Origin of the sequence: Trabulsiella odontotermitis (genome assembly GCF_001188485.1) — a bacterium.
GTDB lineage: Bacteria > Pseudomonadota > Gammaproteobacteria > Enterobacterales > Enterobacteriaceae > Trabulsiella > Trabulsiella odontotermitis_A.
On the sequence record NZ_JNGH01000119.1, the window covers coordinates 57,672 to 173,014 of the forward strand.

General features: G+C 55.0%; 99 protein-coding genes and 25 pseudogenes (2 of these 124 cut by a window edge). 84 read left to right on the top strand and 40 right to left on the bottom strand.

Translation table 11 applies throughout. The features are described from left to right. The 3 genes in view from GM30_RS21025 to GM30_RS21035 are tightly spaced (at most 27 nt apart) and all read left to right on the top strand, a layout consistent with a single transcriptional unit that may run on beyond the window. Positions 1–15: the final stretch of a MarR family transcriptional regulator gene (locus GM30_RS21025; RefSeq protein ID WP_049850178.1), read on the top strand. 441 nt of this gene lie to the left of the window's left edge; only the last 15 of its 456 coding nucleotides appear in the window; its start codon lies off the left edge, out of view; the stop codon is at positions 13–15. 27 nt (positions 16–42) lie between these two features. Beyond that, the gene (locus tag GM30_RS21030; protein ID WP_049850179.1) at positions 43–1,221 is read left to right on the top strand and encodes an HlyD/EmrA/EmrK family protein; all 1,179 of its coding nucleotides are present in this window, start codon (positions 43–45) and stop codon (positions 1,219–1,221) included. A 10-nt stretch (positions 1,222–1,231) separates the two neighbouring features. Next, positions 1,232–2,770, top strand: coding sequence for a DHA2 family efflux MFS transporter permease subunit (locus GM30_RS21035; protein ID WP_049850180.1), 1,539 nt, complete (start codon positions 1,232–1,234; stop codon positions 2,768–2,770). Positions 2,771–2,844: 74 nt separating this feature from the next. Here GM30_RS21035 and GM30_RS21040 read toward each other — a convergent pair whose 3' ends face one another. The 8 genes and pseudogenes from GM30_RS21040 to GM30_RS21070 all read right to left on the bottom strand — a co-directional run bounded on the left by GM30_RS21040 (position 2,845) and on the right by GM30_RS21070 (position 9,112). Next, positions 2,845–3,555 (bottom strand): phosphate/phosphite/phosphonate ABC transporter substrate-binding protein, encoded by a 711-nt coding sequence (locus GM30_RS21040; RefSeq protein ID WP_049850181.1) that lies wholly within the window; start codon positions 3,553–3,555, stop codon positions 2,845–2,847. Beyond that, entirely contained in the window at positions 3,552–4,556 is a 1,005-nt protein-coding gene (locus tag GM30_RS21045; RefSeq protein ID WP_049850182.1) for an ornithine cyclodeaminase family protein, read from the bottom strand. The genes GM30_RS21040 and GM30_RS21045 overlap by 4 nt, the downstream gene beginning before the upstream one ends. Then, positions 4,553–5,221, bottom strand: coding sequence for an ATP-binding cassette domain-containing protein (locus GM30_RS21050; RefSeq protein WP_274519071.1), 669 nt, complete (start codon positions 5,219–5,221; stop codon positions 4,553–4,555). Before GM30_RS21050 ends, GM30_RS21045 begins: the two co-directional genes overlap by 4 nt. A 49-nt stretch (positions 5,222–5,270) precedes the next feature. Then, positions 5,271–5,408 (bottom strand): annotated as a pseudogene (locus GM30_RS27735) (ATP-binding cassette domain-containing protein); the annotation flags it as partial. A 4-nt stretch (positions 5,409–5,412) separates the two neighbouring features. Further along, a complete protein-coding gene (locus tag GM30_RS21055; RefSeq protein ID WP_155484030.1) occupies positions 5,413–5,982 on the bottom strand; it encodes an ABC transporter permease in 570 nt (189 codons plus the stop codon). A gap of 68 nt (positions 5,983–6,050) precedes the next feature. Then, positions 6,051–6,677, bottom strand: coding sequence for an ABC transporter permease (locus tag GM30_RS21060; RefSeq protein ID WP_049850184.1), 627 nt, complete (start codon positions 6,675–6,677; stop codon positions 6,051–6,053). Next, entirely contained in the window at positions 6,677–8,221 is a 1,545-nt protein-coding gene (locus GM30_RS21065) for an aromatic amino acid ammonia-lyase (protein ID WP_072094203.1), read from the bottom strand. Before GM30_RS21065 ends, GM30_RS21060 begins: the two co-directional genes overlap by 1 nt. 3 nt (positions 8,222–8,224) lie before the next feature. Then, positions 8,225–9,112: a glycine betaine ABC transporter substrate-binding protein gene (locus GM30_RS21070; RefSeq protein ID WP_049850185.1), complete on the bottom strand. Its 888-nt coding sequence runs from the start codon at positions 9,110–9,112 to the stop codon at positions 8,225–8,227. 172 nt (positions 9,113–9,284) lie between these two features. Here GM30_RS21070 and GM30_RS26885 point away from each other — a divergent pair. Both GM30_RS26885 and GM30_RS21075 read left to right on the top strand, forming a co-directional pair. Beyond that, positions 9,285–9,371: pseudogene (locus GM30_RS26885) on the top strand (NAD(P)-dependent oxidoreductase); the annotation flags it as partial. A 42-nt stretch (positions 9,372–9,413) separates the two neighbouring features. Continuing rightward, on the top strand, positions 9,414–9,989 hold the full coding sequence (locus tag GM30_RS21075) for a DUF1349 domain-containing protein (protein ID WP_049850315.1): 576 nt from the start codon (positions 9,414–9,416) through the stop codon (positions 9,987–9,989). Positions 9,990–10,076: 87 nt separating this feature from the next. On the opposite strand, the gene GM30_RS21080 is transcribed toward GM30_RS21075, so the two are convergent. Continuing rightward, complete coding sequence (locus GM30_RS21080) at positions 10,077–10,469, bottom strand: VOC family protein (protein ID WP_049850186.1); 393 nt, start codon at positions 10,467–10,469, stop codon at positions 10,077–10,079. Positions 10,470–10,892: 423 nt separating this feature from the next. On the opposite strand from GM30_RS21080, the gene GM30_RS21085 reads away from it, so the two are divergent. Continuing rightward, complete coding sequence (locus GM30_RS21085; protein WP_072091944.1) at positions 10,893–12,557, top strand: methyl-accepting chemotaxis protein; 1,665 nt, start codon at positions 10,893–10,895, stop codon at positions 12,555–12,557. A gap of 59 nt (positions 12,558–12,616) precedes the next feature. Here GM30_RS21085 and GM30_RS21090 read toward each other — a convergent pair whose 3' ends face one another. Beyond that, complete coding sequence (locus tag GM30_RS21090) at positions 12,617–13,936, bottom strand: glycoside hydrolase family 10-like protein (RefSeq protein ID WP_420802283.1); 1,320 nt, start codon at positions 13,934–13,936, stop codon at positions 12,617–12,619. A gap of 293 nt (positions 13,937–14,229) precedes the next feature. Here GM30_RS21090 and GM30_RS21095 point away from each other — a divergent pair, with 293 nt between their 5' ends. The 16 genes and pseudogenes from GM30_RS21095 to hybG all read left to right on the top strand — a co-directional run bounded on the left by GM30_RS21095 (position 14,230) and on the right by hybG (position 27,750). Beyond that, on the top strand, positions 14,230–15,624 hold the full coding sequence (locus GM30_RS21095; RefSeq protein ID WP_049850189.1) for a cytochrome-c peroxidase: 1,395 nt from the start codon (positions 14,230–14,232) through the stop codon (positions 15,622–15,624). Between the two features lie 214 nt (positions 15,625–15,838). Next, positions 15,839–16,510, top strand: coding sequence for a helix-turn-helix transcriptional regulator (locus tag GM30_RS21100; RefSeq protein ID WP_049850190.1), 672 nt, complete (start codon positions 15,839–15,841; stop codon positions 16,508–16,510). A 14-nt stretch (positions 16,511–16,524) separates the two neighbouring features. Continuing rightward, a complete protein-coding gene (locus tag GM30_RS21105) occupies positions 16,525–17,604 on the top strand; it encodes an alanine racemase (RefSeq protein ID WP_049850191.1) in 1,080 nt (359 codons plus the stop codon). An 18-nt stretch (positions 17,605–17,622) separates the two neighbouring features. Next, a complete protein-coding gene (locus tag GM30_RS27455; RefSeq protein WP_238582690.1) occupies positions 17,623–18,285 on the top strand; it encodes a M20 family metallopeptidase in 663 nt (220 codons plus the stop codon). Then, a pseudogene (locus tag GM30_RS27460) lies at positions 18,258–18,401 on the top strand (peptidase dimerization domain-containing protein); the annotation flags it as partial. The gene GM30_RS27455 and the pseudogene GM30_RS27460, both read left to right, overlap by 28 nt. Continuing rightward, positions 18,399–18,773 (top strand): M20/M25/M40 family metallo-hydrolase, encoded by a 375-nt coding sequence (locus GM30_RS27465; protein WP_238582694.1) that lies wholly within the window; start codon positions 18,399–18,401, stop codon positions 18,771–18,773. The pseudogene GM30_RS27460 and the gene GM30_RS27465, both read left to right, overlap by 3 nt. 18 nt (positions 18,774–18,791) lie before the next feature. Next, positions 18,792–19,253 carry a RidA family protein gene (locus GM30_RS21115; protein ID WP_049850192.1) on the top strand — a complete coding sequence of 154 codons (462 nt, stop codon included), beginning with the start codon at positions 18,792–18,794 and terminating at the stop codon, positions 19,251–19,253. Positions 19,254–19,349: 96 nt separating this feature from the next. Then, positions 19,350–20,534, top strand: coding sequence for an MFS transporter (locus tag GM30_RS21120; RefSeq protein WP_049850193.1), 1,185 nt, complete (start codon positions 19,350–19,352; stop codon positions 20,532–20,534). A 658-nt stretch (positions 20,535–21,192) separates the two neighbouring features. Continuing rightward, positions 21,193–22,311 (top strand): hydrogenase 2 small subunit, encoded by a 1,119-nt coding sequence (hybO, locus tag GM30_RS21125; protein WP_049850194.1) that lies wholly within the window; start codon positions 21,193–21,195, stop codon positions 22,309–22,311. A 2-nt stretch (positions 22,312–22,313) separates the two neighbouring features. Then, positions 22,314–23,299: pseudogene (hybA, locus tag GM30_RS21130) on the top strand (hydrogenase 2 operon protein HybA). Beyond that, entirely contained in the window at positions 23,289–24,464 is a 1,176-nt protein-coding gene (gene hybB / locus GM30_RS21135; protein ID WP_049850195.1) for a Ni/Fe-hydrogenase cytochrome b subunit, read from the top strand. The pseudogene hybA and the gene hybB overlap by 11 nt, the downstream one beginning before the upstream one ends. Continuing rightward, complete coding sequence (hybC, locus tag GM30_RS21140; RefSeq protein WP_049850196.1) at positions 24,461–26,164, top strand: hydrogenase 2 large subunit; 1,704 nt, start codon at positions 24,461–24,463, stop codon at positions 26,162–26,164. Before hybB ends, hybC begins: the two co-directional genes overlap by 4 nt. Next, positions 26,164–26,658 (top strand): HyaD/HybD family hydrogenase maturation endopeptidase, encoded by a 495-nt coding sequence (locus tag GM30_RS21145; protein WP_049850197.1) that lies wholly within the window; start codon positions 26,164–26,166, stop codon positions 26,656–26,658. The genes hybC and GM30_RS21145 overlap by 1 nt, the downstream gene beginning before the upstream one ends. After that, positions 26,651–27,139: a hydrogenase-2 assembly chaperone gene (hybE, locus tag GM30_RS21150; RefSeq protein WP_049850198.1), complete on the top strand. Its 489-nt coding sequence runs from the start codon at positions 26,651–26,653 to the stop codon at positions 27,137–27,139. The genes GM30_RS21145 and hybE overlap by 8 nt, the downstream gene beginning before the upstream one ends. Continuing rightward, the gene (gene hypA, locus GM30_RS21155; RefSeq protein ID WP_049850199.1) at positions 27,132–27,473 is read left to right on the top strand and encodes a hydrogenase maturation nickel metallochaperone HypA; all 342 of its coding nucleotides are present in this window, start codon (positions 27,132–27,134) and stop codon (positions 27,471–27,473) included. The genes hybE and hypA overlap by 8 nt, the downstream gene beginning before the upstream one ends. A gap of 22 nt (positions 27,474–27,495) precedes the next feature. Continuing rightward, on the top strand, positions 27,496–27,750 hold the full coding sequence (hybG, locus tag GM30_RS21160; protein WP_049850200.1) for a hydrogenase maturation factor HybG: 255 nt from the start codon (positions 27,496–27,498) through the stop codon (positions 27,748–27,750). A gap of 41 nt (positions 27,751–27,791) precedes the next feature. On the opposite strand, the gene GM30_RS21165 is transcribed toward hybG, so the two are convergent. From GM30_RS21165 to GM30_RS21175, 3 genes are all read right to left on the bottom strand, one after another. Continuing rightward, on the bottom strand, positions 27,792–29,180 hold the full coding sequence (locus tag GM30_RS21165; protein ID WP_049850201.1) for a diguanylate cyclase: 1,389 nt from the start codon (positions 29,178–29,180) through the stop codon (positions 27,792–27,794). 125 nt (positions 29,181–29,305) lie between these two features. After that, positions 29,306–29,788 (bottom strand): hypothetical protein, encoded by a 483-nt coding sequence (locus tag GM30_RS21170; RefSeq protein WP_049850202.1) that lies wholly within the window; start codon positions 29,786–29,788, stop codon positions 29,306–29,308. After that, the gene (locus GM30_RS21175) at positions 29,781–30,608 is read right to left on the bottom strand and encodes a winged helix-turn-helix domain-containing protein (RefSeq protein ID WP_049850203.1); all 828 of its coding nucleotides are present in this window, start codon (positions 30,606–30,608) and stop codon (positions 29,781–29,783) included. Before GM30_RS21175 ends, GM30_RS21170 begins: the two co-directional genes overlap by 8 nt. 575 nt (positions 30,609–31,183) lie before the next feature. Here GM30_RS21175 and agp point away from each other — a divergent pair. The 12 genes and pseudogenes from agp to GM30_RS21240 all read left to right on the top strand — a co-directional run bounded on the left by agp (position 31,184) and on the right by GM30_RS21240 (position 41,678). Continuing rightward, positions 31,184–32,416 carry a bifunctional glucose-1-phosphatase/inositol phosphatase gene (gene agp / locus GM30_RS21180; protein WP_049850204.1) on the top strand — a complete coding sequence of 411 codons (1,233 nt, stop codon included), beginning with the start codon at positions 31,184–31,186 and terminating at the stop codon, positions 32,414–32,416. Positions 32,417–32,679: 263 nt separating this feature from the next. Next, positions 32,680–33,303 (top strand): fimbrial protein, encoded by a 624-nt coding sequence (locus tag GM30_RS21185; protein WP_049850205.1) that lies wholly within the window; start codon positions 32,680–32,682, stop codon positions 33,301–33,303. 122 nt (positions 33,304–33,425) lie between these two features. Beyond that, entirely contained in the window at positions 33,426–33,992 is a 567-nt protein-coding gene (locus GM30_RS21190; RefSeq protein WP_476691231.1) for a fimbria/pilus periplasmic chaperone, read from the top strand. A gap of 90 nt (positions 33,993–34,082) precedes the next feature. Next, positions 34,083–36,075, top strand: a pseudogene (locus tag GM30_RS27470) (fimbria/pilus outer membrane usher protein). Then, entirely contained in the window at positions 36,005–36,430 is a 426-nt protein-coding gene (locus GM30_RS27645) for a fimbria/pilus outer membrane usher protein (RefSeq protein ID WP_193391796.1), read from the top strand. The pseudogene GM30_RS27470 and the gene GM30_RS27645 overlap by 71 nt, the downstream one beginning before the upstream one ends. Next, positions 36,339–36,551, top strand: coding sequence for a FimD/PapC C-terminal domain-containing protein (locus GM30_RS28080; protein ID WP_072094206.1), 213 nt, complete (start codon positions 36,339–36,341; stop codon positions 36,549–36,551). The genes GM30_RS27645 and GM30_RS28080 overlap by 92 nt, the downstream gene beginning before the upstream one ends. Beyond that, on the top strand, positions 36,542–37,099 hold the full coding sequence (locus GM30_RS21210) for a fimbrial protein (protein WP_049850210.1): 558 nt from the start codon (positions 36,542–36,544) through the stop codon (positions 37,097–37,099). The genes GM30_RS28080 and GM30_RS21210 overlap by 10 nt, the downstream gene beginning before the upstream one ends. Before the next feature lie 9 nt (positions 37,100–37,108). Continuing rightward, entirely contained in the window at positions 37,109–37,675 is a 567-nt protein-coding gene (locus GM30_RS21215; RefSeq protein ID WP_080993481.1) for a fimbrial protein, read from the top strand. 286 nt (positions 37,676–37,961) lie between these two features. After that, positions 37,962–38,258, top strand: coding sequence for a fimbrial protein (locus tag GM30_RS21225; RefSeq protein ID WP_049850213.1), 297 nt, complete (start codon positions 37,962–37,964; stop codon positions 38,256–38,258). 13 nt (positions 38,259–38,271) lie between these two features. Next, a complete protein-coding gene (locus GM30_RS21230; protein WP_049850214.1) occupies positions 38,272–38,988 on the top strand; it encodes a fimbrial protein in 717 nt (238 codons plus the stop codon). A gap of 11 nt (positions 38,989–38,999) precedes the next feature. Continuing rightward, positions 39,000–40,181: a fimbrial protein gene (locus GM30_RS25135; protein ID WP_072094207.1), complete on the top strand. Its 1,182-nt coding sequence runs from the start codon at positions 39,000–39,002 to the stop codon at positions 40,179–40,181. 309 nt (positions 40,182–40,490) lie between these two features. Beyond that, the gene (locus GM30_RS21240; RefSeq protein WP_162213007.1) at positions 40,491–41,678 is read left to right on the top strand and encodes a fimbrial protein; all 1,188 of its coding nucleotides are present in this window, start codon (positions 40,491–40,493) and stop codon (positions 41,676–41,678) included. Positions 41,679–41,720: 42 nt separating this feature from the next. On the opposite strand, the gene GM30_RS21245 is transcribed toward GM30_RS21240, so the two are convergent. After that, entirely contained in the window at positions 41,721–41,948 is a 228-nt protein-coding gene (locus GM30_RS21245; RefSeq protein ID WP_049850217.1) for a YccJ family protein, read from the bottom strand. Positions 41,949–41,984: 36 nt separating this feature from the next. Then, complete coding sequence (gene wrbA, locus GM30_RS21250; RefSeq protein ID WP_049850218.1) at positions 41,985–42,581, bottom strand: NAD(P)H:quinone oxidoreductase; 597 nt, start codon at positions 42,579–42,581, stop codon at positions 41,985–41,987. Positions 42,582–42,965: 384 nt separating this feature from the next. Between wrbA and GM30_RS21255 the strand changes: the two genes are divergently transcribed. Both GM30_RS21255 and rutR read left to right on the top strand, forming a co-directional pair. Then, positions 42,966–43,133 (top strand): con-10 family general stress protein, encoded by a 168-nt coding sequence (locus tag GM30_RS21255; protein ID WP_038154555.1) that lies wholly within the window; start codon positions 42,966–42,968, stop codon positions 43,131–43,133. Positions 43,134–43,224: 91 nt separating this feature from the next. Continuing rightward, the gene (gene rutR / locus GM30_RS21260; RefSeq protein WP_049850219.1) at positions 43,225–43,863 is read left to right on the top strand and encodes an HTH-type transcriptional regulator RutR; all 639 of its coding nucleotides are present in this window, start codon (positions 43,225–43,227) and stop codon (positions 43,861–43,863) included. On the opposite strand, the pseudogene GM30_RS21265 reads toward rutR, so the two are convergent. The 4 genes and pseudogenes from GM30_RS21265 to putA all read right to left on the bottom strand — a co-directional run bounded on the left by GM30_RS21265 (position 43,860) and on the right by putA (position 49,953). After that, a pseudogene (locus GM30_RS21265) lies at positions 43,860–44,209 on the bottom strand (lysozyme inhibitor LprI family protein). The gene rutR and the pseudogene GM30_RS21265 sit on opposite strands and share 4 nt — an antisense overlap. Positions 44,210–44,257: 48 nt before the next feature. Further along, a complete protein-coding gene (locus GM30_RS21270) occupies positions 44,258–44,740 on the bottom strand; it encodes a hypothetical protein (protein WP_049850220.1) in 483 nt (160 codons plus the stop codon). Then, positions 44,733–45,566 carry a winged helix-turn-helix domain-containing protein gene (locus GM30_RS21275; protein WP_049850221.1) on the bottom strand — a complete coding sequence of 278 codons (834 nt, stop codon included), beginning with the start codon at positions 45,564–45,566 and terminating at the stop codon, positions 44,733–44,735. Before GM30_RS21275 ends, GM30_RS21270 begins: the two co-directional genes overlap by 8 nt. A 531-nt stretch (positions 45,567–46,097) precedes the next feature. Continuing rightward, positions 46,098–49,953 (bottom strand): annotated as a pseudogene (putA, locus tag GM30_RS25760) (trifunctional transcriptional regulator/proline dehydrogenase/L-glutamate gamma-semialdehyde dehydrogenase). 410 nt (positions 49,954–50,363) lie between these two features. Here putA and putP point away from each other — a divergent pair. The 5 genes and pseudogenes from putP (at position 50,364) to phoH (ending at position 56,528) form a co-directional block, all read left to right on the top strand. Beyond that, positions 50,364–51,794: pseudogene (putP, locus tag GM30_RS26450) on the top strand (sodium/proline symporter PutP). Between the two features lie 201 nt (positions 51,795–51,995). After that, a complete protein-coding gene (gene efeU / locus GM30_RS21290) occupies positions 51,996–52,802 on the top strand; it encodes an iron uptake transporter permease EfeU (protein ID WP_049850222.1) in 807 nt (268 codons plus the stop codon). Next, positions 52,799–53,927 (top strand): annotated as a pseudogene (gene efeO, locus GM30_RS21295) (iron uptake system protein EfeO). The gene efeU and the pseudogene efeO overlap by 4 nt, the downstream one beginning before the upstream one ends. A gap of 5 nt (positions 53,928–53,932) precedes the next feature. Continuing rightward, positions 53,933–55,169 (top strand): annotated as a pseudogene (gene efeB, locus GM30_RS21300) (iron uptake transporter deferrochelatase/peroxidase subunit). 570 nt (positions 55,170–55,739) lie between these two features. Beyond that, the gene (phoH, locus tag GM30_RS21310; RefSeq protein WP_049850223.1) at positions 55,740–56,528 is read left to right on the top strand and encodes a phosphate starvation-inducible protein PhoH; all 789 of its coding nucleotides are present in this window, start codon (positions 55,740–55,742) and stop codon (positions 56,526–56,528) included. Between the two features lie 625 nt (positions 56,529–57,153). Here the strand turns inward: phoH and GM30_RS28285 are convergent. Then, positions 57,154–57,964: pseudogene (locus GM30_RS28285) on the bottom strand (pirin family protein). Positions 57,965–58,079: 115 nt separating this feature from the next. Between GM30_RS28285 and GM30_RS21320 the strand changes: the two are divergent. The 5 genes and pseudogenes from GM30_RS21320 (at position 58,080) to GM30_RS21340 (ending at position 62,473) form a co-directional block, all read left to right on the top strand. Beyond that, positions 58,080–58,877 carry a LysR substrate-binding domain-containing protein gene (locus tag GM30_RS21320; protein ID WP_049850224.1) on the top strand — a complete coding sequence of 266 codons (798 nt, stop codon included), beginning with the start codon at positions 58,080–58,082 and terminating at the stop codon, positions 58,875–58,877. A 690-nt stretch (positions 58,878–59,567) separates the two neighbouring features. Further along, positions 59,568–60,490: pseudogene (gene ghrA / locus GM30_RS21325) on the top strand (glyoxylate/hydroxypyruvate reductase GhrA). Positions 60,491–60,580: 90 nt separating this feature from the next. Then, positions 60,581–61,318 (top strand): phosphatase, encoded by a 738-nt coding sequence (locus tag GM30_RS21330; RefSeq protein ID WP_049850225.1) that lies wholly within the window; start codon positions 60,581–60,583, stop codon positions 61,316–61,318. 21 nt (positions 61,319–61,339) lie between these two features. Beyond that, a complete protein-coding gene (locus GM30_RS21335) occupies positions 61,340–61,894 on the top strand; it encodes a TorD/DmsD family molecular chaperone (RefSeq protein WP_049850226.1) in 555 nt (184 codons plus the stop codon). Between the two features lie 96 nt (positions 61,895–61,990). Beyond that, positions 61,991–62,473, top strand: coding sequence for a DUF1097 domain-containing protein (locus GM30_RS21340; protein ID WP_155484026.1), 483 nt, complete (start codon positions 61,991–61,993; stop codon positions 62,471–62,473). A 43-nt stretch (positions 62,474–62,516) separates the two neighbouring features. Here GM30_RS21340 and csgG read toward each other — a convergent pair. From csgG to csgD, 4 genes and pseudogenes are all read right to left on the bottom strand, one after another. Further along, a pseudogene (csgG, locus tag GM30_RS21345) lies at positions 62,517–63,307 on the bottom strand (curli production assembly/transport protein CsgG). 26 nt (positions 63,308–63,333) lie between these two features. Further along, positions 63,334–63,747, bottom strand: coding sequence for a curli production assembly/transport protein CsgF (gene csgF, locus GM30_RS21350; RefSeq protein WP_049850227.1), 414 nt, complete (start codon positions 63,745–63,747; stop codon positions 63,334–63,336). A 26-nt stretch (positions 63,748–63,773) separates the two neighbouring features. Further along, positions 63,774–64,163 (bottom strand): curli production assembly/transport protein CsgE, encoded by a 390-nt coding sequence (gene csgE, locus GM30_RS21355; RefSeq protein WP_049850228.1) that lies wholly within the window; start codon positions 64,161–64,163, stop codon positions 63,774–63,776. Between the two features lie 4 nt (positions 64,164–64,167). After that, the gene (gene csgD / locus GM30_RS21360) at positions 64,168–64,818 is read right to left on the bottom strand and encodes a biofilm master transcriptional regulator CsgD (RefSeq protein WP_049850229.1); all 651 of its coding nucleotides are present in this window, start codon (positions 64,816–64,818) and stop codon (positions 64,168–64,170) included. A gap of 758 nt (positions 64,819–65,576) precedes the next feature. On the opposite strand from csgD, the gene csgB reads away from it, so the two are divergent. The 3 genes from csgB to csgC are packed head-to-tail and all read left to right on the top strand — an operon-like array spanning position 65,577 to position 66,909. Beyond that, positions 65,577–66,032, top strand: coding sequence for a curli minor subunit CsgB (gene csgB, locus GM30_RS21365; protein ID WP_049850230.1), 456 nt, complete (start codon positions 65,577–65,579; stop codon positions 66,030–66,032). Between the two features lie 40 nt (positions 66,033–66,072). Continuing rightward, positions 66,073–66,519, top strand: a complete 447-nt coding sequence (csgA, locus tag GM30_RS21370) for a curli major subunit CsgA (protein WP_049850231.1) — start codon at positions 66,073–66,075, stop codon at positions 66,517–66,519. Between the two features lie 60 nt (positions 66,520–66,579). Beyond that, positions 66,580–66,909 carry a curli assembly chaperone CsgC gene (gene csgC / locus GM30_RS21375; RefSeq protein WP_049850232.1) on the top strand — a complete coding sequence of 110 codons (330 nt, stop codon included), beginning with the start codon at positions 66,580–66,582 and terminating at the stop codon, positions 66,907–66,909. Between the two features lie 422 nt (positions 66,910–67,331). On the opposite strand, the gene mdoC is transcribed toward csgC, so the two are convergent. Beyond that, on the bottom strand, positions 67,332–68,492 hold the full coding sequence (gene mdoC / locus GM30_RS21385; RefSeq protein WP_049850234.1) for a glucans biosynthesis protein MdoC: 1,161 nt from the start codon (positions 68,490–68,492) through the stop codon (positions 67,332–67,334). Between the two features lie 272 nt (positions 68,493–68,764). On the opposite strand from mdoC, the gene mdoG reads away from it, so the two are divergent. The 3 genes from mdoG (at position 68,765) to GM30_RS21400 (ending at position 73,115) form a co-directional block, all read left to right on the top strand. After that, a complete protein-coding gene (gene mdoG, locus GM30_RS21390; RefSeq protein WP_155484031.1) occupies positions 68,765–70,300 on the top strand; it encodes a glucans biosynthesis protein MdoG in 1,536 nt (511 codons plus the stop codon). Continuing rightward, positions 70,293–72,821, top strand: a complete 2,529-nt coding sequence (gene mdoH, locus GM30_RS21395) for a glucans biosynthesis glucosyltransferase MdoH (protein ID WP_049850236.1) — start codon at positions 70,293–70,295, stop codon at positions 72,819–72,821. Before mdoG ends, mdoH begins: the two co-directional genes overlap by 8 nt. A gap of 72 nt (positions 72,822–72,893) precedes the next feature. Further along, positions 72,894–73,115 carry a YceK/YidQ family lipoprotein gene (locus GM30_RS21400; RefSeq protein WP_420802282.1) on the top strand — a complete coding sequence of 74 codons (222 nt, stop codon included), beginning with the start codon at positions 72,894–72,896 and terminating at the stop codon, positions 73,113–73,115. On the opposite strand, the pseudogene GM30_RS21405 reads toward GM30_RS21400, so the two are convergent. From GM30_RS21405 to GM30_RS21415, 3 genes and pseudogenes are all read right to left on the bottom strand, one after another. Continuing rightward, a pseudogene (locus GM30_RS21405) lies at positions 73,116–73,437 on the bottom strand (MysB family protein). Between the two features lie 102 nt (positions 73,438–73,539). Beyond that, positions 73,540–74,766 (bottom strand): multidrug efflux MFS transporter MdtG, encoded by a 1,227-nt coding sequence (mdtG, locus tag GM30_RS21410; RefSeq protein WP_049850317.1) that lies wholly within the window; start codon positions 74,764–74,766, stop codon positions 73,540–73,542. Between the two features lie 145 nt (positions 74,767–74,911). Next, entirely contained in the window at positions 74,912–75,832 is a 921-nt protein-coding gene (locus GM30_RS21415; RefSeq protein ID WP_049850238.1) for a Kdo(2)-lipid IV(A) acyltransferase, read from the bottom strand. 222 nt (positions 75,833–76,054) lie between these two features. On the opposite strand from GM30_RS21415, the gene trhO reads away from it, so the two are divergent. After that, complete coding sequence (gene trhO / locus GM30_RS21420; protein ID WP_049850239.1) at positions 76,055–77,104, top strand: oxygen-dependent tRNA uridine(34) hydroxylase TrhO; 1,050 nt, start codon at positions 76,055–76,057, stop codon at positions 77,102–77,104. A gap of 19 nt (positions 77,105–77,123) precedes the next feature. Here the strand turns inward: trhO and solA are convergent, their stop codons facing one another. The 6 genes and pseudogenes from solA to mdtH form a co-directional block, all read right to left on the bottom strand. Next, positions 77,124–78,227 (bottom strand): N-methyl-L-tryptophan oxidase, encoded by a 1,104-nt coding sequence (gene solA, locus GM30_RS21425; RefSeq protein ID WP_072094213.1) that lies wholly within the window; start codon positions 78,225–78,227, stop codon positions 77,124–77,126. Positions 78,228–78,342: 115 nt separating this feature from the next. Next, positions 78,343–78,559: pseudogene (gene bssS, locus GM30_RS25180) on the bottom strand (biofilm formation regulator BssS). 286 nt (positions 78,560–78,845) lie between these two features. Continuing rightward, a complete protein-coding gene (dinI, locus tag GM30_RS21430; protein WP_049850240.1) occupies positions 78,846–79,091 on the bottom strand; it encodes a DNA damage-inducible protein I in 246 nt (81 codons plus the stop codon). Positions 79,092–79,207: 116 nt separating this feature from the next. After that, positions 79,208–80,222, bottom strand: a pseudogene (gene pyrC / locus GM30_RS21435) (dihydroorotase). A 122-nt stretch (positions 80,223–80,344) separates the two neighbouring features. Then, positions 80,345–80,905, bottom strand: a complete 561-nt coding sequence (locus GM30_RS21440; RefSeq protein ID WP_049850242.1) for a lipoprotein — start codon at positions 80,903–80,905, stop codon at positions 80,345–80,347. A gap of 9 nt (positions 80,906–80,914) precedes the next feature. Continuing rightward, positions 80,915–82,084: a multidrug efflux MFS transporter MdtH gene (gene mdtH / locus GM30_RS21445; protein WP_049850243.1), complete on the bottom strand. Its 1,170-nt coding sequence runs from the start codon at positions 82,082–82,084 to the stop codon at positions 80,915–80,917. 238 nt (positions 82,085–82,322) lie between these two features. Here mdtH and rimJ point away from each other — a divergent pair, with 238 nt between their 5' ends. The 4 genes and pseudogenes from rimJ to murJ all read left to right on the top strand — a co-directional run bounded on the left by rimJ (position 82,323) and on the right by murJ (position 86,067). Then, positions 82,323–82,907, top strand: a complete 585-nt coding sequence (gene rimJ / locus GM30_RS21450) for a ribosomal protein S5-alanine N-acetyltransferase (protein ID WP_049850244.1) — start codon at positions 82,323–82,325, stop codon at positions 82,905–82,907. Between the two features lie 23 nt (positions 82,908–82,930). Further along, the gene (locus GM30_RS21455) at positions 82,931–83,578 is read left to right on the top strand and encodes a YceH family protein (protein ID WP_049850245.1); all 648 of its coding nucleotides are present in this window, start codon (positions 82,931–82,933) and stop codon (positions 83,576–83,578) included. A gap of 2 nt (positions 83,579–83,580) precedes the next feature. Continuing rightward, a pseudogene (locus GM30_RS21460) lies at positions 83,581–84,421 on the top strand (Gfo/Idh/MocA family protein). Positions 84,422–84,531: 110 nt separating this feature from the next. Next, positions 84,532–86,067, top strand: a complete 1,536-nt coding sequence (gene murJ / locus GM30_RS21465) for a murein biosynthesis integral membrane protein MurJ (protein WP_049850246.1) — start codon at positions 84,532–84,534, stop codon at positions 86,065–86,067. A gap of 59 nt (positions 86,068–86,126) precedes the next feature. Here murJ and flgN read toward each other — a convergent pair whose 3' ends face one another. The 3 genes and pseudogenes from flgN to flgA form a co-directional block, all read right to left on the bottom strand. Further along, entirely contained in the window at positions 86,127–86,549 is a 423-nt protein-coding gene (gene flgN, locus GM30_RS21470; RefSeq protein ID WP_049850247.1) for a flagella biosynthesis chaperone FlgN, read from the bottom strand. Positions 86,550–86,553: 4 nt separating this feature from the next. Next, on the bottom strand, positions 86,554–86,844 hold the full coding sequence (gene flgM, locus GM30_RS21475; RefSeq protein ID WP_049850248.1) for a flagellar biosynthesis anti-sigma factor FlgM: 291 nt from the start codon (positions 86,842–86,844) through the stop codon (positions 86,554–86,556). A gap of 93 nt (positions 86,845–86,937) precedes the next feature. Continuing rightward, positions 86,938–87,469 (bottom strand): annotated as a pseudogene (gene flgA, locus GM30_RS21480) (flagellar basal body P-ring formation chaperone FlgA). Between the two features lie 158 nt (positions 87,470–87,627). On the opposite strand from flgA, the pseudogene flgB reads away from it, so the two are divergent. The 11 genes and pseudogenes from flgB to flgL all read left to right on the top strand — a co-directional run bounded on the left by flgB (position 87,628) and on the right by flgL (position 97,310). Continuing rightward, positions 87,628–88,022, top strand: a pseudogene (gene flgB, locus GM30_RS21485) (flagellar basal body rod protein FlgB). Positions 88,023–88,025: 3 nt separating this feature from the next. Then, complete coding sequence (flgC, locus tag GM30_RS21490) at positions 88,026–88,430, top strand: flagellar basal body rod protein FlgC (protein WP_049850249.1); 405 nt, start codon at positions 88,026–88,028, stop codon at positions 88,428–88,430. 10 nt (positions 88,431–88,440) lie between these two features. After that, the gene (gene flgD, locus GM30_RS21495; protein WP_049850250.1) at positions 88,441–89,133 is read left to right on the top strand and encodes a flagellar hook assembly protein FlgD; all 693 of its coding nucleotides are present in this window, start codon (positions 88,441–88,443) and stop codon (positions 89,131–89,133) included. Positions 89,134–89,159: 26 nt separating this feature from the next. Next, positions 89,160–90,291: pseudogene (locus tag GM30_RS21500) on the top strand (flagellar hook protein FlgE). Positions 90,292–90,311: 20 nt separating this feature from the next. Continuing rightward, a complete protein-coding gene (locus GM30_RS21505) occupies positions 90,312–91,067 on the top strand; it encodes a flagellar basal body rod protein FlgF (protein ID WP_049850251.1) in 756 nt (251 codons plus the stop codon). A gap of 13 nt (positions 91,068–91,080) precedes the next feature. Next, positions 91,081–91,863: a flagellar basal-body rod protein FlgG gene (flgG, locus tag GM30_RS21510; protein ID WP_049850252.1), complete on the top strand. Its 783-nt coding sequence runs from the start codon at positions 91,081–91,083 to the stop codon at positions 91,861–91,863. Positions 91,864–91,919: 56 nt separating this feature from the next. Then, a complete protein-coding gene (locus tag GM30_RS21515) occupies positions 91,920–92,618 on the top strand; it encodes a flagellar basal body L-ring protein FlgH (protein ID WP_124965896.1) in 699 nt (232 codons plus the stop codon). An 11-nt stretch (positions 92,619–92,629) separates the two neighbouring features. Continuing rightward, positions 92,630–93,715: a flagellar basal body P-ring protein FlgI gene (locus tag GM30_RS21520; protein ID WP_049850254.1), complete on the top strand. Its 1,086-nt coding sequence runs from the start codon at positions 92,630–92,632 to the stop codon at positions 93,713–93,715. Further along, positions 93,715–94,668, top strand: coding sequence for a flagellar assembly peptidoglycan hydrolase FlgJ (gene flgJ / locus GM30_RS21525; protein ID WP_049850255.1), 954 nt, complete (start codon positions 93,715–93,717; stop codon positions 94,666–94,668). Before GM30_RS21520 ends, flgJ begins: the two co-directional genes overlap by 1 nt. Positions 94,669–94,743: 75 nt before the next feature. Then, entirely contained in the window at positions 94,744–96,396 is a 1,653-nt protein-coding gene (flgK, locus tag GM30_RS21530) for a flagellar hook-associated protein FlgK (RefSeq protein ID WP_049850256.1), read from the top strand. Positions 96,397–96,410: 14 nt separating this feature from the next. Next, the gene (gene flgL / locus GM30_RS21535) at positions 96,411–97,310 is read left to right on the top strand and encodes a flagellar hook-associated protein FlgL (protein ID WP_049850257.1); all 900 of its coding nucleotides are present in this window, start codon (positions 96,411–96,413) and stop codon (positions 97,308–97,310) included. A gap of 77 nt (positions 97,311–97,387) precedes the next feature. Here flgL and GM30_RS21540 read toward each other — a convergent pair. After that, positions 97,388–98,490 (bottom strand): annotated as a pseudogene (locus GM30_RS21540) (MFS transporter). A 111-nt stretch (positions 98,491–98,601) separates the two neighbouring features. Here GM30_RS21540 and GM30_RS21545 point away from each other — a divergent pair. Continuing rightward, a pseudogene (locus GM30_RS21545) lies at positions 98,602–99,532 on the top strand (LysR family transcriptional regulator). 40 nt (positions 99,533–99,572) lie between these two features. Here GM30_RS21545 and rne read toward each other — a convergent pair. Then, positions 99,573–102,483: pseudogene (gene rne / locus GM30_RS21550) on the bottom strand (ribonuclease E). 570 nt (positions 102,484–103,053) lie between these two features. Here rne and rluC point away from each other — a divergent pair. Beyond that, complete coding sequence (gene rluC, locus GM30_RS21555; protein ID WP_192901457.1) at positions 103,054–104,007, top strand: 23S rRNA pseudouridine(955/2504/2580) synthase RluC; 954 nt, start codon at positions 103,054–103,056, stop codon at positions 104,005–104,007. Positions 104,008–104,048: 41 nt separating this feature from the next. Here rluC and GM30_RS21560 read toward each other — a convergent pair whose 3' ends face one another. Beyond that, positions 104,049–104,633, bottom strand: coding sequence for a Maf family protein (locus GM30_RS21560; protein ID WP_049850259.1), 585 nt, complete (start codon positions 104,631–104,633; stop codon positions 104,049–104,051). Between the two features lie 140 nt (positions 104,634–104,773). Between GM30_RS21560 and yceD the strand changes: the two genes are divergently transcribed. The 14 genes and pseudogenes from yceD to ptsG form a co-directional block, all read left to right on the top strand. Then, a complete protein-coding gene (gene yceD / locus GM30_RS21565; protein WP_049850260.1) occupies positions 104,774–105,295 on the top strand; it encodes a 23S rRNA accumulation protein YceD in 522 nt (173 codons plus the stop codon). A gap of 16 nt (positions 105,296–105,311) precedes the next feature. After that, on the top strand, positions 105,312–105,485 hold the full coding sequence (gene rpmF / locus GM30_RS21570) for a 50S ribosomal protein L32 (protein WP_002435125.1): 174 nt from the start codon (positions 105,312–105,314) through the stop codon (positions 105,483–105,485). 78 nt (positions 105,486–105,563) lie between these two features. Next, positions 105,564–106,596, top strand: a pseudogene (gene plsX / locus GM30_RS21575) (phosphate acyltransferase PlsX). A 6-nt stretch (positions 106,597–106,602) separates the two neighbouring features. Then, positions 106,603–107,556 (top strand): beta-ketoacyl-ACP synthase III, encoded by a 954-nt coding sequence (fabH, locus tag GM30_RS21580; RefSeq protein ID WP_049850261.1) that lies wholly within the window; start codon positions 106,603–106,605, stop codon positions 107,554–107,556. 16 nt (positions 107,557–107,572) lie between these two features. Then, the gene (locus tag GM30_RS21585) at positions 107,573–108,307 is read left to right on the top strand and encodes an ACP S-malonyltransferase (RefSeq protein ID WP_049850262.1); all 735 of its coding nucleotides are present in this window, start codon (positions 107,573–107,575) and stop codon (positions 108,305–108,307) included. 18 nt (positions 108,308–108,325) lie between these two features. Continuing rightward, positions 108,326–109,060, top strand: coding sequence for a 3-oxoacyl-ACP reductase FabG (gene fabG, locus GM30_RS21590; RefSeq protein WP_049850263.1), 735 nt, complete (start codon positions 108,326–108,328; stop codon positions 109,058–109,060). A 210-nt stretch (positions 109,061–109,270) separates the two neighbouring features. Beyond that, complete coding sequence (gene acpP, locus GM30_RS21595) at positions 109,271–109,507, top strand: acyl carrier protein (protein ID WP_000103754.1); 237 nt, start codon at positions 109,271–109,273, stop codon at positions 109,505–109,507. Positions 109,508–109,598: 91 nt separating this feature from the next. Then, positions 109,599–110,840, top strand: a complete 1,242-nt coding sequence (gene fabF / locus GM30_RS21600) for a beta-ketoacyl-ACP synthase II (protein WP_049850264.1) — start codon at positions 109,599–109,601, stop codon at positions 110,838–110,840. 104 nt (positions 110,841–110,944) lie between these two features. Further along, on the top strand, positions 110,945–111,598 hold the full coding sequence (gene pabC, locus GM30_RS21605; RefSeq protein WP_049850265.1) for an aminodeoxychorismate lyase: 654 nt from the start codon (positions 110,945–110,947) through the stop codon (positions 111,596–111,598). A 2-nt stretch (positions 111,599–111,600) separates the two neighbouring features. Next, positions 111,601–112,575, top strand: a pseudogene (yceG, locus tag GM30_RS21610) (cell division protein YceG); the annotation flags it as partial. Beyond that, positions 112,569–113,189 (top strand): dTMP kinase, encoded by a 621-nt coding sequence (gene tmk, locus GM30_RS21615; protein ID WP_072094214.1) that lies wholly within the window; start codon positions 112,569–112,571, stop codon positions 113,187–113,189. The pseudogene yceG and the gene tmk, both read left to right, overlap by 7 nt. Continuing rightward, positions 113,186–114,190 (top strand): DNA polymerase III subunit delta', encoded by a 1,005-nt coding sequence (gene holB / locus GM30_RS21620; protein WP_049850266.1) that lies wholly within the window; start codon positions 113,186–113,188, stop codon positions 114,188–114,190. Before tmk ends, holB begins: the two co-directional genes overlap by 4 nt. A gap of 10 nt (positions 114,191–114,200) precedes the next feature. Continuing rightward, entirely contained in the window at positions 114,201–114,995 is a 795-nt protein-coding gene (locus GM30_RS21625; protein ID WP_049850267.1) for a metal-dependent hydrolase, read from the top strand. Between the two features lie 295 nt (positions 114,996–115,290). Then, positions 115,291–115,343: the beginning of a PTS glucose transporter subunit IIBC gene (ptsG, locus tag GM30_RS21630; RefSeq protein ID WP_049850268.1), read on the top strand. The gene runs 1,381 nt beyond the window's last position; 53 of the gene's 1,434 nt are visible here — the first part of the coding sequence; it begins with the start codon at positions 115,291–115,293; its stop codon lies beyond the right edge, outside the window.

Sequence of the window (115,343 nt, forward strand, 5' to 3'; positions counted from 1 at the left end):
CAGCCACATCGCTAAGCTGTCCTGAAAAAGGTTAAGACAAAGATGCAAACTTCATCTGCACAACCCGAAAAAACATCTGGTAAGCGCAAACGCAACTTCATCATTTTATTCGTTATTCTGGTGCTGATTGCCGCAGGGTGTCTGGCATGGTATCTGCTTTACGCCCGGTATTATGAAACGACGGACGATGCGTACGTGAACGCGAACCTGGTGACGCTGACACCGCAAATTGCCGGTACGGTAACGCAGGTCACCGTCGACGAAGGTGATTATGTTCAGAAGGGGCAACCACTGGTCCTGCTCGATCCGAGCGATACCGAAATCGCCCTGCAACAGGCGGAGGCCGGGCTGGCGAATACCGTGCGCCAGGTCCGCGGGCTTTACAGCACGGTTGATAACTATCGCGCGCAGGTCGCGGCGAAGCGGGTCGCGCTGCAAACCGCGCAAAGCGACTATGCGCGTCGTCAGAAGATCTTCGCGACAGGTGCCATTGCCGCAGAAGATCTCTCTCACTATCGCGACGCGGTGACCAGTGCACAAAGTGATTTGACGGCGGCGGAGCAGGCGCTTAAAACCAACCAGGCGATGGTGGATGACACGGTTATCGACAGCCATCCGGAAATCAAAAGCGCGGTTGCCACGCTGCGCCAGCGCTTCCTGGACAATGCGCGCAGCACTATTCTGGCGCCCGTCAGCGGTTTTGTCGCCAAACGCGCCGTTCAGTTAGGTATGCGGGTGGATTCCGGCACGACGCTGATGTCGATTGTGCCGCTGGATCAGGTCTGGGTGGAGGCCAACTTCAAAGAGAGCCAGATGAACACCATGCGCCTGGGGCAAAAAGTCACGCTCACGGCAGATCTGTACGGCGATGATGTGGAATATCACGGCACGATTGAAAGCCTGGGTATCGGCACCGGTAGCGCTTTCTCACTGTTACCGGCGCAAAACGCCAGCGGCAACTGGATCAAGATAGTCCAGCGGTTGCCGGTGCGAATTACCCTCGACCCGCATGATATGCAGAAACACCCGCTGCGCGTGGGGTTGTCGATGTTCGCCAGAGTGGATATCCGCAACGCGGACGGCAGTTTGCTGCCACAGAAAACCGTTGCCGCACCCCGTTTCAGGACGGACGTTTATCAGAACGCGCTGGATCAGGCCGATCGGCTGGTGGCGAAAATCCTTCATGACAACAGCAAAGTGGTAGCGTCCGACGCCCGCTAAGAGAAACGTTATGCAAGATAAGTCAGCATTTACGCCGCCCAGCCTGCTGCTTGCCACCATCGCGCTCTCGCTTGCGACTTTCATGCAGGTGCTGGATACGACGATCGCGAACGTGGCGCTGCCGACTATCGCCGGTAACCTCGGCGTCAGTTCCGATCAGGGGACCTGGGTCATCACCTCGTTTGCGGTGTGCAACGCGATTGCCCTGCCGTTGACGGGCTGGTTTACCCGGCGCATCGGGCAGCTCAGGCTTTTTATCGGTTCAGTCGTGTTGTTCACCCTGACCTCGTTTCTGTGCGGCTTCGCCCACAGCATGGGTGAGCTGATCGTCTTTCGCGCGTTACAGGGTTTTTTCGCCGGGCCCATGTTTCCCATGTGCCAGACGCTGCTGCTGGTCATTTTCCCGACCAGCAAACGGAGTATGGCGCTGGCGCTGCTTTCGATGGTCACGGTGGTTGCGCCGATTGTCGGGCCGATTACGGGCGGATGGATCACCGATAACTACTCCTGGCCATGGATTTTCTATATCAATGTCCCTATTGGCATTTTCGCGGCGTTCACCGTCTGGACGCAACTGCGGGCACGTGAAGAAACCACGACGACGGCACCCATCGATTATATCGGGATTGCGTTGCTGGTGCTCGGTGTGGGGTTGTTACAGGTGGTGCTGGATAAAGGCAATGACCTCGACTGGTTTTCTTCACAGACCATTATCACGATGTCGGTGATTTCCGCCATTGCACTGGTGTCCTTTGTCATCTGGGAACTGGGGGAAAAGCATCCGATTGTGAATCTGCGACTGTTCACCGACCGCAATTTCGCCATCGGCACGACGACCCTGACGCTGGGCTACGCGGCATTTTTCGCTATCAATATTATTCTGCCGCAGTGGCTGCAGACTCAGATGGGGTACACCGCGATCTGGGCCGGGCTTGCCGCCGCGCCAATGGGATTTTTACCGTTGTTATTGACACCGATTATCGGTCGCTACGCCAGCAAATTTGATTTGCGTATCCTGGCGACGCTGTCGTTCATGACCATGGGCGCGTCCTGTCTTATCCGCGCGCAATTCAATACCGACGTTGATTTTCGTACCATCGCTCAGGTGCAGATGTTCATGGGGATCGGCGTGGCATTTTTCTTTATGCCGATCACGACCATCGTCCTGTCGAATTTGCATGGTGCAGAGGTGGCGGAAGGTTCTGGCCTGGCGACCTTCTTCCGTGTGCTGGGCGGTTCGTTTGCGTCATCGCTCACCACCTGGATCTGGTCACGGCGCGAGGTGTATCACCATGCGAACCTGACGGAGAGCGTTTCCGTTTACAACCCGGCGGCGGAGGACTATCTGCAAAAGATGGGGGGCGTGACGCAGCAGCACCTGGCTGTGGTGGATAAAACCATCGAGCAGCAGGCGTATATGATGTCGACGATTGATTATTTCTGGCTCCTCGGCTGGGGTTTCATGGCGCTGATTGTGGTGATTTGGTTTGCCCGCCCACCGTTTGTCCGTTCCGGCGCGCCTGCATCGCCTGCGGCCTCGGGGCATTAATAAAGTCAGTGGGCACCCCTTACTGTGCTCAGCGTAACGTCTGGTAACCTCTGGCGAAGGCGATTTCCGCCCGATCATTGACGACGTCCCAGGCGTCGGCGGGGGGGGCGATAAANTGCCAGAAACGCAGTTTGTAGTGCCTGAATGGTCTGCGGTTCAACAGTTTGACTCGCCACCAGTAAAGGCATCGGCGCCGGGGCGCTATGTGTCAGTATGCGTACATGGCGCATTAATTCCGGCTCATGCTGACACAACAGCGACCAGGCATAGCTGTCCAGCGGACCCACATCAGCCTTACCGGCGATCAGTGTTTCCACCACTCGCCGCGGCGTGACCAGCGGCCCGGTGCATTCACTGTACAGCGGCTTCCTCGTTTCGCTGAAATACGCTGACAAGTGATAACGCACGGCGTTATAGCCGGAATGGGATTCTGGATTGGTGTATGCCAGCCGCCCGCCGAAGGTGTCTTCCAGATACCGGGCGGTTGATTCCTGCGGCACGATAAACAGGGTGCGGTATTGGCCCGGCAGTCCTTCCTCCGCGGCAAGGCGCGTTACCGGCGTGACAACAGGTTGCACGGCAAACCGTTTCTGCGCGAACGGCCAGCCGCACATAAATACCGCAAGCAGATCGGCGCGCGACCATAATCCTTCCAGTCTGGCCGGGGCAGGGTAGTCGAGCGCTTCTGCTGTCAAACCGGCACGACGCACAACCTCTCGAAGAAGCGTTTTCCAGCCTTCCGTAGCCGCCGGGGTGACAGAGTACATCCGCGCGTTGACGATCATCGGTAGCGTAATTCCAGGCCGATGCCGAGGGCGCGTGCTTTCTCCAGCATCGCATGTCCCAGCGCGATATCGCTCAGCGACAGGCCGCGATGCCAGAACAAAATGGTTTCACGATCACTTTCACGGCCCGGTTTTAGCCCTGCGACAATTTCACCCAATTCAGCATGCAAGGTTTGTTCGCTTAATTTACCCGCATCGACATGGGCCCGCAGCGATCCAAACATCCCGCCTTTACACTGTCCCCAGTCATCCACGACCAGCTTGTCCATAATATCGGTGAGCGACAGTTCCACGGCACTCATGGTGCCGTAAGGCACAACAAAAGCGCCGGGTTTTATCCAGGCTGTTTTTAACAACGGCGTCGGTGCATTGAGGCGGGAGGCTTCAACAACAATATCGGCGTCGCGTACGCAACTTTCCCAGTCATCCGTTACGATGATTTTCTTGCCGAGATCCTGCTCCAGACGGCGGGCAAACGCGTTGCGACTTTCAGGGCGGCGCGAGTGGATGCGGATTTCATCGAAATCATAAATGCTGTTGAGCAGACGGACATTCCAGTACGCGGTTCCCCGTGCACCAATATGCCCCAGTACTTTGCTGTCGCGGCGGGCGAGATGGCGTGCGCCCAGGGCCGTCAGTGCGCCGGTACGCATATCAGTAATCGCTGACGCGTCCAGGATGGCTACAGGCATTCCGGTGCGTGGGTCGAACAGGTTGAGTAACGCCATTTCAGAGGGCAGACCGCGCGTGTAGTTGTCGACATAATCACCGACAATTTTTACACCCGCGAGCCCAAGCGGCTCGATATAGCCGCGCAGGACGTTAAAGTGACCGTTAAACGCTTTATCAGGAATTAAATGCACTCGCGGTTCAATAACCGTTTTTTTCTGCCCCTGCGCCAGCAGTCCGGCTTCTACCGCAGTGAGAATTTCCTCGTCCGTTAACGTCAGTTGATCCACATCCGGACCATTAAGCCAGGTCAAATTAATGGGTTGCGTCATACATTTCTCTCATTGATAACATGGGCGGTATCAGACTGTACGTGGGCGAATAATTGCTCACGGGTTAATACCCCGACGGGCGCACTGTTTTCGATAACGGTGAGGCTGTCGGTGCGCCGGGACAGCATCAGCGCCAGCGCGTCTTTCAGGGTGGCGCTGGCCTCAAGCTGGTGCGGGTGGTGAGTGCTTAAGGCGGGTTCCATCGCCTGTTTCACCGGGGTAATGGCAAGCAGTTTCAGCGTGGCGTCGCTGCCGACGAAAGACGCGACAAACGCATCCGCGGGCGAAGAGAGCACTTCGGCCGGTGGCGCATACTGGCATAGCTTCCCTTCGCGCATAATGGCGATGCGGTCTCCCATTTTGATGGCTTCATCAAGATCATGGGTGACGATGATGACCGTTTTCTTCACGCGTTGCAGGATTTGCTTAAACTCAGTCTGTAATCGTCCCCGAACCAACGGATCGATGGCGCCAAAGGGCTCATCCATTAGCATCACCGGCGGATCGGCCGCCAGAGCCCGTGCAACGCCGACACGCTGACGCTGCCCACCAGAAAGCGCTGCGGGAAAGCGACGGGAGTGCTGCCCGGCATCCAGTCCCACCAGTTCCAGCAACTCTTCCACCCGCGCCTGAATTCGCGAGGCATTCCAGCCCAGCCCGCCCATTCACCCATATCTGCCCTGAGGTGGGTTGTTCCAGGCGGTTAATTAAGCGCATCGTGGTGGTTTTGCCGCAGCCGGAAGGGCCGATGAGCGCAGTCGTGGTTCCCTCTTCAAAGGTCATAGAGAGGTCATCAAGCGCTTTACGTGGTGAACCAGGGTAAATTTTGCTGATATTTTCCAGTGTAATCATGCCATTAACTCTTTGGAATATGCTGAAAAAACAAACGCTCCACCAGGGAGAAAAGCGCTTCGATACCCATAGCCAGCAAAATGATGGGCACCGCGCCGACCAGAAGGCGTGACATATCCATAATGGCAATGCCGGTGGTAACAAAATCCCCCAGTCCGCCGCCACCGATAAATGACGCCAGCGCGGCGCCACCAACCACCTGTACGGCGGCGGGGCGGNNACAGCCGGCGAGAATACCGGGCGCCGCTAAAGGCAGAACTATTCTGCCGGTGACCTGACGGGGTGTGAGTCCCATACCGTTCGCTGCGGAAAGCGTATCCGGGTCAATGGACTGAATGCTGGTACAGGTATTGAGTAAAATCGGTGGAATGGCCAGCACCACCAGCGCAACGACCGAGGGTAGCAGGCCGATGCCGAGAAAGGGCATGGTTGCCGCAAGAATCGCCAGGCTTGGGATGGTTCGCAATGTGCCAGTACCACTGGTGATGATTAAAGCGAGGCGAGGGGTGTCCGCAATCAGCACTCCCAGCGGGACAGCAAAGATTAAGGCAATGCCCAGCGAAACCCCGCACATGATCACATGCTGCCATACCGCCTGCCAGAACAGCGGTTGGTTTTCCAGTATCCACAACCACGCTTGTGTCAGCACTGGCAGCTCCTTTGCGCAAAGCGTCGCTGTAACCGGACAAAAAAGAGATCAGCGCCGATGGCCAGAAGCGATGTCAGCCCGCCGCCGATAAAGATTTTTTCCGGGTAACGTTGATCCAGCCCGGCAAGAATGATGGCGCCAAGCCCGCCCGCATTGATATAAGCCGCAATGGTGGCAATGCCGATAAGTGTGGTGGTGGCAATCCGCAACCCACTGATAATAAAAGGCAACGCCAGCGGTAACTCCACTTCACGCAGATTGCGCCATTTACCGTACCCCATGCCGCGCGCCGCTTCACGGACCTCCTGTGGGATGGCGTGGAAACCGGCGGCGATATTGCGGGTCAGGATCATCAGCGCATAAGCCGTCAGACCCACGATGGCCGGGAGAATACCGATGCCAAGCCACGGAATGAGTAGCGCGAACAACGCCAGCCCAGGAATCGCAAAGATGGTGCCGGTAATGGTCAGTACCAGCGCGTACAGTCGTGGACGACGGGCAGTCGTAATGCCAAGAAACAGCGAAATAACGAACGCCACCAGCATTGCGACCCCCACCAGAAGCAGATGCTGCAAGAGTGCCAGCAGAATGTCGTCATAATGTCGGGTTATCCAACGCATCAGGCGGTCTCCAGTAGCGGAGCTGTACCGGCAAGCCATGCCGGCTGCATGATCTCGCTGGCCAGTACGGCAATGTCATCAGCGCTGGAGCGATCGTCATCCAGTGGCGCGACCAGCGCGCGAACCCTGCCATGGAGCGCTTTCGCATAATGGCCGGGTTGTGGGGCATCCTGCAGATCCAGCGCCTGAGCTGCAACCAGCAGTTCAATGGCGACCAGATAACGCAGACTTTCCAGTAACCGGGTGGTTTTACTGATAACGCCCATCGCCTGTGAGGCGTAATCCTCAACCCGGTCAGCGACCGGTATCGTCAACGGGGAGAGCGGCTGGGCGTGATGCGCAATATCGCTCACCAGCGCAGAAACCGTTTTTTGCAGGGTGGCGAACCCGGTTTGCCCGGCATGACGCGTGAGAAAACGCGGCAGTCCACTGGCGGCGGGAGACATCATTTTCATGATCCGTTCGCCAGTGCNGTGACGCGCGAGGGCCATCCCCAGACTTTCCAGCGCCAGCGCCAGATGCGTGGCATCAAAATTGGCGTTCGCCAGCACCAGCCCGGGCTCTGCCAGCAGGCCGGGGTTATCGTCAGCACTGTTGAGTTCCAGTTCCACTGCCGCGCGGGCCAGCAAGTAATAGTGGCGTACGCAGGCCAGTACCGGCGCGACGCAGCGGAAGCTCAGGGGATCCTGCAATGCGCGCGCGCCATCGGGCTGTAGCAACTGACTGCCCTCCAGAAGCGTCAGCAGATAGGCAGCGGTTTCTGCCTGCTGTGGCGCAGGGCGCATTTGCGCCGCCCTGGGGGTGAGCGGTGAAATATTGGCGCGAAATGCTTCCAGCGAGAGCACGACAGCCCCTGAGTGAACATTCAGCAGCCGGGCGATATCCAGAAGCAGCAGCGCGCCGAGGCCGACACTGGCGGCATTGGATGACACCAGCGCCAGCCCGTCTTTTCCGCGTAACGGCGCAAGCGTCAGGTTTAGCCGGTTCAGTACTGTGGACGCAGGCAAAATCCTGCCCTGGTATTCAACCTCGCCGTCGCCGACAAGCGCCCGTCCGACATGTGCCAGTGGCGCGAGGTCCGCCTCGCCAATCGAACCGATAAGCGGGACGCGGGGATGTATCCCCTGGTTGAGAAAGGTCAGCAGCGTGTCCGCCACGGGCAGGGAGATACCGGATGCCCCCTGCGCCAGACCCGCAAGTCGCGCCAGCATGATGGCGCGAACCTGAGTACGGGTTGCTTGCTGACCGACGCCGACCGCCCGCGCTAACGGGATCCGCCGCTGAATTGCCTGTAACAGTTCCTCATCGTGACGGCCATCCCGGGCGTGCAATACTGTGGTATCAACATTTGCGCCAAGTCCGGTCGTAACGCCGTAGATGCGCTCTCCGGCGCTGATGCAGCGCAGCAGAAAATCAAAGGACGCGCTGATGGCCTGTTGCGCTTGCACTCCTTGTTCGACAATCTGACCACCGTCGGCGACGGCTCGTACATCTTCAAGCGTGAGTGGCGCATCACCCAGAATTAGTTTCGATGCCACGATCATGCCCTATTTGATGATGCCCTTTTCGCGCAAGAAGTCTTCCGCCACATCGCGCGGTTCTTCTTTATTTTTTTCCACTTCAGCATTCAGTTTCTGCATGGTTGCGTTATCCAGTAACTGGCTGACATTGTTTACTATTTCGCGAATCTGAGGATATTTTTGCAGCGTGGCATCGCGCACGACCGGCGCGACTTCATACGGCGGGAAGAGATGTCTGTCATCTTCCAGCGCTACGTACTGATTTTCCGCAATTTGCCAGTCAGTCGCGAAGCCGTTGGCAACGTCAATTTGCCCGGCCGCAAGCGCGTCATAGCGCAGGCCAACTTTGGCAAACTGGCGGAAGGCTTTAAATGTAATGCCATAGGTTTGTTCCAGCCCTTTCAGACCGTCCTGGCGGTCGCCAAATTCCGCACCTGCACCGATGGTCAGTTCCGGCGCGGCACGGGCGAGGTCGGAAAGCGTTTTCAGGTGATATTTTTCTGCTGTCTGTTTGCTCACCAGCAGTGCGTAGCCGTTGTTCACGCGGGCAGGCTGCAGCCAGGTAAGATGGTATTGCTGCTGATAGGCGTCGCTGACCTGTTTAAACACCTGCGCCGCCCCGGAAGAGGGCTTGCCTTTGACTACCGCGCTGAGCGCCGTACCGGTATATTCCGGGTACATATCTATTTCGCCTTTCAGTAGCGCAGCGTGGGCGATTAACGTCCCGCCGAGATTGGTTTTACGCTCAACCGAAAGTCCTGACTGTTCCAGCGTCCGGGCATAGATTTCCGCCAGAATATATTGTTCGGTAAAGTTCTTACTGCCAACAACGACATCAGCCGCGTGTACCTGAGCCGTCGCCAGCCCCAGTCCCAGCAAAAGCCAGGAGGTTACGCGTTTCTTTTTACTGTACATCCCCAGAGTCCCCGCAATGAAATAGAAATGCCTGAATTTACTTGTATATACAAACCAAAGAAGCTAGCAGTACATTAACGGCAGACGAAATAGGAATTCGTTCTTTCTTATAACGGAAACGGGGAGTATTCCATGCTGTACTTAATACCGCTGGGTTTAACGTTGTCAGAGCGTGCTCGAGGGCGGGCCGCTGGCAGCGCCGTATGCCAAAGCGAAACTCGATATGATTTCCGGTGGTGATTTCACACCGCAAATGCACCCTGGCGAGCATTTACCAGTACCTGAAAACAAAGGAAGCCTGATGGACAAAGCGTTCAACTGGGTCAATGAACCCCGCTCATGGCGACGTGAAAACGATTCGTTATGGGTGACGACAGATGAAAGAACCGATTTCTGGCACAAGACCTGGTATGGATTTGAGCGTTTTTCCGGTCATTTCTATGGCTGTGATGTCACGGGTGATTTCACCTTCCAGGTGAAGGTTCGCGGGGATTTCAACACGCTTTATGATCAGGCCGGGATCATGCTTATGCAGGATAACGATCATTGGTTAAAAGCCGGTATCGAGTATAACGACGGCGCTCCGGCCATCGGCAGCGTGTTAACGCTAGGGCATTCAGACTGGGCAACGGGGGTGTACCCCGGTAATGCGGCGCTGTTCTGGATGCGCCTGACCCGCAAAGGGGACAGCCTGCGTTTGCAGTATTCCACGGATGGCAAGCACTGGCCGCTGTTACGACTGGCTCACTTTCCCGTTTCCGGCAAATGTACAGTCGGTGTGATGTGCTGTACACCGGAGCGCGGCGGGCTTTCTGTACGCTTTGACGATTTCCTGCTCGCACCGGCATTTGATAAGGCACTGCATGATTTGTCCTGACAGGTAACGTTGCTGCCCCCAGTACCCCAGTAAAAGAAAAGACCGCCTCCCGCGAGAAGGGGTCTTTTCCTGGACTTCAACGTACCATCAGGACGCGGCGGCGTAATAGACAAACGCCAGTTTGTTGCCGTCGGGATCTCTCACGTAGGCACTGTGAAAACCGTTGCCATAATACGCCCGGTGCCCCGGCGCGCCTTCATCTGTTCCTCCCAGTCGCATCGCCAGCGCGTAAAGTTCTTCGATGTGCTCAGGAGACCGGGCATTCAGCGCCACCATCACCCCATTTCCCACCGTCGCATTTTGCTTGTCAAACGGTCTGCCGACGCAGAGTCCGGTGGTTGTGTTGCCATTGAATGTTCCCCATGAGGCACCTTCCTCGCCACGACCCCCCTGAGGATACCCCAGCAGTTCCATGAGCGGATCGTAAAACCGGAGCGCGCGAGGCAGATCATTCGTACCGAGCATGATATATGAAAACATGAATCCTCCTTTTTTCATTACGCTTTCCGTATAACAACACATACTGGAGTTCAGTGCTAATTATCTGACATAAGAATTGATATTATTTTACCAATCAGGCTCGACGTAACATTAACTCTTTTTTTGTTATCAGGACGCTATAGCAAGAAAAATGAATGGATTAGCTGATCCTTTTTTTTGCATAAAAAACAGTCATATACGGTGATTTTGTTCAACATTAAGCGGTGAAATGCAACCCCCAGGTGGTTAAAATCGCACGTAAAGTAAAACCGATTTCCGCCGATAGATCACATAGACACGTTAAAACATGATCAAATTCAATGTGTTAGACAAAACTCTGTTCGTGAGGGAGCGCACCCGTTGTTGTTCAAATTTTTCCAACGGGAGGGCAGAGAGAAAGCGACCTTTACCGTGAGATAATAGATGAAAATAAATAACTTTGGTGTAGGTACCCGAATGGGTGCCGGTTTTAGCATCGTTCTGGCCCTTATGATTATGATGGCCGTTACCGGGGTTGTTAAACTAAGCGGCATCCTTAAAGATGCAGATACGATTACTGGCCGGTTGCTGGTGCTTGAACGCCTCACTACCGAATGGGGCGCGGCAATCGATTACAACGGCGCGATGGGGCTTACCCTGCTGACCTCCGCCGATCCCGAAATCAAAACCTTTGCCCAGACCAGAATGGATGAAGTGACTAAACGCGTTAGCGGCATCCAGAAGCAGGTGACAGAAATGATTGCGTCGGATGAGGGCAAGTCGCTTCTCAATGCCGTCGGTGAGCAAAGAAAGCATTACATCGCCGTCAGGGCGGATGCGATTCGCCTCAGTCAGCAGGGCGACAGCGCGGCCACCAACGCCTTTATTCGCGAGAAACTCATTCCTGAAATGGAGATCTATTCCCGTACCGTGAAGGCGCTTGGCGATCATGAAAAAGCGCAGATCAACAAAGCCGATGTTTCCATTAAGGGCAACGGTTCGGAAGCCATTGAACTGCTGCTTATTCTTGGCGCGATTGCCATTATTTCAGGCATTCTGGTCGCATTGTTCATTACCCGCAGCATCACGCGTCCGTTGCAGGCAGCAGTGCATGTGGCGAAAGAAGTGGCTTCGGGCAATCTGGGCATCGAGGTGAAAGTTGAGTCCCGCGATCAACTGGGGCAACTGATGCTCTCCCTGCAGGAAATGACGGAAAGCCTGAGCACCACAGTACGCAAGGTGCGTGAAGGCGCGGACAACATCGCAATGGCCGCATCAGAAATCAGCAACGGCAACACCGATCTGGCTTCGCGTACAGAAGAGCAGGCGGCTGGCGTGGAAGAGACCGCCGCGACGCTGGAAGAGCTGACCTCCACCATCAACAATACGGCGGCGAACACGGCGCAGGCGTACCGTTATGTCAACGAGACAGCGACCGTCGTGAAGCAAAACGGCGTGGTGATGAGCGAAGTTTCTTCGCAGATGCAGGAAATTTACGACTCGTCGGCGAAGATGTCGGACATTATCCAGGTGATTGACGGTATCGCCTTCCAGACCAACATTCTCGCCCTTAACGCCGCGGTGGAAGCGGCGCGTGCGGGTGAGTCCGGTCGCGGTTTTGCGGTGGTGGCAGGCGAAGTGCGTACGCTGGCGCAGCGTAGCGCATCGGCGGCACGCGAAATCAAAGAGCTGATTGATGATTCTGTCTCGCGCATTGCTACGGGCCGTACGCTGGTAGAAAAAGCCGATGGCGGCATGGTAGAGATTGTCACCAACGTGCAGAACATGAGTCAGCTGATTGAAGAGATTGCCCAGGCCAGTCGCGAACAGAGCGATGGTATCGCGCAAATCAACAGTGCGATGGGGCAGATTGACACCACCACGCAGCAGAACGCGGCGCTGGTGGAAGAATCGGCAGCGGCAGCGGCTTCCATGCAGGAGCAGTCTCAGGTGTTGCAGGCGATGGTCAGCGCGTTCCGTCTGAGTGAGAGCAACCGGAAACTGGCGCGGACCATCACCAACAGACATGAACCTCAGGGGAAAGACCCGGTCGTCCAGAAGAGATTCAGCAAACTGGCGCCGGAAGGGGATAACTGGGAAACGTTCTGAGTGGTGCAGTAATCTGGCATAAACAACCGGCAGGGTGGAAACACCATGCCGGTTTTACGTTATCGGCCCCAACGGTTTCTGAGGTAGCTGACGGCGGACCCGGTCTGCGGCTGGTTGAGATAGCCTTCACGAAACAAAATGGTGCCGTTGATGTGCGGGTTGGTGTCATTCAGATCGAGCTGTTTCTTCAGTTCCGGCACGCCGCCGTCAATAGTCCAGTCCGGCTCGTTCTTCGACGGCTCACCCACTTTGTACAGCGCCACGCCAATATAAAGCCGCGTGTGCGTGGGTTTCACCACCTCCGCCCACCAGTTGGCCAGCACGTCATAACGGGCGGCGCTGCGGGAAAACGGCCAGTAGATTTGCGGCGCAATGTAATCCAGCAACCCCTGTTGCACCCAACGGCGGGTATCAGCATAAGATTCATCATAAGCGGCGGCTCCGCGTGTGTCGGAGCCCGCCGGGTCGAAACTGCGGTTGCGCCACACGCCGGCCGGACTGATGCCGAATTCAACGCCTGGCCGCTGCTGCCGGATGGTGCGCGAAACCTGCTCGATCAACTGCTGCGTATTGTGGCGCCGCCAGTCGGCTTTACTGGCAAAGCGCTGCCCGTATTGATGGAACGTGGCCTGATCGTTGAGACGGGAATCGGGCGACTCGGCATAAAAATAATCATCGAACTGCACGCCATCGACCGGGTAACGCGTAATCACTTCGCTAACGATGCTGGCGATCCACGTTCTGACCTCGGGAATGCCAGGGTCCAGCACAAAGCGATTGCCGGCGGTGCGGATCCAGTCGCGGTGCTCAACAAAGACGCTGGCCGGGCGCAGGGACGCGGTGCGATTTAATTGCCCGATGGTCGAGGTGCTGATGTTAGTGGAAACGCGGTAGGGGTTAAACCAGGCGTGGACTTTCATGCCGCGACGGTGCGCTTCATCAAGCATAAACTGCAGCGGATCATAGCCCGGGTCGGCACCCAGCGTGCCGGTCAGCACATCAGACCACGGCAAAATCTTCGACGGCCAGAGGGCGGAGCCATCCGGTTTTACCTGAAAGAAAACGGTATTGATGCCGAGTCGTTGCAGGTTATCCAGCTTCGCTTTCAGGGCCTCTTTTTGCTGCTGAATACGCAGCGCGTTATTGCTGGTTTTCACAGAGGCTATCGGTGGCCAGTCAAGACGAGAGACGGTTGCCAGCCAGATGCCGCGCATGGGGCTCTGGGGTGACTGAGGGACAGGCTGAGGTGAGGGCAATGGCGTCACCAGCGACGCAGGCGGTCTGGACGCGCAACTGACCAGTAGCAGCGCGATGACAACAAGAATACCGGGCTTTTTAACTATCGCTAAAGACGAAAAGCAGCGAGAAAACCGTAAAATATCCAAGTTCCTTTTCCAGATTAAAACCAATCACGAGACGTACAATGCGTCGTTGGCGTTCCGAAAGCAAGGGAATATTATTTGTTAGATTCGTAATATTTCCAATAAAATCCAATAAATAAAAACACGGTCAGACGATAGCCGAAACCTATTACATCTATAGGTGCGGCCAATAAAATTCATTGATAACCGTCAATACCCACACAAACGTAATATTTATTATCGAGGTGGCCATAGAGGTAGAAATATGGAGCGTATTCAACCCGGCCGCAATACCTCAAAAGGATAGCGTCATGAAAAAGCTGAAATATATAATAGCAGCGGTAATTGTTATTGGTTTGGTGTGTTATTTGGGATTGGCGGGATATATCTCCCATTACGATAGCGAAAGAAGTAAAAAAAGTACCGTCCAGGCTTCCGCAGTGGCAGCGAATAATAAAATACTGGGATTATTCAGTGAGAAAGGGTGTGATTATTGCCACACGCCCTCTGCTGAATTACCTTTTTATGCCTCGTTTCCTGTCGCGAAGCAGTTGATGGAGTATGACATTCAACTTGGATATAAATCCTTTAACCTGGAGGCAGTGCGTGCCGCACTGATTGCCGATACTCCGGTTCCGCAAAGCGAACTGAATAAAATTGAATGGGTCATGCAGCACGAGACCATGCCGCCTGCGCGTTATGTTGCGCTGCACTGGGGTGCCACTGTCAGCCCGGAAGAGCAGGCGGATATTCTTAGCTGGATAGCAGGCCAGCGCGAAAAAAACTATGCCAGTGCGGATGTCGCGGCACAGCATCGTAACGAGCCCGTACAACCGATTCCAAAATCTATCGCCGTTGACGATCGTAAAGTGGATTTAGGTTTCCGCCTTTATCACGATCCGCGTCTGTCGGGTGATGGCACCATCTCCTGCGCGCATTGCCACGCATTGAACGCGGGCGGGGTGGATGGCAGAGAAACCTCTGTTGGTGTTGGTGGCGCGGTCGGGCCGATTAACGCGCCAACGGTGTATAACTCGGTGTTTAATATTGAGCAATTCTGGGATGGCCGTGCGCCATCGCTGCAGGCGCAGGCCGGTGGACCGCCGCTGAATCCGATCGAAATGGCGTCTAAATCCTGGGACGACATTGTCGCCAAACTGGATAAAGACCCGGTGCTGAAGCGGGATTTCCTTGCGGTTTATCCTGATGGCTTTAGCGGCGACACCATCACCGACGCGATTGCCGAGTTTGAAAAAACACTTATCACGCCAGATTCGCCGTTTGATAACTGGTTGCGTGGTGATGACAAAGCGTTGACGGCGCAGCAACTGCATGGTTATCAGCTGTTTAAAGAGAACCGCTGCGCAACCTGTCACGGCGGCATCATTCTTGGCGGTCACTCCTTTGAACCGTTAGGACTGAAGCAGGACTTCAACTTTGGTGAAGTGACGGCTGCTGATATTGGCCGTATGAATGTCACAAAGGAAATTCGCGACAAGCTGCGCCAGAAAGTTCCCGGCTTGCGTAACGTTGCGTTGACCGGACCTTACTTCCACCGTGGTGACGTCACGTCCCTGGACAGCGCCGTTAAACTGATGCTTCGCTATCAGGTCGGCACAGAGTTACCGCAGCAGGATGTCGATGACATTGTTGCGTTCCTTGAAAGTCTGACCGGCGTGTATACCCCCTATAAACCCGCCCAGTAACCGCAGTACCCCGCATGCCGTGCGTCATCCGATGCACGGCATTTTTCATTCTTTTGCAGAATGCCTCACCTGACAAAAAGTTTGTGACCAAACAAAAAATGAGCGTTTTTACGTGATCGCGATCGTTTTTTGATCACTTTCTGGTTGCTTACTGCACATCCTTTCCGCCATATATTACAAAAAGTTTGTTTGTCTAACTTAATTTCAGGTTGATATGGAAAGCATCAAAGAGAATTTATCCTTCTTCATTCCCATGATGGAAGGGATTGCCAACCAGTTTGGCGAGAATTGCGAAGTCGTGCTGCACGACCACTCTCAGGGGCTGGAGAGCAGCATCATTGCGATCATCAACGGTCACGTTACGGGGCGCCAGGTCGGCGATCCCAGCAGTAACCTTGGACTGGAAGTGCTGCGTGGCACCGACGTGAACGGCGATCGCCACAACTACTTTACCCAGACGCGAGAGGGGAAAACGCTGCGCTCGACCTCCATCTACATCCGCAACAGCAATGAGCAGGTGATCGGCGCGCTGTGTATCAACCTTGATATCAGCGACATCCTGCAGGCAGAGAAAACGCTCAATAAGATGGCAGGGCGCCCCGACACCACACCTGCACATCATGAAGCGGTTAACGAAGTGTTTGTGAAAGATGTCAACGAGTTGCTGGATTATCTGATTGCAGAATGCATGTCATTAATTAACGTCGCGGTGATCAATATGACCCGTCAGGACAAACTTAACGCCATTAAGTTTTTTGACGACAAGGGCGTGTTCCTCATAAAAAAATCCGGCGAAAAGATTTGCGAGTTTCTGAATATATCCAAATACACCCTGTACGCCTATCTGGGGGAAATCAGAGGGGAAAACCCCGTTATTGACGAATAAACGTCGGAGGAGAAATGTTAACAACACCGTATGTCGCATTAGAACTGGAGATCATGGAACAGAATATTCGCGGAATGGTTACCGGACTACGCCGCAATAATATTCAACACTGGCCGCACATTAAAACCCATAAATCGGTGCGGCTGGCGAAACTGGAGCAGCAACTGGGCGCAAGCGGTATTACCTGCGCCAAACTGTCGGAAGCCGAAGTGATGGCCGAGGGCGGCATTACCTCGATTCTGCTGGCTTACCCGTTGATTGGCGAGGACAAGTGTCAGCGTTATGCCGAGCTGGCGCGAAAAATAAACATTCGCACCATTGTCGACAGCGTTGACGGTGCGCAGGGCCTGTCGCAGGCGGCGGTGAAAAACGGCCTGGAATTTGCCATTGATATTGCCATCGATTTTGGCGCGCATCGTGAAGGCATTCAACCGGATCAGCTACTGAGCTTTGCCCGCGACATCGCTGCATTGCCGGGGCTGAAAATCAAAGGGGTATTTACCTACGCCGGGACCATTTATCAGTACCACGAAGAAGCGGATATTCGCCGGGCTGCGCGTGAAGAGGCGGCGTTGTTAATGAAGAGTCGGGATTTACTCAATGCCAACGGCTTTACGATTGAGACGCTTTCCGGCGGTTCAACGCTCTCGTCTTTTTATGCGGATGAACTGAACGGTATTACGGAATCCCGCGCCGGGAACTTTATCTTCGGCGATATGAACGCCATCAACGGGGGTATTTACACGCCAGAAAACTGCGCGCTGACTATTTGCGCGACGGTGGTCAGTATTCCGCTGCCGGGCTACGCCACCCTTGATGCCGGCACCAAATCGCTCACGTCAGATCTGTCAGCCACACCAGGGTCTTACGGACTGATTAAGGAAAACCCGGATATTGCGCTGGTGAAGCTCAACGAAGAGCATGGCTATTTGCGCTATGACCCGGAAAAGGTCTCGCTGACCATTGGCGAACAACTGCACATTATTCCAAACCACTGTTGTGTGGTCGCCAATCTGGTCGATGAAATATACGCATTTCGACAGGGGGAATTCAGCGAAACCATCGCCATTAATGCGCGCGGAAAAAGTTATTAAATAACTGGGGTTATTTTCATGACAGACATTGAATTAACTGCTGATGACCGGCAGGAGCTTCTTACGCTCTTGTGCAGCCTGATACAGCATCCGTCGGAAAATCCGCCGGGTAATGAAAATGCGGTGGCGCACTATATTGCCAGTGTGTTACAGACCGAAGGCATTGAAACGCATATTCATGAGGTGGTGCCCGGGCGCCCGAACGTGGTGGCGATCCTGAAAGGGCAGAAGCCAGGGAAGCGACTGATCCTCAACGGCCATTCAGACGTGGTGCCCTGCGGTGAGGGCTGGTCGGTGGAACCGTTTGCCGCGGTGATTGACGGCGACCGCGTGATTGGGCGCGGCGCGGCGGACATGAAATCCGGCGTGGCGGCAATGATGTTTGCGGCAATGCTTATCCACCGCCGCAACGATACGTTTAACGGCGAAATCGTCCTGCTGTTTAACGTCGACGAAGAACGCGTCAATCTGGGAATGGAGCACTTTGTGGCTCAGGGCGTGGAGGCGGATTACGCCATCATCGGCGAGCCAACATCGCTTGAGATCTGCATCGCTCATAAAGGCGTCAGTCGTACCCGGTTAACCACCCATGGCACTGCCGGACATGCGGCGAAAGTGCGCGAGCCGGACAGCGCCATCGACAAAATGGCCCGTCTGCTGCCTGGCGTGCTGGCNGGGTGAAACAGAAAACGCATGAATTGCTGGGTAATGCCTCGATGCTGGTGACGACGATTACCGGCGGCAGTGCACCCAATATCGTGCCGCAATCCTGTTTCATCGAAATAGACCGTCGGGTGCTGCCGGGTGAAACGCGCAGTGATATCAACGCCAGTCTGCAGGCGGCGCTGCAACCGGCGGGGCTGGCGGCGGGGAAAGACTATTCGCTGGAAAACTACCTGTTTATTCCGGCGTCGGCCATTGATGCCACACACCCGCTGGTGGACGCCGCCGGACGGGCGGTCACTGCGGTCACAGGTTCGGCGAAAAAGACCGTGTTTGAAGCCACCTGTGAAGCACCGTTTTTCTCCGTGGGCTGTCAGATCCCGACGCTGATTGTCGGGCCGGGGGACCTGTCGCAGGCGCATGTGAAAGATGAGTTTGTTCGCATTGAGGAATTACACCAGGCAGCACAAATCTATGCCTCGCTGGCGTTAGATTTATTGAAATAAAACATCAGGGAAAATGTAATGAATATTGACGCTCGTTTAGCGGAACTGGGTATTACACTCAGCGAGCCCGCTGCACCTAAATTTTCGTATGTCCCGGTTAAGCAAACGGGAAATTTATTATACACCTCGGGAAATGATTGCCGGGTCAACGGTGAGCTTATTTATCACGGCTCACTGGGCAAAGAGTTATCAATAGAGCAGGGCCAGGAAGCGGCACGGCAATGCATTATTAATATTCTCTCTTCGCTGAAAGGCTATCTTGGCGATCTGAATCGCATCTCCGGCTGCGTCAAGATGCTGGGGTTTGTGCAGAGCGCTGATGATTTTAAAGCGCAGCCGCTGGTAATGAACAGCGCGTCGGATCTGCTGATTGCGGTCTTTGGTGAGTCCGGAAAACACGCCCGTTCCGCCATTGGCACCAATACGCTGCCGTTTGATACACCGGTAGAAATTGAACTGATTTTCGAAATTAACGCGTAATTCGCAACGTTGTAATACCTCCGGGAAATATCCTGGCCCCTGAACCGCCATTATTATTTCGATAATGGCGTGATTAACATTACAAAAGGATAATATATGTCCAGTCAAGCAAGCCCTCGCCTGAAGCGTTTGCAAATTATGGCATTATTGTTTTTGCTCGTGGCGGGTATTATTAATTTTCTCGACAGAACGTCGCTTTCGATTGCCAACACCACCATCCGTGAAGAAATGGGATTGACGGCAACGGAAATGGGGTTGCTGCTGTCGGTCTTCTCCTTCGGCTATGCACTGTGCCAGTTACCTATCGGCATGGTCATGGAACGCTTCGGCGTGAAGAAAGTGTACGGATTCGGCATCTTTCTGTGGTCGGTGGCGCAGACCGCGTTGGGGCTGGTCGGCTCGTACAGTCAGATGATTGTCGCCCGCGTGGTACTGGGGATTGGTGAAGCGCCCCATCTGCCGACCGGCGTCAAAGTGGTCAACGACTGGTACAACATCCGCAAACGCGGCGTGCCGATGGGGATTGTCAACATGTCCTCCACGCTCGCGCAGGCGCTGGCACCACCGTTGTTGATTGCCATGATGCTGGCGTTTGGCTGGCGAACAATGTTTATCATCATCGGTGTCTTAGGGATCGTCATTTCGCTGCTGTGGGCCATTTTCTACCGTAACCGTGAAGATGCCGGACTGTCAGATGCCGATATCGCCCATCTGGAAGAGGAAAACCCGCCGTCCAGTAAGCAGAAAGTGACACTGAAAGACTGGGCCGGGCTGTTTAAGCAAAAATCGATGTGGGGAATGATCATCGGCTTTAACGGCGTGGGCTATATGGTGTGGCTGTTTCTGACCTGGCTGCCGTCGTACCTCGAAATGTCCCGCGGGTTGAGCCTGCAGAAAACCGGCTGGGTCGCGGCGATTCCGTTCCTGTTTGGCGCCGCCGGGATGCTGGTCAATGGTGTGGTAGCGGACTGGGTGATGAAGCGCGGCGCCGACAAAATGAAAAGCCGCAAATGGATGATCTGCTTAGGGCTGCTGTGTGCGGCGGGCTTTACCTTACCGGCCGCCTACACCGACAGCACCTTTATGGCGGTGGCCTGCATCAGCATGGCACTGTTTTCTATCCACTTTGCCGGAACGTCTGCCTGGGGGCTGATCCTCGTATCGGTGCCGTCGCGGCTGGCCCTCGCGCTGGTGGCCTCGTCGGTCATCGCTTTCATGGCATCGCTGGTGTATTTCTTTATGGTTGATAAGCCGGTCGTTGACCCCGCCGCGTTGAGATAAATTCATGCACGCTCACCCTCCGTTCGCCCCCCTGGAACCATGGCGAACGGAGGGTGAGGCAGGTCGCAAGCAGGAATTGTTATTATTTTCATTCCCGGTTTTATGTGAAGCTCTTCTCAATTAGTAACGTTTCAGCCATCTTCCTGGCGAAAAAATGATAAATCACCCGCCTCAGAATCCAGGATTTTATTAAAATTTCACCCGCCAAATGTTTATTTATTCCGCAAAAAAAGACCTTGATTTTCGTGTGTGTAAGATTATATTGCACAACGAAGAATCGCCTGAAATAGATTTTACTTAGTGAGTTTTGATGTAAATCAGTAAAATGAATAATAGAATGCAATATACCCACAACGGGGTATTGAGAGGTGATTTTTTAAGTTACTTAACTGATTTTGTTAGTTATTTTAAGGTGTTTTAAATAAAGTGAAATTGAGGCTGCCGGATTATACTGCAACGAAAAAAATGTACAATCGCAGGGCAATGAAGAATCAGGATGAAACCCGATGTTGTTTGATTTAGATCTCACAATATTGAAAAAATAGTTCCCTGAACGCTGCGTTATTATATTTTTGTTTATGAATGTCGAGGCGATCTCATCATTTAACCGATAATCAACATATATTATTGCTTTCTTGTCATAAAGGAATGACAAAAAATGGAAGGAGTAAATGCGTTAATCTCTTCTCATGGCGTGAGTCGCCGTGATTTTATGAAGCTTTGCACAGCACTGGCTGCGACCATGGGCTTAAGCAGTGAAGCCGCGGCCGCCATCGCCGACTCTGTCAGCAGTCCGCAACGCCCGCCGGTTATCTGGATCGGCGCGCAGGAGTGTACCGGCTGTACAGAATCGCTGTTGCGTGCAACGCACCCGACGGTAGAAAACCTGGTGCTGGAGACCATCTCTCTGGAATACCACGAGGTGCTTTCTGCGGCCTTCGGCCACCAGGTCGAAGAGAACAAGCATAACGCGCTTGAGAAGTATAAAGGGCAGTATGTTCTGGTGGTCGATGGCTCCATTCCGTTAAAGGATGATGGCATTTACTGCGTGGTGGCAGGGGAACCGATTATCGATCATATCCGCAAGGCGGCTGAACATGCTGCGGCGATCATCGCCATTGGCTCCTGCTCCTCCTGGGGCGGTGTGGCCGCGGCGGGTGTGAACCCGACAGGCGCGGTAGGGCTGCAGGACGTATTGCCGGGTAAAACCGTCATCAACATTCCAGGCTGCCCGCCGAACCCGCAGAACTTCCTTGCCACGGTCGCGCACGTCATTACCTTTGGTAAACCGCCAAAACTGGACGCCAAAAACCGTCCGGCCTTTGCCTATGGCCGTTTAATCCACGAACATTGCGAACGTCGCGCGCATTTCGATGCCGGTCGTTTTGCTAAAGAGTACGGCGATGAGGGGCATCGCGAAGGGTGGTGTCTCTACCATCTCGGCTGTAAGGGACCTGAAACCTACGGTAACTGCTCAACGCTGCAATTCTGCGACGTGGGCGGCGTCTGGCCGGTATCGATTGGTCATCCTTGCTATGGCTGTAACGAACAAGGGATTGGCTTCCATAAAGGCATTCATCAACTGGCCACCGTTCAGAACCAGACGCCACCTGCAGAAAAACCCGATGTCTCGGCGCGGGAAGGTGGTCATGTTTCAGCGACGGCAGTCGGTTTGTTGGGCGGCGTAGTGGGGCTGGTAGCCGGCGTCAGCGTGATGACGGTACGCGAACTGGGACGTCAGCAGAAGAAAGACGATGCTGATTCACGGGGAGAATAGCCGTGGATAGACGTGATTTCCTGAAAATAGCTTCCGGCGGGGCGCTGCTGATCGGCAGCACCTCGACCGGTCATGCGGCGGCGGAAAACCGTCCGCCGATCCCTGGCTCGCTCGGCATGNNCTGTACGACTCCACGCTCTGTGTGGGGTGTCAGGCGTGCGTGACCAAATGCCAGGATATCAACTTCCCCTCCCGCAACCCGGAAGGCCCGCAAACCTGGTCCAACAACGACAAGCTGTCGCCTTATACCAACAACGTGATTCAGGTCTGGCGCAGCGGCAAAGGCGAGCATAAAGATCAGCTCGACGACGGCTATGCCTACATCAAAAAACAGTGCATGCACTGCGTGGATCCGAACTGTGTGTCGGTCTGCCCGGTTACGGCGCTGACCAAAAACCCGAAAACCGGCATCGTTCACTACGATCCGGACGTCTGTACCGGTTGCCGTTACTGCATGGTCGGCTGCCCGTACAACGTACCGAAGTACGACTACGACAACCCATTCGGCGCTATTCACAAATGTGAGCTGTGCAACCAGAAAGGCGTGGAGCGTCTTGATAAAGGCGGTTTACCGGGCTGCGTGGAAGTCTGTCCGGCCGGGGCGGTTATCTTTGGTACCCGTGAAGATCTGATGGCCGAAGCGAAAAAACGTCTGCAGATGAAGCCTGGCGATGAGTATCACTATCCGCGTCAGACAGTGGATTCCGCGGACCGTTATCAGCATACGGTGCCGCATTACTATTCACATCTGTACGGTGAGAAAGAGGGCGGCGGAACGCAGGTGCTGGTACTGACCGGCGTGCCGTATGAAGAGTTAGGGCTGCCGAAACTGGACGATCTCTCCACCGGCGCGCGCTCTGAGCATGTCCAGCACACGCTGTATAAGGGCATGGTGTTACCACTGGCCGTGCTGGCGGGATTGACCGCCCTGGTGCGTCGCAACACCAAAAACGACCATCACGACGGAGGGGACGACCATGAGTCATGATCCGAAACCGCTAGGCGGTAAGCTCGTCAGCAAGCCGATTATGTTCTTCGCGCCGCTGATCCTGCTTTGTCTTCTGTTCATCGGTAAACGTCTGGTGTTTGGTCTGGGTTCGGTCTCCGATCTGAATGGCGGTTTCCCGTGGGGGATCTGGATCGCCTTTGACCTGCTGATCGGCACCGGTTTCGCGTGCGGCGGCTGGGCGCTGGCCTGGGCGGTGTATGTCTTCAACAAAGGCGAATATCACCCGCTGGTGCGTCCTGCGCTGCTGGCGAGCCTGTTCGGTTATTCGTTGGGCGGTCTGTCGATCACCATCGACGTAGGGCGTTACTGGCACCTGCCGTATTTCTACATTCCGGGTTTCTTCAACGTTAACTCGGTGCTGTTTGAAACGGCGGTCTGTATGACCATCTACATCGGCGTGATGGCGCTGGAGTTTGCTCCGGCATTGTTCGAACGGCTGGGGTGGAAAGTCTCTCTGAAGCGCATCAACAAGGTGATGTTCTTTATCATCGCGTTTGGCGCGCTGCTGCCGAGCATGCACCAGTCCTCAATGGGCTCGCTGATGATTGTCGCCGGGCATAAGGTGCATCCGCTGTGGCAAAGCTACGAAATGCTGCCGCTGTTCTCGCTGTTGACCGCGTTCATCATGGGCTTCTCGATTGTTATTTTCGAGGGATCGCTGGTGCAGAGCGGCCTGCGCGGCAAGGGGGCCGATGAGCAACCGTTGTTCCGCAAACTGATGGGCACCATCAGCATCTTCCTTGCGCTGTTCCTGGTGCTGCGTTTTGGTGAGCTTATCTACCATCACAAGCTGGGGTTGGCGTTTGCGGGCGATTTCTATTCGGTGATGTTCTGGGTGGAAATTCTGTTGCTGGCCTTCCCGCTGGTGGTGCTGCGTCTGCCGAAAATGCTCCATGATTCGCGGATGCTGTTCCTCGGGGCGCTGAGCATGCTGTTGGGCTGCGCGCTGTGGCGTTTGTCCTACTCGCTGGTCGCCTACAATCCGGGCGGCGGTTATCAGTACTTCCCGGCCTGGGAAGAGATTTTAATTTCTATTGGTTTTGTGGCAATTGAGGTATGTGCATACATTTTACTCATTCGTTTACTGCCGATAATTCCTCCTTTACAGCAACAAGATCATCGTCATGAGGCGAGCAAAGCATGAGCCAACGTATAACTATTGATCCGGTAACCCGTATTGAAGGGCATTTACGCATCGATTGCGAAATTGAAAACGGCGTCGTGTCAAAAGCGTGGGCATCGGGAACCATGTGGCGTGGCATGGAAGAAATCGTCAAGAATCGCGATCCGCGTGATGCGTGGATGATTATGCAGCGTATCTGCGGCGTGTGCACCACCACGCACGCGATGGCCTCTGTCCGTGCCGTCGAGAGCGCGCTGAAGATCAACGTCCCCCTCAACGCGCAGTACATTCGCAACATTATTCTGTCTGCACATACCACGCACGACCATATCGTACACTTCTATCAGCTGTCGGCGCTGGACTGGGTGGATATCACCTCCGCGCTGAATGCCGATCCGGCGAAAGCCTCGGCGTTGCTGAAAGGCGTGTCGAGCTGGCACCTGAACAGCACCGAAGAGTTCACCAACGTTCAGAACAAGATCAAAGCGCTGGTCGCCAGCGGTCAGTTGGGGATTTTTGCCAACGGCTACTGGGGACACCCGGCCATGAAACTGCCGCCGGAGGTCAACCTGATTGCGGTTGCCCACTATCTGCAGGCGCTGGAGTGCCAGCGTGACGCCAACCGCGTAGTGGCGCTGCTGGGCGGTAAAACGCCGCACATTCAGAACCTTGCCGTGGGCGGCGTCGCCAACCCGATCAACCTTGACGGTCTGGGCGTGCTGAATCTTGAGCGCCTGATGTACATCAAGTCGTTTATCGACAAGCTGGGCGACTTCGTTGAGCAGGTCTATAAAGTGGATACGGCGGTGATCGCCGCGTTCTACCCGGAGTGGCTGGAGCTTGGTAAAGGCTCGAAAAACTACCTGGCAGCGCCGGAATTCCCGACCGACGGCCAGAACGGCAGCTTCCTGTTCCCTGGCGGCTATATCGCTGACAGCGATCTGTCGACCTATCGCCCAATCGCCTCGCACTCTGATGAATACCTGATTAAGGGCGTTCAGGAGAGCGCGAAACACGCCTGGTACAAAGACGAAGCCCCGCAGGCACCGTGGGAAGGCACCACTATCCCGAACTTCACTGGCTGGGATGAAAACGAGAAATACTCATGGGTGAAATCACCGACCTTCTACGGCAAAACAGTGGAAGTCGGCCCGCTCGCCAACATGCTGTGTAAGCTGGCGGCGAAGCGTGAATCCACCTGGAACAAGCTCGGCGAAATCATCGCCATCTACCAGAAACTGACCGGGAAAACGATTGAAGTGGCGCAGTTGCACTCCACGCTGGGGCGCATCGTCGGTCGTACCGTTCACTGCTGCGAACTGCAACACATTTTGCAGGATCAGTACAACGCGCTGATTGCCAACATTGGCAAGGGCGACCACGTGACGTTTGTGAAACCCGATATCCCGGCGAACGCCGAGTTTAAAGGTGTTGGTTTCCTCGAAGCGCCGCGCGGAATGCTCTCGCACTGGGTGGTCATCAAGGACGGCATAATCAGCAACTACCAGGCGGTGGTGCCGACGACCTGGAACTCCGGGCCGCGTAACTTTAACGACGAGGTAGGGCCGTATGAGCAGTCACTGGTGGGAACACCGATTGCCGATCCGGTAAAACCGCTGGAAGTGGTAAGGACGATTCACTCCTTTGACCCGTGCATGGCCTGCGCGGTGCATGTGGTGGATGCCGATGGAAATGACGTGGTTTCGGTGAAGGTTCTGTAATGCGGATATTAGTGTTAGGCGTCGGTAACATTTTGCTGACCGATGAAGCCATCGGCGTACGTATCGTTGAAGCGCTGCAGCAACGGTACGTACTGCCGGATGACGTCGATGTGCTTGACGGTGGCACGGCGGGTATGGAGCTGCTGAGCGAGATGGCGGACAGGGATCACCTGATCATCGCCGATGCGGTGGTGTCACGTAAAGGCGTGCCTGGTGACATCCTCATTCTGCGTGATGATGACGTCCCGACGCTGTTCACCAACAAAATATCGCCACATCAGTTGGGTCTGGCGGATGTGCTTTCAGCATTACGGTTTACGGGGGAATTCCCCCGTAAGCTGACGCTGGTAGGCGTCATTCCGGCGTCGCTCGAACCGCACATCGGGATGACGACCGTGGCGGAAACGGCGCTGGAAACCGCGCTGCAACACGTGATTGCCGCGCTGCGCGAGTCTGGCGTGAAAGTGGCGTCCAGGGAGGCGTGTTATGAATGACGAGATCGCAGGCTTCTCTGAAAGCCCGGCGGAAGCGGTGCAGGCCGCGTTTGAGGTGATTTCGCGTGAAGCGATGCAAAACCTGTCGTTTCTGCATCCCGACATGCCGGTGCATGTCTCTCCCTTCAGTCTGTTTGAGGGCCAGTGGGTTGGCTGCGTGATCACGCCGTGGATGCTGAGCGCGCTGATCTTCCCCGGACCGGATCAGCGGTGGCCGCAGCGTAAAGTGAGTGAAAAAATCGGCCTCAAACTGCCGTTTGGCGACATGACTTTTACCGTCGGCGAACTGGACGGCGTGTCGCAATATTTCACCTGTTCGCTGATGTCGCCGCTGGATCACAACCTGACGGCGGAGCAGGGCGTGCGTCTGGCGGAAGACTGCCAGCGGATGCTGCTGTCTATCCCGGTGAGCGATCCCTATGCCGTACAGGCCAGCCGTCGTTCGCTGCTGTTTGGCCGTCGGAGCAGTGAGCATGCATGAGTTGTCCCTCTGTCAGAGCGCGGTCGATGTGATTCAGCAGCAGGCCGCACGGCATCATGCCGCACGGGTCACTGGCGTCTGGCTGGAGATTGGCGCGCTCTCTTGCGTGGAAGAAAACGCCGTGCGTTTCAGCTTTGACAGCGTCTGCCGCGGCACGGTAGCGCAGGGGTGCGAGTTGCACATCGCCATCAAACCGGCACAGGCCTGGTGCTGGGACTGCAGTCGGGTGGTGGACGTGGTGAGTCAGGACGCCCGGTGTCCCGTATGCAGCGGTGCGCGATTGCGTATCGAAAACGGCGACATGCTGGTGGTGAAAAGTATCGAAGTGGAATAACGTCGTCATTCAGGAGTTAACGATGTGTATTGGTATTCCCGGAAAAGTGCTGTCGGTGGGTGACGATATCCACCAGATGGCGGAAGTGGAAGTCTGCGGCGTGAAGCGCGGTGTCAATATTATGCTGGTGTGCGAAGGCGACCCGGCGGCGCTGGTGGGTCAGTGGGTGCTGGTTCACGTCGGGTTCGCCATGAGCATCATTGATGAAGCGGAAGCGCGTGAAACGCTGATCGCCCTTGAGCAGATTGGCGGGCTGGAGCCGGTGCAGGCCGGTTAAACACCTGTTCCCCCGGCGCGGTTTCACGCAGGGGGAAAGGGTTACGCTTTATTGTTGGGGTTGTACATTTCTGCGCGGTTTCTGCCGTTGCGTTTCGCAACATACAGCGCCTCATCCGCCGCCTGAACCAGTCGTTCGTAATCCGGGTGCCCCTGAAACATGGCGGCGCCTATGGATAACGTTGTGGTGAGCTGTTTACCGTCCGGCGTATTCACCACCTGTTTCATGGCCTTCGCGCGAATACGTTCCGCAATGTGCATGGTTTCGGTGGGCGTCGCTTCGGTCAGCACAATCAGAAATTCGTCGCCACCGTAGCGGAAGACATAATCGCTGCTGCGAACGTTGTCATAAAAGACCTGTGAAATTTTGCGCAAAATATCATCGCCGGTCGCGTGTCCATGACCGTCGTTGATCTCTTTAAACTTATCGACATCAATCAGCAATACTGAAAGCTGCGTCCCGGAGCGATTGGCATGGGCAATTTCACGTTTGAAAATAGCCGCCAGAAAACGCCGGTTCAGCAGTTTGGTTAACACATCCATGCCGACTTCGTGTTTCGACACATCATCAAATAACCCGCGTAATAGCGCGGCAATTTGCGTGGTGTTGTTTTTTATTTGCAGCATAAAATCATTTCGCAGGTTTTTCTGGCGAAACGTCCGCGAGCCTTCACGGGTTTTTAACAGTATTTGATCGGTTTCCTGCATTAACTTCGCAATATAACCTACTTCGGCAATACCACTAAAATAATGGCGTCCTTTATGATTAAACCACAGGCCGAAATCCGCGCGGCTCAATAGCTGAATACTGTCGAGATCGGTTTCCAGCATGACGTTATATATAACATCCATCTCCCAGCTGAGCAGGCTGCCAATCTGCCGCTCTTTTTCTTCTTCGGCATTTTCGAGCAGTGAGAAGATGCGGTAGTTTTCATCATCTTTCATGCTGCTGCTTTCACCGAAGGTAAAGGTCCGCGCCATGATCTCCAGCGCCAGGTCGATGCTGCTTAACGAAAAACTCAGAAGTTTAATTTTGTCATTTTCACTGCCGTTGCGCTCGATGATAAGCGGAATGATATTCCGCTTTAATATGCGCGCACCCATATCTACCAGCTGTATCGGGATACCGATGCGGGCGTGGATCTCACCGACATGCTGCTGCAGGGCTATCAGCTCATCAACGTCATTCTCCGTGCAGGAGAGTACCCGTTTCACCCAGATCACCAGCGACTTTTTGAGATGCGTCTCAACCTGTTCATTGGTGAGAAAATCAACGGCTTGTGGATCGGTTAAAATATTGGTGTAAAAGATTTCGCTCAGATCCCGGGCATGATCTTCACCCAGTCCCCGAGCCATCTCATGAATATGTGGCTCGGTCTCGCGAATCAGGCCGAGCCATTCATCTTTCACCCTGGCAACATAGCTTTGCATCGTGGCTTACTCCGTGTGCGAACCTCATTTAAGGATAATCGAAGTCTGAAAATTTGCGGGCGGTATAACCCGAAGCCGTGGAGACAAATATGCCACGGGAAACCCCGCGGCGTGGCGTCAGAAAATTAATGTGCGCAGAAAAAAATGGGGCGTTTACCAATGGTGAATATGAAACCCCGATGACCCTGCGTCAGAACGGTATAGCTAACGGTTTTGTTCGGGTAAACGTAAAAGTCCGGCAATACATTATTAAGCAAATCATCAGATATTGCCGCATCGTTGGTGACTTTATGTACCCGGGTGGAGTGAAAACGCAGATTATCTTTGTTTTCCGTCCACGTATAGGCCACGTCCTGGCGGATCACCCCAAGGGGTTTATTGTTCTGATAGTAAGTACCACTGACCGCTACCACGCCGGTGCGTTTTTCCAGCGTATACATGAAGTCAAGCGTCATATTCGCCCGCACATCTTCATAATAAACCACCACGGAGGCCGTGCATTGCTCCGGGTCGCGTAACCGCTCGGTACGCTGGTAGTAGTAATATCCTGTTATGCCGCCGAGCACAAAAAGCAGCAGACACAGCGCGGCCGTTTTTTTCTTAGTCATCATTTAACCCCCGAAAATAGAGGGTGATACAACCCGATTCCGATTTTCTCTCGTACGGGCGGTGGCATATCAGCGCCGACAGCGCCGGTGCGGTACTGGAAGACGAGAAATAGATCCACGGATACTTTTTACAATCGATGCCAGTTTTTATGACCGCATTTTTGTATTTCTGAAAACTGTCGCTGCCGTCGATATCATCGCTGCGAGAGTAGAACTGACAGCCGTTCACCGTTTCATACAGCTTATAGTTATCGAAGAAGTTCTTTTCGCTCTTCACGTACCACGGGTATTGAAAGAGTAGTGCGCCGACAATAAACGATAACACCATCAGCGATATGCGGGTGAGGCGTGAACGCTTGTTTTTTTCTGGCGCATCAGGCGTTTCTGATACGGGAGGCGGCGTGACGTCCAGTAATGCGTTATCGCCAGCCACGTCGTCTTTATCGACAATGTTTGCGGCAGCTTCTGTCTCGGGTATTTCGTCGACGCGTTCAACCCTGATGTTGTTCTCAATCTGGAAGCCCTTACGCGGGACGGTGGCAATCAGCGTGCCTTCTGTTTCGCCCACGGTACGGAGACCACGGCGCACGATGGAGATATTTTGATACAACGTATTAGCAGGCACCAGCATGCCATCGTCTTCCCAGACCTTTTTAAAGAAATCCTGTTGGGGGACAACTCCCGGGGCAGCTTCCAGCAAAAGGGTAAGGCAGCGACTGGCAGGCGTCGTAAGTATTACGCTCAGTTCAGGATTTGTGACAGACGACAGTCTGTTTTTTTCTGGCCTGAACTCAATGTTATTGTTAATAATCCATAACATACATCAGTCACCATGTATTTAAATGCAGCATAAAAAGTTGTAGCGGAAATGAAAGTTAAAGCCCATAGAGTTGCAAAAAACTGTGTAGTTACAGTTGCGTATAAGTATCGCACATTTTTTCCTGAAACTCATTTTTAAAAATGAGAAAACCTTGAATAAACTAAGGATAATCGAAAAGAGAAAATACAGCTTCATAACATCGTACTAAAACTAATTAATTAGTATTAACAACCAGTTAGTCTGTAGCAGGAATTCGTAACCTTTATCGAAACAGATAAATATTATTAAAGCTTATTAATGAGTCATTTTGACCGCAGAAACCGCGATTCAGAGATTATTATCGTTCTGTGGAGGGGGTAACCTACGATAATAAGATTTTTCCTAAAAAAATAACAGGATTTGCGAGCGGATTAACAAATTTTCTTATTTCATTAACCTGTGTTCAGGGCAAGATTTCACCCTGGAAATATCGCTGTCATGTCACAGTTGTTGTTTCGCTTTGCGAACTATCCCCCGGAAAACCGTCATAAATCTGTCACAATTAACCGAATCATGACAATAGTGAGGATGTAGGGATGAAAAAGAGCGTACTTGCCGGTGCCGTGGTCGGCGCGATGTTAATGACGACAGGCGTCCAGGCACAAACTGAGACTGACGGCTATAAGCTGCAACAGGTGCTGATCATGAGCCGCCACAACCTGCGCGCGCCGCTGGCGAATAATGGCAGCGGGCTGGGGCAGTCGAAATGGCCGGAATGGGACGTCCCGGGCGGGCAGTTGACGACGAAAGGCGGCGTGCTGGAAGTCTACATGGGTCACTACATGCGCGAATGGCTGGCGCAGCAGGGAATGGTCACCTCCGGCGAGTGTCCGGCACCGGATGCCGTTTATGCCTACGCAAACAGTCTGCAACGTACCGTGGCCACCGCGCAGTTCTTTATTTCCGGCGCGTTCCCGGGGTGTGATGTGCCGGTTCATCACCAGGAAAAAATGGGTACCATGGACCCGACCTTCAACCCGGTGATCACCGATAACTCGCCCGAGTTTAAAGAGAAAGCGCTGAAGGCGATGGAGAACGAACGGCAGAAAATGCAGCTGAATGACAGCTATCAGCTGCTGGCGCAAATCGCTGATTATCAGGATTCACCGTCCTGTAAAGAAAAAAAGGTCTGTTCACTGATTGATGCCAAAGATACGTTCAGCGCCAATTATGAAAAAGAGCCTGGCGTTGATGGCCCACTGAAAGTGGGCAACTCGTTAGTGGATGCTTTTACGTTGCAATATTATGAAGGCTTCCCGCTGGATCAGGTGGCGTGGGGCAAAATCAACACCGATGCGCAGTGGCGTGTGCTGTCGAAGCTGAAAAATGGCTATCAGGACAGCCTCTTCACCTCGCCGGAAGTGGCGCGCAACGTCTCGGCACCGCTGGTGAAATACATCGACAAGGTGCTGGTGAGCGATGCGGCGAATGCGCCGAAGATCACCGTACTGGCGGGACACGATTCTAATATTGCGTCACTGATCCGCGCGCTGGATTTCAAACCCTACCAGTTGCCGAATCAGTACGAACGTACGCCCATCGGTGGCAAAATTGTTTTCCAGCGCTGGCATGACGATAAAGCCAACCGCGATCTGATGAAAATTGAATATGTTTATCAGAGCACGGAACAGCTGCGTAATGCCCAGCCGTTAACCCTGGAAACGCCGCCGCAGCGCGTCACGCTGGCGCTGAACGGTTGCCCGGTCGATGCCAGTGGTTTCTGCCCGATGGATAAATTCAAAGAAGTAATGACGCAAGCCGTCAAATAACCCTTTCGCCCCTCTTTCTGTGAGGGGCTTTTTATTTATTATATCAATAGCTTTACGCCTGAAATTAACCTGTCAGCGCGGTACGTCTTCCGGTAATTGCCAAAATCCCCATTAGTTTTACTAAATCGTAAATTTAGAAAAGCGAAATCTGCGAGTCGAAAAACGCAGTATTCTAACTCCGGTTTTAAATATTCACTGGTGGAATGAAATTTCCTCGGTGAATGAAAACCGGGGTTTGTTTTTATATGCAAAAAGGATCTTGTATGTCTCTTATTTCTAAAGTAACCAAAGTCTCTTTCCTGGCGCTGTGCATGGCCGCAGCAGGGGCGCAAGCCGCTGACGACGGCATCACTAACGATGATGGTGGTGTAACGCTGCTGGGTCATGTGTATGCCGGTACCTGTACCGTCACCACTGATGGCCAGAGCTCAACCGACACCGTTCGCCCGGAAGTGACGATGCCGAGCGTGCTGGTCACGGATACCACTGGTGCCTCTCTGGGTGATCTGGTCGGTGACGGCTACACGCCGTTCAAAATTGAAATTTCCAACTGCGCCAGCGACACCGCGCCGGATGCGATCCAGTTTAACAAAGGGGTTTATGGATCGGATGCGGCTGATGTCAGCAGCTATAAAAACGCGTATGTCGGTATGGGCGGTACGCCGGTTGCAACGGGGGTTAACGCGGCAATCGTATTACCGTCAGCACCGACTGCCGCTGTTGAGTTCAATACGCCAATTCCGCTGGTAGAAACCTCAGCCAGCGCTACAACCGGTGCAGACTATGTGGGAAGCGTAACCGTGGGCGCGCAGTTTATTAAAACAGCTGCGACCGTCTCTTCTGGTGCGTTCCAGTCCATCGCGACCTTTGACATTGTCTACAAATAATTGATGACCTGCCCAATGCAGTTCCTGGCTGCGGCGGGCATTATATCGAGTGTATTATGAAAAAAGTCATTCTTGCTGGCGTTATCGCTGGCCTGTTCACTGCTGTTATCAGCCAGCCAGCAATGGCCGATTTAGTCCTTTCCGGCACGCGCGTGATATATCCCGCCGCCAAAAAAGACGTCACTATTCAAATGACCAATAAAGGTAAACGGCCTTTATTAGCACAATCATGGATTGACGCCGGCGACCCGTCCGCGCGTCCTGAATCTGTCGATGTGCCGTTTTATTTAACGCCGCCGGTGTCGCGTATTGATCCTGAAAAAGGGCAAACGTTGCGTCTGGTGTATAACCAACCAAAATTACCGAAAGATCGCGAAAGTATTTATTGGCTGAATGTTCTGGAAATCCCGTCAAAAGGAAAAACGACAGGCAAAGAGGCTGACAATAATACGCTACAGCTGGCTTTTCGCACCCGCATCAAAATATTTTTCCGCCCGGAAAATTTAAAACCGTTGCCGAGTGAAGCGGCGGGGAAAANNAAACTCGATTTGGGCGACACCATGCTGGCGCCATTCAGTAAAGCGGATCTGACCGCGAAGCAGTCTATCACCGGTGCGGGCTGGCAGGTGAAATACGCCGCCATTAACGACTACGGTGGTGCCGATCAAGGAGAAACGGCGCTCAAATAAGCGCCATCCTGACGGACAAAAAGACCCGACTGCGATTAAGAGAACAGCATGAAGCCACTAAAACTTTCACTCATTACGCTCTCCATTCTGATGGCCATCGCGCAGGCCAATGCGGCCGACGCCGTGGCGGATGTGAGCAGCGCTGCGCCGCAACAGACGAAAGAGACCGCGGCAGCCTCGTCAGAAGAGGAGGTCGAGTTTGATGGCGGCTTTATCAGCGGTTATGGCATCGACGTAAAGAAATTCAGTAAGGGTAACCCGGTGATCCCCGGCGAGTATCAGGTACGGTTTCTCACCAACACGCTCGATAAAGGCCAGCTTACCGTCAATTTTACCGATGACGACAAAGACGGCGACGGAGAGCCCTGTTTCACCCGCGGGTTGCTGAAAAGCGCAGGTGTCAAACTGCCGGAGTCGGTAAAAGAACAACCGGAAGCGACCTGTCTCGCGCTGCGTGACGTTATTCCCACTGCCAACTGGAAAATGGACGTCAACTCGCAGACCTTTACGTTGAACGTGCCGCAGGCCGATACCTTTATCAGCGATGACGGCACCGTTGATCCTGAACTGTGGCAAAACGGCATTAACGCACTGCTGTTGCAGTACAACCTCAACGGCTACTCGTCGCGTACTAACGATCAAACCAACCGCAACCTGAGCGGCAACTTCAACGGCGGCATCAACCTCGGCGCGTGGCGTTTTCGCTCCAGCGCCTATGCCAGCTGGAATGAAGAAGGGGGGTATGCGTTTGATACCGGCGATTACTACCTTGAGCGTGACGTCGCTTTTCTGCGCGGGCAGGTGCGGCTCGGCAGTACCTACAGCGACGGCCAACTGTTTGACTCCTTCAAGGTGAAAGGCGTGACGCTGAAAAGTGACGACCGCATGCTGCCATTCTCGAAGCAGGGTTTTTTCCCGGTGATCCGTGGCGTGGCGGAAACGAACGCCAAAGTGGTCGTTAAACAGGATAACTACGTTATTTACGAAACCACCGTTCCGCCGGGCGCGTTTGAATTTTCCAATATCCGTTCCGGCAACGTCGGTACTGACATTGACGTGGAGGTCACCGAAGCTGACGGTCGCGTCAAAACGTTTACCGTGCCGTATTCCACGTCAAGCCAGATGCTGCGCCCGGGCGTCAGCCGCTACAACGTCACCGTCGGTGAATATGACGGCGGCTATAAANCAGGGCTTAAGTAACGCCATCACCGCTTACGCCGGTTTACAGGGCACGGAACATTATTGGGCGGGTGTTCTCGGCGGCACGCTGAACACCGCAGTTGGCGCCTTCTCATTTGACGTCACCAACTCGATGACCCAGATCCCCGATGGCAAACAGTATGTCGGGCAGAGCTACAAGCTCAGCTACGACCAGTACTTCGACGTCACCCGCACCAACTTCCAGCTGGCGGCCTATCGCTACTCCACCAGCGGTTATTTCAGCCTCTCGGATGCGATGGATTACATCTACGACGATGACATGAACGATCTCTCTGACATCAGCCGTTCGCGCAATAAATTCCAGCTCAGCGTCAGCCAGACCCTGGCCGATGGCTGGGGCTCGCTGTATGCCAACGCCAGCATTGAAGACTACTGGGATTCTGACGAAGGTAAAAATACCCAGTACCAGTTTGGCTACAACAACAACTGGGGCCGCGTGTCGTACAGCCTGTCCGTATCGAAATTCAAAAACGGCTCTGACGGCAACGACGAAACCCAGTATTTCCTCAACTTATCAGTGCCGTTGAGCTGGGGCTCGGATGGCGATAGCCGCCCCTATTTCGACACCCTGAACATGAGCTATTCCACTAACGACAAACATGATTCAACAACCAGCATCGGGGCCAGCGGCTACGACGCGGACAGTGAGTTTAACTACGGCATCAACGCCAACTACAACCATTCCGGGCAACCGGGGCAAAAAGACAACTCCGCCATCAGCGGGAATGCCTCCGTGTCTACGCGCNAGCAACGAAGGCGATCAGCAGCTTTCCTTCAGCGCCAACGGCGGCGTGATCGGCCATTCCGGCGGCGTCACCTTCTCGCCAGACATCAACCTCAGCGGCCCGATGGCCCTGATTGAAGCGAAAGGGGCGGAGGGCAGCAAAGTGCAAAACGGCAGTGCGCGCATTGACGGTAACGGCTACGCCGTCGCCACCAGCCTGTCGCCATACATCGAAAACAAAGTCGGTCTCGATATCAGCACCCTGGAAACCGACACCGAACTGAAAAACACCATCAGCAGCGTGATCCCGCATGACGGTTCCGTGGTGCGCGTCAAGTTTGATACCGACGACCGCCGCTTTGTGATGTTTATCGCGAAGCGCCCGAACGGCTTGATCCCGCTTGGGGCGGGNNTACAGCAGCAGTGGCGAGCATCTCGGCTATGCCGGGCAGGGCGGCAAACTGCTGACCCGTGGTGCGACACCGGAAGATGAAATCACCGTCAGATGGGGCGAAGGCGACGACCAACAGTGCCGCTTCCGTGTCCCGGCGGAGAAGAACGCAGCTCAGGATGTGCAGGGCACCACCACCGTGGAGGGGATCACATGTCGTTAAAAACGCTGGCGCTGGTGCTGGCCATGGTGGCCTCGCCCGTGGTGATGGCCGAATCGCTGAATATGGACTTCAAAGCGCGGATCCTGGCGGAAACCTGTACGTTTTCGGAGGTCAGTAAAAACTTCGATTTCGGCACCGCTATCTTCCCACAAAACATTCTCAACAAGAATGTGACGGCGACGCATGAAATCAGCGTCAGTTCCTGTACCGCCGCGCCGCAAAATATCAAGTTTTATCTCACCCCGGTGATGGGCAGCGGCACGGCGACAGACAGCGAAAACCACACGGTACTGACCACCGAACAGAGCGACAAAGGCTTCGGCATTCTGGTGCAGATGGTGTTGACCGAGGGTTCAGGTACGGCCTCCAGCCTGACGCCGCTGCCGTTCAGCATTGACGACGCGCTGGATTTCAGTAAGCGCAGCATGAGCGGCGGCAAGATCCGCCTCGACGCCACGCTGATGCCGTTGAAAGACCGTGATTATGGCGCGGGGATCCGCATCGGGTCGTTCGCGGCCGCCGCTACGCTCAACATTGTGTACTACTGAGGGATAACCATGACGACGACACGATGGCTACCCCTCTCTTTGTGCCTGCTGGCACTGGCGGCGAAAGCGGATGAATCCGGCAATCAGATGCAGCTTTCGTTTAGCGGTCAGGTTTCCATTCCCACCTGCAAGCTGGTGATCCCGGAAAAATACCTCACCCTGCCGAGTGCGCTGGTGGGGGATTTTTCACCGCTGGCCGTGGGGGAAACTTACGGCGAAAAAGCCTTTACCGTCAGCGTCGGTGACTGCACCGGCGGGCGGGATCAAGTAAACCAGGTGCTGCTGATGTTTGCCGCGAAAAACGGCGATACCGACGCCAACTTTGCGGCGTTCAACAATCAGATTGAAGACAAAGGCGACCCGTCGGCAAAAGGCATCGCCGTGGTGATTGACGACGATCGCGATGACAGTAGCGTGCTGAGTCCTGAAGGGAAAACCAGATACATCGTTTACCCGACAGCGGAATACCCGGTGGGCAGTGAATATCACTTCACCGCCCGCTATATCAAAACAGCGAATGAGGTCAAGTCAGGCTTCTTTTATGCCGACGTGATTATTACAGCGACATATGAATAACGCAGGGAAACCGGAATGAAAAAACAACTTTATTTAATCATGGCGCTGGCCTTGTTGAATGCGGGTGGCGTGCAGGCGGCAAATACCGATTTAACGTTGACGGTCACAGCCAATATCCAGCCAGGTACCTGTTATTTTGACAGCACCGCGCTGACCTTCGATTTTGGCACCGTTTACCCGGCTGCGATTATGTCAACGGATAAAACAAAACGTCCGTATGTAGACCGTGAGGTTACCGCCGTAATGAATAATACCAGTTCTGATATGGCGGGGCGGCCTTCNNGCGATGAATTTTAAGATCGATGCAAAATCACAAGCACAAGGGGCGGATGACGAAGACGTTATTGCGCTTTCTACCGATGCGGTGCAAACGGGCACGATGGCGGCGGGGTTTGGTATTAGCGTATATCGGCTCGTCGACACGACTGAAACGCTGGTAAGTCTGAATAACGATACCGATGTGGGAGACCCTGGCGACTTTACCCTTCGTGCCAGACTGGTGCCACTTAAGGGCGCGACAGGAGCAAGCATTACGGGTGGTTACATTAACGCGCAAGCCACGCTTAGCATCAGTTATCAGTAAAGGAATGGCAATAATGAAAAAATATTCTTTTATCCTTATCGGGGCTTTGCTGGCTCCTTTCGCGACATTCGCTGGCGATGGTCAGAGTACCATCGATCTTACGTTTACCGGCACGGTAGTACAGCCGAGCTGTAAAATTGTCTTTGACAATGGTACAGCGGCGAAGACGGTGGATTTTGGCACAGTGAATGTGTCTGATCTGCGTTACTACGCGAGCGGGAGTGATGTCTTTAGCGATGGTTATAACAAATCCCTGGTATCGAGCACTTTCCAGATGCAGTTTTCGGAATGCTCAGCGGAGAATCTGGTCGCCGACAGCAATGGCAAGCTGTTCAAGATAACCATTGGTGCAGGGGCAAACTCGGCCTGGAATATGAGTAGCGATGGCAACAATTATGTTTATGGTGGGTTATCGCCGACGAGTGGCGCGACGGACTTTATGGCAAGGGTTCTGATACCGCGATATTACCCGGTGTCAGGCACAGATCCCAATAACGGATGGACGGTGTTAACCGTTTCAGGGGCGGATAAAGGGCGAAACTATACTAACTCCATTGTAGACTCTGCCCCTGTCACCTCTCTTTCCGTGAACTTTGATGACCTTGCCCCCTTAGGTCAGGGGACGTGGGCATTACCGATGAAAGTTGAACTGGGCATGAAAGACACAGGGCTGGGTCAGAATGTCGGTGCGTTCAGCATTTCGGCCGTAATGACGGTGACGTATTACTAAAGGCAATAAAGATGAAATCGCGTTTATTATTCCTGATCGCCCTCTGTGTGCTGATGCCCATCCGTTTTGCACAAGCTTATATGGTGACGTCAGACAGCACAGAGGAGCACTGCATACCCAGCACCGGCAGTGATGTTCGTGGTGGGATATATGCTGGCGCTTTAGTACAGATCCAATCCAATGCTTTTCTTAACCTTGCTGATGGACAGTATCTTACGGCAAGCGGTGCGGCAGGACATTATCACACGGATTTTGAACATAAACTTAGTCTGCGTTGCGACAACCTGGGTAAACCGCAATCCAGCGTCGTTTTCAAAGCCGAAGTTGCGGCCAGTCCTGCGCTTATATCGGTCAATAAATCATCCATTCTTAACATGGCTGGCGTGTCTCCAGATGATGAATCCCCGACGGCTACACTGGTAAGAACCAATATTCAGGGGCTTTACCAGTTAATAGTTTTAGTTCAGGATAATCCTGTCAATTTTTATGTTCCTTCTCGGGCGACATATTCTTCAACGTTCAGTCTTTCCGGTCTGAAAGGATATAACAATTATGTGGTAGATAATACTTTTCGTGGCATGCCTGAAGGGGTGACACTTATTCCTGCCGTTTCTCAGGTGCGGGTTACCATCAGTGATGATAACGAACAAAGTCATGATGGTGTAAAAGGGAAGGCCGACTACATAATAGATTTACCATCAGAATCTAAGCCTGTGGTGAAAATAACTTCGACATGCCAGTACACGCTTTCTAATAGTGGTTCAATTGATTTTGGTGATCAGCGGGTTAGTCAGGTGACGGACGACAGAAATACCACCATAAAACGCACGATGACGCTGAATATGGATAACTGTTTCGGCGTAAACAAAGTGCGAACCTATATCACCACCACCGCACCGACTGCCGAGTCCGGTCTGCTGCTGGGTAATAATGTTGCTGATGGTGCAAAAAATGTCGCCGTCGCACTGCGGGTAAATAAAGACTATAACGAAAGCGGAACAGCAGGCGATAACGCGGGCAAAGATATGTACTTCGACAGCAGTAATCCGCTGGAGTGGAATTTTGGCAATGCCTATACCGTCACGTCACTCAGCAAACATATCCCGCTTGATGTGTATCTGATGCGTAACGGCGGCGAGCCAACGCCCGGTGACTATCACACCACGGCGACGATCATGATGGATTTTATCTAAAACGTACCACGTACCATTTCATACATTAGTATCAATATCTGCTCAGCTCCTCATTCATTGAGGGGCTTTTGTTTTTTCCACCCTATAGTCTTTAACTAATCACATTAGCTGAACTTAATTGTAAATTCATAAAAAAGAATTCGGCAGGTGCTGCAACGCTGTATTATGTCTCCGGCCTTGTAATTTTATTTTCAGATAACAAAATTTTATTTCAAGTGACAGCCCTGTTCACGGAAAACATTCGTGATGTCCTGTTATTTCGTCAGCATCTTCAGCGTTTCGGTAATATTACGTGATGAAGGAATAGAGATGAAAATGCGTTTACTACTTCTTTTAGTTATCAGTGCATTACTGCCACTCCGTACGGCTCATGCGTATCTTGTGGAAGGTGACGGCAGCGACAGTTCTGCGTGTGTGCCCCTCAACGCGACGAGGGACGGCGGGCCGCATTTGGATGGTACATATACCTTTGATAGCCAAAGTTTCGCTAATTTAAGTGACAATCAGTACCTTATGGCATCTGGATCTACTATATTTGACTATTTTCCGAATCTGCAATTCTCTTACGTAAAGTCATGTACTAACCTCGGTGCTAATCAGACTGAAATTGCTGCACGAATGGAAGTGTATTCTGGCTCTGACTACATCACTGTTAATACCAATAACATTATTAACAGACCAAGCTATATCTCGGAGATTGGTGGTGGAACGTCAGGTGATGAAAATCAGGATGCGATTTTGATTAATACAAACATTCCTGGCTTATTTTATTTTCCCGTTGATTTGACCGCAGGCGGTTTTCCTCCTGTAATGAAACACAAATCTGAAGAGTACAAAAATATCCGCGGCAGGTTGGCAGGCTTTCCCGTCATCAATAATAAATTCCGGGGAATCCCCCCTGATACTGTCGTTTCATATTCACCTATTCAGTTTGTCTATACTGATGCTGATGAGCCCTCAGGGGGGCATCAAAAGGGACAGCTAATCGTCAATTTTATAGCGCCCATTAAAGCCATGGATTTTAAACTGGCTGCATCCTGCCAGTATACGTTTTCCGATAACGGCAACGTCGATTTTGGCGATCAGCGTGTCTCGCAAATTACTGACGATCGCAACACCACCATAAAACGCTCCCTGACGCTGAATATGGATAAATGCTACGGCGTCAACAAAGTCAAAACCTACATCACCACCACAGCGCCGACGGCAGAATCCGGCCTGTTATTGGGCAACAACATTGCCGATGGCGCAAAGAACGTCGCGGTCGCACTGCGGGTGAACAAGGACTATAACGAAAGCGGTCAGGCAGGCGATAACGCGGGCAAAGACATGTACTTCGACAACAGTAATCCAATGGAATGGAATTTCGGCAATGCCTATACCGTCACGCCACTGAGCAAACATATTCCGCTCGACGTCTGGCTGATGCGTAACGGCGGCGAGCCAACGCCCGGTGATTATCACGCCACGGCGACGATCATGATGGATTTTATCTGAAGCAATAAAAACCCCCCGCTTCCGGCGGGGGGAGTGTGGTTATCAGACGTTTTTACGTTCGATGGTCTGTTCGCCCCAGAAGAGCGAATCTTTGTCGGTTTTCTCAAACGCGCGGATTAAAACTTCATCGCTGCCTTCTTCCCAGATTTTCTCCGCCAGCTTTTCGTCATAGCTGGCGGCTTCAAAAATGGCTTCGGCAATTTCGGGAGAAGTGTTTCGCAAACTTGCCCATTCGCCTACGTGATGTGCCTTTGCTTCATTACTCGGCATGTTTCTCCTCCTGTGTCATGGTGTGGAAGGTTAGCGTTAGCCTTTCAGTTTCTTCGCCAGACCGGCGACGTACTCACCCTGATAACGTGCAATGGAAAGCTCTTCCTGGCTCGGCTGACGTGAACCGTCACCGCCTGCAATCGTCGTCGCGCCGTACGGCGTACCGCCGCGTACCTGGGAGACGTCAAACAATTCCTGCGCCGCGTAGCCAATCGGCACGATCACCATGCCGTGATGGGCGAGGGTGGTCCAGGTTGAGGTAATGGTTTGCTCCTGTCCGCCGCCGGTACCTGTTGAGCTAAACACGCTCGCCAGTTTGCCGTACAGCGCGCCGGAAGCCCACAGTCCGCCGGTCTGGTCGAGGAAGGTGCGCATCTGCCCTGACATGTTGCCAAAGCGGGTTGGCGTGCCGAAGATGATGGCGTCGTAGTCCGCCAGTTCCTGTGGTGTGGCAACGGGTGCGTTTTGCGATTTACCACCGGCTTTCTCGAAAACCTCGGCAGGCATGGTTTCCGGGACGCGTTTAATCACCACGTCTACACCGTCAACCTTGTTTGCCCCTTCGGCCACCGCTTTCGCCATGGTCTCAATGTGTCCGTACATGGAATAATAAAGCACCAGAATCTTTGCCATTTGCTTCACTCCTCGATTTTCATTGTTAACAGCCTGTGGCTGCCCTCCTTTAAAGATACGTCGTGTGGCTGAGAGTGCAAATTTCACAATCACTTCTTTGATTAATAACAATATTGTCAAATTTGGCTTTTGTTGTAATTTGATACATTTTCCGAAATTTGAGTTTTGGTAGTGATAAGAAACGCTTATCGATCACGAAACGGGAAAGGTCACTAAAAGGCACAGATCCTGTTGCAGAATATTTCGTTTTACTGGCTCTCCGCAGCAGGTTTACTAAGATTAGTTCCACGGCGAGGGAATACTTCTCTGCGTCGCAGGTGAAAGAATGCTCTTTTACTGAATGCAGTATGATGTCTAATGTTTTCACATAACCGGAGGTTAGTTATGGCAAACCATCGTGGTGGATCCGGCAACTTTGCCGAAGACCGTGACAGAGCATCAGAAGCAGGTCGTAAAGGTGGTCAGCACAGCGGCGGTAATTTTAAAAATGACCCGCAGCGTGCCTCTGAAGCAGGCAAAAAAGGGGGTAAAAACAGCCATGGCGGCAAGTAATTGCTGAGTGACTGTTAACGCCCCTGCCGCCGGGTAACCCCCGGCGGTTTTTTTTGTTATCCTGTCCGCGCATAACAAAAGGAGAGGGCGCATGGCGCAGGGTGCAGAGAAAAAAACCGGTAAGCGTTCACAGGCGGTGAGTGCAAAAAAGCAGGCGATTCTTAACGCGGCGCTGAATACCTTTTCGCAATATGGCATTCACGGCACCCGGCTGGAGCAGGTCGCAGAACAGGCGGGCGTGTCGAAAACCAATCTTCTCTATTATTACCCTTCCAAAGAGCAACTGTACGTCGCCGTACTGCGGCAGATCCTCGACATCTGGCTGGCGCCGCTGCGCGCGTTTCGTGAAGATTTTACCCCGCTGGTGGCGATCAAAGAGTACATCCGCCTGAAGCTCGAAGTCTCCCGCGACTACCCGCAAGCCTCCCGACTGTTCTGTCTGGAAATGCTGCAGGGCGCGCCGCTGCTGATGGGCGAACTGACCGGGGATCTGAAAACGCTGATTGACGATAAGTCGGCGATTATCGCCGGGTGGATTGCGAACGGCAAGCTGGCGCCAGTTGATCCGCACCATCTGATTTTTATGATCTGGGCGTCAACCCAGCACTACGCGGATTTCGCTACCCAGGTGGAAGCGGTGACGGGCAGTACGCTGAAAGACGAGGCGTTCTTTCAGCGTACCGTAGAAAACGTCCAGCGGATGATTATCGAAGGGATCCGCGTCCGTTAGTTGCCCGGCGGCAGCGGGCAGCTCAGGTCACCCTCTTCACACTGCAATAATGAGGCGAGAAACGCTTCGCGCTCGGCGGTTTTGTCCGCCATGCACTGGTTCGCCACCATCGGCTGGACACTGCCGCCGNCCACGCGTTCTGCGCTTTTTTCAGCAGCTCACGCTGTGCAGGCACCGCGCGCTTCAGCGCATTCTGGTAGGTTTCATTGAGTTTTTTGTCGGCGGCCTGATACTGCGCGGCCGTGCAGGTATTCAGCTCTGCCTGGGTGCCCGCGCTGGCACATTCATCAGCCAGCGCTACGGTGCTGAAGGCCAACGCCCCAATCGCAATCAATATACGTTTCATTATCATCTCCCGCTTAAATAATGAAACGTAGTATACCTGTTCTATGTTTCAATGCGCGCAGAAGAAGATCGGACGTTGCCCAACCGTGAACAGGAACCCCTTTTTGTCCTGCGGCAGAATGGAATAGGTAATGTTTTTATCAGGATAGACGTAAAAATCCGGCAGGATGTCGTCCATGATCTCGTCCGGCAATGTCTCATCATTCAACATCTTGTTGATGCTCAACGAGTGCAGGCGCACTTCGTTTTTGTTTTCCGTCCAGGTATAGGCCACTTCGCGGCGCAGCGTGCCCACCACTTTGTTGTTTTCGCTGTAGTTCCCGCTCACTGATACCACGCCGGTGTGGTTTTTCGTCGAATACATAAAATCCAGCACCAGATTCGCGCGCACGTTACCGAAATAGATCCGCACCGGCGCGGAACAGCGCTCGGGTTTGTAGATCTTCTCAACCTGAAAATTATAGTGGTAAGAGAGCGCGCCTCCTAACACCAGAAAGATAAGACAACCCAGCGTTGTCTGTGGTCTAGTCACGAGTTACCCCACGAAAATAGAGCGAAACGCAGCCAGAATCTGACGCGTCGTCATAAGGTTTCTGGCAGATCAATGCCGTCAGCGCCGGTAATGAATTCGATGACGGGAAATACACCCACGGGTATTTCTGGCAATCCAGTCCCGTTTTTATAATGGTGGCTTTGTCTTTCTGGAATGGGCTCTTATCGTCGATCTCATCCTCCCTGGAGTAGAAATGGCAGCCGTTACTGGTTTCGAACAGGGTATATTCATCAAACACCGATCTGTCGCGATAAAGTAACGTGGAGCCGTAAACGGCCAGCATGCCCAGCAAAAATGCTACGGCCATATGCAACAGAGGCCATTTGTTATCGCGCAGGATACAGATCCGACGGCGTGGCCTGGCGAGCGCTTTGACGATGCGCGCGGTGTCCGTATCGGGGCCGTCTGATACATCCTGCGGTTCGTGAAGGGCTTCCACCTGCGCGGTATTGTGGTATTCCTCCGCGCTGATGCGCACCACCTTCACGTTGCTCTCAATCTGAAAGCCCCGGCGAGATACCGTGGCCACGATCGTTTTATCCGTTTCCCCGACGGTACGCAGCCCGCGGCGGACGATGGAGATGTTCTGATAAAGGGTATTGGTCGGCACCTGCACCAGTTCGTCAGGCCACACCTTCTGAAAAAAAGTCTGATGTACCACCACGCTGTGCGCGGTCTCCAGCAGCAGCACCAGACACCGACTGGCCGGTCGGGTTAACAACACCGACAACTCCGGTTTTGTCAGTGAAGACAATTTGTTTTTTTCGGGTATGAACTCGATGTTGTCGTCGATTATCCAAAGCATACGTGTGTTACCGGCAGAGAAAATAAACTTTGGGCGAAACCCAAAGTGCGAGTAATGAAAGCGGCATCCTTTTCTGCTGACCGGCAGATTTATTAATTATTGACGCTTATCGAAACGGAAACGAACCAGGAATAACTATCAGATTAAGATTGTCGATCGCTTAACAATAATTTTAAAAACATCCTTTTGATGTAACAACCTCATTTTTCTGCGTTTTTATTACGTCCGGCAGCTATTACTTAAATCTACTTCAGACAGGTTTAGTCTTTCAATATGTAATATAAGGAAATCGTATTAAATAGGTGATTTAAGAAATAAATTCCTAGGGAAATACTTAGGATTGTCAGAATTCATGCGGAATGCTGGCTTTTGATGAAATGCAGAATATCATAAAAAATCAGGAATTGAGGTTATCCTGAGACAAGATAAATTCTCATTTTGGCGTGCGCATACCGCACGGAGTAATGGCGGGACGGAATATAACGTGGAAAAAATCGCCCGATAATAATACATTACCGGGCGAATGATTAATTACCCAATAGTCATCAGGCTGGCGTTTCCGCCTGCCGCAGCGGTGTTAATACTTAACGAGCGCTCATGATACAAACGTTCCAGCAGTAGATTGGTCTCGCCGCGGGCAAAGCCCTGCACTGACACAATCGCGCCATCACGCGCCGCCACCTGTTCGCACAGCTCACGCAACTGATCGGAATCACCGTGATAAATTACCGCGTCAAAACGCTGCGTCATCAGCGCGTCTGGCTTCGCAAAGCGAATGCGCTCGGCAACGGCTTTCGGTAGCTGTTTCACCAGCGCGCGCTGCAGCGGCTCGTCCGGCCACAGCACTTCGCTGCCGAATCCGCCACGCACAGCACGCATTCACGCGGCACGAAGGTGAGGGTGTTGCGCTCACCGGTCGGCCCCGGCAACAGACGCTGCGTCCCGGCCTGCGCCAGTTCGCCATACTGCTGACAGAGCGCGTGCAGCGCCGGGCGGTTTTCTGCCCACTGCGTCAACGCCATCAGCGGTTTTTCCAGCAGCGTTTTCAGCTGCGTATCCACTGCGTAGTCCGCATCCTGACGAGCAAGGGTTTTCGCCAGCGCCGTTTCCGGGCGGCTCGACAGCAGACGGTAAAGATACAGCGGACCGCCTGCTTTTGGCCCTGTACCTGACAGCCCTTCGCCGCCGAACGGTTGCACGCCAACCACCGCGCCCACCATGTTGCGGTTAACGTACAGGTTGCCGACGTGCGCATTGCCGGTCACCTGCGCGATGGTTTCGTCGATGCGGGTATGCACGCCGAGCGTCAGACCGTAACCGGCGGCATTAACCTGTGCCAGCAGTTTATCCAGCTCGTTGCGACGGTAGCGCACCACGTGCAGCACCGGGCCGAAGACCTCTTTTTTCATCTCTTCGAAACTGTCGAGTTCAATCAGCGTCGGCGGAACAAAGGTGCCGCTGGTCCATTCGCGGGCATCTTCGCTGCTTTCAAAGGCGGCCTGGAAGACGTTGCGGCCTTTGGCGCGCAGCGTCTGGATATGCTGTTCGATATTCGCTTTGGCTTCCGCGTCGATCACCGGGCCGATGTCCGTCGTCAGGCGGCCCGGGTTGCCCATCCGGCATTCCGCCATCGCGCCGCGCAGCATCGTCAGGGTGTGGTCGGCGACGTCTTCCTGCAGGCACAGCACGCGCAGGGCAGAGCAGCGCTGACCGGCGCTGTCGAACGCCGAGGCCAGCACGTCGATCACCACCTGTTCGGTGAGGGCGGAAGAATCCACAATCATCGCGTTCAGACCGCCGGTTTCGGCGATCAGCGGCGTCGGGCGGCCTTGCGCATCAAGACGGCTGGCGATATTACGCTGCAGCAGCGTGGCGACTTCGGTGGAGCCGGTAAACATCACGCCGCGCACGCGGTTGTCGGCGGTCAACTGCGCGCCAACGGTTTCACCGCGACCCGGCAGCAACTGGATAACCCCGGCCGGCACCCCGGCTTCGCGCAGAATGGCAACACCCTGGGCGGCAATCAGCGGCGTCTGCTCTGCCGGTTTCGCCAGTACGCTGTTACCTGCCGCCAGCGCAGCGGCAATCTGACCGGTAAAGATCGCCAGCGGGAAGTTCCACGGGCTGATACACACCACCGGGCCTAACGGACGATGCGTTTCGTTATCAAAATCGTGGCGTACCTGCCCGGCGTAATAGTGGAGGAAATCCACCGCTTCTCGCACTTCAGCAATCGCGTTACTGAACGTTTTCCCGGCTTCACGCACCAGAATACCCATCAACTGCTGCATCTGGCCTTCCATCAACACGGCGGCACGTTCGAGGATCGCGGCACGCTCTTCCGGCGGCGTGGCGAACCAGATTGGCGCGTTGCTCACCGCGCTGTTCAGTGCCTGTTCCACTTCGCTTTCGCTGGCTTCACGCACGTAACCGACCCGGTCTTTTGGCTCTGCCGGGTTAATCACTGGCGTGAGATCGCCTTCCTCAACCGGGTGTTCCAGCATCGGCAGCGCCTGCCATTTCTGCAATGCGCTGTTCAGCAACGAAGAGGAGAGGGAGGCGAGGCGGTGTTCGTTCGCCAGATCCAGCCCCGCTGAGTTGGCGCGCCCTTTGCCGTACAGATCGCGCGGCAGCGGGATTTTCGGATGCGGCAGCCCCGGCTGGCTTTCCTGCGCCGCCAGTTTTTCCACGGCGTCGACCGGATCGGCAACCAGTTCGTCCAGCGGCAGGGTGTTATCGGCGATGCGGTTCACAAACGAGGTGTTGGCGCCGTTTTCCAGCAGGCGACGTACCAGATACGCCAGCAGCGTTTCATGGGTGCCCACCGGCGCATAAATGCGGCACGGACGGTTCAGTTTGCCATCCGCCACCTTGCCCACCACCTGCTCGTACAGCGGTTCACCCATGCCGTGCAGGCACTGGAACTCATACTGTCCCGGATAGTAGTTCTGCCCTGCGAGCTGGTAAATTGCCGCCAGCGTATGGGCGTTGTGGGTGGNNCGGTGTACACCTTGCGGGTATAGACCGGATAACCTTCCAGCCCTTCCATCTGCGCGCGCTTGATTTCGCTGTCCCAGTACGCGCCTTTCACCAGACGGATCATCAGGCGGCGACGGCTGCGGGTGGCGAGGTCAATCAGGTAATCGATGACGAACGGGCAGCGTTTCTGGTACGCCTGAATGACGAAACCAATGCCGTTCCAGCCTGCCAGTTCCGGCTCAAAACAGAGTTTTTCCAGCAGGTCGAGGGAGATTTCCAGCCGGTCGGCCTCTTCGGCATCGATGTTAATACCGATGTCGTACTGGCGCGCCAGCAGGGTTAACGATTTCAGGCGCGGGTACAGCTCGTCCATCACGCGGTTGTACTGCGCGCGGCTGTAGCGCGGATGCAGCGCCGACAGCTTAATGGAAATGCCCGGGCCTTCATAAATGCCGCGGCCATTGGATGCTTTACCGATGGCGTGAATGGCCTGCTGATACGACACCATATACGCCTGCGCGTCGGCGGCGGTCAGCGCCGCTTCACCGAGCATGTCGTAGGAGTAACGGAAGCCTTTCTCTTCCAGCTTGCGGGCGTTCGCCAGCGCTTCAGCGATGGTTTCACCGGTGACGAATTGCTCACCCATCAGGCGCATCGCCATATCCACACCTTTGCGGATCAGCGGTTCGCCACTCTTACCGATAATACGGTTCAGCGAGCGCGACAGGCTGGCTTCATTATGTGTCGACACCAGTTTGCCGGTAAACAGCAGCCCCCAGGTGGCGGCATTAACGAACAGCGACGGGCTACGGCCAATGTGCGACTGCCAGTTGCCGTTGCTGATTTTGTCGCGGATCAGCGCGTCGCGGGTGGCTTTGTCAGGAATACGCAGCAGCGCTTCCGCCAGGCACATCAGCGCCACGCCTTCCTGAGAGGAGAGGGAGAACTCCTGCAGCAGGCTCTGTACCATACCGGCGCGACCGCTGGCGGTTTTCTGGTTACGCAGTTTTTCTGCCAGTTGATACGCCAGCTTGTGCGCCTGTTCGGCAACGTTCTGCGGCAGACGCGCCTGTTCGAGCAGCATCGGCACCGCATCGGTCTCGGCACGACGCCAGGCAGCGGTAATGTTCGCGCGGGTGACGGACTGCGGCAGGATCTGCTCGGCAAATTCAAGGAACGGCTGATGGGTTTCATCAACCGGAACCACCGCCTCTTCGCCTTCGTTGGCGGCGCCAGAGAGCAGCGCAGGCAGTTCCGGCAGGGCATCGTCGTTATCCAGTCTTTCCAGATAGTTAAAAATCGCCTGCTTAATTAACCAGTGCGGCGTGCGGTCGATTCGGGTCGCGGCGGCCTTAATGCGCTCGCGCGTGGCGTCGTCAAGCTTAACCCCCATGGTGGTGGTGCCCATGCCATTCACTCCTGTGTTTGTTCGGTATCTACTTTTATTTGGTTACGCAGAAATATCTATCATGTTGCAACTTTGTGCAACCTTGTTAATTGTGACCTGAGTAGCAAGCTCAAAAATGAATTAATTGTTAATAAAAGACGAGGGATAAAAATTGGAAAGAATAAAACGCAAATCGTTTCCATGCGCTGCTTAACAAAAATAAAAGGTGCAACCAATGAAACTGTGAGCGAGTGCAACCTATGGAAATTTTACATAAAGAGCAGGGTGTCATCGTTGTAAATGATGTGTTAAATCGTTTGTGAAATTTCAACGCTTCCGTCAGGATACTGTCCCCCTGGCAGTCACAGTACCATCACCCCGTTCCGGTGGTGGAACATAACGGCGAATAAAAAGAGCTCTGGAGAGTTTTAATGGCTATTAGTACACCGATGCTGGTGACGTTTTGCGTCTATATCTTTGGCATGATCTTAATCGGGTTTATCGCATGGCGTTCCACGAAAAACTTTGATGACTATATTCTTGGCGGCCGCAGCCTGGGGCCCTTCGTCACGGCATTATCGGCGGGTGCGTCGGACATGAGTGGCTGGCTGCTGATGGGCCTGCCGGGCGCGATTTTTATCTCCGGGATCTCCGAAAGCTGGATTGCCATCGGCCTGACGGTCGGGGCGTGGATCAACTGGAAACTGGTGGCTGGTCGCCTGCGTGTCCACACCGAAGTGAACAACAATGCCCTGACGCTGCCGGACTATTTCACCGGTCGTTTTGAAGATACCAGCCGCGTGCTGCGTATCATCTCCGCGCTGGTCATTCTGCTGTTCTTCACCATCTACTGTGCTTCCGGGATTGTCGCCGGTGCGCGTCTGTTCGAAAGCACTTTCGGGATGAGCTATGAAACCGCGCTGTGGGCCGGTGCGGCGGCCACCATCATTTATACCTTCATTGGCGGCTTCCTGGCGGTCAGCTGGNNTGATCCTCACCCCGGTCATCGTTATTCTTACCGTGGGCGGTTTCGGTGATTCGCTGGAAGTGATCAAACAGAAAAGCATTGAAAACGTCGACATGCTGAAAGGACTGAACGTCGTTGCCATCATTTCGCTGATGGGCTGGGGTCTGGGTTATTTCGGGCAGCCGCATATTCTGGCGCGCTTTATGGCGGCAGATTCGCACCACAGCATTGTGCATGCGCGTCGCATCAGTATGACCTGGATGATCCTGTGCCTGGCGGGCGCAGTGGCGGGGCGGNCGCAGTGAACCAGAACGCCGAACGCGTGTTCATCGAACTGGCACAGATTCTGTTTAACCCGTGGATTGCCGGTATTCTGCTGTCGGCGATTCTGGCGGCGGTAATGTCCACCCTGAGCTGTCAGCTGCTGGTCTGCTCCAGCGCCATTACGGAAGATCTCTACAAAGCGTTCCTGCGTAAAGGCGCGAGCCAGACAGAACTGGTATGGGTAGGGCGCTTTATGGTGCTGGCCGTCGCACTGGTGGCGATTGCCCTGGCCGCCAACCCGGAAAACCGCGTCCTTGGTCTGGTCAGCTACGCCTGGGCGGGCTTTGGTGCGGCGTTTGGCCCGGTGGTGCTGTTCTCCGTACTGTGGTCACGCATGACCCGTAACGGCGCGCTGGCCGGAATGGTCATCGGCGCGGTCACCGTGATTGTCTGGAAACAGTTCGGCTGGCTGGATCTGTATGAAATTATCCCGGGCTTTATTTTCGGCAGCCTCGGCATCATCATCTTCAGTCTGCTGGGCAAAGCGCCGTCTGCCGCTATGCAGCAGCGTTTCGCAGAAGCCGATGCGCATTACCACTCTGCGCCGCCGTCGCGTTTACAGGCGGAATAAGCGACTGAAAAACCATCCTGAGTCCGGCTTTCGGGCTCAGGAATTCCTCTCCTGAATCCATTCCCCGCTCACTTTTTACATCCTGTCATTAATCTCACGACATTTTGCTTGTGTTTATTTCTGGCGTAATGATAATCGCAATCACTAAGATTTACTTTTCTTTGCACCAACTGACCGTGATTCACATTTAAGGATGTCGGCATGTTTGTTCCATTTCTCATTATGTTACGTGAAGGACTTGAGGCGGCGCTTATCGTCAGCCTGATCGCCAGTTATCTGAAGCGCACCCAACGCGGGCGCTGGATTGGCGTGATGTGGATCGGTGTGGTACTGGCCGCGGCGCTGTGCCTCGGGTTAGGCATCTTCATCAACGAAACCACCGGTGAGTTCCCGCAGAAAGAGCAGGAGCTGTTTGAAGGGCTGGTGGCGCTGGTCGCGGTGGTCATTCTGACGTGGATGGTGTTCTGGATGCGCAAAGTCTCACGCAACGTAAAACAGCAGCTGGAACAGGCGGTGGATAACGCGCTGCAACGCGGTAATCACCACGGCTGGGCGCTGATCCTGATGGTCTTTTTCGCTGTTGCGCGCGAAGGGCTGGAGTCGGTGTTCTTCCTGCTGGCGGCGTTCCAGCAGGATGTCGGCATCTGGCCGCCGCTGGGCGCGGTGCTTGGGCTGGCGACGGCGGTGGTACTCGGTTTCCTGCTGTACTGGGGCGGCATCCGGCTGAACCTTGGGGCGTTTTTCAAATGGACCAGCTTGTTTATCCTGCTGGTGGCGGCAGGGCTGGCGGCAGGAGCGATACGCGCCTTCCACGAAGCCGGGTTGTGGAACAACTTCCAGCAGGTGGCGTTTGATTTCAGCAACGTGCTGACCACCCATTCGCTGTTTGGCACGCTATTGGAGGGCATTTTCGGCTATCAGGAAGCGCCGAGCGTCAGCGAAGTGGCGGGTTTCTTTTTTTTTCNNCTATTTAGTTACAACATACTTATTGAAAGGGATAGGTCATGACAACTAACTTCCGCCGTAGTGCGCTGCAAGTGGGTATTGCTGCGCTGTTCGCTTCTGCTTTTGCCGCTCAGGCTGCGGATATTCCGCAGGTAAAAGTCACCGTTAACGATAAACAGTGCGAACCGATGAGCATCACGGTCAACGCCGGGAAAACCCAGTTCATCATTCAGAACCACAGTCAGAAAGCGCTGGAGTGGGAAATCCTCAAAGGCGTGATGGTGGTGGAAGAGCGTGAAAACATCGCCCCGGGGTTCACCCAGAAAATGACCGCCAACCTGCAGCCTGGCGAATATGACATGACTTGCGGCCTGCTGACCAACCCGAAAGGCAAGCTGATTGTCAAAGGCGAAGCGACCGCCGCTGACGCCGCCAAAGCCAATGCCGTGCTGAGCCTTGGGGACGCCATCACCCGTTATAAAACCTACGTCACCGCCGAAACCGCAGAGCTGGTGAAAGGCACTAAAGCCTTTACCGATGCGGTGAAAGCCGGAGACATCGAAAAAGCAAAAGCGCTGTACGCACCGACCCGTCAGCATTACGAGCGCATCGAACCGATCGCCGAGCTGTTCTCTGACCTCGATGGCAGCATCGATGCCCGTGAAGACGATTACGAACAGAAAGCAGACGACCCGAAATTCACCGGTTTCCACCGTCTCGAAAAAGCCCTGTTTGGCGACAAGACCACCAAAGGGATGGAACAGTATGCCGATCAGTTGAACACCGACGTGCTTGAACTGCAAAAACGCATCAGCGAACTGGCGTTCCCGCCGTCAAAAGTGGTGGGCGGCGCGGCCGGGCTGATTGAAGAAGTGGCGGGCNAAAATCAGCGGCGAAGAAGATCGTTACAGCCACACCGACCTGTGGGATTTCCAGGCCAACATCGACGGCGCACAGAAAATTGTCGACCTGCTGCGTCCGCAGCTGCAAAAAGAGAACAGTGCGCTGCTGGCGAAAGTCGACGCCAACTTCAAAAAGGTTGACGCCATCCTGATGAAATACCGCACCAAAGACGGTTATGAAACTTACGACAAGCTGACCAATGCTGATCGCAACGCGCTGAAAGGGCCGATCACCACGCTGGCGGAAGACCTGGCACAGCTGCGCGGGATCCTGGGACTGGACTAAGCATCATGGCAGAACAAAAGCATGACGACGTGAACGAACCGTCACGCCGCCGTTTACTCAAAGGTATCGGTGCGCTGGGAGGCGCGCTGGCCATCAGCGGCGGGGGGCCGGGGGTCGCCCATGCGGCAAAACCGCAAAGTGCGCCGGGTACCGTGTCGCCGGATGCACGTATGGAAACGCAGCCGTTCTATGGTCTTCATCAGTCAGGCGTGCTGACGCCGCAGCAGGCCTCGATGATGCTGGTGGCGTTTGATGTGTTGGCCAGTGACAAAGCCGATCTTGAGCGGCTGTTTCGTTTGCTCACGCAGCGTATTGCCTTTCTGACCACTGGCGGGCCCGCACCNGTACATCGCACCGGATAACCTGACGATCACCGTATCGGTAGGAGATTCGCTGTTCGACGAACGGTTTGGCCTCGCCGGCAAGGCACCGAAAAAGCTGCAGAAAATGACGCGCTTTCCGAATGACTCACTGGATGCCTCGCTGTGCCACGGCGACCTGCTGTTGCAGATCTGCGCCAATACGCAGGACACGGTGATCCACGCGCTGCGTGACATTATCAAGCACTCGCCGGATCTGTTGAGCGTGCGCTGGAAGCGGGAAGGGTTTATCTCTGACCACGCGGCGCGCAGCAAAGGCAAAGAGACGCCAGTGAACCTGCTGGGCTTTAAGGATGGCACCGCGAACCCTGACAGTACCGATACGCCGCTGATGGATAACATTGTCTGGGTCACGGACGATCAGGGCGAACCCGCGTGGGCGGTGGGCGGCACCTATCAGGCCGTGCGTATCATTCAGTTCCACGTCGAGTTCTGGGATCGTACGCCGCTCAAAGAGCAGCAGACGATTTTTGGACGTGACAAACAGAGTGGGGCGCCGCTGGGGATGCAGCATGAGCACGACGTCCCGGACTACAGTAAAGATCCAAACGGCGAGGTGATTGCGCTGGACAGCCATATTCGTCTGGCGAACCCGCGGACGCCGGAAACCGAGTCCAGCCTGATGATGCGCCGGGGTTACAGCTACTCCCTCGGTGCGACAAACTCCGGCCAGCTCGACATGGGGTTGCTTTTCGTCTGTTATCAGCACGATTTGGAAAAGGGTTTCCTGACAGTGCAGAAAAGACTCAACGGCGAGGCGCTGGAAGAGTACATCAAACCGATAGGCGGCGGATTTTTCTTTGTACTGCCCGCCGCGAAAGACAAGCACCACTACCTTGGCGAAACACTGCTAAGTGCCTGATAAACAACCTGCCCGCAGGGCAGGTTGCATTCTTTTGTAGACAAGAAATACTTTTTAAGCTTATTGTTTTTTGTGCGCATAATTCAATTATCAATAATTCGATATTTTTTCTGATTCCAAACTATTGATATATTTCTGTAATATAAATGCCAGATACTTTCCCGAACTGCTCGGGAAGCTGAACGTTATGTTCAAGTAAAAAATATGTTGCACTAATGATAATTTGTGATGTACTTATTGACATAAGCGGTAGTTCCCGACAGTGATGTAGTTTCACGATGGAGATCGCTAATGGTAGCGTCCTGTACTGGACAGGTCAGAAAAGTAACAACCCGCAACACCCAGCGCGGAGGCTCAGACTCCGGCAGCGACTTCTTCACCCCTGAATTTTCCTTATTCTCTACAGCAAATGCATTCACCGGTGTGGTTCATGGTGCATGGCATCGTGCGCTTACACTATTTCCAGCAGCAAGCAATGGCTTACAAGGAAGCCAAACCTCAAACGTTCGTACGCATAGTCGTGCCGTTCAAGGCGCGTGTGATGAATACCTACAACGCAAGGTGCTATCCATGGGAAGACAAAAAGCAGTGATCAAAGCTCGTCGTGAAGCAAAACGTGTGCTGAGACGAGATTCACGCAGCCATAAACAGCGTGAAGAAGAATCGGTCACCTCGCTTGTGCAGATGAGTGGCGTGGAATCAATTGGCATGGCACGGGAAGGCCGTGATACTTCTCCAGTTGAAGCGCGTAATGACGCTCAGGTGCACTACCTGAATGCTATCGAGAGTAAGCAGCTGATCTTCGCAACCGGTGAAGCCGGATGCGGTAAAACCTGGATCAGCGCGGCGAAAGCGGCGGAGGCCCTGATACATAAGGATGTGGACAGGATCATTGTGACCCGTCCGGTCCTGCAAGCTGACGAAGATCTCGGCTTCTTACCCGGAGACATTTCCGAGAAGTTTGCGCCGTATTTCCGGCCCGTTTACGACGTGCTCGTGAAGCGGCTGGGCGCATCCTTTATGCAATACTGCCTGCGACCAGAAATTGGTAAGGTGGAAATCGCGCCGTTCGCCTACATGCGTGGACGTACCTTTGAAAATGCGGTGGTGATCCTTGACGAGGCCCAGAACGTCACCGCAGCGCAAATGAAAATGTTCTTAACGCGCCTCGGGGAGAACGTGACCGTTATCGTGAACGGCGACATCACTCAGTGTGATTTGCCCTCTGGCGTTCAGTCAGGGTTAAGCGATGCGCTGGCACGTTTCGAGGAAGACGAGATGATAGGTATTGTTCGTTTCACCAAAGACGACTGCGTACGCTCCGCGCTTTGCCAGCGTACGCTCAATGCCTATAGCTAAAGGTGTGCTCTGTTACTGCACTCAGGGCCCGGGAAACCGGGCTTTGTTTTTTGGGAGTGCGCCAAAGATAATGTAGGTCGGGTAAGCGCAGCGCCACCCGACAGAAACTAAGCGCTGTACTCAGGGTTCTCATCCCCCCAGGGCAGCGCAATATGCGAAAAAAAGCCCGCATTTGCATGCGAGCTCTTCTTCAAATATGGCGGTGAGGGGGGGATTGACTCGCTTCGCTCGCCCTGCGGGCAGCCCGCTCACTGCGTTCGCAGTCTGTCCAACGTGCTAAAGCACGTTGTCGAACCCCGGTCGGGTGTTCTCATCCCCCCCAGGGCAGTGCAATATGCGAAAAAAAGCCCGCATTTGCATGCGAGCTCTTCTTCAAATATGGCGGTGAGGGGGGGATCGTTCTCATCCCCCCAGGGCAGCGCAATATGCGAAAAAAAGCCCGCATTTGCATGCGAGCTCTTCTTCANGTTGCCTGACCTCTTGGGGGGCAACGGGGCGCTACTATAGGGAGTTGCAGGAAAACGGTCAAGTTTATTTTCAGCTTTCTGTATCATTCGGTTAAGCAATAATCATTCCCCGCATCGTCCATGAGGCGGGGAACAGTTTATGCTCCGATCCGGGAAGGTTACATCTGACCAAAACGGCCAGAATTGAAATCCTGAATCGCTTCGGCGATCTCCGCTTTGCTGTTCATCACGAACGGACCGTAGCCGACAATCGGCTCGTCGATCGGCTCCCCCCNCGCTCTGGCTCAGCACGACAAGCTGCCCTTCATGCGCGTCTGATGTACCGTTGACCGTCACGCTGCCTTCCAGGATGACCAGCGCCGTGCTCCAGCCTTCCGGCTGCGTCAGCGTCAGATCGTGCCCCTGATTCAGCGTCATATCCCAGACGTTCATCGGCGACCAGGTGTGTGCCGGGCCTGTCGTCTCACCATAATGACCGGCAATTACCCGCAGCGCGCCGCTATTGTCAGGCAGCGTGACGTCCGGAATAGTGTTCTGCGTAATGCTCTGGTAGCCCGGCGCGGCCATTTTGTCTTTCGCGGGCAGATTGACCCACAGCTGAATCATCTTCAGCTCGCCGCCTTTACGTGAGAAATCGGCAGAGTGAAACTCTTCATGCAGAATACCCGCACCTGCTGTCATCCACTGCACGTCGCCGGGGCCAATCACGCCGCCCTTGCCGGTGGAGTCGCGATGCTCCACTTCACCGGCGTAGACCAACGTAACGGTCTCAAACCCACGATGCGGATGCTCGCCGACGCCACGTTTCACGCCATCCGCAGGGAAGGTGTGCGGACCCGCGTAATCCAGCAGCAGAAACGGGCTGAGCTGCTTGCCGTGGGATTGGTAAGAGAACAGGGATCGCACCGGAAAGCCATCACCCACCCAGTGTGGACGTGGCGCGGTATAAACACCGGTAATCCGTTTCATAACTCTCTCCTGCGATGTGAACTTTCAATGTCAATTAGATTACATACGGCATTAATCGGTGGGTAGAGCGCAAAAATGCTCTACACTGTTCTGAAAAGGGAACAATGGAGCAAACATGCAGGATCTCAACGACTTCGCCTGGTTTGTACAGGTGGTGGATCACGGTGGATTCGCCGCGGCAGGGAGGGCGCTCGGTCAGCCGAAATCTAAACTGAGCCGTCGCATTGCGCAACTGGAAGAGCGGCTTGGCGTGCGGCTTATCCAGCGAACAACGCGGCAGTTTACGGTCACCGAGCTGGGGCAGACGTTTTATCAGCACTGCAAAGCGATGATGGTGGAAGCGGAAGCCGCGCAGGATGCGATTGCCGCACTGCAGGTGGAGCCCCGAGGCACGGTGAAAATTACCTGCCCGGTGACGCTGCTACACGTCCATGTTGGCGCGATGCTGGCGAAATTCATGGTGCGTTACCCGGACGTTAAACTGCACCTGGAAGCCACCAACCGCCGCGTCGATGTGGTGGGCGAGGGCGTGGACGTGGCGATCCGTGTGCTGCCGCGCCCGTTTGATGNCTGGCCCGGATTGAGCCTGAGCGAAGGCAGACATCTGCACCAGTGGTCGCTGTACGGTCCCGACGGTGCGCATGCCGACGTGCATTTTATCCCGCGGCTGATTACCTCAGATATGCTGGCGCTGCGCGAAGCCGCCATCGCCGGTGTCGGGGTGGTGCAGTTACCGTTGTTAATGGTGCGTGACCAGCTGGCTTCCGGCGAACTGGTGGTGGTGTTGAAAGAGTGGGAGCCGCGCCGGGAAGTGATCCACGCGCTGTTTCCGTCCCGCCGTGGACTGCTGCCGTCCGTCAGGGCGCTGGTGGATTTTCTCACGGAGGAGTATCGGGCGATGGTGGAGGATTAAAATGTAGGTCGGGTAAGCGAAGCGCCACCCGACAGGAGCATGGCTCCGTGAACACCGGGCTGAATGTTGGCTCCGGGGGGGATTGACTCGCTTCGCTCGCCATTACTCGGCCCATCCTTGGGCCTCACCTCTTCGAGGCCAACGCNAGGGCCGTGCAATATGCGAAAAAAAAGCCCGCACTTCCGTACGAGCTCTTCCTCAAATATGGCGGTGAGGGGGGGATTGACTCGCTTCGCTCGCCCTGCGGGCAGCCCGCTCACTGCGTTCGCAGTCTGTCCAACGTGCTAAAGCACGTTGTCGACCCCCGGTCGGGCGTTCTCATCCCCCCCAGGGCCGTGCAATATGCGAAAAAAAAGCCCGCACTTCCGTACGAGCTCTTCTGCAAATATGGCGGTGAGGGGGGGATTGACTCGCTTCGCTCGCCCTGCGGGCAGCCCGCTCACTGCGTTCNCCCGGCGTCGCCGGGACGGCCGCTAATGTAGGGAAAACCATACCGATCGTCAACTGACTTTTTAAAAAAATCGTGCGTTTAGCTAATCTTCAGGCAACTTGCTTCTAAATCGAGCCGGAAACGCTTTTTTTGGCAGCAATCGGCTTTTTAAAGGCCGCGTGAGCGAAATTTGCTATGCTGACAATCCGCGATAAAACAACCAGTAACCGCAAAAGCGCGGTAATCCGTCTGGAGACATTATGGACATCATTTTCTATCATCCCACGTTTGATATTCCGTTCTGGATTGCAGAACTGGAGAAGCACATCCCCGGCGCGAAGGTGCGTGAATGGAAAAGCGGCGATAACGGGCCTGCAGATTATGCGCTGGTCTGGCATCCCCCGGTGGAGATGCTGCAGGGGCGCACGCTGAAAGCGGTGTTTGCGCTGGGTGCAGGGGTGGATTCGATTCTGAGCCAGCTCAAAGCCCACCCGGAGATGTTGCCGGAAACCACGCCGCTGTTTCGCCTTGAAGATACCGGCATGGCTGAGCAGATGCAGGAATACGCCGTCAGCCAGGTGCTGCACTGGTTCCGTCGTTTCGACGATTATCAGCAGCAAAAAAATGCGGTTAACTGGCAGCCGTTGCCGGAATACCATCGCGAAGATTTTACCATCGGCATTTTGGGCGCGGGCGTGCTCGGCAGTAAAGTGGCGGAAAGCCTGCTCGCATGGGGTTTTCCGGTGCGTTGCTGGAGCCGCAGGCGCANACCAGTTTTGCGGGTAAAGACGCGCTACCGGACTTTTTGCGCGAGACTCGCGTGCTGATCAACCTGTTGCCCAACACGCCGGAAACGGTAGGGATCATCAACGCGTCGTTATTAAATCAGCTCAGAGATGCGTGCTATGTGCTCAACCTGGCGCGTGGCGTGCATGTCATTGAAGCGGATCTGTTGCAGGCGCTGGAACGTGGCAAAGTTAAAGGCGCGATGCTGGACGTGTTCAGTCAGGAGCCGCTGCCCGCAGAAAGCCCGCTGTGGAAACACCCACGGGTGGCGATAACGCCGCATGTAGCGGCGGTCACGCGTCCGGCGCAGGCGATCGAGGTTATCTCGCGCACCATTCTGCAGCTCGAGCGCGGTGAGCCGGTCCGCGGGCAGGTGGATCGTCAGTTGGGGTATTGAGTACAGCGCCCCGCGGATGGCGGCGGGTTTTTTACTCATAAAGTTCACGCAATCCTGTTATCCTTGGCCTAAAACAGAGAGGAGAGAGCAATGTATCCCGTCGACCTGCACATGCACACCGTCGCCAGCACCCATGCCTACAGTACCCTTCACGATTATATTGCTGAGGCGAAGCGCAAAGGGATCGCGCTGTTTGCTATCACCGATCACGGCCCCGATATGGCCGATGCGCCGCACCACTGGCATTTTATCAATATGCGCATCTGGCCGCGCATGGTGGATGGCGTGGGCATTCTGCGTGGCATCGAAGCAAACATTAAAAATACCCAGGGCGAAATTGACTGTACCGGACCGATGCTGACGTCATTGGATCTCATCATCGCCGGTTTCCACGAGCCGGTTTTCCCGCCGCAGGACAAAGCCACCCATACCGAAGCGATGATTGCCACCATGGCCAGCGGCAACGTGCATATCATCAGCCATCCCGGTAACCCGAAATTCCCGGTTGATATTCCGGCAATTGCCAAAGCCGCCGCGAAATATCAGGTGGCGCTCGAGATTAACAACTCGTCATTTGTCGCGTCCCGTATCGGCAGCGAAGACAACTGCCGTGCCATTGCCGAAGCTGTGCGCGACGCGGGCGGCTGGGTTGCGCTCGGGTCTGATTCGCATACGGCGTTTACGCTGGGCGATTTCACCGAATGTCGGAAAATCCTCGATGCTGTCGATTTCCCGGAAGATCGCATTCTTAACGTTACGCCGCGCCGTTTCCTGAATTTCCTGGAATCACGCGGGATGGCACCGATCCCTGAATTTTCTGAACTGTAATTTATTAACTGGAACCACTGAATGAACGAGTTTTCAATCCTCTGCCGCGTGCTGGGTTCGCTCTACTACCGTCAGCCGCAGGATCCGCTGCTGGTGCCGCTGTTCACCCTGATCCGTGAAGGCAAACTGGCGGAAAGCTGGCCGCTGGAGCAGGACGAGCTGCTGGAACGCCTGCAGAAAAGCTGCGACGGGCAACAGATTGCGGCCGATTACAACGCGCTGTTCGTTGGCGACGAGTGCAGCGTGTCGCCGTTTGCCAGCCACTGGCAGAGCGAGATCAAAGAAGCGGATGTGCGTGCGTTCTTGTCCGAACGCGGTATGCCGCTTAGCGACGCGCCTGCCGACCATTTTGGCACGTTGCTGCTGGCCGCCTCCTGGCTTGAAGACCAGTCAGAAGAGGATGAAAGCGAGGCGCTGGAAACCCTGTTCGCAGACTACCTGCTGCCGTGGTGTGGCACTTTCCTTGGCAAGCTGGAAGCGCATGCTGCCACCCCGTTCTGGCGGACCATGGCGCCGCTGACCCGCGAAGCGATTTCCGCTATGTGGGACGAATTACAGGAAGAGAATGAAGAGTGATATAAATCACATTATCAATGTAACGTGAAATCATTGCGTGATGATAATGTGTTCAACATCACATTCGCGTGGCGCGTTTCTGCTATGATTCGCGCCATGAACATACTCTTTTCTATTGCACTGACGACAGGCATTCTCTCCGGTATCTGGGGCTGGGTGGCTGTCTCTTTGGGTTTACTGAGCTGGGCTGGATTTCTCGGCTGTACCGCCTATTTCGCCTGTCCGCAGGGTGGGATGAAAGGGCTGCTGATTGCCACCTGCACGGTGATGAGCGGTGTCCTGTGGGCGCAGGTTATTATGTATGGCAGCGCGCTGGCGCCGCACCTGGACATCCTCAGCTATTCCATGACCGGTATTGTTGCGTTCCTGATGTGCATTCAGGCAAAACAGCTGCTGCTGTCGTTTGTTCCCGGCACCTTTATTGGCGCGGGCGCGACCTTTGCCGGGCAGGGTGACTGGCGGGTGATTGTTCCGTCGCTGGCGCTGGGGCTGCTGTTTGGTTATGCGATGAAAAACAGCGGACTATGGCTGGCGTCCCGGCGACTTAAAGCGGATTCACCGTCGCTGCAACGCGAATAAAAAAGAGCGTGGCCTGAGTGTCACGCTCTTTTTTTGCCGATTATCAGGATTCCGGCGGAACGGACATCTCGCGGTATTTAGCCAGCACCGGGTTGTTCAGATCCGCTTTGTTTTGCAGATCCCACAGGCTGCGGTCGATGCCATCATTGATCAGGTAGATAACCCCCGTTTCAATCGCCGACATCAGGCACAGCATCACAGGCTCGTTGGCGGTGTAGCCAATTTCCCCNGCACTTCATACGAAAGAATGGTTTTGCTGGTGTTCACCGATGAGAGCACTTCGCCGGTACTGACGTTTACCACTCGCAGATTGACCGCAATTTGATCGAGCTGATATTGCGTATCTGCCCCAATCCCGAAGTAGCGCGCCCCCACGCCGCCCGACTTCACATTGCTTTCGTAGCCAATAATCGAACCCTCAATCATGATATTGGCTGCAGTCAGTGACTGCAGCGGAATGCGGTTGTTAATCGCCACCGTGCCGTTTTCCTGCGCCGCGCGAATGATTTTGCGTTCGTTCAGCAGGTTCTGCAGACCCTGTCGCTCAAGCGGTACAAACCAGCGCGAATCCTTCAGCGCCGTCACCAGCATGGCGGTGGCGCTCTGCGGAACGGCGGTGGAGAAGTTACTGGCCGGGTAGGGCTTGAACTGCCCGGTTTCATCCTGAATGTTGTACACCGAAACAAAAATCTTCCCGCTGGGCATCGGTAAATGGGTCAGGTCACGGTAGCTCTGCGCCCGCGGCATTAAGGTCGGTCTGGCGGCTTCTTTTGGCGGGGCCGTTAAACATCCGCTCAATAAACTGACGGCCAGGAGAAGTAATAAGCGCTGCATGATAGTCGTCCTGTAATAACTGAGCGTTAGAAGTCAGTGGAATTCGTTTGTAAACCCGACACCTCAATGGTGGAGGTTTTTCCGGTTTTCCGGTCGGTGACGTTTAATTGCAGCTGGCCATCACGGTTAGAGATATCAACGATGAAATCGCTGGTCACCATTCTTCCCGGTTTCCCGGTATTAATATTGGTCAACAGCCCGCCTAATATTTGCGACTGAATGGCCTGGGTGAAATTATCCAGCGCTGACGGTGTTTCGATGCCATAGTCGTCATAGCTGGGATCTTTATACGAGTTTTGCGCCTGGGCGTTGTTCAGAAGAAAAGAACCGTTATTGGGGTTGCCGCCAAAACTCGGGTCCCGGAACTGGAATACCATATTCCCGCCCCAACTGACGGTGGGGATCAGAATGAGTGACATCACTGCATATGCAATACGCATGACAGCCTCCGCGTTATATTCAGTTTTTAAAATTCGTCCTGAGCGAGATCTTTGGTGCTCAGCAACGCCTGATCGATCTGGCGGCGTTTAATCGCCTCGTCAGTCGCAGCCAGCGCCTGACCTACCGTATTTTCAAAATCACGTCGGGTTGGAAAGAGAAACGTCTGGTAAATAACATCCTGATTAATCGCGATGGTGATCCAGCTTCCCCAACGGGCGCTGGGCCTTTCGTTAATCGTCAGGTTTCCTTTGTAGTCGCTTTCCCACTTGTCGCTGAAGGAACGATAAAAATCGTGCCCGACTGAAGAGACCGTGTGGTCGGTTAATAACCCAGGGATTTCGACCTCAACGGCGCGCAGATCCCCGGTGGCGAACAGGAATTCTGCTGCCACGAGCAAGGCAAAATAGCGTTTCATGGCGTCACCGCCTGAGGTTATCGTTGGCCCAGGAGACTGCCTGCGTGCGGTTTTTAACGGATATCTTTTTGAAGAGATTATAAAGATGCGTTTTGACCGTATTTTCGCTGATAAACAGCGAGCGGGCGATCTCGTTGTTGGAGGCACCAATACGTAGCTTATTGAGGATCTCTTTCTCACGATGGGTGAGCAGTGTGCTGTCTGTGCCGTTGTAGCGGTAGTGGCCTGAATGGGTTATCAGGTAACTCGCTAATTTTTGTGAGAAATAGCATTCGCCACGCAGTACGCCCTGCAAACCTTCAATTAAACGTGACTCATCTTCGGAGACGTAGAAAACCCCGTTGATATGCGGCCAGTTTTCAATATCGCGGAACGGATATTCATCAGGCGTATTTAACAGCAGCATCCTGATATTATTGTTTTTCCTGCTTAAGTTTTCCTGCCAGTAATGGATGATTTTTTTATCAGCTTCCATCATATCAAATAATATAATGCTATTAGCTGAAATATCATCCAGCGTTCGCTGAATATTATGCAGTTTGGTCGTTAACACCAGAGAGTGTTTTAAATGCTGTAGCAGAGCAGTGGCCTGCAAAGAAGGTTTTGTGATCAACAATAATGTATGACCATGAATACTATGGACTTCATTAAACATGATGAAACCCCACTTTTTGAGCGCACCTGACAGCCGCCCACGGGAAAACCGTGAGTACCAGAAGTACTGAAAGATGCGGAACTGCTGTGTGTAGAAAGCGTCATAAACCCCGCGATGGAGGCTAAAAGTAAAACGAATTAAGTACTGCTAATTTCAATCTAGTCATTACTAACCTTAAAGCAAGTGTTAATCATGTAACAAAAAGTAAAATTAAATATTAAAATGTGTATTTCTGGATTTTAAACTGTTTAGATTTAATAGAAAAGTTGTACATTTTACGCATTTTGCACAAATTTGTTATGAGTGAATTATCGCAATATTCTGTTGATTTATAAAGTTTTTATCATTTTTATATTGCCGATTACGGCGACGTTTATTACAAAAAACAGACAGTGTCATTTGTACAACTTAACTTCTTAAGAAAAAGACACCGTTGTCACGCGATGATCACAAATAATCGTTTCTGAGTAAATGAAAAGCGTCAACTTCTCTTGACGGTGGAGGCATTGAGCGATGAACGTTTGTAGAGCGGGTGCGGGATAATAAGACGAAATAAACCCGACCTGCCGCTTCGTTTTTTCTTTCCGGTTCATACTTTGGGGTGAATATAACCAACAAAATACCACTGGCGGGTGAGATATTTAAAATGTTTCTCCGGACATACTCTTCACCGTAACGCCGCGTTAACAAGATACGCAGGCTGTTTACAAAATATCCGTGCTTCATTATTACGACAGAACCAGGTCCAGGGCGACAACATGAAAAACAAATTGTTATTTATGGTGTTAACAATGCTGGGTTCGCCTGGGTTAGTAATCGCAGCAGGTAATGATCTGGCTAATTCAGAATATAACCTCGCGGTTAATGAGTTAAGTAATCCATCTTATAATCAGGCAGCCATTATTGGTCAGCAGGGCGGTTATAACAACGCCACTGTTCGCCAGAACGGTTCAAAAGTCCTTTCTGTTATTTCTCAGGAGGGTTCTGCGAACCGGGCGAAAATTGACCAGTCAGGAACCTATAACCTCGCTTATATTGCGCAGGCGGGCAATGCCAACGATGCAAATATACAGCAAGGGGGATATGGAAATACTGCGGCCATTATCCAGCAAGGATCCGGTAATAAAGCAAATATTACTCAGTATGGTACGCAAAAAACCGCAGTTGTAGTGCAACGACAGTCGCAGATGGCAATACGCGTCACGCAACGCTAGCTATTCACGGCAATTAAAATCAATCCGATGGGGGTTTACCATGAAACTTATCAAAGTAGCAGCATTCGCAGCCATTGTAGTTTCTGGCAGTGCTCTGGCAGGTCTTGTTCCGCAATACGGTGGTGGTCATGGCGGCGGTAATACAACGGGTCCTGAATCTACGATGAGCATTTATCAGTACGGTGGCGGCAACCTGGCAACCGCGCTGCAAAGCGATGCCCGTCAGTCCGATCTGACCATCAAACAGTACGGCGGCGCTAACGCAGCCGATGTGGGCCAGGGTTCAGACTCCAGCACCATCGACCTGCTGCAGAATGGCTATGCCAACAATGCCACTATCGATCAGTGGAACAGCAAAAACTCTGACGTCGAAGTGCGTCAGTTCGGTGCGAGCAACGGTGCACTGGTTAACCAGTCTGCCTCTGATTCGAGCGTTACCGTACATCAGGTTGGTTTCGGCAACAACGCGACTGCCAGCCAGTACTAACATCCCGATAAGGTCGTTTTGAAAACAGGGCGCTGGCCCTGTTTTTTTCTGGAGGCGAACATGCACAGCTTGTTGCTGCTTGCGGCGCTGAGCAATCAAATTGCGTTTGATGTCGCACAGCAGGGAGAAATTACCATCATTATTCCCACCGTCACCTTAACCCGCGCCTGCGTTTGCCGTGTTCAGGTGCAGACCCTGCGCGAGGGGCAGAGCGGTACCAGCCAGATACAGCAAAGTAAAACCCTCTCTTTGCCCGCTAATCAGGCGATTGATTTACCCCGGCTTCGTTTAAATTTGACCCCTGAAGACACGGTAAAAGTGGTTGTCACCGTTACGGACGGACAGTCGCTTCATTTGTCGCAGCAGTGGTTATCACCGAACAAAACGTGATCAAAAAATTCAGTAAATCAAGTCATTGGATCGACTGGCGGAAAGTCAGAAACGTTAATATGCTGTAATAAATGTTAGTGACCGTGTCATGTTGTAAATGCAGTAGTGATCGTCTGGTGCACCGCATACCGCACTCAGGGATGAGCCATACTGAAGAGGTTTGACATGAAAACATTTGTGAGCACAGCGCTTCCTTTACTTCTCCTCATCTCATCAACGGTAAATGCCGCACAGGGTGGTGTGATTCATTTCCGTGGTGCCATCGTTGAAGATCCCTGCAACATCGCGCGTACCGCCGAAAGCGTGGCGTTTAGCTGCTACCGCGATGGAGTAACGAAAACGTCCGTCTATTCTCTCGAACAAGCCGAAAAAGGGGTAAAGGGGAATAGNGCCAAAAAAAGCCCCTCGTTGAGGGGCGTTGCTTAGCTGACGCTGGCCGGCGCTTTTTCCGGTTGCCGTAGCGGTTTGCCGGAAAAGAGGAAGCGCAGCAGCGGAATGCGCAAATGGATCTCATATAAGATCAGTGCGCAGCCGATAACAAAGACCAGCCCGGCGAGAAAGCCCAGCGTATTAGACGTAATGTACGGCGTGATCCACGCCCCATAGAATAGCGTTAAGGGATGATGTACCAGATAGATAAACAGCGAAGCGTTGACGAAGTAGGTGACGCGCGCCGACTGGAAATTCAGCAGCCGATGCCCGAAGGCAAAAACCACGTTTACCATCCACAGTCCCAACACCATCGTAATGACCGATTCCGTTTCATACATCCACGCGTCACCGGAGCCGTATTGCTGGTTCAGGCGGTAGGCGATAAAGCCCAGCACCGCGCCAACCAGGCACCACGGGGACGGGGTGGTGAACAGCGCTTTCAGCCGCGGATTGATAAACGCCTGGGCGCCAATGACAAAGAACGGCACGTAAAACAGCGTCTGCATCACGGCAAAATTAAACAGGCCGTCGCTGAGAATCGGCGCGTAGACGATGAAGATCGTGCGGCGAATCGCGCCATACAGCACGCCGAACGCCAGAAACAGCCACGTCAATTGCCCAAGCGTGACATGTTCGAAAAAGCGCTTGCGGGCGCGGATCTGGCGACGTCGCAACCAGCGGAATACCACGATGCTCACGGTGGTCAGCACCACCAGCACCAGCAGGAACCACAGGTGCGAGATAAGCTCCCACACCAGCGTGTTGTACTTGTCGTACAACGACAGGCTCTCCCAGCTTTCAGTTTTACCCTTCACGTACTGCAGCATAATAAACTGCGGCAGTGTCAGCAGCGGAATGGCGGTGAGCATCGGGATCCCGACGCGCTCCACGCGCACTTTCCACCATTTCTTAAGTGGATAGCGCAGAAACAGCATGTAGGAAAAGTAGCCAGAGATGACGAAAAAGACCTGCATGCGGAACGAATGGATGAAGTCGTTGAACAGCGTCAGCCACCATGACGGTTCGATGCTGTTCACATGCCAGGTATGGCTTGAGTAGATCAGCGAAATATGAAAAGGAATCCCTAATAACATCAGCCATGCACGGATGGAATCAAGGAAATATTCACGTTGTGGCGGTACTTTATTCATAGACTTACGTACAATCTCAGACTTTTCGTCTTATCGCGAGCGGCGATAACGTTTACATTCGGCAGCAACCCTACACGATGTCCGGGAACCTGTCTCCAGGATAAGCACGCAAAGTGCAAAACGGCGGCGGATCATTGACTAAACCATGAGCCAGCGTGCTGAACCTGACTGGGATTCAGTTGTCGGATTGCTTGAGTTTCCATTAAAATAGATCGGATCGATTTAAGCACACAAAGGGGGAAGTGCTTACTTATATGAAACATACACCACAGATGATGAAACTGCGCTGGATTGGCGCAGCCGTAATGTTATCCCTGTGTACTTCATCTGCATGGGCATTTAGCATTGATGACGTTGCAAAGCAGGCAAAAACACTCGCTGGCAAAGGCTACGAGGCACCAAAAAGTAACCTGCCCTCCGCTTTCCGCGATATGAAATACGCGGACTACCAAAAGATCCAGTTTAACCACGATAAAGCCTACTGGAGCAACATCAAAACCCCGTTCAAATTAGAGTTCTATCATCAGGGGATGTACTTCGACACGCCGGTCACCGTGAACGAAGTGACGGCCACCGCCGTGCGTAAAATTAAATATAGCCCGGATTACTTCAATTTTGGCGACGTCCAGCATGACAAAGACACGGTCAAGGATCTGGGCTTTGCCGGTTTCAAAATCCTTTATCCGATCAACAGCAAAGATAAGAACGATGAAATCGTCAGCATGCTCGGGGCCAGCTATTTTCGGGTGATCGGCCAGGGTCAGGTTTACGGTTTGTCTGCGCGCGGGCTCGCCATTGATACCGCGCTGCCTTCGGGCGAAGAGTTCCCGCGTTTTCGCGAGTTCTGGATCGAGCGTCCAAAACCGACCGACAAACGCCTGACGATTTATGCCCTGCTGGATTCTCCTCGCGCGACGGGCGCCTACCGTTTTGTGGTGATCCCGGGCCGCGATACCGTGGTCGACGTGCAGTCTAAAGTCTATCTGCGTGACAAAGTGGGTAAACTGGGCGTGGCGCCGCTGACCAGCATGTTCCTGTACGGGCCGAACCAGCCGTCGCCGGCGACCAACTATCGCCCGGAAATGCATGACTCCAACGGTCTCTCCATCCATGCCGGTAACGGCGAGTGGATCTGGCGTCCGCTGAACAACCCAAAACACCTCGCGGTCAGCAGCTACGAAACCGAAAATCCGCAGGGCTTTGGTCTGCTGCAGCGTGGCCGTCAGTTCTCACGTTTTGAAGATCTGGACGACCGCTATGACCTGCGCCCAAGCGCGTGGATCACGCCGAAAGGGGACTGGGGCAAAGGGAAAATCGAGCTGGTGGAAATCCCCACCAACGATGAAACCAACGACAACGTCGTCGCCTACTGGACGCCTGAGCAACTGCCTGAGGCGGGCAAGGAGATGAACTATAAATACACCATCACCTTCAGCCGTGACGAAGACAAGCTGCACGCGCCGGATAACGCGTTCGTCACCCAGACCCGCCGTTCCACCGGCGACGTCAAACAGGCGAACCTGATCCGTCAGCCGGATGGCACCATCGCTTTTGTGGTGGATTTCGCGGGCGCAGAGATGAAAAAGCTGCCGCAGGATACCCCGGTCACCGCGCAGACCAGCATTGGTGACAATGGCGAAATCGTTGAGAACAGCGTTCGCTATAACCCGCTCACCAAAGGCTGGCGTTTAATGCTGCGCGTCAAAGTGAAAGATGCCAGGAAAACCACGGACATGCGTGCCGCGCTGGTCAATGCTGACCAGACGCTGAGCGAAACCTGGAGCTATCAGCTGCCTGCCAATGAATAAGACAATGAAGTACATTGACGCTCTGCCGCTTTCGGAGGCTGAAAAAGCCGCGTTGCCCGACACGGATCTCCGTGCCGTTCATGAAGCCCTGGATGCTGACCATCGGACGTTCGCGCGTGACGACGACACGCCTTTAGCGTCGGTCAAAGCGCGTCTCGAACACAGCTGGCCGGACTCCTTAGCGCAAGGTCAGTTGATCAAAGACGATGAAGGTCGCGATCAACTGCAGGCGATGCCAAAAGCGAAACGTTCCTCCATGTTCCCGGATCCGTGGCGTACCAACCCGATTGGGCGTTTCTGGGACCGGCTGCGTGGGCGCGACGTGACCCCCCGCTATCTGGCGCGTCTGACCAAAGAAGAGCAGGAACATGAGCAGAAGTGGCGTATGGTCGGCTCCATTCGCCGCTATATTCTGCTGCTGTTGACGCTGGCGCAGACGGTGGTCGCCACCTGGTACATGAAAACCATTCTTCCTTACCAGGGCTGGGCGCTGATTAACCCGGCAGACATGGTGGGCCAGGATCTGTGGGTTTCCTTCATGCAACTGCTGCCTTATCTGCTGCAGACCGGGATCCTCATCCTCTTCGCCGTGCTGTTCTGCTGGGTATCGGCGGGCTTCTGGACCGCGCTGATGGGCTTTCTGCAACTGCTCATCGGCAAAGACAAATACAGTATTTCCGCCTCAACGACCGGCAATGAACCGATCAACCCGAAACATCGCACCGCGCTTATCATGCCTATCTGTAACGAGGACGTGAACCGCGTCTTCGCCGGGCTGCGGGCGACCTGGGAATCGGTAAAAGCCACCGGTCAGCAACAGCATTTCGACGTGTACATCCTGAGCGACAGCTACAACCCCGATATCTGCGTGGCTGAGCAAAAAGCGTGGATGGAGCTGATTGCGGAAGTGCAGGGCGAAGGGCAGATCTTCTATCGCCGCCGCCGCCGTCGCGTGAAGCGTAAAAGCGGCAACATCGATGACTTCTGCCGCCGCTGGGGCAGCCAGTACAGCTACATGGTGGTGCTGGATGCGGACTCCGTGATGAGTGGCGAGTGTCTGACCGGGCTGGTGCGTCTGATGGAAGCGAACCCGAACGCCGGGATCATCCAGTCGTCGCCGAAAGCCTCGGGCATGGACACGCTGTACGCGCGCTGCCAGCAGTTCGCCACCCGTGTTTACGGGCCGCTGTTCACCGCCGGTCTGCACTTCTGGCAACTGGGGGAATCCCACTACTGGGGGCACAACGCCATCATCCGCGTGAAGCCGTTCATCGAGCACTGCGCGCTGGCACCGCTGCCGGGTGAAGGTTCGTTTGCCGGGTCGATTCTGTCGCATGACTTCGTCGAAGCCGCGCTGATGCGCCGTGCCGGTTGGGGCGTGTGGATTGCCTACGATCTTCCGGGGTCGTATGAAGAGCTGCCGCCGAACCTGCTGGATGAACTGAAACGCGACCGTCGCTGGTGTCACGGTAACCTGATGAACTTCCGCCTGTTCCTCGTCAAGGGGATGCACCCGGTACACCGCGCGGTGTTCCTGACGGGCGTGATGTCCTATCTCTCCGCACCGCTGTGGTTTATGTTCCTGGTGCTGTCGACCGCCCTGCAGGTGGTGCATGCGCTGACCGAACCGCAATACTTCCTGCAACCGCGACAACTGTTCCCGGTCTGGCCGCAGTGGCGTCCGGAACTGGCGATTGCGCTGTTTGCATCCACCATGGTGCTGCTGTTCCTGCCGAAGCTGCTCAGTATCATTCTGGTGTGGTGTAAAGGCTCGAAAGAGTATGGCGGCTTCATTCGCGTGACGATTTCGCTGCTGTTGGAAGTGCTGTTCTCGGTGCTGCTGGCGCCGGTGCGTATGCTGTTCCACACGGTGTTCGTCGTCAGCGCGTTCCTCGGCTGGGAAGTGGTCTGGAATTCGCCGCAGCGTGATGACGACTCCACCCCGTGGGGCGAAGCGTTCATGCGTCATGGCTCTCAGTTGCTGCTCGGTCTGGTGTGGGCCGCCGGTATGGCGTGGCTTGATCTGCGCTTCCTGTTCTGGCTGGCACCGATTGTCTTCTCGCTGATCCTGTCGCCGTTTGTTTCTGTATTCTCCAGCCGTTCAACGGCCGGTCTGCGCAGTAAACGCTGGAAGCTGTTCCTGATCCCGGAAGAGTATTCCCCGCCGCAGGTGCTGGAAGATACCGACAAATACCTGGTGCTGAACCGCAGTCGTGAACTGGAACAGGGCTTTATGCACGCGGTGTTCAACCCGTCGTTCAATGCGCTGGCCACCGCGATGGCGACTGCCCGTCACCGTGAAAGCCACGTGCTGGAGATTGCCCGTGATCGTCACGTTGAGCAGGCGCTGAACGAAACGCCGGACAAGCTCAACCGCGATCGTCGTCTGGTGCTGTTGAGCGACCCGGTGACGCTGTCGCGTCTGCATTATCGCGTGTGGGCCTCGCCGGAAAGATATTCGTCCTGGGTGAACTATTATCAACAGTTGACGCTGAATCCGCTGGCGGTAAAAGCGAAGTAAGCCGCAGGTTAAGGAAAATACCGGCAACCGTGCCGGTATTTTTTTGTCTGTAAGATGAGGTTAAATGTGAGAATGTTGCTGGCAATCGCCATGGTGATGGTGCTCAGTGGGTGCGGCAGTATTATCAGCCGCACCATTCCCGGACAGGGGCATGGCAACCAGTATTATCCCGGCGTCCAATGGGATGTGCGTGATTCGGCCTGGCGCTATATCACGATCCTGGATCTACCTTTTTCGCTGGTATTCGACACGCTGCTGCTGCCGCTGGATATGCATCACGGCCCGTATGATTAATCAGCGTTCATCCCATTCATCGGCCGCCGTCTGACCTTCCTCGGTGTCGAGCGGCGGCTCGAGCTGAAATTCACCTTCATCCCATTCATGCAGGGTGTTCTCTTCCATCCATTCCTGGCGAAGTTCTATCTCGTCGTAATCACCGTCAAACACGCTTTGGGCGGCCTCACCGAACAGGATGGGCAGGCATTCGCCGTCATCAGTCTCTTCGGCTAAAAATTCCGCCTGCCACATGATGNTCTTCGTCGAGTTGCGGATTATCGGCGAGGAACTCTTCGCGAGCCGCATCAATAGCTTCTTCGAGCGTGGCATACATAGTCATCTCTTTTCTCCCTGCAGGTTGATGTGGTATTCAGGGAAAGAATAGCTGAAGTTTGCGTTATGCAAGGCGTACAAACGAAAAAACATCCCCGGGATGGCGAGGTTAGCGTTCCACTGCGGCCTTTCGTGCCCGTGGGCGGAGCAGACTGAGCGTTGAGTAGACAACGTTAAATAACACCACCAGAGCCGTAACGAAAAAGACTGCGCGGAAGCCGTAGCTGGCCGAGACCGCCGCGCCGATGAGCGGTCCGGTAACGTTGCCGATGTCGCGAAAGGACTGGTTATAGCTGAACACACGCCCGGCAATCTGGTTGGTGGCGTTATAGACCAGCAGCGTCTGTACTGCCGGGAGCAGAGCGCCGTCAGCGGCACCAAGCAGGAAACGCAGGATGCCCAGCTGCCAGGGCGTCTGCACCAGAGCCATCGGGATTAACAGCAGCACGGAAACCACCAGCGCAGCAATCAGGATCTTCTCCGGGCCGATGCGATCGCCGAGTTTGCCGAGCCGGGGCGCGCTGAGCAGCGCCGCCACGCCAGGCACCGAGGCAATCATCCCGCTGATAAACGCGATATTACTGACGTTGCCTGCCAGATCGCGCACGTACAGCGTCAGAATCGGCGCGATCGAACCCGTCGCCACCTGAATGATCATGGTAGTGACAAACAGGCTCAGCACCAGCCGCGGGCTTTTCAGCGAGCCAATAACTTCACGAAAGTGGAGCATCTCTTTTTTCGATACCGGCGTGAATTGCTCGCGGATCAGCCACAGCGTAATGACAAAACAGACGAACAGCACGCTGGCGGTCATGAAGAACACCGGGCGTAATCCCCACATATCAGCCAGCAGACCGCCCGCCAGCGGTCCCAGCAACGCACCGCTGACCGCGCCGGTAGAAAGCGTTCCCAGCGCCCAGCCACTCTTGTTGCGCGGCACCTGAGTGGCGATCAGCGCGTTGGCGTTAGGCACAAAGCCGCCAAGCAGGCCGAGCAACGCGCGCAGGATCAGCAGTTGCCAGACGTTCTGCGCCAGCCCCATCAGCACCATCACGATTGACATCCCCAGCGCCGAGCGCAAGAGCATGATTTTACGGCCGCGACGGTCGGCAAGACCGCCCCAGAAGGGCGAGGCAATGGCAGAGAACAGGAAGGTAATACTAAAGACCAGGCCGGACCACATGTTCAGCTCGCGCAAGCCCGTCACGCCCAGTTCCTCGACATAGAGCGGCAGAAAAGGCATCACCAGGCTAAAGGCGGCGCCGGTCAGAAAACAACCCAGCCAGGCGACGGCGAGATTGCGTTTCCAGTTGATGGGTGTTTCGGAGGATGGCATAAAAACCCGCAGCAGCGTGCTAAAGAGCTGCAATCAGCTGATAAAAAAGTCCATAGCAGACTAATTATGCGCCCGCGAAAAGGGTTCTGCAAATCAGAGACATCGGAAAGCGGGTGTACGGCAGCCTGGCCGGGCTGCCAGCGGATCAGTAACGCGAAGGGACGCCTTCAGGGCGTGTTTTGAAGCGACGATGCAGCCACATGTACTGCTCCGGCGCCATCAGGATGCACTGCTCCACCACGCGGTTCATCCACGCGGCGGTGGTTTCGGCGTCATCCAGCGGCGGCGAACATTCCGGCGGCAGCATTATCAGCTCATAGCCTTTACCGTCTTCCCGGCGGCGCGGTACAAACGGCACGACGCAGGCTTTTGACATCTTTGCCAGCATCCAGGTCCCGGTGGTGGTGGCGGCCTGATCGACGGCAAAGAAGGGGACAAACACGCTGCTACGCGGACCGTAGTCGTGATCCGGGGCGTACCACACCACGTCACCATTTTTCAGCGCTCTGACCATCCCTTTGAGATCTTTGCGGTCCAGCATGTCTTTGTTGGAGCGCAGGCGTCCCCAGGTTTGCAGCAGATCCAGTACCGGATTGTCGTTAGGACGATACACGCCGATCCCCGGCCAGTTGAGGCCAAACATTCTCGCCCCCATTTCCAGGGTGAGAAAATGTACGCCGATCAGCAAAATACCTTTCTTTTGCGCTTCGAGTTCACGCAGCGGTTCAAACCCGGTGACCGTCGTCCAGTGGGCAATGCGGCGATCCGACCAGAACCAGGCCATGCCGGTTTCCATCAGCCCCATTCCTACGGATTCAAAATTCTTCACCACCAGCCGGTGGCGCTCCGCCTCGCTCATCTCAGGAAAACAAAGTTCCAGATTGCGGTAAGCGATGTGGGCGCGGCGCTTCATCAGCCGCATGGAAAGGCGGCCCATGGAGGTGCCGATGCGATAAATGACCGGGTAAGGAAGCTGCACCATCAGCCAGAGCGCGCCGATACCGAGCCAGGTTAACCAATAGCGAGGGTGCAAAAGCGCAGCAGAAAATTTGGGTAAATGGGTCATGTCTTTCCTGTCATTACAAACAACTCCCTCTATTGTCGCATTTTTTTCCCGTCAGCCAAAATCCGTGCCAACGGAGTGGGGAGATAACAGACAAATGTTGAGAGTACATATAATAAGGTGAGAGAAATGTAGCGCAAATTGTAGGGATGTAAATTGTGATTCTTTGCTATATCATGCCGCCCGACTCATTTTTCCCTTATACGATTGCAGGAACCGAACACCATGCCAGTGTTACACAACCGCATTTCGAATGAGGCGTTGAAGGCAAAAATGCTGGCGGAAACCGAACCGCGCACAACGATCTCATTCTATAAATATTTCACTATCGCCGATCCTAAAGCGACCCGCGATGCGCTGTACGTCGCGTTCAGCACGCTTGACGTATTTGGTCGCGTCTATCTGGCGAAAGAGGGGATTAACGCCCAGATCAGCGTGCCGGAAAGCCGCGTGGAGGCGTTTCGGGAACTGCTGTATGGTTTCGACCCGGCGCTGAACGGTTTGCGTCTGAATATTGCCCTCGACGACGACGGAAAATCGTTCTGGGTGCTGCGCATGAAAGTGCGTGACCGGATCGTTGCAGATGGCATCGACGACCCGAGCTTTGACGCCAGCGACGTCGGCGATTATCTGAAAGCCGCTGAAGTCAACGCGATGCTTGACGATCCAAACGCCATTTTTATCGACATGCGTAACCACTACGAATACGAAGTCGGCCATTTTGAGAATGCGCTGGAGATCCCCGCCGATACCTTCCGCGAACAACTGCCGAAAGCGGTGGAAATGATGCAGGAGCATAAAGACAAAAAGATTGTCATGTACTGCACCGGTGGCATTCGCTGTGAAAAAGCCAGCGCCTGGATGAAGCACAACGGCTTTAACAAGGTCTGGCACATTGAGGGCGGGATCATTGAATACGCTCGCCGTGCGCGCGAGCAGGGGTTACCGGTGCGCTTCATTGGCAAAAACTTTGTTTTTGACGAGCGCATGGGTGAACGCATCAGCGACGACGTGATTTCCCATTGCCACCAGTGCGGCGCGCCGTGCGACAGCCACACCAACTGCCTGAACGACGGCTGTCACCTGCTGTTTATTCAGTGCCCGGCGTGTGCGGAAAAATATGAAGGCTGCTGCAGCGAAGCCTGTCAGCAGGAGCACAAGCTGCCTGAAGACGAACAGCGCCGTCGCCGCGCCGGACGCGAAAACGGCAATAAGATTTTCAACAAGTCGCGTGGACGGTTGAATACGAAACTGGGTATTCCTGACCCCGAATGAGGGCCAGGATGTCAGCGTTCTAACGGTTAAAGCGCGCCAGCGAAAAGAGCGTCAGGTCGAATTCCGGCGTGGTGCCCTGAGCAAACTGTGCGGCGATTTCACCGAGCACGGAGGCAAACTTAAAGCCGTGACCGCTGAGGCCGGTGATCAGCAGCGTATCAGGATGACCGGGCAGGGTATCAATGATGAAATCCTCGTCCGGCGAATTGTCATAGGTGCAGGCCGCGCCGTGCAGACAGCCGCCAATGCCTGGCAGCACGTTGCGCAGAAAATTAAACGCTTCTGAGCCGTCAGTAGCAACCGCGCCAAACGGTTTGCGTTCCTCTTCAGACGTGATGATCTGCCCGCCGTTATGTTTGCCGATCTTCAGTTCATTATCCTCGGCCGGAAAGCCGTAGTACTGATCACCGTTCGGCAGTTCGCCGGTAAACGCGGGGAAGTTATTTTTACTGCTGTAGCGGCCATCGGCCTGGAACCAGGCAAACACCTTGCGCACGGGTTGAATGGGCAGCTCCGGGAGCAGTTTTGTCACCCAGGTGCCAGCGCTGATGAGCAGCTTTTTGCCGCGGAAATTCTCTTCAGCGGTTTCCACCGTCACGCCGTCAGCCTCATGATGAATGGCGGTCACCGGGACGTTAAACTGTTGTGCCGCACCGGCTTCCCGCGCCAGACGGATCCATGCTTTGACCGCCAGCTCGCTTTTCAGTACGCCGGAAGCGGATTCAAAAATACCGATGTAATCATCAGGCACCCGTATTTCAGGCCAGCGGGACATGATCCCCTGCGCATCCAGCATTTCCACCGCCAGACCAAACTGCTTCGCACTATGGGCGACGTTCGCCAGAAACGCAGAATGGGCCGGCCCGAGGTTAATCACCCCGGTTTTCTCGAATATGGCCTCGCCGCTGAGGGTGGCCAGCTCGTCCCACAGCGTCTGCGCGCGCAGCACCAGCGGGACATATTTTTCGCCTTCGCCGTAAGCATGGCGGATCAGCCGCGTATCGCCGTGATGGCTGCCCTGGTCATGGGGTGGGAGGTGGGCGTCCAGCATCAGCACATTCAGACCGGCTCGACGCGCGTAATAACCGGCGGCAGCGCCGATGGAGCCGCTACCAAGAACAATTANTCCATAGTCTCTTCCGGGAAAGCTTTCTTAGCAGAGTAATTAATTATCAGTCGCGATACAACCGCACAAATAATAAAGGCACCCGAGGGTGCCTGTGGAGTGAGCATTCAATTTAATGCCTGCGATACTCATCTTTCTGATAATCGCCTGATTCTATTTTGGCGATGCCCGCTTCCAGAATCGAAATAAACTGGCGGGGGGCANTTACTGCTCGCTTGAGTGGGGTTTTGGTAGTGTAAGCGCAGCATCAGCGCATCGTAGCTATCTACGGTGCTGATGTCCCATCCGACGAGGGGATGGGTCTGGATGACTTCATTATTCTTTTCCATCATAACCCCTTTTCTACGTGTTAAAAGATAACGACTCTCGAGGTTCTGCGTGTTTTATCTGAAGCAAGAGTAAGTATATCAATAAATAATCAATTACTCGAGAAATTAAATAATCTGCAACACAAATTACTGAACGCCTCGCATTTTTGAACGATAAACGGCCAAATTGTTCATTATTTTTTAAGAGATTAGCGGATATATCGGAAAGGGATTAAAAAATAAACAAGGCGGTAAAACAAAAAAAGCCGGGGCGACCCGGCAAGACAACACAATGAGAGAGTAATATTTAATCGGTGATGAACCAGTCATCGGCGCTTTCCCACGTCTCCTGCAGGATTTCGCTGATGCGATCTTTATCTTCTTTAATGCCACCGAAGACGGAGAGATTATTGCTGGCGGCGTACCGTACGGTCACGTTGCCACCGGCGTCAGGGTAGTGGTCGTTGATGCGGCGGGAGAGTTCTCCGGCCAGCGCGTCTAATGCTCCGGCGGGTAACGGCGTTGTTTTGGCAATCGTCACTTCAATTCGCATAGTCACGTCATCCTTCAGGCGGTTTCCTGATGGGCAAGCTTTTGCTCACCCCCTGTAGTTATACTGTATATGTATACAGGTAAATAAAGTAACTTACAACAGGGGGTTGCGAATTTTTATGCTTTTACCGTCCAGCGCACGGTTTCACCCGCGAGGAAAGGAATGAGCGTATCGTCCGCCAGGGCAATGCTCTCAGCGACGGTGCTCTCTTCGCGCACCAGCTCAACAACGTCGTCATTTACCGGCAGGTTGTAAAAGCGCGGACCATTGAGGGAGCAGAACGCTTCAAAGTGTTGCAGGGCATTCATCTCTTCAAACACGGTGGCGTAGCTGCCGAGCGCCGTCGGGGCGTTGAAGCAGCCCGCGCAGCCGCAACTGGCTTCTTTGCGATGACGCGCATGCGGTGCGGAATCTGTACCGAGGAACGCACGGCTGAAACCGCTGGCCACCAGTTCGCGCAGCGCCTGCTGGTGGATGTTGCGCTTAAGAATTGGCAGACAGTACAGATGCGGACGCACGCCGCCCACCAGCATATGGTTGCGGTTAAACATCAGATGCTGAGGCGTAATGGTGGCGCCCAGACGATCGTTGCCGTCGCGGACATACTCGGCGGCATCTTTGGTGGTGATGTGCTCAAACACCACTTTCAGCCCCTGCAGACGCTGGCGTAGCGGCTCCATCACTGTGTCGATGAAACGCGCTTCACGGTCGAAAATGTCAATGTCTGCCTGCGTCACTTCGCCGTGCACCAGCAGCGGCATGCCCAGTTTTTCCATGCGCTCCAGCACCGGCATAATGGCATCGACGCTGGTGACGCCGTAGCTGGAGTTGGTGGTGGCATTGGCCGGATAGAGTTTGGCGGCGGTAAACACGCCTTCCTGAAAACCGCGCTCCAGCTCGTTCGCATCCAGCGTATCGGTCAGATAACAGGTCATCAGCGGGGTAAAATCATGCCCGGCCGGAACGGCGTCAAGAATGCGCTGGCGGTAGGCCACCGCCGCCTCTACCGTGGTCACTGGCGGCNNGTGCGCTGGTATAAGGCACGACGGTTTTCAACATATCACCATCACGCAGATGAATATGCCAGTCGTCAGGGCGGCGGATTTTTAAAACCTGGGGTTGTGCTGTCATGAGGGGCTCCGGCTGGTTGGTTCAGTCATCAGGCTGCTTTTTGCCGGGCACTAAGGATAAGCGGAAACGTTTTCCTTTGCACTCTTTATCCGAAAAAAAAGGGCGCCGCAGCGCCCGTCAGGTTAATCAGTGAAGGGAATAATGATTTCACCCGGTTTCACTTCAATGCCTTTCGCATATTTCTTCGCCAGCGCTTCGCCTTCGCTGGCATCCTCTCTGAGAATGTAGGCCGGTTGCTGATTAAAGTAGTTTCGCAGCGACTGGTTCAGATAGGGCATCAGGGTCTGAACGACCGACTGCATTTTCTCCGGCGCGACTTTCGCGTCCACCACTTCCATCTCCTGCAGGAAAATGGCGCCTTTTTCTTTATTGAAAATTGGCTGCGCTTTGAGTTTCAGATCGATGGTCGCTTTCTGGTTACCGAACAGGGACGTCATATCCAGCTTCGCAATGCCGCTCAGGGTGACTTTGTTGGGATCTTCACGTCCGATAGCGCTGGAAAGATTAGTGAGCTGTATGTGAGCATCTGCCACGCCAGGCAGGCCAATGTCTTTCGAGAAATTATTGTGCTTCTGTAATGCCTGATTAATTTCCTGTTCACTGACGGAATACTGTGTGAGCTGATTACAACCCGCCAGCACGCCGCCAATGAACAGTGCGGCAATAACCAAAATCTTTTTCATGGGGTTCCTCTACATNNACTGCCACCACAGCGCAATGAAGGTAATAAGACCAATGATCGCCAGCATCGCCCACGGCAGTTCTGGCTGATTGAAGGCTTTGCCGGTATCAAACAGCCAGCCGCCACCGGCATAGCCAAAGGCGCCGCCAAAGGCCAGCCCCAGACGGCTGAAGCCCATATAGCTGCCGCGGGCGCGGGCGTCGGCCAGCTCAGCGCTGAGCGTTTCACGCGCCGGTTCAGCGATAATTGAGCCAATGTAGAACGTGCAAATCAGCGCAAACAGCTGCGAAAGGCTACTGGTCAACCCGATGGGCAACATCGAGAGCGACATCACCACCAGACCGGCCATCAGCCGCTGTTCGAGGCGGAAACGCTTTTCACTCCAGCGGGCAATCGGGTACAGCAGTGACAGCGACAGCGCCGCTTCGATGGCGTACATCCATTTCACCGCCGACGGCGACCCGGCGATATCGTTCACCATGATCGGCAGCATCAGCATCACCTGCACGGCGAGCATGTAGTAGCCGGTCAGCGTCAGTACGTAGGTAACAAAGCGTTTGTCGTGCAACACGCGGGCCAGCCCTTCGCGCACCGGCGTTCTCACCGTGGAGAGTTTCCACGCCGGGAGATACCAGGCGTTAAAGCCCGCGCAGAGGATAAACAGCAGCGCACCGACGCTGCACACCAGACGGAAATCGTACTGTAGCAGCCAACTGCCGAGCAGGGCGCCAATTACCGCGCCCGCGCTGTCCTGCATCATCAGTAAGGAGAAGAATCGCCCACGCTGATGCGGACGCACCAGTTTGATCACCAGCGCCGTACGCGGCGGGTCAAACAGCGTACCGCCCAGCCCGGACAGAATGCAGGAAAGCCAGAGCATCCAGGGTTCCTGCGCTACCGCCATCGCTGCGAAACCGCCCGCGCGCATCAGCATTCCGGTGACAATCATCGGTTTCGCGCCAAAACGGTCGGCAATAGCACCGCCAAACATGCCCAGACCCTGCTGAACAAGCTGACGTAAACCGAGCGCGATGCCCACCATCAACGCCGCCCAACCTAATTGATCAACAAAACGAATGGAAATCAGAGGAAATACGACAAAAAAACCGAGAACCACCAGCATATTGTCGACCAACAGGAAATATTTACCCAGGCTCCTAGCCTGCGATACGCGGGACATTTCCCCCCCTGGGAAATAAAAAGAAGAGTGCAGTCCTATTCTGCGTGGTTAATGCTTGTTTTCCCATATTGCCTGCGACAATATTTTTTTATCAAGATACTACTTCGATAGAGGCTTTTAATCGAAAAGCCGATGTCGCGCAGAAAATGGTATGTTGCTGTTTTCACAGAGTGCCTGCGGGCAGGTATTATAAATTAAGAAATACGTCGGTCATGGGTTGCGTGAAGGAGTGGAATGAATGTTTGGCTATCGCAGTAATGTGCCGAAAGTACGCTTAACAACAGACCGTCTGGTGGTGCGTCTGGTTCATGAACGTGACGCCTGGCGTCTCGCCGATTATTACGCCGAGAATCGCCAGTTTTTAAAACCCTGGGAACCGGTCCGCGATGACAGCCATTGTTATCCGTCCGGCTGGCAGGCGCGCCTGGGGATGATTAACGAATTCCATAAACAGGGCTCCGCGTTTTATTTTGCCCTGCTCGATCCCGAGGAAAAGGAAGTTATTGGTGTCGCTAACTTTTCCAACGTTGTGCGCGGCTCGTTTCACGCCTGCTATCTCGGCTACTCCATCGGGCAAAAATGGCAGGGGCAGGGGCTGATGTTTGAAGCATTGAGCGCGGCGATCCGCTATATGCAACGATCGCAACATATTCATCGCATCATGGCCAACTACATGCCGCATAATCAGCGCAGCGGGGATTTACTGGCCCGGCTGGGCTTTGAAAAAGAGGGTTACGCCAAAGATTACCTGTTGATCGACGGGCAGTGGCGCGACCATGTGCTGACCGCGCTGACCACGAAGGAATGGACGGCTGGCCGCTAAGCGCCAGCCCCTGAGGAGAAAGAATGAAGTATCAACTCACCGCAAATGAAGCGCGCGTTATTGGCTGTCTGCTGGAAAAGCAGGTGACGACGCCGGAACAGTATCCGCTGTCGGTGAACGGCGTAGTGACTGCCTGCAACCAGAAAACCAACCGTGAACCGGTAATGAATCTCAGCGAATCTGACGTGCAGGAGCTGCTCGATGCGCTGGTCAAGCGTCACTACCTGCGCACGGTCAGCGGTTTCGGTAACCGTGTGACCAAATATGAGCAGCGTTTTTGCAATTCCGAATTCGGCGATCTGAAACTGACATCCGCAGAGGTGGCGATTGTCACTACGCTGCTGCTGCGCGGCGCACAGACGCCGGGCGAACTGCGCGGTCGTGCGCAGCGCATGCATGAATTCCGCGACATGGCGGAAGTCGAATCGACGCTGGAAGGCTTAGCCTCCCGCGACGACGGCCCGTTTGTCGCACGTCTGCCACGGGAACCCGGCAAACGCGAAAGCCGCTATATGCATCTTTTCAGCGGTGATATCGAAACGCTGGCAACCGTGGTGGAAGCGGTGGCGCCGGTGGGAGACGATCTGCTGGCGCGCGTTGAAACCCTGGAAGGGGAAGTGGCCGAACTGAAGCAGCGTCTGGAATCTTTACTCGCGCACCTGGGAGAATAACGGTGACAGCTAAACTTCGTATCGGCGTCGTTGGGCTTGGCGGCATAGCGCAAAAAGCGTGGCTGCCGGTACTCAGCGCCGCAACGAACTGGACCCTGCAGGCGGCCTGGTCCCCCAACAAAGAGAAAGCGCTGCGCATCTGCGACACGTACCGCATGCCGTATGCGGATTCGCTGGCCGCGCTGGCGGCGCAGTGTGACGCGGTGTTTGTCCACACCTCGACGGCGACCCATGCGGCGGTGGTCAGCGAACTGCTCAATGCGGGCGTACACGTCTGCGTTGATAAACCGCTGGCAGAAAAACTCACCGATGCGGAGCGGCTGGTGGATCTGGCGGCGAAGAAAAAGCTCACCCTGATGGTGGGCTTTAACCGTCGTTTTGCGCCGTTATATCGCGAACTGAAAACCAATTTGTCTTCGGCGGCGTCGCTGCGCATGGACAAGCACCGCACCGACAGCGTCGGGCCGCAGGACTGCCACTTCACGCTGCTTGACGATTACCTGCACGTGGTGGATACCGCGCTGTGGCTGGCGGGTGGCGCGAGCCTGAGCGGTGGGGTGCTGCAAACCACAGAACAGGGCGAAATGCTCTACGCCGAGCATCATTTCAGCCATCCGCAGTTGCAGGTGACCACCAGCATGCACCGTCGCGCCGGGAGTCAGCGCGAGTGGGTGGNCGGTACCTGGCTGGCAGAGCACACTCGAGCAACGCGGTTTCACCGGTTGTGCGCACCATTTTATTGAATGCGTGCAAAATCAGACGGTTCCGCAAACCGCCGGCGAGCAGGCCGTGCTGGCGCAGCGTATCGTTGAAAAGGTCTGGCAGGACGCCTTCAGCGAATAAGACACTGTAACAACTGGCAGTAGTAATTCACGACGATCCCGGTAGACTATCGCCACTTTCCACGCCTGCACTGCAGGCGTTTTGCTCCAGGGTTGTGGAATATCACTTCAATGAATCTATTAAAATCGCTGGCCGCCGTCAGCTCGATGACCATGTTTTCCCGCGTGTTGGGGTTCGCGCGCGATGCCATTGTGGCGAGGGTCTTTGGCGCGGGAATGGCGACGGACGCCTTTTTTGTCGCCTTTAAGCTGCCGAACCTGTTGCGCCGCATTTTTGCCGAAGGCGCGTTTTCGCAGGCCTTTGTGCCGATCCTGGCGGAATACAAAAGCAAACAGGGCGATGACGCCACCAAAGTCTTTATCTCTTACGTCTCCGGGCTGTTAACGCTGGCGCTGGCGCTGGTGACGGTGCTCGGAATGCTGGCAGCGCCCTGGGTGATCACCATTACCGCGCCGGGTTTTGCCAATACCGCAGAAAAATTCGCGCTGACCACCCAACTGTTGCGCATTACTTTCCCGTATATTCTGCTGATCTCGCTGGCGTCGCTGGCGGGGGCGATTCTGAACACCTGGAACCGTTTCTCGGTGCCAGCGTTCGCGCCGACTTTCCTGAACATCAGCATGATTGGTTTTGCGCTGTTCGCTGCGCCGTACTTTCAGCCGCCGGTACTGGCGCTGGCGTGGGCGGTAACAGTGGGCGGGATTTTGCAACTTTTCTATCAACTGCCGCACCTGAAAAAAATCGGCATGCTGGTGCTGCCGCGCATTAATTTAAAAGATGCCGGGGCGATGCGGGTGGTGAAACAGATGGGCCCGGCGATCCTCGGCGTGTCGGTCAGTCAGATCTCCCTCATCATCAACACCATTTTTGCCTCGTTCCTGGTGTCGGGGTCGGTGTCGTGGATGTACTACGCCGACCGTCTGATGGAATTTCCGTCCGGCGTGCTGGGCGTGGCGCTGGGGACGATTCTGTTGCCGTCACTGTCGAAAAGCTTTGCCAGCGGCAATCACGACGAATATTGCCGCCTGATGGACTGGGGGCTGCGCCTTTGCTTCCTGCTTGCGCTGCCGAGCGCCGTGGCGCTGGGGATCCTGGCGAAACCGCTGACGGTGTCGCTGTTCCAGTACGGTAAATTCACTGCGTTTGACGCCGCGATGACCCAGCGCGCACTGGTGGCGTACTCCGTCGGGCTGATGGGGCTGATCGTGGTGAAGGTGCTGGCACCGGGATTCTATTCCCGTCAGAACATCAAAACGCCGGTGAAAATCGCCATTGTCACCCTCATCATGACGCAACTGATGAACCTGGCGTTCATTGGCCCGCTGAAACATGCCGGGCTGTCGCTCTCCATCGGTCTGGCGGCCTGTCTGAACGCCAGCCTGCTGTACTGGCAGTTGCGTAAACAGAATATTTTTACCCCGATGCCGGGCTGGGGCGGGTTTCTGATCCGGCTGGTGATCGCGGTGGTGGTGATGTCCGCCGCGCTGCTCGGCATGCTGTATGTGATGCCGGAATGGTCGCAGGGCACCATGCCGTTCCGTTTGTTGCGTCTGATGGCGGTGGTGGTGGTGGGAATTGTCGCCTATTTCGCCACCCTGGCGCTGCTCGGCTTTAAAGTGAAAGAGTTCACCCGCAGAACGGTATAAATAAAACGAAGCCGGTTAGCGTAAGGCTAACCGGCAGGCAAACGTCATCCGTGGGGAAATCAGACGGAGAATTTTTTTCCGCCGCGAGGCGCGTTGAAGGTTTGCCCGTCTCTGCCATACAGACCGGGTTCCTGATGCGGTTTCAGAACCTCAAGCGCCTGCTGATTGCGGGCGATTTGCCCCTCCAGCAGCCAGCCGTTGTGCTGGTTCAGATCGCGCAGATGCTGCGTTTTTTTGGTAATCAGTTGCCAGCGGTCAGTAATATCATCATTGGCGCAGCGCTGAGCTTCTTGCTCCATGCGACGCTGCTGCTCAAGGTAATCGAGCGCCGCCAGCAGAGAGCTTTTCTCTTCCGTTATGCGTTGCAGCGCGCTACCGTTCACGCTACCAAAAGACAGCTGTTGTTGCTCCTCATCCATCACCGCTTTGAGCGAGTTCAGGATGGCGGTCATTTGGTCCAAAATGTCTGACAAACGACTCATACGTTTATTGACTCAATGAATTCTGGGCTTCCTGGATCAGGGCGTCAGCGATTTTACCGGTATCCATTTTCAGTTCACCGTTACGAATCGCCGTCTTCAGTGTTTCAACACGTTCCAGATTAATATCGCCGGAGCCAGGCTGCGTCAGTCGGGTCTGCGCATCGCTCAGCGTTACGCTGGTGCTGTTGCTGGCAGCCGATTTTTCAGTACGTGATTTCGTCGCGCCGACGTCGTTCGGTTCGCGTGGTTGTACGGCATTCACTGGCTTCAGGGGCGATGTACGATCAATGCTCATTATGCTGTCCTCATCGAGGGTTCGTGGCACTACAGCCTGCCATCATCATTTGTTGATATTTTATCGGCAGGTGCCGCAGATTCTTTATAAACATTATAAATTAATCAGAATATTCCCATCAGGACCCACTTTCCCGCTGACCACCTGGCCCGACGGCATCCGGACGCGCGCGTTTTGCGCCACCGAGGCGTTGTTTAATGCCTGCCCTTCGCCATTGACGCGAAAGCCGTCGCCGCTGGCGATCACCTGCACGCGCTGACCCGCTTTCACCCGCCACGACTGACGTAACATCGACAGCTGAATCGGCTGGNGCAATGGCTTCAGCCGCCACCACGTAATTGCCTACGGCCTGAACATTGACCTGAAGATAACGTTTCTCAGTGCCGCACTGTGCCAGCACGTTCAGATTCCCCCACAGCCGCGCGCTCGCCGGGACGCTCAGCGCCGGTTGTTCGCACGGCGGCTGCTGGGTTTGCGGCGTGCGGAGCGTAACCGTGACGTCGTCGCTGAAGCCGGTCAGACGCTGGGCAAAAAACGCCTGCAGCTGCGCATTGAGATCGTCAGCCTGCGCCAGCGGGCTAAGCAGCAAACAGATCGCCACGAGGGTGCTTTTCAGGTTTCGCATCGCCAACTCCAGTCTGTTCAGGGATTGGCAGGATTTTACCCGCATGGGGATTTCTTCAACGCAATAAATAGCGACGCATTTTGCGTTTATTCCGGCGATAGGGAGACAGGCCGGAGAATTAAAGTGTGAACTGAAATTTTGTCATTAGCGGAGGAGCCATGCTCGATAAACTCGACGCTGCGCTACGTTTCCAGCAGGAAGCGCTGAACTTGCGTGCCGCGCGTCAGGAGATTCTGGCTGCCAATATCGCCAACGCCGATACCCCGGGGGATNCAGTGAACTGAAAAAGGTAATGGAGCGTGGCAGAGCGGAGACCAGCAACGTGGCGCTCTCACTCACCTCTGCCCGTCATATACCTGCCGGGACGATATCGTCGCCTGCTGTTGATCTGATGTATCGCGTTCCCGACCAGCCGTCGATGGATGGCAACACCGTCGATATGGACCGCGAACGTACGCAGTTTGCCGACAACAGCCTGCAGTACCAGACAGGCCTGACGGTGCTGGGTGGTCAAATCAAGAGCATGATGAGCGTCCTGCAACAGGGGAATTAATGAATGGCATTGCTGAATATTTTTGATGTCGCCGGTTCCGCGCTGACCGCCCAGTCCAAACGCCTGAACGTCGCCGCCAGTAATCTGGCGAACGCCGACAGCGTCACCGGGCCTGACGGACAGCCTTATCGCGCCAAACAGGTGGTGTTCCAGGTGGATGCGCCGGTGGGCGCTGCGACCGGTGGTGTAAAAGTGGCCAACGTGATTGAAAGCCAGGCGCCGGACAAGCTGGTTTACCAGCCGGGCAACCCGCTGGCGGACGCCAAAGGCTACGTGAAAATGCCTAACGTCGATGTGGTCGGCGAAATGGTGAACACCATGTCCGCGTCGCGCAGCTATCAGGCCAACGTGGAAGTGCTCAACACCGTGAAAGGCATGATGCTGAAAACACTGACGCTGGGACAATAAGGAGAGAACCATGTCAATTGCCGTCAATGTCAACGATCCAACCAATACCGGCAACGACGTCCAGACCGGGACCAATTCGCTGACCGGCAACAACGCGGCGGATCTGCAAAGCAGCTTCCTGACGTTGCTGGTGGCGCAGTTAAAAAACCAGGATCCAACCAACCCGATGCAGAACAACGAGCTGACCTCTCAGCTCGCACAGATCAGCACGGTGAGCGGTATCGAAAAACTGAATACCACGTTGGGCTCTATTTCCGGCCAGATCGACAGCAACCAGTCCATGCAGGCGGCGACGCTGATTGGGCATGGCGTGATGATCCCGGGCAATGTGGTGCTGACCGGTAAAGATGATGACGGTAACGTCAGCACGACACCGTTTGGTCTCGAACTGCAGCAGGCGGCGGACAAAGTCACCGTCACTATCAGTGATAAGACCGGCAAAGTGGTGCGCACGCTTGAACTGGGCCAACAGTCCGCAGGTGTGCATACCTATACCTGGGACGGCAAGCTGGACGATGGTTCACTCGCCACCGACAGCGCTTACAGCATTTCCGTCAACGCCACTAACGGCGGTACGCAGCTGACCAGTCAGCCGCTGCAGTACGCGCTGGTGCAGGGTGTTATCCGTGGCGCGAATGGCAATACCCTGGATCTTGGCATCCACGGTACGACCACGCTCGACGACGTTCGCCAGATTATTTAAGCCTTCAACCATATCAGGAGAAAGACATGTCCTTTTCTCAAGCGGTCAGCGGTCTGAATGCTGCCTCTACTAACCTCGACGTAATTGGTAACAACATTGCCAACTCCGCCACCTATGGCTTTAAGTCCGGCACCGCTTCTTTCGCCGATATGTTCGCCGGCTCTAAAGTGGGTCTTGGCGTGAAGGTCGCGGGGATCACGCAGGATTTTAACGACGGGATCACCACCAGCACCGGTCGCGCGCTGGACGTCGCTATCAGCCAGAACGGCTTCTTCCGTCTGGTCGACAGCNCTGCAGCTGACCGGTTATCCGGCAACGGGTACACCGCCGACCATTCAGCAGGGCGCTAACCCGGTCGGGTTGAACATCCCGAATACGCTGATGTCCGCCAAAATCACCACCACGGCGAGCATGCAGATGAACCTGAACTCCACAGACAAGCTGCCAGCGACCACGCCGTTTGATGCGACCGACGCTGACACCTACAACAGAAAAGACTCGATCACCGTTTACGACAGTCAGGGTAACGCCCATGACATGAACGTGTACTTCGTGAAGACCGCCGACAACACCTGGAACGTTTATACCCAGGACAGCAGCGTCGCCGGAAGTGCCTCTGCACTGGCGACCACGCTGGGATTCAACGCCGATGGCGAGCTGATCAGCGGCGGGACCGCTAACCTGACCACCGGGACCATTAACGGTGCGACCCCAGCGACTTTCCAGCTGAGCTTCGCGAATACCATGCAGCAGAACACCGGTTCCAACAGCATCGTGGCTTCCGATCAGAACGGCTACGGTCCGGGTGACCTGGTGAGCTATCAGATTAACGATGACGGTACGATTGTTGGTAACTACTCCAACGAAAAATCGCAGGTGCTGGGGCAGATCGTGCTGGCGAACTTCGCCAACAACGAAGGGCTGCAGTCGCAGGGGGATAACGTCTGGACGGCGACCCTGTCTTCTGGCGTGGCGCTGCTCGGTACGGCAGGCGAAGGCAACTTCGGTAAGCTGACCAACGGTGCGCTGGAAGCGTCCAACGTCGATCTGAGTAAAGAACTGGTGAACATGATTGTCGCGCAGCGTAACTATCAGTCGAACGCGCAGACCATCAAAACCCAGGATCAGATCCTCAACACCCTGGTTAACCTGCGCTAAGCGCCTGACGGGATGACGTAATGGATCACGCAATATATACCGCGATGGGCGCTGCCAGCCAGACGCTGGATCAGCAGGCCGTCACCGCCAGCAACCTTGCCAACGCCTCGACGCCTGGCTTTCGCGCTCAACTGACGGCACTGCGTGCAGTGCCGGTCAACGGCGAGACCGTCCAGACGCGTACGCTGGTGGCGGCATCAACACCGGGCGCGGACATGACGCCAGGCCAGCTTGACTACACCGCGCGTCCGCTGGACGTGGCGTTGCAGCAGGACGGCTGGCTCGCCATACAGGCGCCGGACGGCACTGAAGGCTATACCCGTAACGGGAATATCCAGGTGACGCCCACCGGCCAGCTGACTATCCAGGGCAACCCGGTGATTGGTGAAGGCGGCCCGGTGGTGGTACCGGAAGGTTCCGAAATCACCATCGCCGCTGACGGTACTATCTCCGCACTGAACCCGGGTGACCCGGCAAACACCATTGCGCCGGTAGGGCGTCTGAAACTGGTGCGCGCGCAGGCGAACGAAGTGGTGCGTGGCGATGACGGGATGTTCCGCTTAAACCCGGCGGCACAGGCGGCGCGTGGTCCGGTCTTACAGGCCGACCAGAGCATCACGCTGCAGTCTGGCGTGCTTGAAGGCAGTAACGTTAAACCTGTGGCCGCGATGGCCGATATGATCGCCAGCGCGCGTCGGTTCGAAATGCAGATGAAAGTCATCAGCAACGTCGATCAGAACGCGCAGAAGGCCAACCAGCTGCTCTCCATGAGCTAATAACAGGACCACTATGATCAGTTCATTATGGATCGCAAAAACCGGTCTCGACGCACAGCAAACCAATATGGACGTCATCGCCAACAACCTGGCGAACGTCAGCACCAACGGTTTCAAGCGTCAGCGTGCGGTTTTTGAAGATTTGCTTTACCAGACCATTCGCCAGCCCGGCGCACAGTCTTCTGAGCAAACCACACTGCCGTCAGGGCTGCAGATCGGTACCGGTGTTCGTCCGGTAGCGACCGAGCGTCTGCACAGCCAGGGCAACCTGTCACAGACCAACAACAGTAAAGACGTGGCGATCAAAGGGCAGGGTTTCTTCCAGGTCATGCTGCCGGACGGCACCTCGGCCTACACCCGCGACGGTTCGTTCCAGGTCGATCAGAACGGTCAACTGGTGACGGCGGGCGGTTTCCAGGTCCAGCCAGCAATTACCATTCCGGCGAACACTCTGAGCATCACCATCGGCCGTGATGGCATCGTCAGCGTGACGCAGCAGGGGCAGACCAACCCGGTGCAGGTCGGTCAGTTGAACCTGACGACCTTCATGAACGACTCCGGTCTGGAGAGCATCGGTGAAAACCTCTACACCGAAACGCAATCTTCCGGCGCGCCGAACGAAACCACGCCGGGCCTTAACGGCGCCGGTCTGCTGTATCAAGGGTATGTCGAAACGTCGAACGTTAACGTGGCCGAAGAGCTGGTGAACATGATCCAGACTCAGCGCGCGTACGAAATTAACAGTAAAGCGGTCTCGACCACCGACCAGATGCTGCAAAAACTGACTCAGCTCTAAGACGTAACCGGTGCGGAATACTTCGCACCGGCTTTTTTATTCAGAAGATGAAAGCAATGCAAAAATCCGCAGCGTTTCGTTATCCGCTTCTCGCCGTCGTGGCGTTATCCATGACGGGATGCGCATTGATCCCTTCCAAACCGCTGGTGGAAGGTGCCACAACCGCTCAGCCTGTTCCCGGCCCGGTGCCGATGGCCAATGGCTCTATTTTCCAGACCGCGCAGCCCATTAACTACGGCTATCAGCCGCTGTTTGAAGACCGGCGTCCGCGCAATATCGGTGACACGTTAACGATTGTGCTGCAGGAAAACGTCAGCGCCAGTAAGAGTTCGTCAGCGAACGCGAGCCGCGACGGTAAAACGAATTTTGGCTTTGACACCGTTCCACGCGCTATGCAAGGGCTGTTTGGCGGCGATCGCGCCAATCTCGATGCGTCTGGCGGCAATACCTTTAATGGTAAAGGTGGCGCCAACGCCAGCAACACCTTCAGTGGTACGCTGACGGTGACGGTGGATCAGGTGCTGGTTAACGGCAACCTCCACGTGGTGGGTGAAAAACAGATCGCCATCAACCAGGGGACGGAGTTTATCCGCTTCTCCGGAGTGGTGAATCCGCGCACCATCAGTGGCAGCAATACCGTTCCCTCCACGCAGGTGGCGGACGCCCGGATCGAATACGTGGGTAATGGCTATATCAATGAAGCGCAGAACATGGGTTGGCTGCAACGCTTCTTCCTCAATTTGTCGCCGATGTAACGAGGTGGATTATGTGTAAGTTCCTGGTTGGCATTGCTCTGGTTCTGGTGGCGGGTTTCGCCCAGGCCGATCGCATTCGCGACCTCACCAGCGTACAGGGCGTGCGGGAAAACTCACTGATTGGCTATGGCCTGGTGGTGGGTCTCGACGGGACCGGTGACCAGACGACACAAACGCCGTTCACCACCCAGACTCTCAACAACATGTTGTCGCAGCTTGGCATTACAGTGCCGACCGGCACTAACATGCAACTGAAAAACGTGGCGGCAGTCATGGTGACCGCCCAGTACCCGGCGTTTGGCCGTCAGGGGCAAAATATTGACGTGGTGGTTTCCTCGATGGGGAACGCCAAAAGCCTGCGCGGCGGTACGCTGCTGATGACACCGCTGAAAGGGGTGGACAGCCAGGTGTATGCGCTGGCGCAGGGGAATATCCTGGTGGGTGGGGCTGGTGCGGCGGCCGGTGGCAGCAGCGTGCAGGTGAACCAGCTTAACGGCGGACGTATCACCAACGGGGCGATCATCGAACGCGAACTGCCGACGCAGTTTGGCTCCGGTAACACCATCAACCTGCAACTGAATCAGGACGACTTTGGCATGGCGCAGCAAATTGCTGACACCATTAACCGTCGTAGCGGCTACGGCAACGCCACCGCGCTGGATTCCCGCACGGTGCAGATCCGCACGCCGTCGGGCAACAGCAATCAGGTGCGTCTGCTGGCGGACATCCAGAATATGGAAGTCAACGTCACGCCGCAGGAAGCGAAAGTCATTATCAACTCCCGTACCGGTTCCGTGGTGATGAACCGCGAAGTGACGCTGGATACCTGTGCGGTGGCGCAGGGCAACCTGTCGGTGACGGTGAATCGCCAGGCGCAGGTCAGCCAGCCGGATACGCCTTTCGCAGGCGGTCAGACGGTGGTCACACCACAGANGCGTCAGAGCGGCGGCGCATTGCAGAGTATTCGCTCCAGCGCCAGCCTGAACAATGTGGTGCGGGCATTGAATGCGCTGGGGGCATCGCCCATCGAACTGATGTCTATCCTGCAATCCATGCAGAGCGCAGGCTGCCTGCGTGCGAAAGTGGAAATTATCTGATGCTGAGCGACAGCAAATTACTGGCGAGCGCGGCGTGGGACGCGCAATCGCTGAACGAACTGAAGGCGCAGGCGGGCCATGATCCGGGCGCGAACCTGCGTCCGGTGGCGCGCCAGATGGAAGGGATGTTCGTGCAGATGATGCTGAAAAGCATGCGCGAGGCGCTGCCGAAAGACGGTATTTTCAGCAGCGATCAGACCCGCCTCTACACCAGTATGTACGATCAGCAGATCGCCCAACAGATGACTGCCGGCAAAGGGCTCGGACTGGCGGACATGATGGTCAAACAGATGGAAGCGGCACAAGGCGCAGCGCCGGCAGAAAACACCGCACAGGTGCCGATGAAATTCGACCTCGACACCGTGACTACCTATCAAAATGACACGCTGCGGCAGATGGTGCGTAACGCGTTGCCAAAAGCACCTGCCGAGGGCGATGTGGCGCTCCCCGGCGACAGTAAAGATTTCCTCGCTCAGTTGTCGCTGCCTGCGCGGCTGGCGAGTGAGCAGAGCGGTATTCCGCATCACCTGATTCTGGCGCAGGCGGCGCTGGAGTCTGGCTGGGGGCAACGACAGATTCGCGGTGAAAACGGCGAGCCGAGCTTCAACCTGTTTGGCGTGAAGGCCTCGCCGGGCTGGAAGGGCAAAGTTACCGAAATCACTACCACCGAATATGAAAACGGCGAAGCGAAGAAGGTGAAAGCCAAATTCCGCGTCTACAGCTCGTATCTGGAAGCGTTATCCGATTACGTCGGCCTGCTGACCCGCAACCCGCGCTATGCGGCGGTGACCAACGCGGCAACGGCAGAGCAGGGCGCGCAGGCATTGCAGAATGCCGGGTACGCCACCGATCCGAACTATGCCCGTAAGCTGACCAGTATGATCCAGCAGTTGAAATCGATGGGTGAGAAGGTCAGCAAAGCCTACGGCAACGATCTCGAAAATCTGTTCTGAAACGGCTCAAGTTCAGCGAACGCCTGCCGATAATCTTCGACAGGACCCGTGTCTGAAAGAATAAAAGGAACCTCCATGTCCAGCTTGATTAACAGCGCAATGAGTGGGTTGAATGCAGCCCAGGCGGCTCTGAACACCGTCAGTAACAACATCGCCAGTTATAACGTTGCGGGCTACACCCGCCAGACAACCGTGCTCGGGCAGGCAAACAGCTCCCTGACGGGCGGTGGTTGGGTCGGCAACGGCGTGTACGTGGGTGGCGTTCAGCGTGAATACAACGCTTTCATCACCAACCAGCTGCGCGCCGCGCAGAACCAGAGCAGCGGTCTGACCGCGCGCTATGAGCAGATGTCAAAAATCAACGACATGCTCTCAGATACCACCAACTCACTGTCTGCAACGCTGCAGGATTTTTTCGCCACCCTGCAAACGCTGGTCAGTAACGCTGAAGATCCGGCGGCACGCCAGGCGCTGCTTGGCAAAGCCGGTGGACTGGTGAACCAGTTCAAGGTCACCGACCAGTATCTGCGCGATCAGGACAAGCAGGTTAACCTGTCGATCTCCTCAAGCGTTGAACAGATCAACAGCTACGCGCAGCAGATCGCCAACCTGAACGAAAAAATAACCAAAATGACCGGTGTTGGGGCTGGCGCATCGCCTAACGATCTGCTTGACCAGCGCGATCAACTGGTGAGCGAACTGAACCAGATCGTCGGTGTTGAAGTGAATGTGCAGGATGGCAGCACGTTTAACGTCACTATGGCTAACGGCTACAACCTGGTGCAGGGCAGCAAGGCAAATCAGCTGGCGGCGGTGCAGAGCAAAGCTGACCCTTCACGTATCACCGTGGCTTACGTTGATGATGTGGCGGGCAACGTTGAAATCCCGGAAAGATTGCTGACCACCGGATCGCTGGGTGGCCTGCTGACGTTCCGTTCACAGGATCTTGACCAGACGCGCAACAGCCTTAACCAGATGGCGCTGGTGTTTGCTGATTCCTTCAACCAGCAGCACCGTCAGGGTGTTGACGCCAACGGCAATACCAACGTTGATTTCTTTAACTTTGGCGGTTCCTCCGTGGTGTCAAACGGTAAAAACACCGGGACGTCTGCGCTGACCTCGACCATCACCGACAGTACCCAGGTGCAGGCGACGAACTACAAAGTGGTTTTTGACGGTACCGACTGGCAGGGGGCTCGCCCGGNNACTCGCCTGGCAGACAACACCACCTTCACGGCGACCGTTACTGGCGGCAAAATGAGCTTTGACGGTCTGGAAATCGACGTCACCGGTACGCCAAATGCCAAAGACAGCTTCACGGTGAAACCGGTCAACGACGTGATTGTGAACATGGAACTGGCCATCACCAACGAATCGCAGCTCGCGATGGGGGCAAATGATGCCGACAACGGTGAAAGCGACAACCGTAACGGCCAGGCGCTACTCGACCTGCAAAATAAGAAGCTGGTGGGCAACTCGAAAACCTTTAACGATGCCTATGCGACCATCGTCAGCGATGTCGGTAACCGTACCGCGTCGCTGAAAGTCAGCACTACCACTCAGGGCAACGTGGTGACTCAACTGGCGAAACAGCAGCAGTCCGTTTCCGGGGTAAACCTGGATGAAGAGTACGGCAACCTGCAACTGTATCAGCAATATTATCTGGCGAATGCGCAGGTGCTGCAGACGGCGAATACGCTGTTTGATGCGCTGATCAACATTCGCTAAGGAGACAGCCAACAATGCGTGTAAGTACGTTAATGATGTACCAGCAGAACATGCGTGGTATTACCGACTCGCAGTCTCGCTGGCTGGGCTATGGCGAACAGATGTCTACCGGCAAGCGCGTGAATCGCCCGTCTGACGATCCGATTGCCGCATCACAGGCCGTTGTGCTCGCCCAGGCGCAGGCGCAGAACAGCCAGTTCGCCAGCGCACGTTCTTTTGCCACGCAGCGCGTGTCGCAGGAAGAGAACGTGATGAGTCAGGTGACGCTGTCGATTACCTCGGCGCAGGAAACCCTCGTTGCCGCCAGTAACGGCACCCTGAGTGACGATGACCGTGCCTCGTTTGCCACTCAACTGCAGGGCGTTCGCGACCAGTTGATGAACCTGGCCAACAGCCAGGACGGCAATGGACGCTATATGTTTGCTGGCTATCAAACCGACAAGCCACCGTTCGCGGACGACGGCACCTACGTCGGCGGGACGGTTAACGTTGAGCAGCAGGTTGATACCTCCCGCACCATGGTCATCGGCCATACCGGCGACAAGATTTTCGATCACCTGACCAGCAACGCGACGCCGGGCACTGACACTAACCTGTTCGTGATGCTCGACACCGCCATTGCCGCGCTGAAAACCCCGGTAGAGGGCGATGATGCAGCCGCAGCCGCCGCACAGGCGGTGGNTAACGTCGTAACCGTTCGTTCGGAACTGGGGACTCAGCTCATCGAACTGGGCAAGCTCGACGATTTGGGTGATGACCGGGCATTGAGTCAGACGCAGCAAATGAGCGATCTGATCGATGTAGACTGGAACGCCACGATCTCTAACTATGTCATGCAACAGGCGGCTCTCCAGGCGTCGTACAAAGCGTTTAGCGACATGCAAGGAATGTCGTTGTTCCAGCTGAACAGCTAAACGCTTTGCCTCTTAGCATGTCCTGAAACCGGCATGTTTTCTCAGCCCGCTCCCCTCACCCCGGAGCGGGCTTTTTTTTACCGTGACGTTTGCGGCGCAGAGGCGAGCGGAGATTGATCCGTCAGGCGAATCAACAGCGCAATCGCCCCTGACGCGGTCGCCAGCATGACCACGCCCGTCCATCCGGCCATCGCGTACAGCTGGCTGCCCAGCGCCGAGCCGGACGCCATGCCAATAAACACCACCGTAAACAGCAGGGCGTTCAGACGACCGCGTGCCTGCGGCTCCAGACCATACACCAGATTCTGGTGCGCCACTAAGCTCGACTGCAGACCAAGGTCAAAACCGACGGCGGAGAGGGCAATCAGCGCCAGCTGGCCTTCGGCAGGTAACGCGGGCAGGGCAAACATCAGTGCAAAAGAGAGCGTCACCAGCGCTGCGCCCAGTTGCGTAACCCGTGCTGCACCGACTTTATCCGCTAGTCCACCGGCGAGCGGGGCGGCAAGCGCGCCTGCGGCACCGGCAATCCCATAACCGCCTGCCACCGCACTGCCCATCCGGAAGTGCTCCAGCAACATGACGGCCAGCGTTGACCAGAAGGCACTGAAAGCTACCGACAGAAAGCCCTGCGCCAGCGCCGCACGACGCAGTTCCGGATAGCGACGCCACAGGTGTGCCATTGATTTCATCAGCGCCGGATAGCTCAGCGTGGAGTGGGTGGCGAAACGCGGCAGGGCAAACCACAGCAGCACACCCATTGCGGCGATGCTGAGCGCGGCAGCCTGATACATCTCCCGCCAGCCAAACGCTGCACCAACCAGACCGCTGACGGTTCGCGACAGCAGAATGCCAAGCAGCAGACCGGTCATCACCGTGCCGACGGTTTTGCCCTGTTTCCCGGCAGGAGACAGGATAGCGGCGGCGGGGACGATATCCTGCGCCATCGTCGCCATCATGCCAGTCAGCAGGCTGACAATGAGCAACGAATGCAACCCGCTGGTCAGGCTGCAGAGAAACAGCAGCAGCGCCAGCAGCGCGCTTTTGCTGACAATCAGCGTGCGGCGGGCGTGGCNAGCAGCGGCTGGGCATAATAGATCGCCGCGACGCTGAAACCGGCGCCCAGCGCGAGAATGAAAATAACCCAGCCAGCGAAGGCGTGTGGTCTGGAAGCGTTTGTCATGGTGAATTTCCTCGTAAACGGTATGGCGCTATTTTTCCCGGTTTACGGCTGGGGCGGTTAGCAGGGGCGATGGTAAAACAGTTATACGTAATGCGTATGACAGAGAGAAAAATAATGAAGCAGGAGCGTATAGATCGCGTTGAACTGATGCGCACCTTTATCCGCATTGTCGAGGCCGGTTCGCTGTCAGCGGCCGCGCGGCAACTGGAGACCACCCAGGCGACCATCAGCCGCCGTCTGCAGTCGCTGGAGACGCTGCTGGGCGCGAAACTTATTCTGCGCACCACGCATGCCATGAAGTTGACNTGATGGCGAGCGCTGTTATCAGCACGCCAGAAACGTGATTGATGCCTGGCTGGCGCTGGAGGACGATCTGCAGGTCGCGGAAGATGAGCCCGTTGGCGTTCTGAAAGTGCGGGCTCCCCATGCTTTCGGGCAGCAGCAACTGCTCGCGCCGCTGGTGACGTTTCTGCATAAATATCCGCAGCTCTCCGTGGAGTGGATGCTCAACGATAAGTCGGTCGATTTTCTCAGCGACAATATCGACTGCGCGATTCGCGTCGGTGCAGAGGTCGATCCGGCGACGGTTTCCGTCCTGCTGGCGGAAGTGCCGCGCAGCATGGTGGCGACCCCGGAACTGCTGGCCCGTTATCCGGCGATAACCACACCGGAACAGCTCTCAGCGCTGCCGTGGGTGGCGATTAATACCTTTTATCAGCATGATGTGACGCTTCATCAGGCGAACGGGGAAAGCCGGACAGTGGATATTGTTTCGCGTCTGAGTACCGACAGCATTTACGTCGCGCGTAATACTGCGCTGGCGAATACCGGCGTGGTGATCATTTCCAGCTGGATGGTGGAGGAGGATATACGGGAAGGGCGGCTGGTGGAGATATTGCCGCAGTGGCGGGCGGCGCCGTTGCCGGTACATCTGGTTTATCCCTGGGCGCGTTATTACCCCACGCGGCTGCGACGTTTTCTCGATCTGATGCGGGACGTGATGCCGCAAATCTCAGGCATGCGACGCCCGGAGGCGGAATAAAAAAAGCCGACCCTCAGGTCGGCTCTTTCATGCTTAACGCTTACTCAGTCGGCTGCGGACGCGTTGGCCCGGACTGCGCCTGCTGCGTTGCGCTGTGGCCACCCGCCGCACCTTTTCCTTCGAAGGTAAAGGACGGGCGAACCCAGTCGCTGTGGCGCGGTGGTTCCGGGTTGTATTCCGGTGCCGGCGCACGAGTCATCGGTGCCGTCGCGTGATGATTGTCAGTAGTCGCAGCTTTCTCTGTGACCACAGCAACAGGTTTCACCTCTTCAACAGGCTCAACCGGCGCGGTGACGACAGGTGCAACAACCGGTTCGGCCACAGGCTCAGCCACCACCGGCTCCTCAGCGGCAGTTTCAACCACCGGAGTTTCTTCGACAGGCGCGTCTTCGACGACGTCTGCAGATTCCACTGCTGCCTCAACTTCAGCCGCCACCTCTTCGGCAACGACCTCATCTTCTGCGGCGATCAGGTGCGGTTGTTCGGTCACCGGTGCGGCAATCACTTCCGGATGCGTGGTTTCAACTACCGGCTCCTGCGGCTCGCTCACTACCGGCTCCTGCGGCTCGCTCACTACCGGCTGCGGTTCAACCACAACAGGCTGCGCTTCCGGCGTTGACGCGGCGTCNNGACGCGCAGGTGACGCGGTGAACGGCGTGAACGACGCGGCATACCAGCGGTATCGCGCGCTTCGGCGGTGTCGTCCTGCTCAACCGGGGTGTCAATCACAGCAGGCAGATCCACTTTCGCCAGGTCGGTGCGCTGCGCGGTCACGACCGGCTGCGCCTGCTCGGTGACGTCATCGGCAATCGCAACAGCAGCGGCTTCCTGCTCTGCGGNACAGCTGACGCGGCTTACGGCGCGGCATGACCTGAACACGTTCTTCCTGTTCAGTCTCCTGCGCTGAAGGCTGTTCGTCGCGGTTCTGCGCTTTAGCTTCCTGTTGGGCCTGGCGTTTGTCGTCGTTGTTACGACGGCGGTTACGCTCACGACGCGGCTGTTGTGGCTGGTCGTCACGACCCTGCGCTTTTTCAGACTCATCAACGGTGGTCTGCTGACGGGCTTCACGCGTTTCGGCGTTCTGCTGTTGTTTTTCGCGACGGTTACGGCGGTTCTCTTCACGACCTTCGCCGTTGTCGTTGCGGTTGTCACGGCGATCATCACGACGATCGTTGCGGTCGCGGCGGTTGTTCTGACGCGATTTANACGGTCCTGCTGACGCTCTGGTTTCTCTTCTTTCTTCACCGGTGCCGGTTCAACTTCCTGCGGCGCTTCGCTGCCGGCAAAGAGGTTTTTCAGCGCACCGAAGAAGCGAGACACCAGACCGGGTTCTGCCGGAGCCGCAGGGGCTTTTGGCGCAGCAGGCGCGGCGGCTTTCGCTTTCGGNTACGCTCAGCGGGTTCTTCATCAGACGGCATTGCCATCTCTTCTTCATGCAGTTTCGGCAGCAGATAGCTCAGGGTCGAGGTCTCTTCGCCTTTACGCACGCGCAGTACGGAGTAGTGCGGCGTTTCCATCTGATCGTTTGGCACGATGATGCAACGTACGCCGCCCTGACGCGCTTCGATGGCGCTCACAGCGCTGCGTTTTTCGTTCAGCAGGTAGGAAGCAATCGGCACAGGGACAATCGCATGCACTTCCTGGGTGTTCTCTTTCAGCGCTTCTTCTTCAATCAGGCGCAGGATAGAGAGCGACAGGGATTCGTTATCACGGACGGTGCCGGTGCCGCTACAGCGCGGGCAGACGTGATGGCTGGATTCGCCCAGCGACGGGCTCAGGCGCTGGCGGGACATCTCCAGCAGGCCGAAGCGCGAAATGTGGCTGATCTGAATACGGGCGCGGTCCTGACGTACCGCTTCGCGCAGACGGTTTTCCACCGCGCGCTGATGGCGTACCGGGGTCATATCGATAAAATCGATAACGATCAGGCCGCCGAGGTCACGCAGGCGCAGCTGGCGAGCGATTTCGTCTGCGGCTTCCAGGTTAGTGTTAAACGCCGTTTCTTCGATGTCACCGCCGCGGGTCGCGCGTGCGGAGTTGATATCGATAGCGGTTAACGCTTCGGTGGAGTCGATAACGATAGAACCACCGGACGGCAGACGCACTTCGCGCTGGAACGCGGATTCGATCTGCGATTCGATCTGGTAGTGGCTGAACAGCGGGATTTCACCGGTGTACAGTTTGATTTTGCTGCTGAAATCCGGACGACCCAGCGCGGCGATGTGCTGGCGCGCCAGCTCAAGCACTTTCGGGTTATCAATCAGGATTTCGCCGATGTCCTGGCGCAGGTAGTCACGGAAGGCGCGAACGATAACGTTACTTTCCTGATGGATCAGGAACGGCGCCGGGCGACTCTCTGCAGCTTTTTGGATCGCTTCCCAGTGCTTCAGACGGAAGCTCAGGTCCCACTGCAACGCCTCGGCGGATTTACCCACCCCGGCAGTACGCACGATAAGACCCATGCCATCCGGCAGTTCAAGACTGGACAGCGCTTCTTTCAGTTCGGTACGATCATCGCCTTCGATACGGCGCGAAATACCACCCGCACGCGGGTTATTCGGCATCAGCACCAGATAGCTGCCCGCCAGGCTAATAAAGGTGGTTAATGCCGCGCCTTTATTACCGCGCTCTTCTTTATCAATCTGAACGATAACTTCCTGACCTTCACGCAGAACATCTTTGATGTTGGGACGGCCATGAGCGTTGTAGCTGGCAGGAAAATACTCGCGGGCGATTTCTTTAAGGGGGAGAAAACCGTGACGTTCAGCGCCGTAATCAACAAATGCGGCTTCCAGACTCGGTTCAATGCGGGTGATTTTACCTTTGTAGATGTTCGCTTTTTTCTGTTCGTGTCCTGGGCTTTCGATATCCAGATCGTACAGACGCTGCCCATCAACAAGGGCGACACGCAACTCTTCCTGCTGAGTTGCGTTAATTAACATTCTTTTCATCGTAACTTACTCATTATTCGTACATTGACGACTAAGCTGCGGGCAGAGTAATGCCTTTCCGGGGGTGAACCGATGGCCTCGTGTCTATTCACGTCGCCAACCTCACGGTTGTCGCTCGCTTAAGAGGCGCAGAGTGTCGGCTGCCTGTGTTGTTGAGACAAACACAGCGCAATTAACAGGGGAACAGCCTGGGATAACTCTCCAGAGTTGCTTCCATTTACCGGTAAGGACTGCAACCCGCAGCCCGCTAACTGCCTGAAAGATCAATACGTCTTACGCCATTGCTGCGTGGATGATCGGTCGGGCAAAACTGGTAATTCCGCAAATTTCCTTGTTTTAACAAGATTCAACACGGAAAACGGCATCATTATTCCATTGCTAACCTTGTTATAGCAAGATGACTTTTACCATTTGTTACCCGGTTACTCACAGTTTTTGCACCTCTCTGTCAGGATTGTTCTAATAACAACCAATCCCTTCAGTGAGATGTCTGCTGTCACCAGGTCACCATAATATAAGCATAGAAAAATGAGTGGCGCGAATGCGCCTGGCTATTTAGAATCGCCGACCATGAAAACTGAGACTCCAGCCGTAAAATTTGTCGCGATTTCTGCTGATGAAGCGGGACAACGCATCGATAACTTTTTGCGCACCCAATTGAAAGGTGTGCCGAAAAGCATGATTTACCGTATTTTGCGTAAAGGCGAAGTACGGGTGAATAAGAAACGGATTAAGCCTGAATATAAGCTTGAGGCGGGCGATGAAGTGCGCATTCCGCCGGTTCGCGTTGCTGAACGCGAAGAGGACGCCGTTTCTCCGCATTTACAGAAGGTCGCCGCACTGAGCGACGTTATCCTTTATGAAGACGACCATATTCTGGTGCTGAATAAGCCGTCGGGAACGGCGGTGCACGGCGGCAGCGGGCTGAGCTTCGGGGTGATCGAAGGGCTGCGCGCGCTGCGCCCGGAAGCGCGATTCCTTGAACTGGTGCATCGCCTTGACCGCGATACCTCAGGTGTACTGCTGGTGGCGAAAAAGCGCTCGGCGTTGCGTTCGCTGCACGAACAACTACGCGAAAAGGGAATGCAGAAAGATTATCTGGCGCTGGTGCGCGGTCAGTGGCAGTCGCACATGAAAGTGGTGCAGGCGCCGCTGCTGAAAAACATTCTGCAAAGCGGCGAGCGCATTGTGCGGGTCAGCAGCGAAGGGAAACCGTCCGAAACGCGTTTTAAAGTGGAAGAGCGGTTTGAGTTTGCGACGCTGGTGCGCTGCAGTCCGGTGACCGGGCGTACGCACCAGATACGCGTGCATACGCTTCACGCCGGGCATCCTATCGCCTTTGACGATCGCTACGGCGACCGCGAATTCGACAAACAGCTGGCGGGGACGGGGCTGTCACGTCTGTTCCTGCATGCGGCGGCGCTGAAATTTACTCATCCCAATACGGGTGAAACTATCCGCATTGAAGCGCCGATGGATAATGCGCTGAAGCACTGCCTGCACGTGCTGCGTAGCCAGAAATAAGGTTGTAGGCCGGGTAAGCGTAGCGCGCCACCCGGCGTTTTTCAGGCCAGTAACGGATTCCAGTGCTCGCGCCGTAGCATCTGACAGAGCGCAATCAGCGGCAGGCCGACCAGCGTGTTCGGATCGCGCCCCTCCAGCCGCTCGAAGAGCGAAATGCCCAAACCTTCACTTTTAAAGCTGCCCGCGCAATTCAGCGGACTCTCTTTGCGAATATAATCGCGTATTTCCTGTTCAGTCAGATGGCGAAAATGCACATCAAACGGTTCGCATTCCGTTTGCAGATGACCGTTTGCTGAATTATAAAGCGCCAGCCCGGTATAAAAGGTGACAATATTACCGCTGGCTTTCTTTAATTGTTTAAACGCCTTTTCTTCGGTATGCGGTTTGCCGGTAATGGCGCCGTCCAGAATACAGACCTGATCGGAACCAATAATAAGATGTTCCGGAAAACGCTGTGCGAGCGCCTGCGCTTTGGCCTGCGCCAGCCGTAAAACCAGCTGGCGGGGCGATTCATCCGCCAGTGGGGTTTCATCGACTTGTGGGGCAGCGCATTCAAAGGGGATACCGAGCTTTTCAAGCAGCATCCGGCGGTAGGGAGAGGTGGAGGCAAGAACAAGGTTTGGCATATTTTTTCAGTCAGGTATGGCGAATCGGTTAGCGTCATTTTAAACTACAGGCCGCAATGTGTGCGAATAAATGGCAAAAGGCGTCTTCGGGTGCCTTTTTCTTTGACTATACGACGTTACAAAGTTAATATGCGCGCCCTATGCAAAAGGTAAAATTACCCCTGACTCTTGATCCGGTTCGTACCGCTCAAAAACGCCTCGATTACCAGGGCATTTATGCCGCTGATCAGGTTGAGCGTGTTGCCGAATCTGTAGTCAGTGTGGACAGTGATGTGGAATGCGACATGTCATTCGCTATCGATAACCAGCGTCTTGCGGTGATAACCGGCGACGCAAAGGTGACGGTAACCCTCGAATGTCAGCGCTGCGGGAAACCGTTCACGCATCACATTCACACCACGTATTGTTTCAGTCCGGTTCGTTCTGACGAACAGGCTGAAGCACTCCCGGAAGCGTATGAGCCGATTGAGGTTAACGAATTCGGTGAAATCGACCTTCGGGCGATGGTTGAGGATGAAATCATTCTCTCCTTGCCGGTAGTTCCGGTGCATGATTCTGAACACTGTGAAGTGTCCGACGCGGACATGGTCTTTGGTGAACTGCCTGAAGAGGCGCAAAAGCCAAACCCATTTGCCGCATTAGCCAGCTTAAAGCGTAAGTAATTGAGGAGTAAGGTCCATGGCCGTACAACAGAATAAACCAACCCGTTCCAAACGTGGCATGCGTCGTTCCCATGACGCGCTGACCGCAGTTACCAGCCTGTCTGTAGACAAGACTTCTGGTGAAACCCACCTGCGTCACCACATCACCGCCGACGGTTACTACCGCGGTCGCAAGGTAATCGCTAAGTAATCACGCGCAAGCGTGATGAAGCTTAGTGAGGATTTCCCCGCGCAAGCGGGGAGAAACGAACCGGGCAGCGACGATACCTTGACACGTCTGACCATAGCGTTAGATGTCATGGGAGGCGATTTTGGCCCTTCCGTGACGGTGCCTGCAGCTTTGCAGGCACTGGGTTTCAATTCGCAACTCTCACTTCTTTTAGTCGGCGATCCCGACGCCATCTCGCCATTACTCGCCAAAGCTGATTTCGAACAACGTTCGCGTCTGCAGATTATCCCTGCACAGTCAGTTATTGCCAGTGATGCGCGACCATCTCAGGCGGTGCGTAACAGCCGGGGAAGTTCGATGCGTGTGGCGCTCGAACTGGTGAAAGAAGGGCGTGCGCAGGCCTGCGTCAGCGCGGGCAATACCGGCGCGTTGATGGGGCTGGCGAAATTACTGCTCAAGCNTAGAAGGCATTGAGCGCCCGGCGCTGGTGACGGTATTACCGCATCAGCAAAAGGGCAAAACGGTCGTGCTCGATCTGGGGGCGAACGTCGATTGCGACAGTACCATGCTGGTGCAGTTTGCGATCATGGGCTCGGTGCTGGCGGAAGAAGTCGTCGGTATCAACAAGCCGCGAGTCGCGTTGCTCAACATCGGTGAAGAAGAGAGCAAAGGGCATGAAAGCATTCGTGATGCTTCTGCGTTGCTTAAAACTGTGCCAACTATCAACTATATTGGTTATCTTGAAGCCAACGAGTTGTTAACGGGCAAAACCGATGTGTTGGTCTGTGATGGCTTCACCGGAAACGTCACGTTAAAAACCATGGAAGGCGTTGTCAGAATGTTTCTTTCGCTGCTGAAATCGCAAGGGGAAGGAAAAAAACGGTCGTGGTGGCTGATTTTATTAAAGCGTTGGTTACAAAAAAGCCTCTCCAGGCGATTCAGTCACCTCAACCCCGACCAGTATAATGGCGCCTGTCTGTTAGGATTGCGCGGCACGGTGATTAAAAGTCATGGTGCAGCCAATCAGCGCGCGTTTAGCGTTGCGATTGAACAGGCAGTGCAGGCGGTGCAGCGGGAGGTCCCTCAGCGGATTGCCGCTCGCCTGGAATCTGTATTACCGGAAAAAGACTGAGCGTACATGTATACGAAGATTATTGGTACCGGCAGTTATCTGCCCGCACAGGTGCGTACTAACGCCGATTTGGAAAAGATGGTTGATACGTCTGACGAGTGGATTGTCACGCGCACAGGTATCCGTGAACGTCGTATTGCTGCGCCGAATGAAACCGTTGCAACAATGGGCTTTGAAGCCGCACAGCGCGCGCTGGAAATGGCGGGTATCGCGAAAGACGATATCGGCCTGATCGTGGTGGCAACCACCTCCGCCACGCACGCGTTTCCAAGTGCGGCCTGTCAGATCCAGAGCATGCTCGATATTAAAGGCTGTCCGGCGTTTGACGTCGCGGCGGCCTGCGCAGGCTTTACCTACGCGCTGAGCGTTGCCGATTTGTACGTGAAATCCGGTGCAGTCAAATATGCGCTGGTGGTGGGGTCCGACGTGCTGGCCCGCACCTGCGATCCAACCGATCGCGGCACCATTATTATTTTTGGCGATGGCGCAGGGGCTGTCGTGGTAGGCGCCTCCGAAGAGCCGGGTATCATCTCTACCCATCTTCACGCGGATGGCAGCTATGGCGAGCTGTTAACGCTGCCAAACGCTGACCGCGTGAATCCGGAAAACGCCATTTACCTGACCATGGCGGGTAACGAAGTCTTTAAAGTGGCTGTCACGGAACTGGCGCATATTGTCGATGAGACGCTGGCGGCTAACAATCTTGACCGTTCGCAACTGGACTGGCTGGTGCCGCACCAGGCGAACCTGCGCATTATCAGCGCGACCGCGAAAAAACTGGGCATGTCGATGGACAACGTCGTGGTAACGCTCGACCGCCACGGCAACACGTCTGCCGCGTCGGTGCCGTGTGCGCTCGACGAAGCCGTTCGCGATGGCCGCATCAAGCGGGGTCAGTTGGTTCTGCTTGAGGCCTTTGGTGGCGGTTTCACCTGGGGTTCTGCGCTGGTTCGTTTCTAGGATAAGGAAGAATAACATGACGCAATTTGCTTTTGTGTTCCCGGGACAGGGTTCGCAGACGGTCGGGATGTTGTCTGAAATGGCAGCAAATTACCCGATTATTGAAGAGACTTTTGCTGAAGCCTCTGCGGCTCTGGGCTATGATCTGTGGGCACTGACGCAACAAGGGCCAGCGGAAGAACTCAACAAGACCTGGCAGACGNNCACTGGCGCGATGTCGGCCATCATCGGGCTGGATGACGCCGCGATTGCTAAAGCGTGTGAAGAATCTGCTGAAGGGCAGGTGGTTTCACCGGTTAACTACAACTCGCCGGGCCAGGTGGTGATCGCCGGGCATAAAGACGCCGTTGAACGTGCGGGTGCCGCCTGTAAAGCTGCTGGCGCGAAACGCGCGCTGCCGCTGCCGGTCAGCGTACCGTCACACTGTGCGCTGATGAAGCCAGCCGCAGAAAAACTGGCGGTTGAGCTGGCAAAAATTACGTTCAAGGCACCGCAGGTGTCCGTTGTTAACAACGTTGACGTAAAATGCGAAACCGCGGCAGACGCCATTCGTGATGCGCTGGTGCGCCAGCTGTACAGCCCGGTTCAGTGGACGAAGACCGTTGAATTTATGGCCGCGCAGGGCGTTGAACATCTGTATGAAGTCGGACCGGGTAAAGTCCTCACCGGGCTGACAAAACGTATTGTCGACACACTGACCGCGTCGGCCATTAATGAACCGGCGGCAATGTCAGCGGCGTTAGAACAATAACAGAGGAAAGACAAAACCATGAGTTTTGAAGGAAAAATCGCGCTGGTTACTGGTGCAAGCCGTGGTATTGGCCGCGCAATTGCTGAAACGCTCGTCGCCCGTGGCGCGAAAGTGATCGGGACGGCGACCAGCGAAAGCGGCGCGCAGGCGATCAGCGACTATTTAGGTGCTAACGGTAAAGGTCTGATGTTGAATGTGACCGATCCGGCATCTATCGAATCTGTACTGGAAAATATTCGCGCAGAGTTTGGCGAAGTCGACATTCTGGTCAATAATGCCGGGATTACTCGCGATAATCTGCTTATGCGAATGAAAGAAGAAGAGTGGACAGATATTCTCGAAACCAATCTTTCATCCGTTTTCCGTCTGTCAAAAGCGGTAATGCGCGCTATGATGAAAAAGCGTCACGGGCGTATTATCACTATCGGTTCTGTGGTTGGTACCATGGGAAATGCCGGTCAGGCCAACTACGCTGCGGCGAAAGCAGGTCTTATCGGTTTCAGTAAATCGCTGGCACGTGAAGTTGCGTCTCGCGGGATTACTGTGAACGTTGTTGCTCCGGGCTTTATTGAAACGGACATGACGCGTGCGCTGTCTGACGATCAGCGTGCGGGTATTCTGGCGGAAGTTCCAGCGGGTCGCCTCGGTGACGCAAAAGAAATCGCCAGTGCGGTTGCATTCTTAGCGTCTGACGAAGCGAGTTACATCACGGGTGAAACTCTGCACGTCAACGGCGGGATGTACATGGTTTGATCGCGATTTGCACAATATGCTCAGGAACCGCGCACTTCGCGCAATCCCGAGCAGCAAAGTGTGCGAAATAATTTGCGTTATTAGGGCGAATACCCGCAAAATAGCGTAAAATCGTGGTAAGACCTGCCGGGATTTAGTTGCAAATTTTTCAACATTTTATACACTACGAAAACCATCGCGAAAGCGAGTTTTGATAGGAAATTTAAGAGTATGAGCACTATCGAAGAACGCGTTAAGAAAATTATCGGCGAGCAGCTGGGCGTTAAGCAGGAAGAAGTTACCAACAATGCTTCCTTCGTTGAAGACCTGGGCGCTGATTCTCTTGACACCGTTGAGCTGGTAATGGCTCTGGAAGAAGAGTTTGATACTGAGATTCCGGACGAAGAAGCTGAGAAGATCACCACCGTTCAGGCTGCCATTGATTACATCAACGGCCACCAGGCGTAAGTGAACATCTCCAGGCGGTCACTCGACCGCCTGAGTTTTATCTTTTATTCGTCCCACGATCTCTTTTTTTATCCCTCCCTGGAGGACAAACGTGTCTAAGCGTCGTGTAGTTGTGACCGGACTGGGCATGTTGTCTCCTGTCGGCAATACCGTAGAGTCTACCTGGAAAACTCTCCTTGCCGGTCAGAGTGGCATCAGCCTGATCGACCATTTCGATACTAGCGCCTACGCAACGAAATTTGCTGGCTTAGTAAAGGATTTTAACTGTGATGACATCATCTCGCGTAAAGAACAGCGCAAGATGGATGCCTTCATTCAATACGGAATTGTCGCTGGCGTTCAGGCCATGCAGGATTCTGGCCTTGAAGTGACGGAAGAGAACGCCGGACGTATCGGTGCCGCTATCGGCTCTGGTATCGGTGGTCTCGGCTTAATCGAAGAAAACCATACTTCTCTGGTTAACGGCGGTCCGCGTAAGATCAGCCCGTTCTTCGTTCCGTCCACAATTGTGAATATGGTGGCAGGTCACCTGACCATCATGTTTGGTCTGCGTGGGCCGAGTATCTCCATCGCGACCGCCTGTACGTCAGGCGTGCATAATATCGGCCACGCGGCCCGTATTATTGCGTACAACGATGCTGATGTGATGCTGGCAGGTGGGGCAGAAAAAGCCAGTACGCCACTGGGCGTAGGCGGCTTCGGCGCTGCACGCGCGCTGTCTACCCGTAACGACAACCCGCAGGCGGCAAGCCGTCCGTGGGACAAAGACCGCGATGGCTTCGTGCTGGGTGACGGCGCGGGCATCATCGTTCTGGAAGAGTACGAGCACGCAAAAAAACGCGGTGCAAAAATCTACGCCGAAGTGGTTGGCTTTGGTATGAGCAGCGATGCCTACCATATGACGTCGCCGCCGGAAAATGGCGCAGGTGCTGCGCTGGCGATGGTTAACGCACTCCGCGACGCGGGCATTGAGCCAGGCCAGATTGGCTACGTCAACGCACACGGCACGTCCACCCCGGCGGGTGACAAAGCCGAAGCGCAGGCGGTGAAAAATGTGTTTGGTGCTGCAGCAAGCCGCGTGATGGTCAGCTCCACCAAATCCATGACCGGTCACCTGTTAGGTGCGGCGGGTGCGGTAGAGTCCATTTACTCCATCCTTGCGCTGCGCGACCAGGCGATCCCGCCGACCATCAACCTGGATAACCCGGATGAAGGTTGCGATCTGGACTTCGTTCCACACGAAGCGCGCCAGGTCAGCGGAATGGAGTACACCCTGTGTAACTCCTTCGGCTTCGGTGGCACCAACGGCTCTCTGATCTTCAAAAAGGTCTGATCCTCTCCTTAAGGCCTGCGTTTGCAGGCCTTTTCTTTAAGCGCATTCCCCTTGTAACCCTTCCAGCCTGCTGCCAGACTGACAGACACAGATAAGGAGCTTCTATGTTCTTGATTAACGGCAAAGAACGAGACTCTCTGGCGGCGAACGACCGCGCCATTCAGTTTGGTGATGGCTGTTTTACCACGGCGCGTGTTCGTCACGGCAGGGGCGGTCGTGGCTACAACCCCGCGGCCTGCCTGACACCGATCCGCATGCTCTCCCTGTCACCCGCGCCAATGCATTACGCGCGCTGGCGGGAAGCGGGCATTACACTGGCGCTGAGTCCGGTGCGCCTCGGACGTAACCCGCATCTCGCCGGGCTCAAACACCTCAATCGGCTTGAGCAGGTGCTGATCCGTGCGCATCTTGAGCAGACGGATGCGGAGGAGGCGCTGGTCCTTGACAGCGAAGGGTGGGTTACGGAATGCTGTGCGGCTAATTTGTTCTGGCGGGCAGGTGACACCGTTTTTACGCCGAGGCTCACCCACGCCGGCGTCAACGGCATCATGCGTCAGCATTGTCTGTCGCGGCTGGCACAAAGCCGCTATCACGTTGTCGAAGTGAGTGCGCGTGAAGAAGCGGTACAGCAGGCGGATGAAGTTTTGCTGTGCAACGCGCTGATGCCGGTAGTGCCAGTGAAGGCGTTCGGCGACGTGCGCTACCTGTCCCATGAACTGTATGAATTTCTGGCCCCTTATTGCGAGTTGTCCGATTAGCCATGAAGAAAATGTTACGTTTTGTCCTGTTGTTGCTGGTGGTGTTGGGTATCGCCGCGGGCGTTGGGATGTGGAAAGTTCGTCAGCTGGCGGACAGCAAACTGCTTATCAAAGAAGAGACGATTTTCACGCTGAAAGCGGGAACCGGGCGCAAAGTGCTGGGCGACGAGCTGTACGCTGACAAGATCATTAATCGCCCGCGAGTTTTCCAGTGGCTGCTGCGCGTTGAACCCGACCTTTCGCATTTTAAAGCGGGCACCTACCGGTTGACCCCGGAGATGACCGTGCGTGACATGCTTCTGCTACTGGAAAGCGGCAAAGAAGCGCAGTTCCCGCTGCGTTTTGTCGAAGGCATGCGGCTGAGCGATTATCTGAAACAGCTGCGTGACGCGCCGTATATCAGGCACACGCTGAAAGACGATGAATACGCGACCGTCGCGCAAGCGCTGGAACTGAAGCACCCTGAGTGGGTGGAAGGCTGGTTCTGGCCGGATACCTGGATGTACACCGCGAACACTACCGACGTCGCTATCCTCAAGCGTGCGCACCTGAAAATGGTCAACGCCGTTGAGCAGGTCTGGAAAGGGCGGATGGACAATCTGCCGTATCAGGATCAAAACCAACTGGTGACGATGGCCTCGATCATCGAAAAAGAGACGGCGGTGGCCAGCGAACGTGACCGCGTGGCGTCGGTTTTTATCAACCGTCTGCGCGTTGGCATGCGTTTGCAGACCGATCCCACCGTGATTTACGGCATGGGGGCGAGTTATAATGGCAATCTGTCGCGCAAAGATCTGGAAACGCCGACGGCGTATAACACCTACGTCATCGCCGGGATGCCGCCAGGGCCGATTGCGACGCCGGGCGAAGCATCCCTGAACGCCGCCGCGCATCCGGCAAAGACACCGTATCTCTATTTTGTGGCTGACGGTAAAGGCGGCCACCAGTTTACGACCAATCTCGCNNCGTCATCGAAGGTCTGGAAGGTGCGGGTAAAACCACCGCACGCAACATGGTGGTGGAAACGCTGGAAAAGCTGGGCATTCACGATCTGGTGTTCACCCGCGAGCCGGGTGGAACGATTCTGGCCGAAAAACTGCGCAGTCTGGTGCTCGATATCAAATCCGTCGGTGACGAAGTTATTACGGACAAAGCGGAAGTGCTGATGTTCTATGCTGCCCGCGTACAGCTTGTTGAGACGGTCATTAAACCGGCGCTGGCGAAAGGGCAATGGGTGATTGGCGATCGCCATGACCTCTCCACGCAGGCCTATCAGGGCGGCGGACGAGGGATCGATCAGACCATGCTGGCGACGCTGCGCGACGCCGTGCTTGGCGATTTCCGCCCGAACCTGACCCTTTACCTCGACGTGACGCCGGAAGTGGGCCTCAAACGTGCCCGCGCGCGTGGCGATCTCGATCGCATCGAGCAGGAGTCGCTGGATTTCTTCAACCGCACCCGCGCGCGCTACCTCGAACTGGCTGCTCAGGACAGCAGCATTCGTACTATTGACGCCACCCAGCCGCTGGAAAACGTGATGCAGGACATCCGTGACACTGTGACGGCGTGGGTGAAGGAGCAAAATGCATGAAATGGTATCCGTGGTTGCGCCCCCATTTTGAGCAGCTGATTGCCAGCTATCAGGCCGGGCGTGGGCACCATGCGTTACTGATACATTCGTTACCCGGCATGGGTGACGATGCGCTGATCTATGCGCTGAGTCGCTGGTTGATGTGTCATCAGCCGGACGGCCACAAAAGCTGTGGGCAGTGTCATAGTTGCCAGTTGATGCAGGCGGGCACCCATCCCGACTACTACCATCTGCTGCCGGAAAAAGGCAAAAATGCCCTTGGCATTGACGCCGTGCGTGAAGTGAGTGAAAAGCTGTACGAACACGCGCGACTCGGCGGCGCGAAAGTGGTGTGGATTAGCGACGCGACGCAACTGACCGATGCCGCTGCCAACGCGCTGTTAAAAACGCTCGAAGAGCCGCCGGAAAAAACATGGTTCTTCCTCGCCTGCGAAGAGCCCGCGCGGTTACTGGCGACGCTGCGTAGCCGGTGCCGGTTACATCATCTGTCACCGCCTGCGGAAAGCTGGGCGATGGCGTGGCTTGAGCGAGAAGTGACAACGTCACAAGAAGCGCGTTTAACGGCGTTGCGCCTCAGCGCCAGCGCCCCTGCGGCGGCGCTCGAGCTGCTACAGGAAAACAACTGGAGTGCGCGCCAGCAACTGTGTCAGGCGCTGGATGCCGCGCTCATCAGCCAGGACTGGCTGTCACTGCTTCCGGCCTTAAACCATGACAACGCCGCGACGCGGCTGCACTGGTTTGCTTCGCTGCTGCTGGATGCGCTTAAAATTCAGCAGGGTATTACGCTGTTGACCAACACCGATGCGCTGGCGCTGACCGAAAAACTGGCCCGTACATGGCCTGCGGTGACGCTGCGGGCGATCGTGCAGGACGCCTGCGAATGCCGCGAACAGCTGCTGAGTGTTGTCGGCCTCAATCGCGAACTGATCCTCACCGAGCGCCTGCTGCGCTGGGAGCATTACCTGCAACCGGGAGCGGTACTTCCCGTATCTCAATTCTGAGAGAGACATTATGTTTTTAGTCGACTCACACTGCCATCTCGATGGCCTGGATTATCAATCCCTGCATAAAGACGTTAACGACGCGCTGGCCAAAGCCGCCGCCCGTGACGTGAAATTTTTCCTGGCGGTCGCCACCACGCTGCCGGGATATCGCAACATGCGTGAACGGGTGGGCAACCGTGCCGATGTGGCCTTTTCCTGTGGCGTGCATCCGCTCAATCAGGACGAAACCTATGACGTTGACGAGCTGCGTAAGCTGGCGGCGGAAGAGGGCGTTGTGGCGATGGGGGAAACCGGGCTCGATTATTATTACACGCCTGAAACGAAAGCCCGTCAGCAGGAATCGTTTCGCCATCATATCCGCATCGGGCGTGAACTGAACAAGCCGGTCATCGTGCATACCCGCGATGCGCGTGAAGATACACTGGCGATCCTGCGCGAAGAAAAGGTGACGGATTGCGGCGGCGTACTACACTGTTTCACAGAAGACAGAGAAACCGCGGGTAAGTTGCTGGATCTTGGGTTTTACATCTCCTTTTCCGGCATCGTGACTTTCCGTAATGCCGAACAACTGCGGGATGCCGCGCGCTACGTGCCGCTGGACCGACTGCTGGTGGAGACCGATTCCCCGTACCTGGCGCCGGTCCCGCATCGCGGAAAAGAGAACCAGCCAGCGCTGGTGCGTGACGTTGCGGAATACATGGCGGTGTTGAAAGGGGTGGCGGTTGAACAACTGGCGCAACAGACCACCGAAAACTTCGCGCGTTTGTTCCATATCGACCCCTCCCGCCTGCAGGACGCCTGATTTCCTGCTTATTTTAAAGCTCGTAATTAATAAGCAAAACGAGTAAAGTTCACCGCCATAAAATGGGCGGTGAACGGGTTATTTGAAACATCCTGACATCGTTTATGTAAAGAAACGCAAGTTTTTTGGCTGGCGCTAACCGAAACGTGATAGCCGTCAAACAACATCGGACTGATTTATTTTACTCTGTGTAATAAATAAAGGGCGCTTAGATGTCCTGTCCACGGCGCGGATCTCCCCCCGTGCCAATGCGTGAAAGCGTAAAAAAGCCAAATACTCAGGAGCACTCTCAATTATGTTTAAGAATGCATTTGCTAACCTGCAGAAGGTCGGTAAATCGCTGATGCT

Coding starts and splice junctions, on each gene's coding strand:
- GM30_RS21030 (WP_049850179.1), top strand. CDS start 43: ATGCAAACTTCATCTGCACAACCCGAAAAAACATCTGGTAAGCGCAAA.
- GM30_RS21035 (WP_049850180.1), top strand. CDS start 1,232: ATGCAAGATAAGTCAGCATTTACGCCGCCCAGCCTGCTGCTTGCCACC.
- GM30_RS21045 (WP_049850182.1), bottom strand. CDS start 4,556: ATGACGCAACCCATTAATTTGACCTGGCTTAATGGTCCGGATGTGGAT.
- GM30_RS21050 (WP_274519071.1), bottom strand. CDS start 5,221: ATGGGCGGGCTGGGCTGGAATGCCTCGCGAATTCAGGCGCGGGTGGAA.
- GM30_RS21060 (WP_049850184.1), bottom strand. CDS start 6,677: ATGCGTTGGATAACCCGACATTATGACGACATTCTGCTGGCACTCTTG.
- GM30_RS21070 (WP_049850185.1), bottom strand. CDS start 9,112: ATGTACAGTAAAAAGAAACGCGTAACCTCCTGGCTTTTGCTGGGACTG.
- GM30_RS21075 (WP_049850315.1), top strand. CDS start 9,414: ATGGACAAAGCGTTCAACTGGGTCAATGAACCCCGCTCATGGCGACGT.
- GM30_RS21080 (WP_049850186.1), bottom strand. CDS start 10,469: ATGTTTTCATATATCATGCTCGGTACGAATGATCTGCCTCGCGCGCTC.
- GM30_RS21085 (WP_072091944.1), top strand. CDS start 10,893: ATGAAAATAAATAACTTTGGTGTAGGTACCCGAATGGGTGCCGGTTTT.
- GM30_RS21095 (WP_049850189.1), top strand. CDS start 14,230: ATGAAAAAGCTGAAATATATAATAGCAGCGGTAATTGTTATTGGTTTG.
- GM30_RS21100 (WP_049850190.1), top strand. CDS start 15,839: ATGGAAAGCATCAAAGAGAATTTATCCTTCTTCATTCCCATGATGGAA.
- GM30_RS21105 (WP_049850191.1), top strand. CDS start 16,525: ATGTTAACAACACCGTATGTCGCATTAGAACTGGAGATCATGGAACAG.
- GM30_RS21115 (WP_049850192.1), top strand. CDS start 18,792: ATGAATATTGACGCTCGTTTAGCGGAACTGGGTATTACACTCAGCGAG.
- GM30_RS21120 (WP_049850193.1), top strand. CDS start 19,350: ATGTCCAGTCAAGCAAGCCCTCGCCTGAAGCGTTTGCAAATTATGGCA.
- hybO (WP_049850194.1), top strand. CDS start 21,193: ATGGAAGGAGTAAATGCGTTAATCTCTTCTCATGGCGTGAGTCGCCGT.
- hybB (WP_049850195.1), top strand. CDS start 23,289: ATGAGTCATGATCCGAAACCGCTAGGCGGTAAGCTCGTCAGCAAGCCG.
- hybC (WP_049850196.1), top strand. CDS start 24,461: ATGAGCCAACGTATAACTATTGATCCGGTAACCCGTATTGAAGGGCAT.
- GM30_RS21145 (WP_049850197.1), top strand. CDS start 26,164: ATGCGGATATTAGTGTTAGGCGTCGGTAACATTTTGCTGACCGATGAA.
- hybE (WP_049850198.1), top strand. CDS start 26,651: ATGAATGACGAGATCGCAGGCTTCTCTGAAAGCCCGGCGGAAGCGGTG.
- hypA (WP_049850199.1), top strand. CDS start 27,132: ATGCATGAGTTGTCCCTCTGTCAGAGCGCGGTCGATGTGATTCAGCAG.
- hybG (WP_049850200.1), top strand. CDS start 27,496: ATGTGTATTGGTATTCCCGGAAAAGTGCTGTCGGTGGGTGACGATATC.
- GM30_RS21165 (WP_049850201.1), bottom strand. CDS start 29,180: ATGCAAAGCTATGTTGCCAGGGTGAAAGATGAATGGCTCGGCCTGATT.
- GM30_RS21170 (WP_049850202.1), bottom strand. CDS start 29,788: ATGACTAAGAAAAAAACGGCCGCGCTGTGTCTGCTGCTTTTTGTGCTC.
- GM30_RS21175 (WP_049850203.1), bottom strand. CDS start 30,608: ATGTTATGGATTATTAACAATAACATTGAGTTCAGGCCAGAAAAAAAC.
- agp (WP_049850204.1), top strand. CDS start 31,184: ATGAAAAAGAGCGTACTTGCCGGTGCCGTGGTCGGCGCGATGTTAATG.
- GM30_RS21185 (WP_049850205.1), top strand. CDS start 32,680: ATGTCTCTTATTTCTAAAGTAACCAAAGTCTCTTTCCTGGCGCTGTGC.
- GM30_RS21210 (WP_049850210.1), top strand. CDS start 36,542: ATGTCGTTAAAAACGCTGGCGCTGGTGCTGGCCATGGTGGCCTCGCCC.
- GM30_RS21215 (WP_080993481.1), top strand. CDS start 37,109: ATGACGACGACACGATGGCTACCCCTCTCTTTGTGCCTGCTGGCACTG.
- GM30_RS21225 (WP_049850213.1), top strand. CDS start 37,962: ATGAATTTTAAGATCGATGCAAAATCACAAGCACAAGGGGCGGATGAC.
- GM30_RS21230 (WP_049850214.1), top strand. CDS start 38,272: ATGAAAAAATATTCTTTTATCCTTATCGGGGCTTTGCTGGCTCCTTTC.
- GM30_RS25135 (WP_072094207.1), top strand. CDS start 39,000: ATGAAATCGCGTTTATTATTCCTGATCGCCCTCTGTGTGCTGATGCCC.
- GM30_RS21240 (WP_162213007.1), top strand. CDS start 40,491: ATGAAAATGCGTTTACTACTTCTTTTAGTTATCAGTGCATTACTGCCA.
- GM30_RS21245 (WP_049850217.1), bottom strand. CDS start 41,948: ATGCCGAGTAATGAAGCAAAGGCACATCACGTAGGCGAATGGGCAAGT.
- wrbA (WP_049850218.1), bottom strand. CDS start 42,581: ATGGCAAAGATTCTGGTGCTTTATTATTCCATGTACGGACACATTGAG.
- GM30_RS21255 (WP_038154555.1), top strand. CDS start 42,966: ATGGCAAACCATCGTGGTGGATCCGGCAACTTTGCCGAAGACCGTGAC.
- rutR (WP_049850219.1), top strand. CDS start 43,225: ATGGCGCAGGGTGCAGAGAAAAAAACCGGTAAGCGTTCACAGGCGGTG.
- GM30_RS21275 (WP_049850221.1), bottom strand. CDS start 45,566: ATGCTTTGGATAATCGACGACAACATCGAGTTCATACCCGAAAAAAAC.
- phoH (WP_049850223.1), top strand. CDS start 55,740: ATGGGAAGACAAAAAGCAGTGATCAAAGCTCGTCGTGAAGCAAAACGT.
- GM30_RS21330 (WP_049850225.1), top strand. CDS start 60,581: ATGTATCCCGTCGACCTGCACATGCACACCGTCGCCAGCACCCATGCC.
- GM30_RS21335 (WP_049850226.1), top strand. CDS start 61,340: ATGAACGAGTTTTCAATCCTCTGCCGCGTGCTGGGTTCGCTCTACTAC.
- GM30_RS21340 (WP_155484026.1), top strand. CDS start 61,991: ATGAACATACTCTTTTCTATTGCACTGACGACAGGCATTCTCTCCGGT.
- csgF (WP_049850227.1), bottom strand. CDS start 63,747: ATGCGTATTGCATATGCAGTGATGTCACTCATTCTGATCCCCACCGTC.
- csgE (WP_049850228.1), bottom strand. CDS start 64,163: ATGAAACGCTATTTTGCCTTGCTCGTGGCAGCAGAATTCCTGTTCGCC.
- csgD (WP_049850229.1), bottom strand. CDS start 64,818: ATGTTTAATGAAGTCCATAGTATTCATGGTCATACATTATTGTTGATC.
- csgB (WP_049850230.1), top strand. CDS start 65,577: ATGAAAAACAAATTGTTATTTATGGTGTTAACAATGCTGGGTTCGCCT.
- csgA (WP_049850231.1), top strand. CDS start 66,073: ATGAAACTTATCAAAGTAGCAGCATTCGCAGCCATTGTAGTTTCTGGC.
- csgC (WP_049850232.1), top strand. CDS start 66,580: ATGCACAGCTTGTTGCTGCTTGCGGCGCTGAGCAATCAAATTGCGTTT.
- mdoC (WP_049850234.1), bottom strand. CDS start 68,492: ATGAATAAAGTACCGCCACAACGTGAATATTTCCTTGATTCCATCCGT.
- mdoG (WP_155484031.1), top strand. CDS start 68,765: ATGATGAAACTGCGCTGGATTGGCGCAGCCGTAATGTTATCCCTGTGT.
- mdoH (WP_049850236.1), top strand. CDS start 70,293: ATGAATAAGACAATGAAGTACATTGACGCTCTGCCGCTTTCGGAGGCT.
- GM30_RS21400 (WP_420802282.1), top strand. CDS start 72,894: ATGTTGCTGGCAATCGCCATGGTGATGGTGCTCAGTGGGTGCGGCAGT.
- mdtG (WP_049850317.1), bottom strand. CDS start 74,766: ATGCCATCCTCCGAAACACCCATCAACTGGAAACGCAATCTCGCCGTC.
- GM30_RS21415 (WP_049850238.1), bottom strand. CDS start 75,832: ATGACCCATTTACCCAAATTTTCTGCTGCGCTTTTGCACCCTCGCTAT.
- trhO (WP_049850239.1), top strand. CDS start 76,055: ATGCCAGTGTTACACAACCGCATTTCGAATGAGGCGTTGAAGGCAAAA.
- dinI (WP_049850240.1), bottom strand. CDS start 79,091: ATGCGAATTGAAGTGACGATTGCCAAAACAACGCCGTTACCCGCCGGA.
- GM30_RS21440 (WP_049850242.1), bottom strand. CDS start 80,905: ATGAAAAAGATTTTGGTTATTGCCGCACTGTTCATTGGCGGCGTGCTG.
- rimJ (WP_049850244.1), top strand. CDS start 82,323: ATGTTTGGCTATCGCAGTAATGTGCCGAAAGTACGCTTAACAACAGAC.
- GM30_RS21455 (WP_049850245.1), top strand. CDS start 82,931: ATGAAGTATCAACTCACCGCAAATGAAGCGCGCGTTATTGGCTGTCTG.
- murJ (WP_049850246.1), top strand. CDS start 84,532: ATGAATCTATTAAAATCGCTGGCCGCCGTCAGCTCGATGACCATGTTT.
- flgN (WP_049850247.1), bottom strand. CDS start 86,549: ATGAGTCGTTTGTCAGACATTTTGGACCAAATGACCGCCATCCTGAAC.
- flgM (WP_049850248.1), bottom strand. CDS start 86,844: ATGAGCATTGATCGTACATCGCCCCTGAAGCCAGTGAATGCCGTACAA.
- flgC (WP_049850249.1), top strand. CDS start 88,026: ATGGCATTGCTGAATATTTTTGATGTCGCCGGTTCCGCGCTGACCGCC.
- flgD (WP_049850250.1), top strand. CDS start 88,441: ATGTCAATTGCCGTCAATGTCAACGATCCAACCAATACCGGCAACGAC.
- GM30_RS21505 (WP_049850251.1), top strand. CDS start 90,312: ATGGATCACGCAATATATACCGCGATGGGCGCTGCCAGCCAGACGCTG.
- flgG (WP_049850252.1), top strand. CDS start 91,081: ATGATCAGTTCATTATGGATCGCAAAAACCGGTCTCGACGCACAGCAA.
- GM30_RS21515 (WP_124965896.1), top strand. CDS start 91,920: ATGCAAAAATCCGCAGCGTTTCGTTATCCGCTTCTCGCCGTCGTGGCG.
- flgJ (WP_049850255.1), top strand. CDS start 93,715: ATGCTGAGCGACAGCAAATTACTGGCGAGCGCGGCGTGGGACGCGCAA.
- rluC (WP_192901457.1), top strand. CDS start 103,054: ATGAAAACTGAGACTCCAGCCGTAAAATTTGTCGCGATTTCTGCTGAT.
- GM30_RS21560 (WP_049850259.1), bottom strand. CDS start 104,633: ATGCCAAACCTTGTTCTTGCCTCCACCTCTCCCTACCGCCGGATGCTG.
- yceD (WP_049850260.1), top strand. CDS start 104,774: ATGCAAAAGGTAAAATTACCCCTGACTCTTGATCCGGTTCGTACCGCT.
- rpmF (WP_002435125.1), top strand. CDS start 105,312: ATGGCCGTACAACAGAATAAACCAACCCGTTCCAAACGTGGCATGCGT.
- fabH (WP_049850261.1), top strand. CDS start 106,603: ATGTATACGAAGATTATTGGTACCGGCAGTTATCTGCCCGCACAGGTG.
- fabG (WP_049850263.1), top strand. CDS start 108,326: ATGAGTTTTGAAGGAAAAATCGCGCTGGTTACTGGTGCAAGCCGTGGT.
- acpP (WP_000103754.1), top strand. CDS start 109,271: ATGAGCACTATCGAAGAACGCGTTAAGAAAATTATCGGCGAGCAGCTG.
- pabC (WP_049850265.1), top strand. CDS start 110,945: ATGTTCTTGATTAACGGCAAAGAACGAGACTCTCTGGCGGCGAACGAC.
- holB (WP_049850266.1), top strand. CDS start 113,186: ATGAAATGGTATCCGTGGTTGCGCCCCCATTTTGAGCAGCTGATTGCC.
- GM30_RS21625 (WP_049850267.1), top strand. CDS start 114,201: ATGTTTTTAGTCGACTCACACTGCCATCTCGATGGCCTGGATTATCAA.